Raw genomic sequence first — 114585 nt, 5'->3', positions numbered from 1 at the left:
ACGCCGACCGTGTCATCATCATCGACGAAAAGGGCAATGTGGTCGATGGCGACCAGTTCATGGCCGTGATCGCGCAAAGCTGGCTGCAGCGCGAAATGCTGCTTGGTGGCGGCATCGTTGCGACCATCATGAGCAATCTGGGTCTCGAGCGCTATCTGATGGGCCTCGGCCTTTCGCTCGAACGCACCCAGGTCGGCGATCGCTACGTGCTCGAAGCCATGCGCAGCAAGGGCTTCAACGTTGGCGGTGAACAATCCGGCCATATCATTCTGTCCGACTTCACGACGACGGGCGATGGGCTCATCGCGGCGCTGCAGTTGATGGCCGTGCTCAAGCAGATCGAACAGCCAATCTCCGAAATCTGCCACCGCTTCGAAAAGGTGCCGCAGCTTCTGCGCAATGTCCGCTTCAAGGCCGGTAAGCCGCTCGAAGACAAGCATGTCATCCAGGCCATCGCCGATGCACAAGCGACCTTGGGCACCGCGGGCCGCCTCGTCGTGCGCCCCTCCGGCACGGAGCCGGTCATTCGCGTCATGGGCGAAGCGGACGATGCTGCGCTCGTCGCGAGCGTCGTCGGACAGGTGGAAGCGGCCATCCTGCAGATCGCCCGTTAGGCGGTATTAGGGTTAAACCGTACGGTTAAGCCGGTTTTAGGGTTAAGCGGGTTTTAAGGAGTTTGTCCCATATTCGCCACAACCGACCTCGTGTCGTGGCAACTCAAGGACTGAACTCATGCGCAAGCTCATTGCTGCGTTCCTGCTGGCCGGAACAGCAGTCGCAGGCCCGGCAATTGCCGCGGACCTCGTACCCTATTACCCGCCAGTGATCGACGTTCCCGATGTGGATTACGGCGTCGCCGGTGGCCTTTACCTCCGCGGCAGCGTTGCCGGTAACGCCTGGTGGGCCAAGGATGCCGCGAGCTACTGCGGCTGCGTCCCAGCTTTCGATAAGATGGGCTATGGCTACAGCGTCGGCGCTGGCTTCGGTTACGACAGCGGCCACGGCGTCCGCGCCGATATCACGCTCGACTATCTGAGCAATGAAGGCCTGAAGGGTGGCGATCACACCGTCAACCTGCGCTCGGGCCTCGCCCTCGCCAACCTTTACTACGATTTCAATCTGTCGGGTAACGGCTATGGCGCTGGCGGCTTTGGTGCTTATGTCGGCGCCGGTATCGGTGTTGCCAAAAATTATACCGAAGTGAATGGCCCTGGTTACTACGCCTACGGTCACTCGCTTGAAGCCGCTGCTGCCGTCATGGCTGGCGTGAGCTACGATTTCGGCTCCTACGTCGCCGACGTCGGCTATCGCGGTATCTACATGAACAAGGTCATGAACCAGCCGGCGAACATCCAGAACGCCTATCTGATCAACGACAACTTCATCAACGAAATCCGCACCTCGCTGCGCTACCGCTTCTGAAGCCTGTCCAAGACCCAGATCTTTCAGTCGGCGCCCTCGTGGCGCCGATTTGCTTTGATAGGTCAGCGCGGTCATGATGGCTGAAAATGACGGAGGAAAAGCGTGAAGGTTCTCATCATCGGTGCCGCCGGCATGATCGGCCGCAAGCTGACATCGGCTCTGGTCGCGGCAGGACGTATCGGCGCTCAGGAGATTTCTGCTCTCTCCCTCGCCGATGTCATCGCGCCACAGGCGCCAGAGACCGATATCCCCACCCAGCTCCACGCCGTCGATCTCTCGGCGCCCGAAACCGCTGCAAAGCTGATCGCCGATCGACCCGACCTCATCTTCCATCTCGCCGCCATCGTCTCGGGCGAAGCGGAGGCCGATTTCGAAAAAGGCTACCGCATCAATCTCGATGGCACGCAGCATTTGCTCGAGGCCATCCGGCTTGAAAGCGCAAATCAGCCCTATAAGCCGCGCCTGGTGTTTACCTCCTCCATCGCCGTCTTCGGCGAGCCGTTGCCACGCGATATCCCCGACGAATTCCCGCTGACCCCGCTCACGAGCTACGGCACCCAGAAGGCCATTGGTGAACTCCTGCTTGCCGATTATTCCCGCCGCGGCTTTGTCGACGGAATCGCCATTCGCCTTCCCACCATCGTCGTCCGCCCCGGCAAGCCCAATAAAGCCGCCTCCGGCTTCTTCTCCGGCATTCTCCGCGAGCCCTTGGCGGGGCAGGAGGCTGTGCTCCCTGTCGATCCATCCGTGCGACACTGGTTCGCCAGCCCCCGCGCCGCCGTTGGCTTTTTGCTCCATGCAGCTAATCTCGACACATCGGGTCTCGGCCAACGCCGCAGCCTCACCATGCCGGGCCTCGCCGCGACCGTCGCCGATGAGATCGACGCCCTTCGTCGTGCCGCCGGTGAAAAGGCCGTCGCGCTGATCCGCCATCAACCCGATCCAACGATCGCCGCCATCGTCGCCGGCTGGCCCCAGGGTTTTGTCGCCAAGCGCGCCGAAAGCCTCGGCTTCCGCGCCGATGCCAATTTCGACGCCATCGTCCGCGCTCATATCGAGGATGAACTCGGCGGCAGGATCGGCTGAGATTGCCAGCCCTTTCAACGCAGCCCTATAACCCGCCCATGACCGCGCTCACCCTGATTCCCGATTTCGACCTCACCGCCCACAACACACTGGCGCTTACCGCGCGCTCGCGCTTCGGGGTCAAAATCGAACGGGCCGAAGATTTTCCGGCACTCTACGCCCTCGCCGCCGAACAAAATCTTCCGCTCCGCATCCTCGGCGGCGGCAGCAATGTCGTCCTTTCGCGCGATTTTGACGGCATCACCGCGCTTGTCAGCATCACAGGCGGCGGCATCATCGAGAATGGCCCCGACGCCACCGTGGTCGAGGCGGCAGCGGGCGAAACCTGGCACGACTTCGTGGTTTTTACGATCGACAAGGGTCTTGGCGGCATCGAGAACCTCGCTGGCATTCCCGGTACGGTAGGTGCCGCGCCGGTGCAGAATATCGGAGCCTATGGCGCGGAAGTCGCCGATGTCTTCGAGAGCCTCCTCGCCTATGACACGACCACCGGCACGACGCGCACCTTCACTGGCCCCGAATGCAAATTCGCCTATCGCGACAGCGTCTTCAAGCATGAGCCGGGCCACTATGTCGTCCTCTCGCTCCGTCTCCGCCTCAAGCGCGATTGGCAACCCAATCTTAAATTTGCCGGCCTCTCCGAGCTCGAGGGCACGCCCGGCCTGACCCCGCGCCAGGTCCTGGACCGCGTCGTCGCCCTGAGAAATTCAAAACTCCCCGATTGGCGCGTCACGCCCAATGCCGGTTCCTTCTTCCAAAACCCCATTGTCAGCCTCGAAGACGCCGCGCCGGTCCTCGCCGAATTCCCCACGGCCCCCAGCTTCCCGCAGCCCGATGGCCGCACCAAGCTTTCCGCCGGCTGGCTGATCGAAAAGACCGGTCTAAAAGGCTTCCGCATGGGCCGTGCCGGCATTTCCGAGCGCCATGCCCTGGTTCTGATCAATCTCGGCGGCGCTACGGCCGAAGACATCGCCGCGCTCGCGACGCATATCAAGACGAGCGTCCAATCCCGCTTCGGCATCGCGCTCCACGAAGAGCCGGTTTTCACCTGAATAAAGTCTGAGGTTTGCAATGGGCACGATCCTGCTCACCGGTGCAACGGGGCTGCTCGGCACCCATCTCCATGCCTGGTTCGCCAAAGCCGGCCGCGATGTCGTCGCCACCGACATGCGTGCAGCAAGCGATGGCCGCGACATCGTCCTCGCCGATCTCGGCGATGCGGCCGCCGTCGAAAAGCTGATGGCCGGCATCGACACCGTCGTCCATTTCGGTGCCGTCTCGGACGAACAGGCCTGGGCCGATATCCAGCGCGGCAATATCGAGGGCGCGCGTAACATCTTTGAATCCGCCCGCCGCCAAGGCGTGCGCCGCGTTATCTTCGCCTCGTCCTATCACGTCATGGGTTTCCACTCGACCGGCGACACCCCCATCAGGCTCGATGCCCCGACGCGCCCCGATACACTCTATGCGCTGTCCAAGGTTTTTGGCGAAAACTACGGCCGCTATTGCTACGATCGCTACGGCCTCGAATGTCTCGTCATTCGCATCTGCACCGCCTTTCCGCCTGGCTCACCGCGCGACGCGCGCAATCATCTCGATCGCGACGATCTTTGCCGCCTCGTCGATTGCGGCATCGATACGCCCGATCTTGGCTTCCGCGTGGTCTATGGGATCTCAGACAATCCCAATCCGTTCTTCGTCAATGAGCCCGATCCTGGCCTTGCCTGGCGCCCGCAATTCTCGTCCCGCGCCTTCACCAATATCGATGCCGACGGCCCCATCGATACGAGCGACGCCGTCAATCGCTTCGTCGGCGGCGGCTTCACCCTGCCGCATCAGTGACAGCGCGCGGGCGCAAAGTGATATTTCTGCCAAGAACATAGCTGACATTTCATCTCGGTGATTGACCGCAGCCACCAAGGCTTGCAGAAGAAGCGCAGGGTTTGCTTGCGCTTCGGCCATCAAACTTGGGTGGGGCAAGTTAGAGAAAGCAGTTATGTTTGTTGACCAGACATCCCTGCTGCTTGCGCTCGGTTTTGCCGCCCTTGCGCTCTCGGCGACGCTTTTCGTCACCTGGCTCGCCTCGCGCACCGAAAAATTCATCCTGATCTGGGCCGTTGGCGCCGGTGTCCTGGTCACGGCCTTTGCCGGCTTTTCGATCTACGCGGTCACCAGCGTCTACATCCTCCTCTGGATGTCCAATATGACGCTGAGCGGCGGCTTCGTGATCTTCTTTGCCGCCGCCTGTCTCTTCACCGAACGGCGCTTGCCAAGCCAGCGCGTTGCGGCCGTGGGCATCTCTATCGTTTCGGCAATCACCCTGCCGTTCCTTTTCGGCCTCGATGCGCTTGGCGCCATGATCGGCAATATCGTCAATTGCATCCTCCTCGCGGCGACCGCCTGGAAATTCTGGGAAGGCCGTGCCGAGGCGCCGATCTGGGTCACGGGCATTTCGGGTCTTTACTCCATCACCTCGCTGTCCTTCATTCCTTGCGCGGTAATGATCTATTTAAAGGGCCCCTTGGTGTTGACGGCGCCGCCGAGCGGCTGGGCCGAGGACGTCAATTCCATCGTTGGCCTCATCGGCCTCACCGGCATCGGCGCCATGTCCCTTGCTGCCAATCAGGCACGCGTCGCGCGGCACCATCAAGCCGAAGCCAATACCGATGCGCTGACTGGCCTTCTCAATCGCCGCGCTATTTTCGATCTCTTCGGCAAGGCCAAGCTTCAGGCCAACACCGCAGCGCTGATCTTTGACCTCGATCATTTCAAGTCGATCAATGACAAGCATGGCCACGCCGCCGGCGACGAAGCGCTCCGCCGCTTTGCCCAGGTGATGCGCAAGCAGCAGACCCGCGACACTTATGCAGTGCGCATGGGCGGAGAAGAATTTCTCCTGGTCATGCCAGAGGCCGGTGCCGCGCAAGCCATGGAAGCGGCTGAGGCCATCCGCTCGGGTTTTGCCCACGAAATCCTCCAGGGCGCCAGCGGTGGTTTCCGCGGCACGGTCAGCGTCGGCGTCGCCGTGGTCAGCGATACCGAGAGTTTTGACGACATCCTGCGCCGCGCCGACGACGCGCTCTACACCGCCAAAAACGCCGGCCGCAACCGCGTCTGGGCCGCGGCGGTGAATTAGGCGCTGCCCGCCTGATTACCCTATACGGTCCCGATCGATACTCCCTGCACGCAGATCACTGTGCAGGTTGTCACCTTGGACGTATTCCCCAACGCACCGTTCTTCCCTCGGGCCTGACCCGAGGGCCTCCTGCCCACCCATCAATGCCTGTGGCTCCCGCACTGGCCCTCGGGTCAAGCCCGAGGGAAAAGCGGCTCTTGGGTGAGCTTCCAGAATCCAATGGCTCCGGAGCGCATGGCCCCCCAAACAAAAATGGGCGCCACTCGCGTGACGCCCATCCAAATGTCGCAAAACCGACTCAGTCCTCTTCGACAAACACTTCCTTGCGCTTCTTGCGGATGGAGGGGAGCACCGCGATGATCACCGCGAGCAGCGCCAGGCCCAGCAGTGTTGCCGAGATCGGGCGTTCCAAAAACACCATCGGGTCCCCGCGCGAGATAATCATGGCGCGGCGCAGGTGTTCTTCGAGCAGTGGCCCGAGGACGAAGCCGAGGAGCAGTGGCGCCGGTTCGCATCCAAGCCGGATCAGCACATAGCCAAGGATGCCGAAGAAGCCGATGGCGAAGACGTCAAAGATGTTCTGGTTGATCGAATAGCAGCCGATGCAGGCAAAGAGCACGATGGCGGGGAACAGCGCGCGATAGGGAATGGAGAGCATCTTCACCCAAAGCCCGATTAGCGGCAGGTTCAGAAGCACCAGCAAGAGATTGCCGATCCACATCGAGGCGATGATGCCCCAGAAGAGCGCCGGCTGATCGTTGATCACGTTGGGCCCGGGCGTGATGCCCTGGAGAATGAAGGCACCAACCATCAGAGCCATGACCGGGTGAGCCGGAATGCCGAGGGTCATCAGCGGAATGAACGAGGTCTGCGCCGCAGCGTTGTTCGCGGATTCCGGGCCCGCCACGCCTTCGATAGCCCCATGGCCGAATTCCTCGGGGTGCTTCGAGAGACGCTTCTCCGCCGAATAGGAGGCGAAGGACGCAAGGATATGCCCGCCGCCCGGCAGGATACCGAGGATGGAGCCAAGTGCCGTGCCGCGGATCACCGGGGCGATAATGCGCTTGAACTCTTCCTTGCCCAGCCACAGTCCCTTGACGGATTTGACCATGACATCGCGACCCTTCTCGTTTTCGAGATTGCGGAGGATTTCGGCGACGCCAAAGATACCGACGGCGACGGAAACGAAGTTGAGGCCGGAATAAAGCTCGCGGATGCCCAGCGTGAAGCGCGGCGTGCCGGTATAAATGTCCTGGCCCACCATGCCGAGCAGGAGACCGAGCACAATCATCGCTAGGGCCTTGAGGATCGAGCCATGCGCGAGGGCAATGGAGACGAGCAGCCCGAGCACGATGAGCGCAAAATATTCCGGCGCTCCGAAATTGAGCGCCGCTCGCGCAAGGGGCGGGGCGAAGAAGGCGAGAAGCAGCGTGCCGATGGTGCCGGCAAAGAACGAGCCGAGCGCGGCCGTTGCCAGAGCATGTCCGGCGCGGCCTTTCTTGGCCATTTGATAGCCATCGATCGCCGTCACCGCCGATGAGCTTTCACCGGGCAGATTGATCAGGATCGCGGTGGTCGAGCCACCATATTGCGCGCCGTAATAGATACCGGCGAGCATGATCAGCGCGGCGGCGGGCGAGAGCGAGAAGGTGATCGGCAAGAGCATGGCGATTGTCGCCGTCGGCCCGATGCCGGGCAACACGCCAACCAGAGTACCGAGCAGCACGCCGATGAAGCAGTAGAAAATGTTGATGGGGTCGAGGGCGACGGAAAAACCGAGGCCGAGATAGCCGATGATATCCATTGATCGCTCCTATTGACCGAGCCAGGGCCCGAACCACGGCACGGTCATGCCGAGGCCGATGACGAAGATGGCGGTGCAGAGAACGGTGAGCCCGGCCGCCAAAAGCGCGGCAAAGAGCGGCGAATTGAGCCGGCTGGCCATGGCAGAACCAAACGAGCCGATGAAGACGACGGGCACGAAGCCGAGCCCCCTTATGGTCGCGCCAAAGAAGATGACGACGCCGATGATCAGCGCAATGCCGCGCCAGGATGGCGGCAAGGGCTTTTCCTTGTCCGGCTTCTGCCAGCCGCTGGCCGCAACGCCGATGCCGAGCGCGGCTAGCACCGCACCAAGGAAGAGCGGCATGAAGCCCGGGCCCATGCGAAAGGCCGTGCCCACTTCATAGTTGAGCGCTTCGAGCGCGAAATAGGCTCCGGCGAGCACGAAAATGCCGCCCGCGAGCAGTTCGCGGAGTGAAAACTTGGCCAGCATAGCCGCCTCCCCAAGACTTTTGATTTTATGCCAGGCGCGGCCCGCGCAAGTGCGGGCCGCTTTCAGGCTCGTCGTTTACTCGGCGTAGACGCCGGCGGCTTCGATAACGCCGCGCCAGAGTTCGATCTGGCTGGTCAGCGTTTCGGTCAGGGCAGCCGGGGTCGCTTCTTCCGCTGTTACCGGCTTCGTCCCGAGTTCGGCAAAGCGGGCAATGACGGTTTCATTGGCCAGGGCCTTCTGCAGCGCCGCGTCGAGGCGTTCGATTATCGCCGGGTCCGTGCCGGCCGGCGCATAAAGGCCATGCCACACGCCAATTTCGAGATCGAGCCCCGCTTCCTTGGTGGTCGGCAGATCGGGCAGGTTGTCGAGACGTTCGGGCGAGGTCACGGCATAGGCTTTGACTTCACCGGCCTGGATCTGGCTCGTTGTGTTGGTCGTCTGGTCGCAGATCATGTCGATCTGCCCACCGATAATGTCGGTCATGGCCGGGCCAGCACCCTGATAGGGCACGGTGGTCATGATCGTTTCGGTCTGTTCCATCAACAGCATGCCGCAAAGCTGACTGGCCGAACCGATACCGGCATGGGCATAGGTGACGTTCTCGCCGTTCGCCTTGATATAGGTCAGCAGTTCTTCGAGCGTATTGGGTTCGAAATCCTTGCGCGCCACGAGCGTCATCGGCACCGAGGTGATGAGGCCGATAGTCGCGAAATCGGTCAGCGGATCATAGGGCAGGCTGCGGTAGAGCGTCGGAGCGGTCGACATGCCGATATGGTGGAGCAGGAGCGTATAGCCGTCATTCGCTGCGGTGGCGACTTGGCCAGCGCCCAGCGTGCCACCTGCGCCACCGACGTTCTGCACCACGACCTGCTGGCCGAGGTCCTGGCTCATGGCTTCAGCAACGAGGCGCGCCACGGTGTCGGTCGGGCCGCCAGCCGAGAAGGGCACGACGACGGTGATTGGCTTGGTTGGATAGTCCTGCGCAAAGGCCGTGCCGGACAGGGCAAAGGCGATCAGTGTGGCAACGGCAAAAGTCTTCTTCATTGGTTTCCTCCCGGAGTGATCTGTCAGCCGGCTCCTCCGCCGGTCTCGCAATTCCTGTTGCAAACCGTATGCCAACTCAAAAATGCAAGCCAGACCTGCGTTTTGCGCAATTCGTACTGGCCAATGTGGCATAAACTTGCCAGAACTTACGGAGAAGGGTGGCAAATTCTTGCCAACGGAGGCCATGGCCAATCGTCTGGTCCATCGCGGAATTCGCTCGCGGCGTACGCTGCTCGCTTTCGCCTTGGCGGCGCTCGCTATCCTCGGCACAGGCTGGGTCGCGTTCGAGTGGACGCTCTCGGCTGGCCTCCGCAATGCCGGCGATCAGGCAGATCGGCGCCTCGCGCTCTTTGATCGTACCCTCGAAGCCATCATCGAGCGCTTCCATTATCTCCCCTCGAGCATTGCGCTGGCCGCCGAGGTCCGCGACGTTCTCGCCGAGCCGCAAAATACCGATAGGCGGGAAGCCGCCAATGCCTTCCTCTCCCGCCTCAACGACACGGCCGGGGCAGGGGAGCTTTTCGTCATGGCCGCCGATGGTCATGTCGTCGCCGCATCCAATTGGTGGGCCTATGACAGCTTTGTGGGCGAAAACCTCGCTTATCGCCCCTATTTCGAAGAAGCCATGTTCGATGGCGATGCCAAATTCTACGCCGTCGGCACGGTCACTGGGGTCGCCGGCTATTTCCTCGCCCGTCGCATCGATGGCGAAAACGGACCCCTTGGCGTAGCCGTCACCAAGATCAATCTCGGCGAAATTGAAGCCAATTGGTGGCGCTCGGGCGAATTGATCGGCATCGTCGATATCAACAATATCACCATCCTCTCCACACGCCCCGATTGGCGCTATCGCCCGATCTCGCCGCTCCCTGCCAGCACCTATGCGATGATCGCCCCGCAATTGCGCTATGGCGCGCAAGGCGCCAGCGATCAACCGGTCGCCGTCGATATCTGGCCCTCGCGCGGCGTCAATTTCGCCTACATCGCTGATGAAGATACCGATACGAGCGGCATCTTCATCGTCGACGAGATGCGCCTGCCGGTGCACCAGTGGCGCATCATTTCCTTTACGCCCGCCTGGCCGCTCTTCCGCGATGCCTGGATCGCCGCCCTTGCGGCCGCCCTGGCCGTGGCCGCGCTTTGCCTCATCGTCGCACTCCTCCTCCAGCGTCGCCGCATGCTCGCCCAGCGCCTCGCCGATCACGAAAAGCTCGAACTGCGCGTCGCCGAGCGTACCGAAGATCTCTATGTCACCAACGAGGCCCTCCGCGCCGAAATCGCCGACCGCATTCGCGCCGAAGCCGCAGAGCGCGCCGTGCAAGGCCATCTCGTGCAAGCCGCCAAGCTCGCGAGCCTCGGCCAGGCGCTTGCCGGCGTCGCCCATGAAGTCAGCCAGCCCGTCGCCGCGCTGACGACGCACCTTGCCAGCGCCAAACTCCTCGCCGCGCGCCGCCAGGATGAGGACATCACCCGCGTTCTCGGCCATATCGACCGCATCGTCGATCGCCTCGCCGCGCTCACCGGCCACCTCAAGACCTTCGCCCGCAAGCAAAGCGCCGCACCGATGGAAGCCGATGCCGCCACCGTCATCGCCAATGCGCTCGATCTCGTCGATCACAAGCTGCGCGCCCTCGGCATCGAGGTCGAATACCGCCGCCCACGTTACCCGATCCGCATTGCCGGCAATCCCGTCCATATCGAGCAGGTGCTCATCAACCTCTTCACCAATGCCGCCGACGCCATGGCGGGCCAGAGCATCCGCGTCCTCTCCATCGCCGCCGATAGCGGTGCCGACGGCCGTGCGCGCTTCACCGTCAGCGATACCGGCACCGGCATTGCGCCCGAGGCGCTGACCAGCATTTTCGACCCCTTCTATTCCACCAAGGGACCGGGAGAAGGCTTGGGCCTTGGCCTATCCATCTCCTATGGCCTCGTGCGCGACATGGGCGGCACGCTGGCCGTCGCAAGCCCGCCCGGCCATGGCGCCAGCTTCACGCTGGCCCTCCCAATCGTGGTCACAGCCGAAAGAGAACAGATTGTCTGACCAAAGCGTGCTCATCGTTGATGATGAGGAAATGATCCGCACCGCCCTCGAGCAATGGCTCCGCCTTTCGGGCTTTGAGACCCATGTCGCGACCGATGCCAGCTCCGCGCTCGCTCGGCTCGACGAAATCAAGCCCCATGTCATCCTCAGCGATGTGCGCATGCCCGGCCTTTCCGGGCTCGATCTCCTCAAAAAGGTCCGCGAGCGCATGGTGCCGGCCGAGGTGATCCTGATCACCGGCCATGGCGACGTGCCCATGGCTGTCGAGGCCATGCGCCAGGGCGCCTTCGATTTCATCCAAAAGCCCTATGTGCCCGACGAACTGGTGACGAGCCTCAAGCGCGCCGCCGAACAAGCTCTGCTCAAGCGCGAAATCGCTGATTTGAAGCGCCGGCTCGATGGCGGCGAATCCGAACTCGCCCTCCGCCTCGTCGGCAGTTCCGACGCCGTCGAGCGCCTCCGCCACACGGTGCGCGAACTGGCCCATATTCCGGCCGATGTGATCATCCTCGGCGAAACCGGCACCGGCAAAGAGGTCGTCGCCCGCTGCCTTCATGATTTTTCCCCGCGCGCCAAAGCCCCCTTCGTCGCCGTCAATTGCGCCGCCATCCCGTCCGAACTGATCGAAAGCGAGCTCTTCGGCCACGAAGCCGGCGCCTTTACCGGCGCGGGCAGTCAGCGGGTCGGCAAATTCGAATATGCCAATGGCGGTACGCTGCTTCTCGACGAGATCGAGTCCATGCCGCTCCTCGCCCAGGCCAAGGTCCTCCGCGTCATTCAGGAGCGGGTGGTCGAGCGCGTCGGCTCCAACCGCCAGATTCCGCTCGATGTGCGGATCATCGCTGCGTCCAAGGTCGATCTTGGCGTCGAAAGCGAAGCCGGCCGTTTCCGCGCCGATCTCTATTATCGGCTCAATCTCGCAACCATCACCCTGCCGCCGCTCCGCGCCCGCGGCGAGGATTGCGTCCTGCTGTTCCACCATTTCCTCGGCGAAGCCGCCAAGCGTTTCGGCCGCCCGGCGCAAAGCCTCCATCCCGCCGATCTCGACGCCATCCGCCGCTATGATTGGCCCGGCAATGTCCGCGAATTGAAAGCTGCCGCTGAGCGCTTCGCCATTGGTCTCGATGCCACCGGCCGCTCCCTCGCCGCCATTATCGGCCCCGCCGATCGCGATATGCCGGAGGCTACTGGTGGCCTCGCCGATCGTGTCGCCGCCTATGAAAAGCACCTGATCGAAACCGAACTCTCCCGCCACAACGACTCCATCGCGGCCGCCGCCGAGGCTCTGCAAGTCCCCCGCCGCACCCTCAGTGAAAAAATGAGCCGCCTGGGCGTCCGGCGCTAAGCGGCAGCCTTACCAATCCACCCCTCAATCTTTCCATCGAAGCTGACGCCGCCGCATTCCTCCCTTACAAAGGCGCCAGTGATTTCGAGGAGGATATTTTCATGACCTATCAGGCTTCCCCTGCGCGCTACGAAGACATGGTCTATCGTCGCGCCGGCCGCTCCGGCCTCAAACTACCGGCCATCAGCCTCGGGCTCTGGCAGAACTTTGGCGGCACCCGCGATTATCCTAGTGCCTTCGCCATTCTTGGCCGCGCTTTCGATGCCGGCATCACCCATTTCGATCTCGCCAACAATTACGGTCCCCCTGAGGGCTCGGCCGAAGAGCTGTTCGGCAAGGTCATGGCGCGCGATTTCAAGCCCTATCGCGACGAAATCATCGTCTCTTCCAAGGCCGGCTACCACATGTGGGAAGGCCCTTATGGCGAATGGGGCAGCCGCAAGAGCCTCATCGCCTCCTGCGAACAGAGCCTGAAGCGTTTGGGCCTCGACTATGTCGACGTCTTTTATTCCCATCGCTACGATCCCAATACGCCGCTCGATGAAACCATGGGCGCGCTGGCAACCCTCGTCCAACAGGGCAAGGCGCTCTATGTCGGCATTTCCAATTATCCGGAAGCCGAAACGCGCGAAGCCCATCGCCTCCTTGGCGAATTGGACGTCAAGCCGATCCTCCATCAGCCGAGCTATTCCGCTCTCAATCGCTGGATCGAAACCGATCGCACCATCGATGCCTGCGGTGAACTCGGCATTGGTATCATCGCCTTTTCCCCGCTCGCCCAGGGCGTGCTCTCGGGTAAGTATAATAGCGGCGACACCAAAGGCTCGCGAGGCACCTCCAACAATCCCTTCCTCGATGCCGCCAAGATCAAGCCCGAGACGCTTGCTGCCGTCGATGGCATGGCCGAAATCGCCCGTTCACGCGGCCAGACCCTGCCGCAACTGGCGCTGGCCTGGGTGCTGCGCCGCCCCGAGGTCACCTCGGCCCTGATCGGCGTGCGCACGCTCGAACAGCTCGACGATAATATCGGCGCGCTCAGCAATCTCGATTTCACCGCCGAAGAGCTCGCCGCCATCGACAAGGCCTGCGCCGGCGGCCTCACCGACAATAAGCCGCGCTGGTAATCGCGCGTCTGTGCAGGATGGCGCTGGAACCAAGCGCCATCCTGCGGCATCTTCCCTGCTGAATAATCTTCAGCGTCGAATAGTGAAAATGACCGAAAATGTTCCGCCCGGCGCGCCGGGTCTTGATCCCACATGGTCTTCCAGCGACAAGGACATGATCACGACGGGGCTGGGAGCGAGCCGCATCTGGGCGACCCTCGGTCATGGCATCGTCAACGAGGTCTATTGGCCCTCGACAGGCCGCCCCCAAATCCGCGATCTCGGTTTCATCATCGCGCACAAGGGCGGCTGGACTGAACTCAAGCGCGCCGACACCTATCTCTTTTCGCTCCCAAAGCCCTATATTCCGCTGCCGACCGTCGTTCATGAGGGCGAACATTACCGGCTCGAACTCGAAGTCCTGCCGCACCCGCTGCGCGATTGCCTCCTCATCCGCTATGCCCTTTCGGGCGAAGATGCGCGGCTCTATGTACTCCTTGCGCCCCATCTCGATGGTGCGCGCGAGAACGATGCCGTGGCCGGCAAAGATCTTTCGGCCAGCCACAATGCCACGGCCCTTTGTCTCCGCGCCGACGGCGGTTTTCTCCGCACCAGCGCCGGCTTTGTCGGCACCTCCGATGGCTGGCAGGATTTTTCTGCCAATGGCGGCATGACCTGGACCTTTTCCGAGGCCAAAGGCGGCAATGTCGCTCTCGTGGGCGAACTCGCCTCGGACAATGGCGTCCTCGCGCTCGGCTTTTCCGAAACGCCGGAAGGCGCGCGCACGCTCGCTCGATCAAGCCTGGCGGACTCCTACGACGAAAGCCGCGATATTTTCATGAAGAGCTGGGAGGATTGGGCCCAGCACCTCCGCATCCCCTATGCTGCGCCTGAACTCGAAGAAGCCGCGCGCCGTTCGGCCATGGTCATCAAATGCCATGAAGACCGCACCTATGCCGGCGCCATGGTCGCAAGCCTCTCCGTCCCCTGGGGCTCGAGCCACGACGACGCCGGCGGCTATCACCTGGTCTGGACGCGGGACACAGTCGAAGCCGCCTTCGCCCTCATTACTGTCGGCCTCTACGAGGACGCGGGCCGCACGCTCGATTATCTCATCGGCACTCAGGCCGACGATGGCAGTTGGGCGCAAAACTATTTTCCGGACGGCCGCGGCTATTGGAGCGGCAAGCAGATGGACGAGGTCGCACTCCCGGTCATGCTCGCCGCAAAACTGCGCGCTGTCGGCCACCTCACCAATTCGCCACCCGAAGAAGCCATGGTGCGCAGCGCCATCCGCTTCATCGTCCGCAATGGTCCGATGAGCGATCAGGACCGCTGGGAAGAAAACGCAGGTGCAAGCCCCTTTACCCTTGCTATGCTGATCGTCGCGCTCGTCGTCTCAGCCGATTATTTCACCGGCGAAGACCGCGACTATATCCTTTCTCTCGCGGATAGCTGGAACGAGCGCATCGAGGATTGGACCTATTCGGTCAATGGCCATCTCTGTGCCGGTCTCGACCTCCCCGGCTATTATATCCGCCTCGGGCCCCGCGCGGTCGATGGCGGCATCGACGGGATCATCAGCCGCCGCAATGTCCAAAATGGCGAAACCCCGGCCGGTGATCTCATCGGCCTCGAATTCTTGTACCTTGTCCGCACCGGTCTCCGTGCGGCTGAAGATCGGCGCATCGTCGATACGGTCAAGCTGATCGACGCCAAGCTGCGCGCCGAGTTGCCCACCGGCATCGCTTATTATCGCTACAATGGCGATGGCTATGGCGAACACGAAGACGGCACGCCCTTCGACGGCCTCGGCGTCGGCCGCCCCTGGCCACTGCTTGCCGGCGAACGCGGACACTATGCGGCGTTGAGGGGCGAAGACCCCATGCCCTATCTCAATTCCATGCTGCGCATGGTGGGGAAGGGCGGCCTCATCCCCGAACAGGTTTGGGACGGCGAACCCATGCCCGAACACGGCCTCGTCCCCGGCGAACCCTCCGGCAGCGCCATGCCCCTCGTCTGGGCCCATGGCGAACTATTGAAACTCTTGGCGACGCAGACTACCGGCCGTCCTGCTGAACTGTTCGATGTCATCGCCTCCCGTTACGCCGGCAAGCGGCCAACAGCCACGACTTGGCATTGGCGGGAATCGAGCCCCTTCGCAGCCATCGCCAAAGGCAAAGCCATCTCCATCGAAGCCTGCGATCCCTTTACCCTCCATTTCGGCTTAGACGGTTGGGACAATGCTGGGGACAAGCCTTCCGTCCCCAACGGCCTCGGCATGCACTGCGTGTTGTTCACCGCTGCGGACCTTGAAGGCCACAAGACCTTGGATTTCACCTTCCGCAGCGGCGATGGGGAATGGAAGGACAAGGATTTTTCGATTGCATTGGCGGTGGATTGAGGCGTCCCCTCGGAGCCATCCCAAACACCGTGTCATCCCGGCCCTGAGTCGGGATCCATCTTGAGATGTTGGGATGTGCCCCGGCTTTCGCCGGGGTGACAGCGAGTGGTTGGGCCGACGCCGGTCGCGTGAACCCCCTCAAACCACCAGCTTCTCATCCGTCCAAAGTGAGAACCCGCCCTTGAACGCATTGGCATTATCCCCCCGCCTTGCCTTGGGCGGCAGATCGTCGAGCGCATCCACATTGCCGCCGCCGATCACCACATAGTCCGGCTGCAGCGCCGCCGTCAGCGTTTCGACCGCCTCGAACACATGGTGCTTCCACTTCTTGCACCCGCGCTTTTCAAGGCTCGCTTCGCCGAGATAGTCTTCATAGGTCCGGCCCTTTTTATAGGGCAGGTGCGCCAGTTCCATCGGTTGCGCCACGTGCTCGACCAGCATCGCCGCCCCAAGCCCGGTGCCGAGGCCCAAAAATAGCATCCGCCCGCCGTCATAGCAGCCGATCGCCTGCATCAGCGCATCATTGATGATCCGCACCGGCTTGCCGAAGCGCTTTTCGAAGTCGAACCCGACCCAGCCCGGCGCGAGATTATGCGGCTCGGCCAGGATCTTGTTGTGCACCACCGGCCCGGGATAGCCCATGGCGATCACGTCGAAGTCGAGCCCTTCCCACAGCGTCTGCAAATCCGTTGCCATGGTCTCGGCATTCATCGTCGGACCCGACGCGACCTTGCGCACCTGGCCCCCAGTATTAGCCATGATCTTGACGTGCGAGCCGCCGATATCGACGGCAAGAACCTTTTTATCTGCCATGATCAAGCCTCCGGATCCACCCAGCCGCCGGGCGGTTCAAACCCCTTCATCGCGGCCTTCGGTCCCCAGGTGCGCGGCTTGTAGCGCGCCGGTGCCTCGGGATCGTCGAGGATGGGGTCGAAAATCCGCCACGCCAGCTCTGCCGCATCCTGCCGCGTAAAAAGCTGACGCTTGCCCGCCATGGCGTCCCCGATCAGCCTCTCATAGGGCATCATGTCGTCGGTCGTATCATCGAGCGCGGTCAGTTCCACCGCCTCGCCGACCATATCCCCGCCCGCTTTCTTGCGCCGCACGCCGATCCCCGTCACCACCTCCGGCCCAAGCCGGAAGCGGACATAGTTTGCCTGATCCTTGGGAAAACCATCGAAAACAGCAATCGGCGGCCTTCGGAAGCGCACGATCACCTCGGTCACCTTGACCGGCAGTTCCTTGCCCGCGCGGATATAGAAGGGCACGCCTTCCCAGCGCCAGGTATCGACGGCAAAGCGCAGCGCCGCGAATGTTTCGCGCGCGGATTTCGGCGCCACGCCCGGCTCGTCGAGATAGCCGTCGAACTGCCCGCGCACCACGTCCTCTTTCTTGAGCGGCCGAATGGCCTTCAAGACCTGCACTTTCTCATCGCTGAGATCATCGGATTCGCCATTGACCGGCGGCTCGACCGCGAGCAGCAGCAGGACATTGAGCAGGTGGTTCTGCACCACATCGCGAATGGCGCCGACCTCGTCATAGAATTTGCCGCGGCCCTTGATGCCGAAATCTTCGGCCATCGTGACCTGGACACTCTCGACATAATTGCGGTTCCAGATCGGCTCGATGAACGCATTGGCGAAGCGGATATAAAGCAGGTTCTGGATCGCCTCCTTGCCGAGGAAATGGTCGATGCGAAACACCGCATCTTCCTCGAACACCTTGTGCAGCGTCGCGTTGAGCGCCTGCGCCGTGGCAAGGTCCCGGCCGAATGGTTTTTCCACCATCAGCCGCGCCCCCTTGGCGATCCCCGCCGCCTCCAGCCCATCAGCCACGGTGCCGAACAGCGATGGTGGGATGGCCAGATAATAGAGCGGATGCTTGTGCGTCCCCAAGGCCGCGCGCAGCTTTTCGAAGGTCGCGGCCTGCTTATAGTCCCCCGATACATAATGCATCAGGCCCATCAGCTTGCCGAACACCGCCTCGTCCACCGTGCCGAATTGCTTGGTCACGGCATCGCGTGCCCGCTCCGACAACTGCTCCTCTGTCCAATCGTCGAGCGCCACCCCGACCACCGGCTTATCGAGATGCCCCCGCCGCACCATCTGGTAGAGCGAGGGCAGGATCATCTTGTGGGCGAGATCGCCCGTCACGCCGAAAACGACGAGCGCATCCGAGGAAGTCCTGCGCATATTGCCCCCCTCAGTGCTTTTCGCTGTGGCCGCCAAAGGCGTAGCGCATGGCCGAGATCAGCTTGTTGGAATATTCGTCGGCATCGCGCGAGGCAAAGCGCCCAAAGAGCGCCGAGGACAAAACCGGCGCCGGCACCCCGGTCTCGACCGCCGCCCGCAGCGTCCAGCGGCCTTCCCCAGAATCCGAAACCTTGCCGCCAAAATTGGTCAATTCCGGATCGGTCTTCAGCGTCGACGCGGTCAGGTCGAGCAACCACGAACTGATGACGCTTGCATGCCGCCAGACTTCGGCGACCCCGCCGACATCGATATCGAACTGATAATATTGCGGATCATGGAGCGGCGCCGTCTCGGCATCGGCCGCCCGCGCTTCGCTCCCCGCATCGGCGGCCTTCAAGATATTGAGCCCCTCGGCATAGGCCGCCATCAGCCCATATTCGATGCCATTGTGCACCATCTTGACGAAGTGCCCCGCGCCGCTCGCCCCGCAATGCAGATACCCCAGCGGCGCCGTATCGCCCGATCCGGCCTCGGCGCCATTTCCGTCCTTGCCCGGCGCAAGCGAAGCAAAGATCGGCTCGAGCCGGTCAAAACTTTCCTTCGGCCCGCCGATCATCAGGCAATAGCCGCGCTCGAGGCCCCAGACCCCGCCGCTCGTGCCGACGTCGACAAAGCTGATATTCTGCGCCGCAAACTCGCGCGCCAGATCCACCGCATCGCGATAATAGGAATTGCCGCCATCGATGATCGCGTCGCCCGGCTGCAAATGACCCGCCACTTCCCGTGCCACCTTGCCGGTAATTGCAGCCGGCAGCATCAGCCAGACCGCGCGCGGCGCCTGGAGCTTGCCGATCATCTCTTCCATGGAGCTGGCGCCAACCGCGCCTTCCTTGACCAGCGCCGCGACATTGTCCGGGCTGACGTCGAAGACGACGCATTCGTGCCCGGCCTTGATCAGCCGCCGCACCATATTGGCGCCCATGCGCCCCAGCCCCACCATAGCGATTTGCATTGCATGCTCCCGTGTCGCCGGCGGCACCCCCGCCGCCGTTGACCCTACAACGCATGGCAAGAGATTTGGGCACCCCCAAAGCGGAACATTGCATATTTTTAATGGGCGGCCTTCTGCACAAAAAGAAAGGGGCCAACCCGCGGCTGGCCCCTGTCAATTTTGGTCTGCAGTGGAGGTCTTAGAACTCCGACCAGTCCTGCGCGAGCGCGGCATTGCCCTGCACCTGATATTTTGCCGCCGTCGCCGCCTTGGCCGCAGGCCGGGCTGGAGCGCGCTCCGGGGCGCGCTGCTCCATGTGGCTGATGCGGAAGACGTCGACCACATGGTCAAGTTCGCTGGCCTGCGCTTCGGTCTGTTCGATCGAGGCGTTGATCTCCTCGACAAGCGCGGCATTATGCTGGGTCATTTCGTCCATCTGCCGCACGGCGGTGGAAACTTCCTCGATGGCCGAAGCCTGTTCGCGGCTGCCGCGGGCAATGGCGTTGAGGAGCGAACTGTTTTCCTGCACGGCTTCGAGCATGGAAACCAGTCGATCGGCTGCATTGGCGACGAGTCGCGAGCCGGCCGACACTTCCACCGTGCTCTGCTCGATCAATTGCTTGACGTCCGACGATGCCTGCGCCGCGCTCTGTGCCAGACGCCGCACTTCGACGGCGACCACGGCAAAGCCCTTGCCCGCTTCCCCAGCGCGCGCCGCTTCCACAGAAGCGTTGAGCGCCAGGAGATTGGTCTGGAAGGCAATGTCATCGATCATGCCGATGATGTTGGAAATCTTGGCCGAAGACTGCGTAATCCGGTCCATCGCGCCATTGGCATCGTTCATCAGGCTACCGCCTTCTTCGGCCGAGCGCGAGACGTCCTCGGCTTTCTTCGAAGCGGTTTCGGCCTGGCTCGCATTGTCGATGACGGTGCGGGCCAATTGCTCCATGGCGGCCGAGGTTTGTTCGATCGTTGCCGCCTGCTTGGTGGTGCGGTCGCTGAGATCGTTGGCGCCCGAGAGGATTTCGGCCGTTGCCGTGCGCAGAGAGCGCGACGTGCCGCGCAATTGCCCGACGACATCGGTCAGACGATCGGCGACCGCATTGGTGTCGTTCTTCAGTTTGGCAAAGGCACCGCTGTAATTGCCCTGGATACGCTGCGTCAGGTCGGTATCGGCCAGTGCCGCCAGAACCTTGCCGGTTTCATCGAGCCCCGCATCGACCGTTTCAACCAGCGTGTTGACGCCATGCGCCAGCGCATTGAGCTCGGCATCGGGGAATTCGGAATTCACCCGGCGCGAGAAATCGCCCGCGATGGCGGCGTCGACGACATTGCCGAAAGCCGATTGCAGCTCGGCCATCATCTCGGCGCGCTCGTCGCGATCGCGGATGACGCGTACGGCTTCGGCTTCGGTCATCGCCGCGACCTTGAGGCCATTGTCACGGAACACATCGACCGAGCGAGACAGGGTGCCGATCTCGTCCTTGCGCGTCATATACGGCACGGTGAGATCATAATTGCCTTTGGCCATGGTTTCGACGGTTGCGCCGAGCTTGCCGAGCGGCCGGCCGACAAGGCGCAGCATCAAGACGAAGACGATGGCGATAGCGGCAATGATGCAAAGGGCCGAGAGCCCAATGATGGCCCAGCGCGCTTCCGATACGGCCGCGCTCAGCGTCGCCTGCGGCACGAGCGAGACGACGCTCCAGCGGTCCTGCGTACCGCCTGCGGCAAAGCTCACCGCCATATAGCGCCAGGGGGCGCCATCGGAGCCGGCCGCTTCGGTTTCGACATAGTCGGTGCTGGCGAGAGATTTTTGCACGAGTTGCGCCAGCGGATTGTCGGCAGGCAGCGTCTTGCCCACTAGGCTTGCGTCGGGATGCGCCACGACGATGCCGGTTGCCGAAACCAGCGCCACATTGCCGGTATCGAAGGGCCGCATTTGCGAGAGTTCGGCATTGATCGAGCCGAGCGAGAGATCGATGCCGGCGGTGCCGACATAGGCGCCACCGACCTTGATCGGCACACCAAAGGAGGTGATCAGGATTTCCTGGCCGCCCACCACATAGGGATAGGGTTCGATGGCTACGGCGCGATCGAGCGATTTTGGCAGCAAGGCATAGTCGCCAGCGCCGGGTGTGTCATAGCCGGTCAGCATTTCCTGAACGATGGTGCCGCTGCCGCGCTGCCAATAGGGCACGAAACGGCCCGTCGCGTCCCATGGGGCTTGCCCAGCAAATTCGGCATCGCGGCCATCGAGCGCCTGCGGCTGCCAGGCCGACCAGGTGGCGAGCAGTTCCGGATTGGCCGCGAGCATTGCCTGCAGCACACCGTCATAGGCGGCGCGGTCGGTAATGCCGGTGGTTTTCATCGCGGCTGTCGTCGTCGCAATATCGACGGCGGTCTGTTCCGCCAGAACGAGATCGCGGGAAACCTTCTCGGAGAGCGAGCGTGTCGTTTCTGCCTGCAGCGCCGTCGTCTGCTTTTCCACGGAGGTGCCGATATGCTGCACGAGGAAACTCATGCCGACACAGAAAACGAGGGCGATGACGACACCCGCGAACAGGGATACGCGGATGGGCAGGGAATTGAGACGCACGACTCCTCCTCGACGCCTCGTATGCTCACCAAGACGTGAGGCGCACGGCCCGAGAATCTCATCGTCACGGTATATTTCCCGTTAACTTGGGATATTCCCCTAGCGCATTTTCCGTAGGGCACACCCGGCGCGGGAACCAGAAGTGATCGAGCCCGTTAACCTCTCATAGACGATGACTGATCAGATTGGTCATCGGCCCAAAGGCCCCGGCGACTCGTCGTCACCGGGGCGCTTTGCGTGTCGGGGGAAGAATTCATGCAATACCGCGTTGTCGATGCTCGAGGCGAAACGGTCCAGGCCGAACATTTCGTCGATGCTTCAACCCCTGAGGCTGCTGCAAAAAGCGCCTTCGGAATGGATCTGGTCCGCAGTGGCCGTATTCGCGACCTCGTCGCCCGTATCTATTGGCAGCCTCCGGGATCTGCCAAGAACATGGTCCGTCTTTATTCGAAGACAGCCTATTGAGCGCATAGCTTACCACTCAGTCTCTCAAACAATCCCCGCGAAAGCGGGGATTTCTTTTTCGTGGCGTGGTTCAGTGTGTTTCGGACTGTCCGATCGCCCAGGTTACGCCGAAGGGATCGCGGAGCTGGCCGTAGATATCGCCCCAGAATTCCTTCTTGAGCGGCTGCACGACGAGGCATCCCGCGCCGACGGCCCGGTCCCACCAGGCCTGCGCGTCCTCGACATGAATGTGTAGGTTGAACGCCTGCGGCGGCACGGGCGGAAAGCCATAATCGGGAAAGAAATCCGAGAGGTAGATCGAGGTGCCGTTGATGGCGATCTCGGCATGCATCAACCGGTCGCTGCCTTCGGCCGGCATCGTCTGCTTCACCTCGCCGGCAAAGGCTTTTTCGTAAAATTCGAGCGCGCGTTTGGCGCCGTCGACATTGATATAGGGCGTGACACCCGTCGGTGGGCGAACATCGGCCATGCGAAATCCTCCTCAGCGCATATGCGACCTAATGAGGATAGACCAATGCCAAAGAAACGAGAAGCCGTCAGGCGCGCGGATGGGCGCCGAACATCTGCTCGAGCATGTGTTGATGGGAAAATTCCACGGCCCCCAGCAGCCCCGCGCGGCCACCGCTTTGGCTGCGCACGATCTCGATTGGCCGCATCCAGGCTTTTTCGACGCGTGTCCTGACCCGCTCGATCAGTTCGGGCCGTGAGCCGATACTCCCACCAAGTACGATCACGTCGGGATCGATCAGCGCCAGAACGGTCAATGCTGCTCGCGCGACATGTTCGGCCGTGGTGTCGAGCGTCGAGAGGGCAGGGCCATTGCCTGCTGCCGCCATCTCGAAGATATCGCGAACGACATGGCTGGCATCGCCGCCTGCCGCTGTGTAGAAACGCCGGATACCGGCTTCGCCCACCCGTTCCTCAAGCCCCGGCACGCCGCGGTTCTCGATGGTCCAAAGCGGCATATAGCCCATTTCGCCGGCGCCGCCATGCGCACCGCGCAACAGCTTGCCGTTGATGACGAGTGCGCCGCCAATGCCGGTGCCGAGGGCGATGAAGGCGACATTGCCCCGATCCCTTGCGCTGCCATGCCCGACTTCCGCAAGAAGCGCGAGATTGACGTCATTGTCGATCAAGACATCGACGCCGAGGGCTTCACGCAAGGCGGCCGGAAAATCCCCGTCCTCAAGGCCCGCGAGGTTATCGGCAAGGCTCAGCACATTTGTGTCCGGCTGCACGGCTGCGGGAACGCCAATCCCTGCCGCCCGCAAGCGATAGCGTGGCACTTGCGCCTTTTCGCAGAGAGCGTCGACCATGGAAGACAACTGCCCGACAAGACCGGCGAGGCCCGTCCGGACGGTCGGCTCGGTCAGTTCTGCGAGGATGACGCCCCGGAGGTCGGCGATCGCGCCGGCAACCTTAGTGCCGCCCACATCGAAACCGACATTCAGGGCAGCGTCAGTGCGCAGAGCGTAGGAGAGCTGCGACCGTCCGGGCGTGCCGCCAAGGGCGCCTTTGACCTCGACCAGACCCCGCGTTTCGAGTGTCGCGAGCAGTTCGGAAACGGCGAGGCGGGAGAGGCCGACCCTCTGAGCCAGGGCAGGCCGCTGCAGCGGTTCGCCAAGCATCATGGCTTCCACGAGGAGCCGTAAGTAACCAGCTTGTGAATTTTTTCGCGCTGAGAGGGGCACGCGGCGCGGTGTCATCGCATCGTCATTAAGGCGCTGATTTTGCGTCGCTTCTTCCATTCAGCCCTCCGACAGGTTCACCCTGCTGCCCCGGAAAATTCAGCTCCGAGAGTAGTCATGCAATTTTTTTCATATTGCATGGATCAATTTGCGAAGCATAGAGTGTCTTCGTAACAGCATGAAATCTGCCGTTTAGACAAGAGATTTATGCATACGGTGGACGACTAGGGAACGACCCAAGCGCAAGTAATGAAAATTTTTCATCGCGCTTGAGTTTGGTGTTGATTCACATCCGGTGCCATGGAGAGGCCCGGCTGATGGAGGGGAGAATGATGAAGTCAAAGACATGGATCGCTCGTATTGCGCTTGTGGCTCTGTCCGCAACGGCCATGAGCAGCGCGGCCTGGGCCTTCCAGGAATCGCCGATGCTGACGGAGATGGTCGAGGCCGGCAGTCTGCCGCCCGTCGACGAGCGCCTCCCGAAGACGCCGACCGTCGTCAACGCTCTTGAAGTCGGCCAGTTTGGTGGCACCTGGCATCGTGCCTATAGCGGTCCGGGCGATCGCTGGGGTCCGACCAAGCTCATGGAAGAGCGCGTTCTCAAGTGGGCTGCCGGTCCCGATGGCACGGCGCAACTGACCAACGGCTATATCGAGAGCTATTCGGTCAACGAAGATTCCACCGAATTCACCTTCACGCTGCTCGATGGCCTCAAATGGTCCGATGGCGAGCCGGCGACCACCGAAGACGTGAAATTCTGGTATGAGGACGTCTTCCTCAATCCCAAGATCATCGGCACGATCGACCCAACCTTCTCGCCCGGCGGCAAGCCGCTGGAAGTCGAGATCAAGGACGAGCGCACCTTCACGGTCAAGTTCGCTCAGCCCTACGTCTATTTCCTCCAGATCCTCGCCAAGGATTCGACCGGCGAGCCGAGCCTTGATCGCCCGAGCTTCATGTTCCCGAAGCACTATCTCAGCCAGTTCAACGACAAATATGCGAGCGAAGAAGACCTCGCCGCCGCCGCCACCAAATTCGGCGTTGCCAGCTGGACCGACCTCTGGGGCTCCAAGGGCAGCGCCACCGCCTGGTGGGCCAATCCTGACCTGCCGGTCCTGACCGCCTGGAAGATCGAGACGCCGGCCCCGGCCGAAAACGTCACCATGGTCCGCAACCCCTATTATTGGGCCGTTGATCAGGAGGGCAACCAGCTCCCCTATATCGACCGCATCAATCACCGCCTCTACCAGGATCCGCAGAGCCTCGCGCTCATGGTGGCCCAGGGTCAGATCGACGCCCAGGACCGCGGCATGTCCGAGCCCTACGATTTCTACAAGGAAAACGAAGAGCGCGGGAATTACCACCTTGTCCCCTGGCTCGGCTCAGGCGTCTGGTCGCTGGTCCCGAACCTCAACACCACCGACGAAGTGCTCCACGAAATCTATGCCGACAAGCGCGTCCGTCAGGCGCTCTCGGTCGGCCTTGATCGCGAACTCATCATCGAATTGACTCAGTCCGGTCTTGCCAAGCCGATCCAGGCCGCGCCGGTCAATGGCTCGCCCTATTATCAGGAAGACCTTCAGAACCACTGGACCGAATACGATCCGGACCTCGCCGATCAGTTGCTCGATGAAGCCGGGCTCGACCAGCGCGATGCCGAAGGCTTCCGCCTCCGCCCCGATGGCAAGCGCTTCAGCATTGTCGTCCAGGGTGGCGACGCGGCTCTTGCCAAGCAGCTCGAATTGATCGCGGAAAGCTATGCCGAGATCGGCGTCGAGATCCTGCCGCGCGTCATCGATCGCACGCAGCTCGACAACAACCGGACGAACAACGATTTCGATATGCAATATATCGTCTTCGATCGTCTGACCTATGTCCCGGCCGATCCGCGCATCATGATGGGTTCGGAAAGCTACGCCAACCAGTCCTATGTCTGGTACAGCACCGAGGGCGAAAGCGGCATTGCGCCGCCCGAAGGCAGCGATTTCCAGAAGATCTACGACCTCTGGGACAAGGCCTCGAGCGCCCCGAGCGTCGAAGAAGCCGATACCTCGATGAACGAGCTGATCCGCACCTTCGTCGAAAACGGCTATGTCATCGGCGTCCATGGCGAAGGCACAACGGTGAATGTCGTGTCCAACAAGATGCACAATGTGCAGCCGGACCTGATCATGGACGACATCTTCCGCGAAGTCGGTCTCTCCCGCACGCAGCAATACTGGCTCGAGCAGGACTAAGCCCCCCCGTGCCGGCCGCGCTTCCTCCCGACGCGGCCGGCGCTCTTTCCCCAAGCGGAAAAGACTGCCCGCATCGCCTTGATTTGGCCGGCCCCCGTTCGGCGCCGCGATGCACCAACTAAAAGTGAGAGCGCGCGATCCCGCCCCACCGGATCGGCGTTCGCTCCCGGAGACAGGTCATGGTCGCCTTTATTCTTCGGCGGTTGCTTCTGGCGATCCCGATGCTGCTCTTCATCTCGTTCATTTCCTTCGTCATCATCCAGCTGCCGCCGGGTGATTACGTCACCGCCTATGTCGCCCAGCTCCGCCAGGGCGGGGAATATATTTCGGCCGTGCAGGAAGCCGCCATGCGCGAGCGCCTCGGCCTCAACGATCCCATGCTCGTCCAATATTGGCGCTGGATCACGGCGATCATCTTCCGTGGCGATTTCGGCTATTCGCTCGATTGGAATGCCCCGGTTTCAAGCCTGATCTGGGATCGCCTCGCGATAACCCTCGCGCTTTCGACCGCCAGCCTCATCATCACCTGGCTCATCGCCATTCCCGTCGGCGTTTATTCGGCCACGCGCCAATATTCGGTACTCGATTATGTCTTCACCGTCTTCGGTTTCCTCGGCAAGGGCACGCCAGATTTCCTCCTCGCGCTGATCCTGATGTGGATCGCCTTTGTCTATATGCAGCTCGATGTCGGCGGGCTCTTCTCCTCGCAATATCAGAATGCGCCCTGGTCCTGGGGCAAGCTGATCGACCTCCTGCAGCATCTGTGGATTCCGCTCGTCGTCCTCGGCACGGGCGGCGCCGCCGGCCTCATCCGCGTCATGCGCGCCAATATGCTCGACGAATTGGGCAAGCCCTATGTCGAGACCGCCTATGCGCAGGGCCTGTCCGAGCGTCAGGTGGTCTGGGGCTATCCGGTGCGCGTTGCGCTTAACCCCTTCATTTCGACAGTCGGCTGGGCGCTGCCGGCACTCTTTTCGGGCGATGTCATCACCGCCATCGTTCTCAACCTGCCCACCACCGGACCGCTGCTCCTCCAGGCGCTCAAGATGCAGGACATGTATCTTGCCGGCAGCTTCATTCTCATCCTCAGCGTCTTCACCGTCATCGGCACGCTGATCTCCGACATTCTCCTGGCGTGGTTCGATCCGCGCATCCGCTACGCGTGAGGAGCAGGCCATGACAGAGCAAACTCTTGCCGCCGAACCGATCAATGCCAAGAAGGAAGATCTCTATTCCGCCAAACCCTGGCAGCTGATCTGGCGTCGCTTCTCCAAGCACATCCTTGCCGTTATCTCGCTGTGGTTCCTGCTGATCCTCGCTTTCTGCGCCATCTTTGCCGAGTTCGTCGCACCCTATGAACCGTTCAAGGTCGAGCGCCTCCGCACCATGGCGCCGCCCACCGGCATCCATCTCTTCCACGAAGGCCAGTTCGTCGGCCCCTTCGTTTATGCCATGGAGCGCACCCGCGATCCGGAAACGACGCGCGTCAGCTATGAGCCCGATACCAGCGAACCGCTCCCGATCCGGCTTTTCGTTGCCAGCAGTGATTATTCGTTCTTTGGCCTCTTCAAGACCGATATCCATCTCTTCGGCGTGGAAGGCGGCCGCCGCGACCAGATCAATCTTATGGGCACTGACGATCTCGGCCGCGATGTCTTTTCGCGACTGATCCATGGTGCGCGTGTCTCGCTCTCGGCCGGTCTTGTCGGCGTGGCCTTTGCCTTCGTCCTTGGCCTGACGCTGGGTTCGATCTCGGGCTATTTTGGCGGCTGGATCGATGGCGCCATTCAGCGCCTGATGGAGCTCATCCGCTCCATCCCGACCATTCCGCTCTGGATGGGCCTTGCGGCGGCGCTTCCCGTCGTCTGGGATCCGCTCATCGTCTATGTGCTCATCACCTTCATTCTGGCGCTGATCGGCTGGACCTATCTCGCCCGCGTCGTGCGCGGCCAGTTCCTGGCGCTTCGCAATGAAGATTATGTGCTTGCCGCCCGCCTCTCCGGCGCCAGCGAATATCGCATTATCACCAAGCACATGCTGCCCTCGATGACGTCCTACATCATCGCGGCGCTCACCCTTGCCGTGCCGGAAATGATCCTTGGCGAAACCGCGCTGAGCTTCCTGGGCCTCGGCCTTCGGCCGCCCGTCGTTTCCTGGGGCGTGTTGCTGCAGGATGCGCAGAATCTGCGCTCGATTTCCCTTGCGCCTTGGCTGCTTGCGCCAGGCGGCGCCGTCGTCCTCACCGTCCTCGCCTTCAATTTCCTCGGCGATGGTCTGCGCGATGCGGCCGATCCCTATGGGCAATAAGACCATGACTAATCAAAACATGCCCCCCGAGCGTCTGCTCGAGCTCGATGATGTTCACGTCCACTTTCCCCTCCGCGAAGGCTTGGTAAAGGCCGTCAACGGCGTCTCCTATCACGTCAACAAGGGCGAGGTTCTCGGCATTGTCGGCGAGTCTGGTTCGGGCAAGTCGATCACCGCCCGCGCCATCATGCGCCTCCTGCCCAAGCGTGCCGCAGCGCCCGAAGGCGGTATCACCTTCCGCCCGCGCAATGGCGAAACCTACGAACTCTCCGCGCTCGGCCGCAATAGCCGCGCCATGCGCCAGGTTCGTGGCCAGCATATCGGCATGATCTTCCAGGAGCCTATGACGGCCCTGTCGCCAGTCCACACGATCGGCGCGCAGATCATGCGCACGGTCCAGCTCCATATGGGGCTCAACCGCAAGGCGGCGCGTGAACGGGCCATCGAACTGCTGGCCAAGGTGCAGATGCCGCGGCCCAATCAGCTCGTTGATGCCTTCCCGCATCAGCTTTCGGGCGGCATGCGCCAGCGCGCCATGATTGCGCTCGCCATCTCCTGCAATCCGAGCCTCTTAATCGCCGACGAGCCGACGACCGCTCTCGACGTGACCACCGAAGCGCAGATCCTTGAACTCCTCAAGGAATTGCAGTCCGAAATGGGCATGGCGATCATCTTCATCACCCACAATTTCGGCGTAGTCGCCGACATCGCCGACAGGGTTTCGGTGATGTATCTGGGCAAGATCGTCGAGACGGCCACCGTCGACGACATCTTTTACGCGGCTAAGCACCCCTATACCCAGGCGCTCTTGCGCTCCATTCCGCGTCTCGGCGTCGATCAGGGTCGTCGCCTGCCGACCATCCCCGGCATGGTGCCCGATCCGTTCAGCGTGCCGCCCGGCTGCGCCTTCAATCCGCGCTGCACCCATGCGGTCGCGGGCATCTGCGATACGCAGGTGCCCCCCGAAAAAATCTTTGGCTCGCAAATGTCGCGTTGCCACTTTGCCGATCAGTTCGTTGCCGCGGAGGCCGCCCATGTCTGAGCTTCCGATCCCTAACCATGCAAGCCTGCCCGATGACGTTCTCTTCTCCGTCCGCGGCCTCAAGAAGTATTTTCCCATCCAGGCCGGCTGGCTCAAGAAGCACGTCGGCGACGTCAAAGCGATCGACGATGTCTCGCTCGATATCAAGAAGGGCGAAACGCTCGGCCTTGTGGGCGAAAGCGGCTCGGGCAAATCCACCGTTGCCCGCCTTATGCTCCGCGCCTATGACCTGACCGACGGCCAGATCCTGTTCCGCCGATCCAATAACGAAATCGTCGATCTCTCAAAGCTCACCGACCGCGAAATGCGGCCGCTGCGCGCCGAGATGCAGATGATCTTTCAAGATCCATATTCTTCGCTCAATCCGCGCATGACCCTCCTTGAACTGGTCGGCGAGCCCATGGTCATCCATGGCGTCGGCAATGCCGGTGAAATCAAGGATCGCGTGGCCGAACTTTTGAAGGTCGTGGGCCTCCGCCCCGAATTCATCAATCGCTACCCCCATGCCTTTTCCGGCGGCCAGCGCCAACGCATCGGCATCGCCCGCGCACTTGCACTTAATCCGAGCTTCATCGCCGCCGACGAAGCGGTCTCGGCTCTCGACGTCTCGGTCGCCGCCCAAAACATCAATCTTCTGCAGGATCTGCAGGAGCAGTTCGGCCTCACCTATCTTTTCATCACCCACGATCTCGGCATGGTCGAACACATCGCCGATCGCGTCGGCGTCATGTATCTTGGCCGCTTGATGGAAGTCGCGCCGACCGAGCTATTGTTCTCAAAACCACTCCACCCCTACACCGAAGCCCTCATGGCCGCGGTCCCTCAGCCCGATCCGCGCGGCAATCGGACCCGAAAACGCGTGCCGCTCAAGGGTGAAATCGCCAACGCTGCCAATCCGCCCTCTGGCTGCAGCTTCCATCCCCGCTGCCCCTATGCCCAGGCCAAGTGCAGCGCCGAAGTCCCCGCCCTCCGCACCGTCGCCGGCGGCCGTCAGGTCCGCTGCCACTTTGCCGAAGAGCTCTCGCTTGTTGGGGCGGTGGCGTGAGCCGGTTCAAGGCCATTTTCCTCGATTGCGGCGATACGCTTATCGACGAGCGTACCGAGGAAAAGCTCCCAGATAGCGAAGTCGTCATCCGCGCCGATCTTATTCCCGGCGCCAAGGAGATGATGGATAGTTTGAAGGCCGCCGGCCACAAGCTGATCCTCGTCGCCGACGGACCGCGCCAGACCTTCGTCAACATGCTGACCCATCATGGTCTCTGGGATCATTTCGACGCGCGCATCATTTCCGAGGATGTCGGCGTCCACAAACCCGACGCCCGCATGTTCGATGCCGCGCTCGCCGCTGCCGGTCTCACACGCGACGACACCTGGCGCACCGTCATGGTTGGCAACAATCTCTCGCGCGACATCTGCGGCGCCAATGCTCTGGGGATCACGTCCATCTTCATGGCCTGGTCGACCCTTCGAACGCACGAGCCCGCCAATCCGTCCGAAGTGCCCGATTATCGCATCGAGTCACCCGCGGAACTGCCCGGCCTCCTCGAAAAGATCGAGGCTTTAACGAAATACCCCGTTCCCTTCGCTCAACGTTAGCGGAATGCTACCCTTTGGCAGCCTCAGCGTGCCCAATGGCGCTGCAAAAGATCAGTTGCCCCAATAGGCGGGATCGAGCAGCCGATCATTAGCCCAGGCCTCGATAAGCGCACCCGCAATGGCGCCATTGCGCGGCCGCGAAATAAATTCATGTGTCCCATCAAGGATTTGCATGACGTCTGTCTTGCTGACCCATCGCGCATCGGCAAGTTCGAGCGGATCGATCGTAATTTCCTCGCTTGTCGCCTCCCCATAGCACCCAAACATCAGCGACATCGGGAACGGCCAGGGCTGCGAAGCGACGTAGCGGACAGGTCCGACCGTGATCCGGCTTTCCTCGTAAACCTCTCTGCGGACTGCACTTTCTATCGTTTCGCCCGGTTCGACAAAGCCCGCGAGAAGCGAATACATGCCTTCGGGCCAACTCGGGCCACGACCGAGGAGAATTTTATTGCCCCGCGTGATGGCCATGATCACCACAGGGTCGGTCCTCGGAAAATGCTGCGTCCCACACTGGGGACATTTTCGAACCCAGCCAGCACTTTCGACCACGGATTGAGTGGCGCAATTGGCGCAGAAGCGGTGCGATCCATGCCATCCGATCAGCGCGCGACCGGTGGCGATCATCTCTCCGTCGAGCGGGGATAGATTGGGCATCAAGCCCCGAATCTCGGCAAACCGCGCCTCTGGCCAGGCGGGGTGCACCTGCTGGCTTTGATCAACAAATTCACCAATCGTCGCAGCATCTTCGAGCGGTACCCAGAGCGCAAGGTCGGTCGCGAAGCGCGGTCCATCCTCGGTGAGCCCAAGAAAGATGCCGGGTTCGCGCGCGTCGCTCAGCGCCGGATGGTCGAGCATCGACAGAACGGGCCTATCATCTTGGCTCGTCAGCAGTTTTCCGCGCCACAGGACCAGCGTGCGCGCACTCGCGTCTTGCCTGATATCGTCCGAGCCGCGCAGATGAGCGGCGCGATCCAGGGCGCCCGAGATAAAGGAAAAATGTTGGGTCACGGCATGGTCCTCTCGACGGGGATCCATACCATCACACACAGGCCGCTTCGCCCAGCCGCAATAACGCGATGCGCTCAGCTATTGGCGCTGGCGTAAAGCATTTCGGCCTGGCGAGCAGACCGGGACATCGGACCATCCTCACGGACAGGCGCATTGCCGTTGCGGTTGAGGCCGTCGATGAGCGCGGCCACGCGGGCGCTGGCCCGGTAGGGCAAATAGCTCATGATCGTCAATGCGATAGCGATCAGCGTCATGGTGCCAAAAGTCGGGTCGTCGAAATAGGCAATGCCGCCGAGCAGCAAGGCTGCAAGGAGGAAAATCAAAGTGAAGATCAACTGGCGACTCTTGCGAGCGTGCCACATGTCCTGATCCGCCACGCGATAGCCTTCGCCCTCGATATGGGCGCCAACGACGACCATGCTGCGACCAAGGCGGCTAAGCAGGTAACGCCCGGTGCGGCCGGGCTGCAGGAATGGGGCAAGCGCCGAATCCACCATCACGTTATGGACGATCTTGCCGTCCGTGAATTTGATGGTCGGGAGGGGAGAAATGCCCTTGCGCGCTTCAGAGGGAGAGAGGGACTCGATCTCGCCAAAATGCTCTAGGTAGTCGGCACCATCCGTGATGCGCTGGTTCATTGTTACCTCCTGGTAATGGGGCAACAATAGGCCGCGTCCGTGAAGAGAGGCGCCGAAGAAAGGATTGCATTTTAGGCAAGTATCGGAGGTTGTTTACTTTAATTGCTGGCGCCAGCGATCCCAATCTGCCTCCCCCTGAAGGGGGAGGAGTAGGGTGGTGGAAGTTTCAGCCTGTGACAAACCTGAAGCGCGTGCCGTCTCTTCCGTCCGGGGTTGGGCCAGGACTGTCGGCACGGACGCGGCCATCGGAGTGGATTCGAAGGAAGCGGTTGGTGGCGATGGACATGAGGATAACTTCGCCAGTTGGGGTTTCCATCCACTGCCAATGGGTGGCGGAGCCAGTAACTCCGCCCACGGTGACCACACCGCCCGCCGTGACGGAGAGCGGACCGTCCTCATGATGGAGAATGACCCGGCCGAGTTCGCCCGATTCGACGCGCAGGTCCATGGGTGGGCCGCCAACGACAGTGCCTAGATCGGCAGTAAAGCCGCTGGTGGGTGCATTGGCCAAGACGAGCGCACCGCGCTGACCGGCAGGGATTGGCTCCATCAGGCCGCGCGGGTGTGGTTCACCGATATCGATGCGATCGAAATCGGCATGGCCGCCTGGTTGGCCTAGTTCGTTATAGGCGAAGAGCGCGTAGCGGATGCCCTGGAAGGTCTTGAGCTGGAAGATCATGATCATCCGCTCGCCCAGATTTTCGAATTTCTGACCGTCTGAGGAGAAGCTGAATTGGGCCTCTTCGGTCAGGAAGTCACAGGCGACGCGGAGTTGGACGATTGGGCCGGTGGCTGGAGCGGTCAGGGTCTTCCCGGTTTGATAGTCGAAGAGGCGGATTTCGTAGCCGGCTTCGGTGCGGGCGAGGCCAATCCAGCGCCAGGGCATGCCCAGGAGGGCGAGGCCGGCAGCGTCGCCCGGTTTGAGATTTGTGCCATCAACGCTTGCAGTGGCGGTAGAAATTGGTCCGACAGCGCGCTGGGTCAGGGAGTTCGTCGCCCACCAGAAGTTTTCAGCGGGGAGGGTCTTGAGGCGCAGATGCCCCGGCCGCTCGGTCAGCGACCAGTTCTCGGAGACGGGCACGTGGTTCCACTGCCAAAGCGGGTTGAGGGTCTCCGTATCGAAATCGTCGCTGCGCTGCGGCCAGGGAACGGATGGCTGCGAGGCCTTCTCGACGTTGGGCTTGGCCCAAGTGCGCGGAGTGCGGCCGAGATTGCCGGGCAGACCGAAATAGGGCCAGCCTTCGTGCCAGGTGATGGGAGAGAGCGCAGTGAGGCGGCCGAGGGAATTGTAGTCCATCATCGACCAAGCCCACCATTCGCCACCCGGCGTGTCAACGATGCCACCCTGATGAAGGTTGAGGCGGCCATTCTGAGCCGGGTTGGGCGGCACGATTTCGAATGGCGGCTCAAGGGTAAAAGGAATGCCGGCGCCCTTGATCTTGTAGCCTTCCATGAGGCCGAAATCTTCGTCGATGGAAATGGCGGGGTTGATCTCCCAGGGCCCGTCGATGTGGTCGGCGCGGGCGCAGGGCATGCGCATGGGGCCGGCGAACCAGGCGCTGGTGATGATGTATTTGCCGTCGACCTTATAGAAATGTGCGCCTTCGCCCATCAAGCTATCGGGCGGTGTCAGGTCGCGCTCGGTGCCGGGGATGACGCGATGAAGCGTCTCGTCGAGTTCGGCGATTTTCAGATTGCGATAGCCCCAGACGACATAGGACCGGCCATCGTCATCGAAGAACACCGCGAGATCGTGGTAATTGTATTCAGCCTCCGTATGGGTCCATGGACCGCGCGGATCGGTGGCGGTAAAAATCTGGGTCTTCTGCTTGTTGACGTTGGAGAAGATATAAAAGGTGCCGTCGCGATAGCGGATGCAGGGCGCCCAGATACCCTGGCCATAGATTTCGCCGCCGTCGAGCCGGAATTCGGGGCCGAGATCGAGTGTTTCCAGCGCGTAGCCGAGGAGTGTCCAATTGACGAGATCGGTCGAGTGGAGCACCGGCAGACCAGGCATGGTGTGCATGGTAGTGCCGGTCATATAGAAATCCTCGCCGACCCGAATGATGTCGGGATCGGAGAATTCTTCATAGAACAGCGGATTGGTGAACGTGCCGTCGCCGTTATCGGCGGTCCAAGTTTTTTGCATTGATCTGCCCGTGTTGGCCGCGCCCAGGGCAGGGCCGGCAGCAACCGCTCCTCCAGCGGCCGTTCCTATCGTAACGGGTGATATGGATCAGGCAATCGGATTCTTTAGCTATTTGGCAGCATGACATGCACAAAGCTGAAGGGCAGGCGGGTGGATTGGGTCGAAGGACCTGTCCATTCCCAAGGATCGTAAAAGACCTGATTGTCGGCGTCGTAGAGCATGAAATGATCGTCGGCGACGTGGACGATGGCGAGGCCTTCAACGTCGTCCCAGGTATTGACGGCGTGTGGAACGTCATGCGGCAAACCGAGATCGGCGAGCACCTTGTTCATTTCGGCCCAGGTCATGTGAAGAGAGCCTCTATCGCGCCAATCCACCATGGCGACCAGATCATCGAAAGGCTTACCCGTCAGCATCTGGAGCACATAGAGGCCACAGCCGCCGTCACTGGGACGCTGGGTGATAAAGGGCAAGCGGATGCGGTCTGCAGGGGGAAGGGACAAGTCGCGGCTCGGGCTGATTTTCTTGGGCCCAGAGTGCGATAGGTTTAAGGCGGGAGCAAGGACGACGCACCCTCTATTGCACGCGGATACTGCCGTTCATGAAGTAGCGATCAAAGAGTGGCGTGGTGGCAGCGCCGATGGCGCGAGCATTGAAGCCGACGGTGCCTGCCTCAATGCGAGGGGTGATGAGGCCGCGCATATCCTGATTGAGAAGGTAGCGGCGGGTGCGCTCGACCAGTTCATGTTTGACCGGATCGGGGAAGGCGCCGTCGATCAGGATGGCTTCAAAGTCGATGACGGCGCAGACCGAAAGGCTGGCGCGGGCGAGTTCCTGGGCGGTGCGGCCGATCCAGGGCTCGACGAAGCGGGAAAAGCCGCTCCAATCTTGCGGGAGGGTCCAGAGGCCGGCGGCATCATGGCCATTTTCGATGAGGCGCGTTTCGAGGAGGTGGATCGAAGCAACGTCGATCAATTGCTGGCTTTCGCCTTGCGGACCAAAGCTGCGCAGCGAGCCGAGGGCGCCGGCATTGCCGTGGTGGCCCTGATAGACGGTGTTGTTGAGGACGATGCCGCCACCGATGAAGGCGCCGACGAAGAAATAGGCGTAGTCGCGAAATTCCTTGCCGCGGCCATAGACGTGTTCTGCCTGGCAACCGGCAGTGGCGTCGTTGACGAGGCTAACCGGCAGGTCGGTGACTTCCGCCAATTCGGCGGCGAAATCGACATCTTTCCAGAGGGCGAATTCTTCGGCCGGAGCGCCGACCAGCTCGTTCCACTTCCAAAACTCAAACGGCACACCGATGCCAATGCCGCAGATGCGTTTGCGCTCATTGGCCGAACAGGAGGCGAGGATTTCGGCAAGGCCAGTGCGGAGAAAGGCGAAGATGCGCTCGGGGAGGGGGTAGGGATAAGTAATCTGCAGCTGCTTGCGCACGGTGCCGCGGAAGTCGGCGAGGAGCAAAACGGCGCTGCGGCGGCCGACCTTGCAACCCAATGAGAGCACGCCGCCTTCGGCGAGCGACATGGGCACGGACGGCTTGCCGACCTTGCCCTTGACCGGCGCGCCGCGGGCCAGCAACCCCTCGGATTCCATTTCGCGCAGAATGATGGAAACCGTTTGGGGCGAAAGGTTTGCAAGGCGTGCGAGATCGCTGCCGGCAAGCGCACCGTGGCGTTGCAATAGGGTCAGCAGCAGCCGTTCGTTATGGTCCCGAACACCGCTTTGATTGACCCCGCTACTTACGCTTCTGATGTTTGCCGTCGTCATGGCCGGCACCATAGTTGGAGGTTTTGCCCAGCGGAAGATAGCATCACTCGAATAAATAAATAAATGAGATTTATATATTGACGCGCCGATTTGGACGCGCCACGATGGAGGGGTCAAAACGCATGAAACCAGCCTTCAGCCAGTGGAGGAGCCGCTTGGGCAAGGCTGGTTACCAGGGAGAGAGACAAGTGAAGAAGCTGCTTATTGGCACGGCGCTGAGCCTTGCCGTGATGTCTTCGGCTGCCATGGCACAGGACGCGGTGAGCGCGTGCCTGATCACCAAGACTGACACCAATCCGTTCTTCGTCAAGATGAAGGAAGGCGCCGAAGCCAAGGCCCAGGAACTGGGCGTGACGCTGAAAGCCTTTGCCGGCAAGGTCGACGGCGACCACGAAACCCAGGTTGCCGCCATCGAAACCTGCATCGCCGATGGCGCCAAGGGTATTCTCATTGCCGCCTCGGACACCTCGGCCATCGTGCAGTCCGTGCAGAAAGCCCGCGATGCGGGGCTTTTGGTGATCGCACTCGATACCCCGCTCAATCCGATCGACTCGGCCGACGCGACCTTTGCGACAGACAATTTCCTCGCCGGTGAACTGATCGGGAAATGGGCGGCAGGCAAGCTTGGCGCGGAAACCGCCAATGCCAAGATCGCCATGCTCGACCTCGCCGTGAGCCAGCCCAGCGTCGACGTGCTCCGCGACCAGGGGTTCCTGACCGGCTTCGGCATCGATGTCGGAGACGCGAACAAGTGGGGCGACGAAAGCGATCCGAGCATCGTCGGCCATGACGTGACTTCGGGCAATGAGGAAGGCGGCCGCAAGGCAATGGAGAATCTCCTCGCCAAGGATCCGATGATCAATGTCGTCTATACGATCAACGAGCCTTCTGCCGCTGGCGCCTATGAAGCGTTGAAGTCGATCGGGCGCGAAAAGGACGTGACCATCGTTTCAGTCGATGGCGGCTGCCCAGGCGTCGCCAACGTCAAGGATGGCGTCATCGGCGCGACTTCGCAGCAATATCCGCTGCAGATGGCAGCGCTCGGCGTCGAGGCGATCAAGGCCTGGGCGGATAGCGGCACCAAGCCGACCCCGACCGAAGGCAAGGACTTCTTCGATACCGGCGTCAAGCTCGTGACCGACCAGCCGGTGGCCGGTGTCGACAGCATCGACACGACGGAAGGCGCCAAGCTCTGCTGGGGCTGATCGTTCAATGACAGAATAGAAGGCCGGGGCGGCGCAAGGCTGCCCCGACTTTATTGGACAGGGAGGAGGACCCAATGACCAATCATACTGAGGCCGATGCCGGCCTCGCGCGCCGCACCGAGACGGTGGCAAGCTTTGACCAGCCGGTGACGCTACTCTCGCGGCTGCAGCATGCTCTGCACAGCAATCCGGCGCTCGTGCCGCTTATCGTGCTCGTTCTCTCGATCATCGTCTTCGGCGCGCTTCTGGGCGGCAAATTCTTCTCGTCCTTTGCTCTGACGCTGATCCTGCAGCAGGTGGCAATTGTCGGCATTGTTGGGGCGGCGCAGTCGCTGGTGATCCTGACGGCGGGCATCGATCTGTCGGTCGGCGCTATCATGGTTTTGAGCTCCGTCGTGATGGGGCAGTTCACCTTCCGGCTCGGCATGCCGCCTGTGGTGGCGATTGGCTGCGGATTGGTGCTTGGCACCTTTATCGGCTTCATCAATGGTTGGCTGATCGCGCGGGTCAAGCTGCCGCCGTTTATAGTGACGCTCGGCGTTTGGCAGATCGCGCTTGCCACGAACTTTTTGTATTCCGGCAATGAGACGATCCGGGCGCAGGAAATCGAAACCCAGGCGCCGATCCTGCAATTTTTCGGGCAGTCGTTCTCCGTGGCAGGGGCGGTGTTCACTTATGGCGTCATCGCCTTCATCGCCATCGTGCTGGTGCTTGCCTATGTGCTGAGGCACACGGCTTGGGGGCGGCATGTCTATGCGGTGGGTGACGATGCCGAGGCGGCCAAGCTTGCCGGCGTCAATACGCGAGCCGTTTTGATTTCGGTCTATATGTTGTCGGGGCTGATCTGCGCCTTTGCAGGCTGGGTTCTTATTGGGCGCATTGGTTCGGTGTCGCCCACGTCGGGACAGACCGCCAATATCGAGTCCATTACGGCCGTGGTGATCGGGGGTATTTCGCTCTTTGGTGGGCGGGGGTCGATCCTTGGCATGCTGTTCGGCGCGCTGATCGTGGGCGTGTTTTCACTCGGGCTGCGGCTGCTCGGGGCCGATGCGCAGTGGACCTATCTCCTCATCGGCGTTCTCATCATTGCCGCCGTGGCGGTGGATCAGTGGATCAGAAAGGTGTCTGCGTGATGGAACCGGTTCTTTATGCGCGCGGCCTGAACAAGCGCTATGGCAAGGTGACGGCGCTCGACAATTGCGATTTCGATCTGATGCCGGGGGAAATCCTGGCGGTGATCGGGGACAATGGCGCGGGCAAGTCGTCGCTGATCAAGGCGCTGTCTGGCGCTATTCAGGCCGATAGCGGCGACATTTTCCTTGAGGGCAAGAAGGTCGCTTTTCCCTCGCCGATCGCGGCGCGGCATGCGGGGGTGGAGACGGTTTACCAGACACTTGCCATGTCGCCAGCGCTCTCGATTGCCGACAATATGTTCATGGGGCGCGAGCTGCGGAAGCCCGGCTTCATGGGCAGCGTCTTGCGACAGCTTGATCGGCCGGAAATGGAGCGGATCGCGCGGCAGAAGCTGTCTGACCTTGGCCTGATGACGATCCAGAATATCAACCAGGCGGTGGAGACGCTCTCGGGTGGTCAGCGGCAGGGTGTGGCGGTAGCGCGGGCGGCGGCCTTTGGGTCCAAGGTGATTATCCTGGATGAGCCGACAGCGGCCTTGGGGGTGAAGGAATCTCGGCGCGTGCTGGACCTGATCCAGGATGTGCGGGCGCGGGGCATTCCGATTATTTTGATCTCGCACAACATGCCGCATGTGTTCGAGGTGGCCGATCGTATCCACGTCCATCGGCTGGGGCGCCGGCTGTGCCTGATCGATCCCAAGGATTACACCATGTCCGATGCGGTAGCCTTCATGACCGGCGCAAAGGCAGCGCCGGGGGCGGAGATGGTGCGGCACTAAAAGTTTGACCGTTGCGGTTGGGCTCTTTCTTTGTCCTCCTTGGGGAGAGCCCGGCAAAGGGTGGTACGGTTCAGCCGTGCCACCCTTTGCTTTTAAGTACCGTAGATTTCAAAACCATCCTCTCGGGCGACGCCGATCAAGGTGATGCCGGCTTTCTGCGCGGCGTCTACGGCGAGGCGGGTGGGGGCCGAGATAGCGATCAGTGTCGGTGCGCCGATGCGGGCTGTCTTCTGGATCAGTTCGATCGAGACGCGGCTCGTCAGCAGAACGGCGCATTCCGACGTCGGCAGATTCATCTGGGCGGCGCGGCCGGCGAGTTTGTCGAGCGCATTATGGCGCCCGACGTCTTCGCAGATGGCGAGGAGGCCACAATCGCGGTGCCAGAGGGCGGCGGCGTGGACGGCGTGGGTTGCGGCGTTGAGGCTCTGGGCCGGGCGGAGGCTGGCCGCGGCGGCAGTGATCTCTTCGGTCGAGAAATCGATGCGCGCCGTGACCGGGGCGATGTCGCGCATGGCCGCTTCAAGGCTTTCGATGCCGCAGAGGCCGCAGCCGGTGGGGCCGGCTTGCTGGCGGCGGCGCTTGGCGAGGGCGTTGGCTTTGTCAGCGCCGATCCAGAGACGTACTTCGATGCCGAGATCGTGGTCGAGCACTTCGATGCGCTCGATTTCAGTGGCGGTTTCGATAATGCCTTCGGTGAGCGCAAAGCCAATACCGAAGGCTTCAAGATCGGCGGGTGTCGCCATCATGACGGCGAGCGTGCTGCCATTGACGACGATGGCGATGGCAACTTCCTCAGCAAGATTGCGCTCGGTGCGGCCGCGGCCCCAACTTTGGGGGGCATAGGCGGAGTGGGTGACAAAGCTCATGGCACCAGCCTGACCGGCACGGATTTAGCGGCAGGCACCTTGCTCTCCTCGGCGTGCTGATAGACAGGGATCAGCACATTGCATTCGGGATAATAGCCGCCGACGCTGCCGGGCGGGATATTGTAGGCGGTGGCGCGGAGGCCGCCGAGGCTGCGCTCGATGCCATCATCCGCCACAGTCTTGAGGCCGACCATCTGGCCTTCGCTGATCCCAAAACGCTCCATGTCCGCCTTGTTGATCAGCAGCACCTCGCGCGTGCCGTGGATGCCGCGGAAGCGATCATCATAGCCATAGACGGTGGTGTTGAACTGGTCGTTGCTGCGAAGAGTGATGAGCCGCAGGATGTCCTTGTCCAAGCCATCGTCGAAACTGGCGTGAAGGGCTTTTGGCACGGCGAAATTTGCCTTGCCGCTTTCCGTCTTCCACTCGCGGTGGCTAGCGGCGATGGGGCGGCGGAAGCCTTGTGGCTCCATGATGCGGCGATTGAAATCCTTGAACTGATCGGGATAGGTCGCTTCGATGGCATCGCGCACCGTGCTGTAATCGCCGACCCAGGTGTCCCATGGAACATTTGGATTATAGGGCAGCGTGGCCTTGGCGATCTCCGCAACGATCTTGGCTTCGGAGAGCAGGTCGCGGCTGGCGGGCTCGGACAGGGCCTTTGAGCGGTGAATGACGGACGTCGAGTCTTCCACAGTGACCATCTGCTCGCCGGTGGCCTGCCGATCCTTCTCAATGCGGCCAAGGCAGGGGAGCAAGAAACCTGTCTTGCCATTGAAGAGGTGGCCGCGATTGAGCTTGGTCGCGACCTGCACCGTCAGGCGCATCTTGGTCCAGGCCTTTTCCATCTGTCCATGATCGGGCACGGCGCGAAGGAAATTGCCGCCGAGACCGATGAAGGCGTCGACAGTGCCGTCGATTATCCCCTCGCAGGTATCTATCGTGGAGAGGCCCTTTTCGCGCAGGGCGGTGAAGCCATATTGCTCTTCAAGGCGATCGATGGGGACGAGCTCGGGCTTTTCGGAAATGCCGACGGTGCGCTGGCCCTGAACGTTGGAATGGCCGCGAACTGGGCAGAGGCCGGCGCCTGGCCTGCCGATATTGCCACGCAGCAGCGCCAGATTGACTAGCATCTGCACCGATTGGACGCCGAGCTTATGCTGGGTGATGCCCATGCCATAGACGAGCATAGTCGCAGGTGCTTCTGCATAGATGCGGGCTGCCGTCTCGATCTGCCTTTGGGTCAGGCCGGATTCGCGCTCGATATCCGACCATGAGAGGCTCATGACCCATTCGGAGAATGCGCGGAAGCCGGAGGTGTGTTCGGCGATGAAAGCGTGGTCGAGCATAGCCGGCTTGCCGGCGGACGTTGCCGCAGCATCCCTCTCGATCAGCCAGCGGCTCATGCCAGCGACGACGGCGATGTCGCCTCCAGGGCGCACCTGAAAATATTCGCGGGCGATCTGGGTTTCGCTCAGCGTTGCCATTTGCACCGGATTTTGCGGATCGGTAAAGCGTTCGAGGCCGCGCTCGCGGAGGGGATTGAAGGCGACAATAGTGGCGCCGCGATCGACGGCCGATTTCAATTGATGCAGCATTCGCGGGCTGTTGGAGCCGACATTCTGGCCGAAGAAGAACAGCGCATCAGCCTTGTCGAAATCGTCGATAACGACGGTGCCGACGGGTACGCCGATGCTGGCCTTGAGGCCGACCGAGGTTGACTCGTGGCACATGTTTGAGCTGTCGGGCAGGTTGTTGTTGCCATAGAGTCTGGCAAGCAGAGCATACATGTAACTGGTTTCTAGCGAGGCCCGGCCCGAGGCGTAGAAGACGGTGCGCTTGGGATCGACCTCGGCAATCGCCGAGAGTTCGCGACCAATAGTGGCGAAGGCTTCGGTCCAATCGACAGCGACGAACTTGTCCGTTTTGGCGTCATAGCGCAGCGGTGTCGTTAGGCGCCCCACTTCTTCAAGCGCATAGTCGGACCAGGTCTTCAATTCGCTGACCGTGTGTTCGGCGAAGAATTTTGGCGTGACACGCTTCTTGGTCAGCTCCCAGGCGGTGGCCTTGGCGCCATTTTCGCAGAATTCGGCGGGATGCGTGGGGTGCGGCTTGGCCCAAGCGCAACTGACGCAGGCAAAGCCATCAGGCTTGTTTTGCTTGAGGAGAATGCCGGGCCCATCGAGCAGCAGGCTTTCGCTCGCGAGATATTTGGCCACAGACTTGGCCGAGCCCCAGCCGCCAGCCGGACCTTTATACGGCGCGATATGAGTTTTGCTGGACATTGTTCGCGCTCCCCGGCACTGGCGGAGATGCCCGCCATGGAATTGAGTTGAAAGGGGAATGGGAGCGCTGGGGGATTGTTCCCGTGATCGCGAGGACCTGATGCACGCGGGAAACAGTCGCCCGTTTGTCATCGCCGGGATTTACTTGTCCGCTGGCTATTTGAGCTATGGTCAGAGTAGTCTTGAGTTATGGTCTGCAGCCAAGATGGTTGCAGAGTGAATGGGGTGATCGAGTGAGGCGTCCAGCCGCTAGCGAATTCCAAGGCCGGCTAAAAACTGGCGCGACCTGCCTTCCCCGTTCTCTCACTCTTACGGCCACAAACACCTTATGATCGAATTTCTCCATTCCACCTCGGTGTGGCTCGAGTCGCTGCTTAATTCAGTCTCGGACAATTTCTGGCTCTCGATCGCGTTCATTTTCTTCGTGGCTATCGGCGAGGCGGTGTTCATCCTCGGGCTGTTCGTACCCTCGACGCCGGTTCTGCTGCTGGTCGGCGGGATTATTGCGACGGGCAAATTGCCATTCTGGGAGATCTATTTTGCCGCTGTGCTGGGCGCCGTGATCGGGGACGCGATCTCCTATACGGTCGGCTTTGCGCTCAAAGACCGGATCAAGACCATCTGGCCGTTCCGGAACTATCTTGACCTGCTCGAACGCGGCGAGGCCTTCTTTGCCAAGCATGGCGGCAAGTCGGTGTTCATCGGGCGGTTCATTCCCGGGGTGAAAGCCGTGGTGCCGGGGATCGCCGGGATGATGGGCATGCCCTATCGCTGGTTTTCCATTATCAATATCACCTCGGCCTTTGCCTGGGCGGCGGCGCATATCCTGCCGGGCATGCTGCTGACGGCGTGGCTCAAGTCGATCGGGCTATCGCTGGAACTCGTGATCATCGTCGGCGCCATCGTGCTGACGGCACTGTTCCTGTTGATCCACTATTTCAAGACCATCGTCCTGTTCTTCGCCCCCGTTATGGGCGGGTTCGGCCGCTCGCTACAGGCGCGCTGGGGGCAGCGCCCCAGCCATTAAGGCTTAGGGCTTCGGCACCGAATAGCTGAACATCGGGCCGAAGCCGCCGTGCCAAGAAATGTCGTTACGGTTCATCTCGGGCAGGTAAATGCCCGTGCCGCGACCGCCATCGAGATAAAGCACGTCTGGGCAAGCGAGATGCTCGCGAAAGAGCTGGGCAAGATCGTAGAAGTTGACGCGGGTGTCGCTGATGGCGAGGCGCACCATGCCGTTGTCGCAGACGCCAACGGCGCTGCGGCGGTTACGATCTGTTGAGCCGGGAATGAGGATGGGGTTTAGTTCGCCATCCATGACCAGCAGTGGGCCGGACTGGGTGGCGATGCGGGTTTGGGGCGCGGCGCTCGAAAATGCGTCAGTCGTGACGACGGCGGCTTGGCCTTCGGGACCGACATAAAAGACGCCGTTGGGCGATTTGTAGAAATTGGGCACAGGCCCGCTTTCGCTGCCGACGCTCTTGGTGTTGAGCCTTGTCTTTTCCTTCCCGCTTTCGGCGTAAAGGCCCATGGGGCGATAGTCGGTGTCATACATGCCCGCATTGAGGGCGAAGACGAGTTCGCGGCCTTCGGCGTCTTCGGCATCGGCGAGGGCGGAGAAAGTGCGGTAGGGTCGACCGTCGGCGCCCGTCCAATGAAGGCCGAGGTCGGCGGGATGAGCGAAATCGCAAACGACATAGCCGGCGTCGTTATAGTCCACCTCCTTGCAGACGTCGTCCGCTTGGGCGGCGGTTGGCATAGCGATGACGGCCAGCGCGACGGCGGAAAAGGTCAAAGCCGCTCGGCCGGGAGAAAGAAAATCAGTCATTGCTGTAGTCTCGCCCGATCGGGTGGATGGAGCAACCCTTCCTTGCCTTCGAGCGTCGCCCTGCGTTAGGCAGGCGCATCACCTTTGGGCGAGGAACGATTTATGCGTGTGGTTCTGACCCAGCCGAGCGTCCGGGCACGGGATGCTTCCGACTTCGACTATGTAGCGACGCTGCTGCGCAAGCGCCGGTTTCGTGGGCAGTCGGACGATGTGATCGTGTTGCCCGAGCTGATCGGGGAAAATAGCGCGACGGCAGACTATCTGGCGCGGTGCGCGGCGATGGCGCAGGAGTTCGGCTGCCATGTGATAGGGGGTAGTCACTTTACCGAAGCTGGCGGGCGGATGATCAACCAGGGTGCGGTGGTCGATGCACGGGGTGAGGTCGTGACGCTGTATCAAAAAGCCAATCCCTATGGGCTCGAGCGAGAATTCTCGACGGGCAGCGATAGGGCGGGGGCGAGCTTTAAGATCGGCGAGGTCGAATGCTTCGTCTTGGTCTGTGCCGATTTCTGGCATGTCGACGCCTATCGCGGGCTGCCAGCGCAGCCGGAGATCATCTTCGTGCCTGCCTTTTCAGTGAGCCGGAAAAGCACGCCGGACCTGGCCCGGGCGCGTTGGCGGCATGCGATGATCGCGCGGGCTTTCGAGCAGGCGGCCTATATCGCGGTGAGCGACTGGGCCTATCCGGTGGGTAAGGAAATCCGACCGAGCAGCGGCGTGGCGGGTCTGGCGCATCCCGATCCGGCGCGGACTGAAGATTTGCTACGCTCGCTAGGCAAAAGCGAGGTTCAGGTGTTCGAGATCGATCCCGAAGCGGGGCGGTTGTTGCGGGAAGATCAGAAATCGCGCGGCTTTGAAATTGCCCGCATGCGGCAGGAGCAGCCATGAGCATCACCGGAAAACGGATCCTCCTCGTCGTCGCTGGCGGTATCGCGGCTTATAAAGCGCCTGACCTCGTGCGGCGATTGCGGGAGCGTGGGGCGAAGGTGCAGTGCGTGATGACGCCGACGGCGCATCAGTTCATCACCCCGACGACGCTGGCAGCGGTGAGCGGGCTGCCGGTTCATACCGACCTCTTCGATGCCGAAGTGGGTGTCGATGTCGGCCACATTCGGCTCGCGCGGGACGCTGACCTGATCGTCGTCGCCCCGGCCACGGCTGATATTCTGGCGCGTGTCGCGCATGGCCTAGCGAACGATCTCGCAACCACCGTGCTGTCGGCACGAAGTAGTCCGGTGCTGTTGGCGCCGGCAATGAACCCGAAAATGTGGGACAATCCCGCGACACAGCGCAATGTCGCCCAATTGCGGGATGACGGATTTTCGTTCGTGGGGCCCGAGCGCGGCGAAATGGCCGAGAGCGGTGAGGCGGGGCTTGGCCGGATGGCGGAGCCGCTGGCGATCGTCGCGGCCGCCGAGGCTCTGCTCGCGCCGCAAAGCCGCGTGCTTGAGGGGCTGAGTTTTCTTGTCACCTCCGGGCCGACGGAAGAGCCGATTGATCCGGTGCGGTTCATTTCCAATCGCAGTTCGGGCAAGCAAGGACATGCGATTGCCGCGGCGCTGCTGCGTGCGGGCGCTCGCGTTCGCCTTGTCAGCGGGCCGGTGAACATTCCGGCGCCCAAGGGGGCTGAGGTGGTTTCAGTGGGATCGGCGGCGGAAATGCTGGCGGCTGTTGAAGACGGATTGCCGGTCGATGGCGCGATCTTTGCGGCGGCAGTAGCGGATTGGCGGTCGGCCGAAGTCGCGTCCCAAAAGATGAAGAAGCAGGGCGGGGCGGACGAAGAGTTGGTGCTGCGGCTCGTGCGCAATCCCGATATTTTGGCGACCGTCGGGCATCATGCGCAGCGGCCGACGCTTGTGGTCGGCTTTGCGGCGGAGACCAATGATCTCATCGCCAATGCAGAAGCGAAATTGCGCTCCAAGGGGGCGGATTGGATCTTGGCCAACGATGTCTCGGCTGGCGTCTTTGGGGCGGATAGCAATCATATCCACCGGGTTGGTCGAGATGGGGTGTTGGACTGGGGAAGCGGCAGCAAGACACAACTGGCTGAGCGACTGGTGCGCGAGATTGCCGTATTATTCGGGAGGGAAACGGCGACGGAATAACCACCGCCGTTTGTATTGGCTAGGCGCGACGCGGCGCCCAAGGCGAAACCGATTGGCCGCCGAAGAAGGCCTGGCGCGGAAGCTGGAAGATGAAATAGGGGCTGGGGAGCGCTATCGCTGTCGCCGCTTCAAGCCGGTTGAGCTGGTCTTCGGATAGGGCCAATTCAAGCGAAGCTATGTTCTGGACGAGTTGGTCCGGGCGGCTAGCGCCGATCAGCACCGAGGCGACGCCGGGACGGGCGGCGACCCAGGAAAGCGCGACCTGCGCCATGGTTTTTCCTGTTTCCTCGGAAATGGTGCGGACGGCGTCGACGATATCGAAATTGCGCGCGGTAAAGAGCATGCCGCCAAAGGGATTGTCGCCGTTAAGGCGGCCTTCTGTAGCGTTCGCGTCAACACTACCATCCGGCATTGCTGGCGGAAGATTGGCTTTGGCGATCTTGTCGCGTCCATATTTGCCGGTGAGAAGGCCAGCGCCGAGCGGGCTCCAGGGCACCAGGCCAAGACCGAACTCATTGGCTGCAGACAAGATGTCGAGTTCGACGCCGCGATCGATCAGCGAATAAGAGTATTGCAGGCCAATGGGCTTGGGCAGGCCATGCGCTTCGGCGAGCGTTGCGATCTTCGCGACATACCAGGATGGCGTATTGGAAAAACCGTAGTGCAGGATTTTTCCCGCGCGGATGGCGTCGGCGATGGCGGCGAGCACTTCCTCGGCGGGCGTCGTGCGATCCCAGACATGCATCCAGTAGAGGTCGACATAATCGGTGCCGAGATGTTTGAGCGAGCCTTCGAGCGCGGTGCGAATATTCTTGCGACCATTGCCGCCGGCGAGCGGTGTACCCTGCTCGCGGGAGAAACCGAATTTGGTGGCGAGAACGATGCGATCTCGCAGATTGCGCTCGCGGATGAAACCGCCGAGCATGGTTTCGCTCTGGCCACCGGAATAGATATCGGCCGTATCGACGAAATTTCCGCCCGCCTCGACATAGGCGTCGAAGATGGCGCGCGAAGTGGCTTCGTCGGCGCCCCAGTGATCGGTGCCGAAAGTCATGGTGCCGAGGGCAAGAGGACTGACGATCAGTCCAGATTTTCCAAGCGTGCGATAATTGGTCATGCTCATTTTGCGGTCCTTCCACTGCTGGTGCAGCAGAGATAGTCCGGAGAGGCGACACGCATTAGAGCTTGCCCATGGCACGAGCTTGTGAGCAGATTTCAATAATGGACCGCAATCAGCTCAATGATCTGTCGACCTTTGCCGTTATTGCGCGGGAGGGCAGTTTTACCCGCGCGGCATCCATCCTCGGTATGTCGACCTCGGCCCTGAGCCACGCCATGCGCGGGCTCGAAACGCGGCTTGGCGTCAGGCTGTTGTCGCGTACGACGAGGAGCGTGGCGCCAACCGAGGCGGGAGCGCATTTGCTGGCGACGCTCGGGCCAGCGCTGCGGAGCATCGAGGAAGGCTTGCAGGGGCTCGATGATTGGCGCGGCAGTCCGACCGGCACCGTGCGGATCACGACCTTTGCCTGGGTGGCAGAAAAAATCCTCGAGCCGAAACTGCCGGCCTTTCTGCTCGCCAATCCCGGCATTCGCGTGGAAGTCGAAATCGAGGACGCGCTGGTCGATATCGTGGCTGCAGGCTTTGATGCGGGCATTCGCTTCGGCGAAACGCTCGACAAGGACATGGTGGCGGTGCGGGTGGGGCCGGACCTCAGAACCATCGTTGTCGCCACGCCCGATTATTTCGCGCGCATCCCGCCGCCAGTCTCGCCCTATGATCTCGATCGACACGAGTGCATTGGCTACCGGCTGACGACTTCGGGTGGACTTCTGCCTTGGGAGTTCCGGGTAGATGGCAAAGATATCAAGGTCCGCACAACCGGCCCTCTGGTGGTCAATGATGGCGCCTTGGCTGCTTCCGCGATCCGGGCAGGGGTGGGCTTGGGTTACATCATGGAAGAAGAGGTGATCGAGGACCTGGCCGCAGGGCGGCTTGTGCAGGTCCTCGACGAATATTGCCCGAGTTTTCCGGGCTGCTATCTCTATCGTCCGAGCCGGCGACAGTCGCCGCCGGCTCTCCGGGCGCTGATCGAGGCGCTGCGCGTGCGCTGATCAGTGGGCAGCCGCCGTCGTCCCGCGATATTTAGCGAGCATGAAAAAGACCAGTACGGAGAGGCAGAAAATCAGCCCAGCAGCTGTCGAGAGTAGCACCGAGTGGGTAGCCGTAAAGGCCGCCTTGCCGGCGTCGATCAGGGCGGTGGCTTGATCGGCGGGCAGGCTCTGGGCGACGAGATAGGTATCGCCGATGGAGCGGCTGGCATTGTCAGCGAGCGTTGCAGGGAGATCGGCGGGCAGGGTCATCGAGCGGGCATAAACGCTCGACATGAAGACGCCAAAGAGGGTGATGCCGAGACCGGTGCCGAGCTCGTAACCGGTGGCTTCAAGCGAGCCCGCCGCGCCGCCCTTGCTAGCCTCGACAGAACCCATAATGGCGATTGAGGATGCTGTGAGCCCGATGCTGAGCGTCAAACCCAGTAATGCCAGAAGTGCAGGCACCGTAAAGCCGGGATCGTGGAAGTCGCTTGCGCCGAGCATGGCCAGCGCCCCGGCCGAGAGCAGCAGCGACGAACTGGCGACAAGGCGAAGGCCAAACTGGTTGGACAAGAAACCTGCTATCGGGCCGCCGACGGCCGAGGCGGCCATGATCGGGATCATGAACAAGCCAGCCTGGAGCGGGGTCTTGTCGAGCACATATTGCAGTTCCTGCGCGAGGGTCAGCTCGACGCCGGCGAGCGAACTGGTGGCGACGATGGCCATGATCATGCCGGCAACGATAGCGGGGTGGGAAAACAACGAGAGGTCGAGCATCGGCTCTTTGGAGCGCAATTGCTGACGGGCAAAGGCGCCGAGAAGCCCTAGGCCGACGGCGACGATCCCCAACGCGAGGACAAGCGGGAGTTTTGCACCAAAACCGGCCTTGATGCCGTATATGACCGAAATCATCCCGGCGATGAGGAGGAGCGCCTGACCAATGGCCCATTTGCCCGACGTCGTCTTCTCGACGCGCGGCAGGAGGAAAAAGCAGGCCGAAATCACCACGACCATGACGGGCACGTTGATGAGGAACACCGAGCCCCACCAAAAATGTTCGAGGAGGCCTCCGCCGACGAGTGGACCGATGGCGGCACCGGCAGAACCGACCGTGCCCCAAAGTCCCAGGGCGATGGCGCGTTCTTTTGGATCTTCAAAGGTCCGGCGAATGATGCCGAGAACGCAGGGCATGATCATGGAGCCGCCAAGCGCCAGCAGCACGCGGGCGCCGATCAGCATGGCAGCGTTCTGGGCAAAGGCTGCCGCGACCGAAGCAAAGCCGAACGCCACGAGGCCCGTGAGAAGAATCTTCCGGTTGCCGATGCGGTCTGCCAAGGTGCCCATAGGCACCAGGAGGCCAGCCATCAGCAGCGGATAAATGTCGATGATCCACAACACCTCGGTGCTTGAGGCGCGCAGCGCCTGGGTTAGGGTTGGCACCGCGACGTGGAGGATGGTCATATCGAGCACGACCGGCAGGAAAGCCAGCATGACGGCGACGAGAACAAGCCAACGCTTCGGGTCGGGACGGGTCGTAGACATAAAGCACCTAACACTATTGAGCGTCCGTATATAAATACATACGTATGGATTGCAATTCACGAGTTTGCAGGAGGCGCTTAGCATGGGCAGGAAGCCGACGATCACGCGGGAGAAACTGCTTGAACTGGCCGAGGAAATCGTGCGCACCGATGGGGTTAAGGCGCTGACGGTGGATGCATTAGCCCAAGCCGCCAAAATCTCGAAGGGTGGGGTGCAATATTCGTTTGCGTCCAAGGATGAGCTAATCAAGGCGCTGGTTGACCGCTGGACGGGTCAATTTGATGCCGAACTCGCCGACAATGATGATCAAACGATGAGCGGAATTATCCGTCGCTATATCGCGGTGACCCGAACATCGCAGGGCGCGATGAATGCCAAGCTCGCCGGCCTGATGATTGCCTATATCCAGGACCCGGAGAACCTCAAGGAAACGAGGGCCTGGTATCAGTCCATGTTCGATAAGTTCGCGGGTAAGGATCCAGACGCGCAGGCTGTGCGTGTCGCGTTCCTGGCGGTCGAGGGCCTGTTCCAGCTTCGCATCGCGGGGATCGACGAAGAGGGCGCCTGGCTCGGCTTTCTCGACGACGTTGAAGCCGTGCTGAGCCGGCTGCTCGACTAGGGGCTACCAAGAGCCGCGGATGCGGTCGATGATCTGAGCGAGCATCAACTGTCCGGCCGAGGTGAAATGGAAGCGGTCGCCATCCAGCTTGCCCAGATCTTTTTCCGAAAGCTCAGAAATGGCTTGGGGGTCTGCGCGATGGCCGGCCCCGTCACCAGCAATAACACTGGTTACTGCATCACCGGATTCGAGCTGATGGTAGGCGGCGAATGCAAAGACGGCGAGTGCCTTGTCGCTCAGGTCATTTGGGGTGGTCATGCTGGTCTCTGCTTCTGAGTTTGGCCAGAGCAGAAACGACATCGTGGATGACTTGTTCCTCCGACAAGAGCGGCAGCCTCAAGCCGCGCGACGCGAGGCGCGGAGACCGGTAGTGTCGATGGTAAAGACCTCGACGATCTGATCGAGGACAATGGCCTGGGATTCAATCTGCTCGATAGCAGCGTTGGTTTCCTCGACGAGGGCCGCATTCTGCTGGGTCATTTCATCCATCTGGCGCACGGCCGTCGAGATTTCGGCAATCGCGGTAGACTGCTCCTGGCTCGAGGCTGCAATCGCTTCCACGAGCTGAGCAGCATCGCGGACGCCTGATACCATGGTGCTAAGGCGGGTCGTAGCTTCGGCGACGAGTTTGGAGCCGCCATCAACCTGGCTTGCAGATTCTTCGATAAGCGCCTTCACCTCGCTCGACGCCTGCGCTGCGGACTGGGCAAGACGGCGAACTTCGACAGCGACTACGGCAAAGCCCTTGCCTGCCTCGCCAGCGCGCGCCGCTTCCACAGAGGCATTTAGGGCCAACAAATTGGTCTGGAAGGCAATGTCATCGATCATGCCGATGATGTTCGATATTTTCCGCGAGCTGGCAGAGATGTCTTCCATCGCCTCGTTGGCGCGAGCCATGACAGCGCCAGTCTGATCTGCGGCTTCTGCAAGTTGCACAGACTGGCGGCTGGCGGTCTTGGCGCGGCTCGCGTTCTCGGTGACTGTTTGTGAAAGCTGTTCCATCGCCGCCGAAGTTTCCTCGATGGCGGCGGCCTGGCGGGTCGTGCTGCTCGAGAGGTCATTGGCGCCGGTCAGGATTTCGCCGGTGGCATTCTTGACGCCGAGCGAGGTGTGGCGGAGGCGACCAACGATTTCGGTCAGGCGATCGGAGACGGTGTTGACGTTGTGCTTGAGTCGTTCAAAGGCGCCGGCATAGTTGCCCGCGACCCGCTTGGTGAGATCGGTGTTGGACAGAGCCGTCAGCACATCGCCGGTTTCCCCGAGGCCGCGATCGACAGTGTCGACGAGCTGGTTGACGCTGCCGGCGAGCGTGTTGAGCTCGGTATCTGGAAAATTGGCATCGACGCGGCGGGAGAAGTCGCCATTGACGGCGGCGGAGACCACCTCGCCGAAGGCAGCCTGGAGGTTGGCCATCATCTTGCGGCGATCCGCGGCCGTAGCAGCGGCTTGGGCCACTTCGGCCTCGGTCATGTTTGCGATCTTCAGCCCGTTCTGGCGGAAGATCTCTGCGGCCGTCGCGATGCGGCCGATTTCGTCGCGGTCACCCGCCGAGGGAATCTTGGTATCGAGCTTGCCTTCGGCGACGGCGAGGAGAGCCCCTTCCATCTTGGTGAGGCGGCCAGACACGGTGCGGAAGATAACGAAGCTCGCATAACAGACGGCCGCTAGCGCAATAGCGCCCATGCCGTAAAGGATCAAAAGCAGCTTCGAGAACCCGGCCTGACTTTGCGCGTACACATCAAGCGCGACATGGCCCTGAAGATTGACGAGATCAGTCAACGCTGCGCTTAGCGGGTCGATCGCCGGGTAAAGTTCAGTATTGATGAACTGAACGAGGCCCTCGCTATCTTGAGCCTTGAATAGCGCCAGTGCTTTTTTCGTTGCAGCTTCGGCAGTGGTCCGAGCGGCGTCGGCCTTTTTTACCAATGCTTGTTCTTCAGGCGTCAGATAGGTGCTGACATAAGCCTGCCACTGCTTCGTATCGGTCGCTATCGCGGCTTCAACGGACTGCGCACCCTCTTCCCAAGAGAAGGCGCCGGAGCGAACTTTGTGGGATGCATCGACAACGAAAACGGCATAGGCATCTGCGACTTCCTTGATCTGTTGCAGCGGGATCAGCCGATCCTCAATGACGGTCTTGAGGTCGCCATTAAGACTGAGCGCCGAAGAGAAATTCTCGAAAACCAGCGCTGCGACGACCAGACTCAGTGCGGCCAGCGTCAGAACCAGCTTGGTTTTGATCGTCATTGCTTTTTTCGCCTGCATGCAAACGGCAAGGTCCGCCCAACCTCAAGGATGCTTCGCGTTGCTGGCATCTTCCCAATGTGCCGTTAGCCACAAGCATACGTATTTATACGGATATAGAACTTAATATTGGACGAACGCGGGAAATGCGGTTGGTTCCAATCTGTCGATCGATTGCCTTGAGGCAATAAGCGGAACTGGCTCCACCACTCTCCATTTTCCGGAAAGCGTCCGCCACGGGTTGCGGCCGATACTTCCAGGAGTTTCAGATGAGCATCGAGGATCCGAATGCGAACGGCGCTGCCGGCGCATCGCCGGAACTGAAAAATCAGGTTGCTGACGATCTGAACCAGGCCGTTTCGAGGGCCGGTGATGATCTGGAGGCGGTAACTCAACGAGCGGCTCACGATGCCAAAAACCTTGGGCATATGGCTGAAGAGAAAGTTTCAGAGGTCGCAGGCAAGGCAAAATCCTTTGCCACAGACCAAAAGGATCTGGCAGCGGACCAGATCAACGGCATAGCGGCGGCGATTTCGAAAGTTGCCGGTGAACTCGAAAATTCGGACCAGCAGACGGTTGCCCGCTATGCGCGCGACCTTGCCAATGGGCTAACCCGCGTTGGGGATCGGGTACAGACGTCCGATGTCGATGAGCTGATGGGTTCGGCGCAGGATTTTGGCCGGACGCAGCCCGTGGCTTTCCTCGGTGCCGCGGCTCTGGCCGGGTTCGTGGCCAGCCGGTTTGCGATGGCTTCGGCGCAGCGACGCGAAGCGGGCCGCCAGACGCAACCGAAGAGAGAACCAGCGTCGCCGACGACTTCCTATAATGCGCAGACGACGCGCGATCAGGGAGGCTTCTGATCATGTCACAGGCTCAAGAAGGTCGGCCGCTTGCCGAATTGCTCGGCGGGCTGGTTGGGGATCTCTCCAATCTCTTCCGCAAGGAAGTGCAGCTTGCCAAGACCGAGGCTTCTGAAAAGGCATCTCAGGTCATGGGTGCTGCGGGATCCATTGCCGTTGGTGGCGTCTTGCTGCTTGGCGCGCTCGGCGTTTTGCTGGCTGGTCTCGTCTCGCTCCTTGCAGCGTGGATGGTCAATGCGGGTATGGGCCCGACGCTTTCCAACGCAGTCGCCGCCGGCATCGTGACGGTGGTAGTCGGACTGATTGGCTGGATGACGCTCTCGAAGGGGCTAAGTGCCATCAAGGCAAGCAATCTTAATATGAACCGGACGGCCGCCTCGCTCGGCCGCGACGCTGACGTGGTCAAGGAGAGACTCTAATGTCGAGTGACACGGAACAGAAAAGCTCCGCCGAACTGCAGCGCGAAATCGAAATGCAACGCAGTCGGGTGGAAAACACGATCGACGAAATTTCCGCCAAGCTTTCGCCGGGCCAACTCGTCGATGAACTCCTCGCCTATACCAAGGGAAGCGGCGGCGAATTCGTTTCGACCCTGCAACGCCAGGTAACGGCCAATCCCCTTCCTGTTGCCTTGCTCGGCGTCAGCCTCGCCTGGTTGATGGCAAAGCCCGCGAGCGCGGATAAGTCTCGCGCTCGAAGCGATCGTGCTTGGGATGATAGCATCAATCGCAATCGCGGTTATGCGGCGTCATCCGATGTCGACGAAGACGACTATCCGGTGACGATCATTTCCGGCAGCAGCCTCCGTCGTCAGAGCCTTGCATCGGACGCGCAGGGAAGACGCATTAGCCGGTTCTCAGATGATGCAGGCAAAACATATTCGGCAGAGTCAGACGAACAAGGCAATCGCGCCAGTCATTTCGTGGACGAAGCTGGCAATCGCTTCAAGGGCTTTACCGACGCGACTGGCGCGCGCATCGAGCATTTCCGAGATGAAGCTGGAGATGTGCTGGAGGAAGCCAGTGGCTGGGCGTCCCATACCTGGCAGAGGGCGCGTGAACGCATGCATGATCTGCGTGATGCTGCAGGTTCCGGTATGAATTCGGGGCGCTCCCATGCTGGCGAGATGGCAGGCTCTGCCCTTCATGGTGTTGAGGGATTGCAGCAGACCGTCTTGCATCAGTTCCGCGATCAGCCACTTGTTGGCGGTGCACTCGCTTTCGCACTTGGTGCAGCTCTCGGCTCGGCCCTTCCGCATACCCGCGAAGAAGACAAGCTGATGGGCGAAGCGGCAGATGCGCTGAAAGCCAAGGCAGGCGCGGCCGTGCAGGAGGGCTATGAGGAAGGCCGCGAGAAGGCCACCGAGGTCTATGAAACTGCCACGGAAAAAGCTGCTGAAGTCTATGGCCAAGTCAAAGACGGGCTTAGAGACAAAGGAGCCAATGATGGCAGAATACAATAGCGACGCACGGCATCAGCCGAAGGGCGATCATAATCGGCGGATTGCGCTGGGAATGGATATCGAGGTCTTCGCGGCTGAAGCTGGGCTGACCCGTGACCAGGTGCATGACTATGAGGCCACCAGCATAGACCACGCCTTTGATGAAGACGTGGCGGCCCGCTATCAGACCGCACTCGAGAGGCTGGAAGCCAACCCGCCAGTGTCACAGACTGTTCGGAACCAGTGAATGCAGAGTCAGATGGAGGTGTTGGATCCGATCGGATCGGGATCAACGTGCTTCTAGCAAACCCAAAAGCGCCGGTGACTGGCTTAGCGCCCAGTCACCGGCGCTTCTTTGCTCATTGTTTTTCAGCATTTCCGTGAGCAGCAGGCAGGCATCGTGTTGCTTGGTCCGAACGACATGGGTTTCATAGAGTGCGCGGATTTTTATGCCGCGGGCGATCTCGAAACTATACTCAGTAAAGAGCGTATCAAGATCGCGGGCGCTGAAGTGGGTACTTTGCGCGATGGCCAGCATTTCAATGGCTTCCGCAGCGGAAATTGAACCATTGTCCTTCAAGCACTCTATCGTCGCGTGGACATCTACAAGCGGTTCGGTAAAGGGTACAAAGTCGAACTCGGCCGGGCCGTGCAGCAGAGCGACGTCGGCATCATCGGTCAGATCGCCAGCGATGTAGGCTTGCGCAATGCTGCCGACTGGAATCATCCCGAACTGAAAGCATTCGGCGGCGCGTAGGGCGCCCATCGAAGCGGCGCCAAAAACCTGGCAACCCTTGGACAGTGCGTAAAGGATTTCCTTGTGCCAGACAGAGGCGCACGAGCCGAAATTGCCATCGACGAGCCCGATATGTGTGGCGCCGGCTTCGACCGCAGAAATTAGGTCGCCTTGTGCGGCCGGAGGGGCAATGATCAGGCCATTGGGGTGTGCGATGCCGTACAGGCTCGGTCCAGCGAAAACAATGCGGGTCATAGCGCCGTCATCGTTTTTATGGCGCGCGCGCCGGGCCGCCAGTGAACATTGGTCGAGCGGTCTTCGAGCTTGGCCGAGAGGACTTTGACCACCGAGATGTCGGCGTTTGGTGCTGAAAGCTGGACCACGATGGGGCTGTCGCCGAGAATGTTCGGAAGTCGTGAAAGCTCGCCTTCTGCCACTGCCGGAGGCAGACCCCTTTGGGGATGTGCTTTTGCTATGAGCTCCGGCAGCCAGTCTGGAAGCGGCTTGGAATAATCGCCTGGCTCAATATCGTCCCGGGCCCCGGCAATGTTGGAAATGCGGGTTTGGGCCGCTTCCTCAAGCGCGCCAAGAAGCGCTCTAACGGGCGAGGGATGAGTGCACACGCCGGAAGCAATATCGAAGAAAAGGGCAGGGGTTCCAGACCAGAGAAGTGCCATCATCGTTGGCACGCCGAGATCCGTGGTGAGATCGAATACCAACACCTGGATTTCGGCGGCTCGAAACTTCGCAAGGGTGGCCAAGATGCGGTCATCGTCTAGGCGTGAAAGATCGAGGGCAGATTTCGCGCAATGATTGAGCGAGCGCAAAGCCCAGAGGGTCGAGGCGTCGCGCTCGAGCACTTCGAAAAAGCCGTGGGCTATAGCTTCGGCCTTGCCAAAGCCCGCAGCAAGGCCGTTGGATGATTGGGCAAAAGGCAGTTTTTCTGGCGCGTTGGGCGCAATGGCGACACTGTCGAGAGGGACGAGAACGGGGTCTCTCGAACCGATGCGATAGCCGTAAAGCCATTGGATTTGCGTGTCTGTCGCACATTCAAAACCGCGCGGAAGTTGGCGGTCGGGCCAATGGAATGCTCGACTGTCGCGCGTTAGGTCCTCGCGTGAAGCTCTGACCCATGGCGCCTGAGGTCGCTCGCCAACTGCAAATTCGACCGCTTCCATAATAGCTGAAAGTTTTGCGGTCGCGTTGGTCGTTCCCTTGCCCTGATGCACCGAGAGCGTTTGAGAATTGGGACGGATGGCGGCATAGCAGGGGATGCCGATGATATCGAGATTGGTTTGTTGCGCGAGGCGCGTAATGCCAAACTCAGAAAGTCTCGGCATAATTAGAGACAGGGCCTCGTCTGGCTGATGCCGACGACGAAGCCCTTCCAGCCAATGAGTCAGCGTACGGCCCCGCCATCGAAGAAGAAGCGGCCAACCGCATCTTCGCGGCTTTCTACGGCAACGGCGAGATCGACGCCCTTGATCACCGCTGCGCCGCTCTGGCGTACCTTTGCGACTGCTTCATCCACGGAATCAGCCGACACTTTTTCAATCGCGCCGCTGTCGAGATCGATCAGCGATAATCCTGCTTCGCCGGCAAGACCCAGAAGTACAAACTTAGTCATCAGTTCCCCAATTACTTAAATCCTGCCTTGCGCAGGGCGTCGCGATAATGACGGCGGTGGGACGCGTCCCTCACCGGCAACACACTAATCCAGTCATCAAGCTTAAAGCCCGGATCCGTCTCTAGAAATCTTGTTCGCGCGAGATTCGCAAGGCTGTCTTGACCTGCCATTGCTGCACAGGCAGCAGTCAAACGCAGTACAGGCTCGCGATTTTTTACTTTTTCAAGGTGCTGCAGGGCTTCGTTATAATCACCGACGAAAAACTTGATGCCGGCAGACGCCCACCAATAGGCGTCTGGCGCCAGTGGATTGAGCTCGATGGCCAGTTCGATCGTGCTGTTGGCGCGTTTATCGAGGGAAGAGTGCATGAGGGTGTCGGCGAAGTCGCAGAGCATATCTGCATGATGCGGATTGAGCGCTTCGGCCTCGCTGAAGTGTTCGAGGCTGGTGGAAAAATCACCGGCAAAGAGGCTGGCGCGCCCGAGCATTTGGTGGGCGCCACCAAAGAGTGGGTCGACATCGCGAGCACGTTCGGCAGCGGCACGGGCGCGGCTGAGCACATCGATGTCGCCGCGGCCGCGCATAACCCATTCATAAATCAGCGATTGAGAAAAACCCGCATGCGCTGGAGCGAAATTGGGCGATAGCGCAAGGGCTTCCTTAAAACTGTTCCGGGCGCGGCGAACGCTGGGAAGGTCGAGGATCTGCAGGTCACGCTGGCCATTGAGATAGTGGATATAGGCGTCAGGCTTTGCCGATGCCTGAAAAGACCGAAGTTTTGAGCGCTCGATGGCATCGACCAGGCTGAGCGCGATGCCATTGGCAATTGCTGCAAACTGGATCGGGCCCGTATCGTGATCAAGGACGATGGATTCGGCCCAGATCATGTCGCCAGTCGATGCCTTTTCGAGCATCAGCGAGAACTTGGCGCGATTTGCCGTATATTTGGCGCCAATGCCGACCAGTTTGGTGGTGACGACATAATCGGCTCGCAGCATGGCTGACTGCCCCGCGACGTCGCCGATAATGATCTGCCGGGCGGTGTGCGGGGCCAATATCGAAACCGAGCGCAGCCGGGTGAGAGCGATCGTCACGTCATCGACCAAGGCCTCGGCCATGAACTGTTCGGCGATTGCCTCGGTCATCGGCTTTGGCGGCAGAATGACAAGGTGGGGGACGCCGGCGTGATCGCGCCCGGCTTGGGGCAGGGGCGTGGTGTCGATCGGCGTTGGTGTGTTTGGGACGGCAGAAATTGGCGCGAGTTCACGCGGCGTCGGGAAATTCTTGTGGCCATCCACGAGTTGAATATCGCGCAAAATCCGCCGGGCCTCAGGCAGTTTTCCTTGCTTGATGAGGTCGGTCATCAATTCGCGTCGAAGGCTGACACTTGTTGGCGCAACCTCGATACCGCGCGACAGAGACGATTGCCGCAGCTCGGACGAGGCTTCGCTGACGGCCGCCAGAAGGGTTTCGACAAACTCGTCCTCAATGGCACGCCGGTGTTGCAAAACCCATTGACCAACGGGATCGCCGAGCGTGGGAACGCCTTGCAAAAATGGGCCCTGATATAGGGATAGCAGATCCTTTGCTTTTGCCGCAGATGCCCACTTGCCGTCCTTGAGCAAGAGCATGTCTGTGCTGACCATTTCGTCCAGTTTGATGGTGTCGCCTTCTGCGTTCAGAACCTGAACGCCAGCGCCCAGTTCAAACTGGCGGACTCTGAAAAGCAATTGCCGGAGATTTCGCGGGCCCTGGCCAGCGGCGGAGAGTGGCCAAAGGAAATCAGCCAGTTCACGTTTACTCGCCCGCGCCTGAGGCGATCGGACGAGAAACGCGGCAAGCGCAAATGCCTTTTTCGGAAAATTAGAAAGATGAATGCCGTCTTCGGAAAACAGCGTCGGTTCGCCAAGCAAATTCAAGCGGGCCGTTGGCATGCGTTATGGGGTTCCGCATTTTTCGAGCATCAGAAAGGCGTTCCAAGGGCACTGGAAGCCTATCGAGGCGTCTGGGGTCAACATGGTTCAGCGTTATATCACCGTTACAGGATCGGCCCTTAGTGAAAAGTGACAGTTTTTAGTTTTCTAACAACACGATAGAACGAAATGGCATAGCAGACGATGCTTAGGGCGTGGATGACCTTCCCCTGCCCAGAGCTACGTCAACGCTGTGACCCTAGGGCCGTATGAATTCTCAGTGGCCGACCTAGTGGCATGGATGCCGTACGGTAACGCCGACGGTCGGTGGTGGAAAAGGGGTTGACCTCCACCGAAAGGGCCCGTCTGCGGAGCCGGCATCCATGCCACATCAGCTCCTTCGCGTTTTCTAGTGATCTGACAAATCGAACCCGTCGCCTGGGCGCAACCGCTGTCTGCTCGATTGACTTTGGCTCAATCTGCGTCACTGCCGGTCGGCGTACAGCTTCAGCTTTGCGAAAAAGTCGCCAAATGTCAGACGGTTGTCGATTTGAGTATAGACGCGGATCTGTTCGTCGTTGGTTTTGGCGCCATAGCTGCCATCGTCGCGGATCGCCAGGCGGTCATGCCAGACATAAAAACTTGACGATGGGTCAGGCTGAAAGGCCGATTGCAGGGCGGTCAGGGTCACAAGGGGACTGTCGCCCATGGCGTAGGTTTCCCCGAGGTGGAAATTGCCCTTTTCCGTCCAAGTCATGACGGCTTCGATTGCGTCTTGAAGATGGCGACCCAAAGCGCCGTGCTGACCGATTGAAACCTGGAGTTCGGCATAACTCATGAGAACCTGCCGATAGACATTGCGCGGCACCTGCCAGATCGGCATGTCCGAATTGAAAACAACCTGCGCGGCGGGAATATCGATGCGCAGATTGTATTCGATGCTGTCCGCTCCCGGCGGCGGTTCGGCCAATCCAGGATATTCGGCGCCGCCGATCCAGACGAGAGTCATGCGTTTCGCAATATTCGGCTCGATGAGAAGAGCGCTCGCGAGATCCGTGAGGCCGGCACCGGCGCAGTAATAGAGCGGGAGATCGGTGTCGGTGCGATTGGCTTCGGCAATGATCGCGCGAGCAGCCGCGGTGTCATGCGGCGTGTCGATATTCGGTATCGCGGTCTCCGCACCGCGAATGACTGTGAGATCATTCTCGACGCCCATGACGCTCAGAAGTTTGCGGACAACCTTCTCTGCGTTGGCCGCCTGTTGTGTGCTCGGATCCCACGGATCCCCAGCAGACAGGTGCGACGGGACGATCAGAGGAATTTCGACTGATGGCGACAGGAGATGATGGGCCGTTTGGAAAAGGTCGTCGGGATCGCCGGAAAAGTCATTGTCGATGATAACTCGTGCGCGCGGTGTAACAACGCGACAATCAAGTCGGTTGGGCATTGCTCAACCCGCCTTTGGACGGACGCGAAGCGCAAGATATGGGCGCCCTGGAAGCTCGACGGCGAAAGCAGCGTCAGGCTTGCGAGGGCGCGTGACGCTGCCGTGGCGGGTAGGGTGGTTGGCGGGAGCTGGAACGATGGTGGCCTTCTCCACGGTCATGTTCCAGGTGTCGATGATATCAGCTTCGTACTGTCGGTCGTCCTGAGGGAGGCCCGTTGCCCAGATGATGGGCTGGTGTTCGCCGAAATAGATGATGGTCGTGTCGCCATCGCGGGCGCCGGAAATCCGGTTCCAAGGAAAGCCCATCTTGGGATCGATCGGATCGAACCCGGATTTGACGCTTTCTTCCATCACTTGGCGCAAGAAGCCAATGCCATGCCAGGCCGTGCCATGCAACTCGCCACCCTTAGCCCACCAGATTAGGTCGTCGGGGTGGCTATAGGTTTCGCCGTGGCCTGCATAACCACCACGCATGGCGGTGATCCAGAACCGATGGACCAGCTCTTCGGCCGATATATTGCCCCAGCACTGAATGATGTTGCCTTCATATTCCGGCTCGTCATTGACCACCGGCTTGCCATAGGCTTCCCGCCATTCGCCGGTGCGCTTCACATCCCAATTCTGGATGCAAGTGTGGGTCACCCAAGGCTTGGTGTGGTCGTAATTGGCTTCAGGATCGCCATTGTGGATGGAACGGAGATGATCATAGGGATCGTTCTCCTGGATGACGGCAAAGAACCGATCCCACTGTTCCATGGGTTTGGTATCGAGGAGGAAGTCGTATTCGTTGGCGAGCGACCACCAGACATTGTGATAGGCGCCGAGCCGGGCGACGAGATAGGCGAAATAGCGATAATCCTGCGCTTCGCTCATGCCGGAATAGCCCCAGCGATCATAGGGATGCAGCATGATGATATCGGCCTGAATGCCCATATCGCCGAGCGCCTTGACCTGATTTTCGAAGTGCCGGAAACTTTCGGGATTGGGCCGATCGAAGTCGAAGCTGCCATCGGCCTTACGCTGATAGACATCATGCAGCGGCTCGTTGACATTATAGGGATAGTCCTTGGGGAACACACCCATGCGCAGCTTATTGAACCGCGCCTTTGCAAGGGTCGAAAGCGTCTTCTCCTGCTCGCTCAGCGGTTGATGTGTCCAGGCGTAGCAGGTGGTGCCGAAAGAAAGGAACGGCGTGCCGTCGGCATGGGCAAAGTGGAACTGATTGGCCACGCGCACCGGCCCATGGACCCCGGCCCGCGGTGCCGTTGCGGAGAAGCTCCCGGTCTTGCCAGAGAGGGCCGGTGCCGACGAACTGGTTTCATAGCGCCATTCCCCTTCCACAGCAGGCATGAAGCGGATGAGATAACGGCCCTCGCCATCGTAAAAACCTGGCACGCGCACGGTGCGGCTACCCTGCGAAAACTGCGCCGAAAGCTCGACCTCGAGAAATGGATTACCCGCGCTCGGCCCGTCCAGCGAGAGTTCGAATATATCCCAGACGGCTGTCATATTGGTCATGGTAATTCCCTCAGGCCTCGATACGGTTGAGGCGCAGTGCCTGATAGGGCTTGGCCTTGAAGCGCAACACATCGCCGCGCTGCACGCTTTCGGCGATAACCGTCTCGGTCATTTCCCAAGTGTCGATCAGCGTTGCCCTATAGTGCTCTTCGGGCGGCACCGCGATGGCGAATTCGCCCGGCTGGTTCTGCCCGAAATAGGTCAGGTAATAACGATGCGGCTGGCCTGCCGTCGCAAAGGGCGCACCCACGCGCACCCATCCTTCTTCGCCCGGATTGGGACTGATCAATTCGCGCAGGTCCGCATGGTCGAGCCCACCGGCCATCATGATTTTGTATGCGCCGGTCGTCGGCACTGGATCGAGCCCCTCTTCGGGCGCGGCTTCCAGAATATTCTTCAGGAAGGCAATGCGCGAAACGCTTTCCCCGACCAGCTTGCCACCCTTGGCCCACCACAGGTTTTCGACGTCGTTATAAAACGTCTCGCCATGGGTCACGGAGCCACCGGCCACCGTGCCATCCCAGAACCGGTGCACCAGTTCGCGGCCCGATATATTGCCCCAATGCTCAGCGATATCGCCCTCGTAGCAGCATTCATCATCCGAGACCGGCTTGCCGAATTGCTTGCGCCACAGCGCAATGCGATCGGTATAGGGCCGCTGAATGCTGACATGGGTGATGCGCTTGTCTGAATAGTCATAGGGCGCAAAACCATTATGCACCGAGAGCAGATGGCCAAATGGATCAGCCTCGGCGACAACGCCGATCATGCGATCCCAATCGGCCAGGGTCTTGTTGAACATGAAGTCATATTCATTGGCCATCGACCACCAGACATTGGGAAAGGCCGTCAACCGCGCCACGACATAGCGCAGATAGCGATCATCCTGCTCCGCCGACATATGGGCAAAGCCCCAGCGATCATAGGGATGGAGCAGGATCAGGTCCGCCTCGACCCCCAGCGCATTGAGATCGGCAATGCGCTTTTCGAGGTGCCGGAAATAGGCCGGTTCGATGCGGTCGCAATCGAACTCCCAGCCGCCATTCTTCATCGCGCCGTCCCACTCGCTGGTACCGCGCTTCAGTAGCGCGAACGGGTAGAGCGGCGGCTCGTTCTGGTTGTAGCGATAATGCTTGGGAAAGACGCACATGCGGATTTTGGTGAAGGGCGCATCGGCAAGCGTTGCCAGCGTCTCTTCTTCCATCGCATCGCCCTGGAGGTTCCAGACATAGGCCGTCGTGCCGATATTGATGTAGCGGCTGCCATCAGCATAGCGGAAATGCTCGCCCACCGCGCGCACCGGCCCATGATCACCGGGCTTGGCTGGCCCCACATTGACCGAACCTTCGACCCCATCGAGCGCCGCGACATTGCTCGACGTCTGATACTGCCAGACCCCCTCGACCTGCGGCATGAAGCGTAGGCGGTAGACGCCGTCGCCGTCATAAAAGCCGGGCACCTTCAGCACTGTACCGCCCTGGCTGAACGTCGCCTCGAAGGTCACATCGAGAAAGGGGTTACCCGTCGAAGGACCATCGAGCGCAATCTCGAACAGGCCCCAAAGCGTTGCGGAAAGAGGATCACTCATGAATCAAATCCAATAGTCTTGGGTCTACAAAATGGGCTCAGCCAGCGCGGCTGACCCGCGGCCGCCAGCGGCTCTTGGTGGTGGGAATGGAGTCGAGCAGAAGCCGCGTATAGGCGTGGCTCGGATTGCTCATCACCGCGCGGGCCGGCCCGAACTCGACCACCTGCCCTTTGTTCATCACCGCCACATAGTCGGAGATGTAATAGGCCGTTGCGAGATCATGGGTGATGTAGAGAAAGCTCCGCCCCGCCTCGTCGCGCAGCCGCTTGAAGAGGTTGATGATGATCATCCGCCGCGAAGCGTCGATCATGCTGACCGGTTCGTCGGCAATGATCAGCTTGGGCTGCGGGATCAGCGCCCGCGCCACCGAAATGCGCTGCAATTCGCCGCCAGAAAACTGGCCGGTATATTTGCCGCGAATCTCGTCATAGTTGAGCCCGACGTTTTTGAGCGCCTCGTCCACCGCCCGATCGGCCTGTGCCTCATCGAGCCCAGCCACGCGCCGCGCCGTTTCATGGAGATAGGCATCGACCGGCCGGTAGCGGCTAAAAGCCTCGAACGGGTTCTGGAAGATCGGCTGCACGAGCCCCAGAAAATCGCGTTTCGACGGCGTCGCGCCGGACCCGGCCACCACCGTGTCATAGACAATCGCCCGGCCCGACGTCGGTGTTTCAAGCCGCAACAAGGTCTTGGCCAGGGTCGTCTTGCCGCTGCCCGATTCGCCGACGACGGCGATCACCACCGGCTTGTCGCTCTCGACGGTTATGTTGACCTCGTTGAGCGCACTGATGGATTTGCCGCCCATCAGGCCACCACGACGGTAGACCTTGTTGAGGTTTTCGGTCTTGAGAATGAGGGTCATGCCGGCACTCCCGCCGTCTCGTTCGCGAGCGAAACGAAGTGGTTGGGTTTGACCTCGACAAGGCCAGTCCCGACCCCAAAGGCACGATCGCCCCCCGCTCCTGCCGCACTAGCCATCACCCCGCGCATACTGTCGTCGCCGATGGTCGGCAGGCTATCGATCAGCATCTTGGTATAGGCGTGCTGGGGGTCGGCGAAGACGCTTTCCGTGTCACCATATTCGACCACCTTGCCGGCATACATGATCAGCATCTTGTGGGTGACCTGATAGTGCACGCCCATGTCGTGGGAGACGACGAGGATGGTGTTGTTCATCTCCTCCTGCAGCTCCATGAGCAGCATCAGGATTTCTTTCTGCACCACCACGTCGAGCGCCGTCGTCGGCTCGTCGGCGATGATGAGGCCGGGTTGGAAAAAGGTCGCCAGCCCAATCATCACGCGCTGCCGCATCCCGCCCGAAAGCTGGTGCGGATAGGAGGTCATGACTTCCGCGGGCAGGCCGAGCTTGCCGAGGAAGGCCGTTGCCCGTTCGAGCACGCGCTTCTTGTCGCGATCGGTACCGGGGAAATCGGTGAACTGCTTGCCGATGCGGATCACCGGATTAAGCGAGTTCATCGAGCTTTGCGGCACATAGGAAATGGTCTTGAACCACTCGTCGCGGATATTGGCCGTGGTGACCGGCTTGCCGTCCGAGCCCTTGAAGCCGTAGTCGATCGAGCCGCGCGAGATATACATCGGCGCCTGGATATCGCCGTAGATCGCCTTCATCAGCGTCGACTTGCCCGAGCCCGATTCACCGGCAATGCCGACAATGCAGCCCTCGGGAATAGTGAGGCTGACGCCGTCCACCGCATCGATGACGCGGCTGCCGATGCGATAGCTGATCTTGAGATCGTTGAGGCGGATCATGAGACACCCCGCTTGCTGGCAAAGGCTTGGTTGAAGCCTGTCGAGGTGAGGAAAAGCCCGAGGAACAGCGTCACCGTGGCAACGATCGGCGCGACGAGCCAGACATATTGGCCGGTAAAGAGCGCGTTGTAATTAAGCGCCCAGAAGATGATCGAGCCAAGCGTCGGCACTTCCACCTTGGAGAGCCCGATCACCGCCAGCGTCGCCTCGGTATTGATGGCAAAAAGCACAACGTTGATGAAGCCGACAACCATGTAGGCCGACACATAGGGGAAGATTTCCCGCGCGATGATCTGCAGCGTATTGGCGCCAGAAAACCGCGCCATATTGATGAATTCGCGCTCGCGCAGAGATAGCGCCATCGAGCGGACCGTGCGCGCGTCCCACGCCCAGCCGAAGATGATGATGATCAACCCGACCGTGAAGAACGAGGTATTGCCGCGGATCAGTGCGCCGAGAATGATCAAGATCGGCAAGAGCGGAATGGTGATGAACGTATCGACGATCAGCATCACAACACGCTCAAAGCGCCCGCCGATATAGCCGGCGCTCAGCCCGACGATCGTCGCGATCAGCGTCACGCCCACCGCCACTAACACGCCAAGCGCCAGCGAATTGCGGATGGCGAAGACGAGGAACCAGAAGATGTCCTGGCCCAGGGAGTTGGTGCCGAGCCAGTGCACTCCGGACATCGGCAGGTTGCGCATATAGCTCGCCTGGATCGAAGGATCGACCGGCGCAAACCAGGGCAGGATCATGCTGCCAAGGCCCATGATGACGAGAATGACGAGACCAATGGCCAGCCGCGGATTGAAGAGCCAGACGAGGCTCCCCCGCCGCCGCGACTTGACGATTGGCGCCGCCGGAACGGCCATGACGATGGGATCGACGTCCTTGCTCATGCTCATTTGTGACGGATCCGCGGGTCGAGAAGAGGATAGATGAGATCGATGACGAGCCCGGCCGTAGCCACCGCGATGATCGAGAGCGTTATCGCGCCATAGAGCACGTTATAGTCCCCGCCCGTCGCGGCCGTGCGCATGATGAGGCCGATGCCGGGATAGGAGAAAATCATCTCCGTCAGCAGCGCGCCGTTGAACACCATGCCGAGCGACAGCGCCAAAGCGGTCACCTGCGGCAGCAGCGCATTGCGGAAGACATAGCGCGTCATCCGCGTCCAGTTCGACGCGCCCTTGAGCCGTGCATAGGTGACATAGGGCTCTTCGGTCGTCGCGACGGCCAGCGCCTTCATCGAAAGGATGTTCCACCCAAAGCCGGCAAGCACCAGCGTGATCCCGGGCAAGAGCGAATTGTAAAAGATCATGCCGATCTTTTCGGGCGTCATCTGCCCCACCGGGAAAGTCGGCGAGAGCGGAAAGATTGGGAAGATATAGGCGAGCAGCAGCAACACCGTGACGGCGAGAATATAATAGGGGATCGGGTAAAGCAGGATCCCCAGGAATTCGAGGACCGATGCGGCGCGCTTCTTGTGGAAATAGCCGGCTACGAGCCCGACCATATTCCCGAGCACCCAGGCGATAAATGTCGCCGTCAGCAGCAGCCCCAGCGTCCATGGCAGCGCATTGAGGATCATCGCCGAAACCGGCTGCGGGTAATAGGTGAAGGACGGCCCGAAATCGAACTGCAGCACGACGCGCTTCAGATAGCCCACATACTGGGTGAAGATATCGCCGTTGAGACCATAGAGCTGCTCGAGATTGGTGCGCATTTCGGCAATGGCTTCCGACGTCAGCGTGCCGTTGGCGCGGCTCTGGAGCTGGCCGATATAGCCATCCACCGGATTGGTCGGCATCAGCCGCGGCAACATGAAGGTTATCGTCAAGCCAATGAACAGAACGGCCAGATAAAGGCCGAGGCGCTTGGCGACATAGCGCAGCACACCCATGGGCGGATCCTTTGACGGAGAAGAAAAGGCAGGGCGGCGGAGGACATGCCGCCCTGCCCGAACCGGTCAGATTATTGCTGGCCGGTCGGTTCGATCGAGACCACGGTCTTCTTGAACGAGCTCCACCAGGTGTAGGGCGCTGCGTAGAAGTTGTCCTGCTTGGGGAAATTGGTCCAATAGGTCGAGTTGGTCGGGATCGTCGTCGGGATGTTCATCAGGTTGATGATCTGCATCTCGCTCGCGATCCGCATGGCGATATCCTGGCCGTTCTGCACGAATTTCGGGTCATCGAGCGGCAGCTTGGCGCCTTCCGAGACGAGATCGAGCACTTCCTGATCAGTGATGCGGGCATAGTTGCCGCTCAGCGGATCGTTGGAATCGGCCGGCTTGATGTTTTCCGTGCGGAACTGGTTCCAGTTGCCGAGCCAATTCGAGTTGTAGACGCAGGTATTGGACCAGTTGATCTGCAGCTCGTTGCGGGCATTGGTGTTCTGGACCGTGGTATATTCACCATTGTCCACCTGGCGCGCATTGACGTTGAAACCGGCCTGGCGCCAGCTATCGGCAATCGAGAAGCCGAGACGCTGGAGCACCTTGTTCCAATCGCCGGGGATGACGAATTCGATCACCCATGGCGACCCGTCGGGCATGGCATAGAAGCCATCGGCGCCCTTCTTGATGCCGACCGAGCCGAGCAGCTTTTCAGCTTCCGCCGGATCGTGCTTCCACCAGCCCGCGCCGAAGCCGGCATTGACGGCGTCGCCGGTCGGCAACAGCGAAGGATCGATGCCCTGCGCTTTCAGCGTTTCGACGAGCGTCGTGCTGAAATCAGGATCGAAGGGCTTGTAGCCATCCCCGATCGTCAGATCCTGCAGCTTCTGGAGATTGGCCTCGTAAAAGATCGGGCCGGTGATCGGCGTATCGGGCAGCGGCAGGGCGGCAGCCTTAAACTGTCCGCTCATGGCCGAAATACCGATCTGCGAGAGATCGAGCGACAGCGCCAGAGCCCAGCGCACTTCCGGCATGTCGTAAGGCGCGCGCTGCTGGTTGATATAGACGCCATAGGAACAGGCGTCGTTCATATCGTGATAGGGGAAGGTCGGCGAGAAGGTCTCGACCTTGGGATTGCGGGCCTTGGCAGCATCGATGCTGTCCGGGCTCATGAAGGTGTCGACGTCGTACTGGTTCTGGACGAAGGCCAGCGCGCGAGTTTCTTCGGCGCCAAAGTCCTTATAGAGGATGAATTTGGGCTTCGGCGTGCCGAGATTGCCCCAGCTCGACTTCTGCCAATCCTCGCGCAATTCCCAGAGCTGCCAGAAACCGTTGGGGTCGAATTCCTTGACCTTATAAGGCCCCAGGGTGACCGGCGGCGCATTCTGGAAGGTCACGACTTGATCGCCAAGCGGCTCGAAGACGTGCTTGGGCACCCAGTTGAAGGGCGTGCCCCAGGTATAGACGCCGAGGCGCGTCGTGAGATCATAAGACGGGTTCACCGTCTCGACCTCGAACGTATAGTCGTCGATCTTCTTGTAGCTCTTGAGATAGACCGTAACGCTCGCAACGTTGGTCAGCTGCTCGCGATATTTGAAGGCCGTATCGAGCGAAAAGATGATGTCGTCGGTGGTGAATTCGACGCCGTCGCTCCAGGTGATACCCTTTCGGATCTTGATGCGGAACTGGGTGTGCTCGGGGTTGAGCACTTCGGGCATGCCATCGGCCATTTCGGGATAGGATTCACCGGTGGCGGTGTCCATTTCCCAGAGATAGCCCCAGCCCAGCTCACGGAAGCCCCGCCAGATGGCATAGGAATTGAGGGGGTTTTGTGCCGTCGGATTGGCGGAACGGCCATCGAACGTCTGCACGATCAGCGTTTCGCTGCGCGGGGTGCCGACATCGGTCATCGCCCCTTGCGCAAACGCTGTGGTGGTCATCAGGCTTCCCAATAGCAGGGACGCCATCCAAGAACGGCTAAGCCGTGCCATAGTCTTCCTCCTTTGCTGGTCGCCACTGACGGGCTGACCAAAGAACTCCGGGGCTGATCGGAGTTGGCAGACAACCGCTTCCGCTCGCGCTCCGGGGCAAACCGGGCGCGTCAAAACCGTGGCGTTTCGTCTGTATCCTCCCGCGCGTTCCCGACGCGGCCGCAAGTTTCGCGTTTTCGTTTTCGATTACTTGCGATTTCTAACGAATAGGATCGAGCCTTTCGCTTGTCAATGCCCCTCCGGCACACAAGTCGAAACGTTCGCAACCCATCAGGGCGCGACGATGACCTCGACGCCACGCCGCTCGAATTCGGCGCGATCGGCGTCGGATATGCCATTGTCGGTGATGAGTGTGTGCACCATCTCGACGCCGCCTAGCGCCGAGAACGACACGCGGCCGATCTTGGTCGAGTCGGCAAGGAGATAGACGTGCGAAGCGGCCTTCACCATGGCGCGCTTGACGTAAATGTCACCGATGGCCGGATAGGTCAGCCCCACATCGAAGGACACCCCAGCCGTCGCCAAAAACAGCTTTTGCGCATAGATGCCGACGAAAAACTCGACCGACTTCTCGCCGCTCAGCGACAGCGTCGGCGCCTTGAACTGCCCCGCTGGCATATGGACGGTATTGGTGGGGATGGCGCCGAGGATCAGCGCGATATTGAGCGCATTGGTGATGATGTTAAGGTCCTGACGAACCCTGAGATTTTCGGCAAATTGGGTGGTCGTCGTGCCGGAATCGATGATCAGCGTATCGTTGTCTGACACAAGGGCGGCAGCGGTTTCGCCGATGGCCTTCTTGCGATCCATGTTTTGAACATGTTGCAGCGACATGGACTGCACCTGCTGCGGAATGGACTTGAGATAGGCGCCACCATGCTCGCGGGTGATATAGCCTTCATTATCGAGCCGCTCGAGGTCCTGGCGGATCGTCGCTTCTGAAACCCCGAAGGCTGCCGACAGATCGCGAACCCGCGCACTACCCTCTTCCTGCAGCCATTCGAGGATGCGCATGCGCCGCGGCTCGGCCAGCAATTGCGGTTGCCCGGCACCGCCGGCAGACGCAGCACTCTTCCTGACCGGTCTTGGTTTTTGTGCCATCGTCATCATCCCCCGAATGCCGTCTATTTTATCGCGTTTGGGCCGCCGGCAGTGCGCTCTCGCCGCTTTTCCACGATTTAGATTTCTTCGCCGCAATCAGAAATCAAAAGAAAAACGCAAAAAATCGAGAATTTTCCTTATTGCACGAAAGCGGGTGCGGCTGTAGCTATTCAAAAAACAAAGAACGGCGCAAGCTGGTCGGAGGAGTTCTGCAAGCGATCACCCGGTTCGGCCATTGCGCCGTAGACCGCGGGTTGCCGGCTGCGCCTTGGCGGATCACCTTGCGCCTTCCGGCTAGTCAGGAGGCCGCCTTGCCCGTGCCCGCCACACCTTTGAAAAACGATCTCGTCGCCGAGATTGCCGCGCAGGCGCTCTGGATTCGCCGCCGTAGTTTCCAGATGGTCTATGAGGCCCAACAGGGCCATCCCGGCGGCGATTTCAGCGCCACCGACGTGCTCGCCACGCTCTATTTCGGCGTCATGCGCTACGATCCGAAAAATCCGCGCGATCCCAAGCGCGATCGCTTCGTCATGAGCAAGGGCCATTGCACCGGCGCCTTCTATTCCGTCCTCGCCCGCGCCGGCTATTTCCCGGAAGCGGACCTGTCGGACTACATGAAGCCTTTGAGTAAGCTGAATGGCCACCCGAACCGCAACTATCTCCCCGGCGTCGAAACCAATACCGGCCCTCTCGGCCACGGCCTCCCCGTCGCTCTCGGCATCGCTATCGCCGGCCAGATCGACAATGCCGACTACCGCACGTTCGTCCTCACCGGCGATGGTGAACTGCAGGAAGGTAGCAATTGGGAAGCCGCGCTCACCGCCGGCCACCGCAAGCTCGAAAACCTCACCCTGATCATCGACCGTAATCGCCTGCAGCAGGGCGCCCGCACCGAGGACACCGCCTCGCTCGATCCGCTCGACGACAAGTGGCGCGCCTTCGGCTGGCATGTGGAAGTCGTTGATGGCCACGACCACGCCAAACTGCTCGACGTCCTCTCAAAGTCCCCAAAAGGTCGCGGAAAACCGCTCTGCGTCATCGCCAACACGTTCAAGGGCAAGGGCGTCAGCTTCATGCATGACAACGTCGCCTGGCACCATGGCGTGCCGACCAAGGATCAGTTTGAACAAGCCATGCGGGAACTCGTCTGATGAGCGCTGCTGTCCCCTCCAAAGCCGGCCTTTTCGATTGCCGCGACAGCTTTGCCAAAACCATCGAGGCTCTGGCCGAAGCCGATCCGCGCATCGTCACCGTCGTCAGCGATAGCGTCGGCTCCTCCAAACTCGGCGGCTTCCGCACGAAATTCCCAGATCGCATGGTCAATGTCGGCATTGCCGAACAGACCCTCGTCGCCGTCGGCGCTGGCCTTGCCAACGGCGGCAAGGTGCCCTTCGTCTCGGCCGCGTCGTGCTTCATCACCGGCCGCGCGCTGGAACAGGTGAAGGCCGACATCGCTTATTCCAACGTCAACGTAAAACTGATCGGCCAGTCCTCCGGCGTCGCCTATGGCGAGCTGGGCCCCACCCATCACTCCATCGAAGACCTGGCCTGGCTCCGCCTCTTCAACAATCTCAAGCTCATCGTCCCCGCCGACCCCTGGGAAACCGAGCAAGCCATCCGCGCCGCCGCCGCCTTTGACGGCCCCGTCTTCGTTCGCCTCAGCCGCATGGCCGTCCCCGCCCTCGAGCGCCCGGCAAACGCCGTCTTCGAGATCGGCAAAGCCGAAACCCTCGTCGAAGGCACTGACACCACTATCATCGCTAACGGCACCATGGTCCACCGCGCCGTCGCCGCCGCCAAAACCCTCGCCGCCGAAGGCATCTCCACCCGCGTCGTCAACATGGCCACCGTCAATCCGCTCGACGAAGCGGTCATCGCCGCCGCCACCGAAACCGGCGCCATCGTCACTGTCGAAGAACACTCCGTCCGCGGCGGCCTCGGCGGCGCCGTTGCCGAGGTGGTCATCTCGACCAATCCCGTGCCCATGCGCATCCTCGGCTTCCCCGGCTTCGTGCCCACCGGCTCCGCCGATTTCCTCTTCGACCATTTCGGGCTCAACGAAACCGGCATTGCCGACGCCGTGCGCCAGACCATCGCGCGCAAAAAATGACCAGCGAGCTGATCCTCGCCATCGACCAGGGCACCACCAACACCAAAACGCTGTTGGTGGACGCCTCCGGTCGCGTCCTGCACCAAGCCTCGGTGCCCAACATCGTCACCTACCCACAGCCCGGCTGGGCCGAGCAATCGGCCACTGCATTGGTTGACGGCGTAAAGTCCGTCATCGCCGAAGTCGTCGCCAAGGCCGGCGACGCTGACATCGCCGGCATCGCCATCTCCAACCAGCGCGAGTCCATCCTCGTCTGGGACGCCGCAACCGGCGAGCCGATCGGCCCCGTCGTCATCTGGCAGTGCCGCCGCTCCGCGCCCAAATGCGACGCCCTCCGCGCCGCCGGCCATGCCGAAACCATCGAGGCCAAAACCGGCCTCGCGCTCGATCCGCTCTTCCCCGCCGCCAAGATAGCCTGGCTACTCGACAACACGCCCGGCGCCCGCGCCCGTGCCGAAAAGGGCGAACTCCGCACCGGTACCGTCGACTCCTGGCTCCTCTGGAATCTCACGGGCGGCGCAACCTACGCCACCGACCATTCCAACGCCTCCCGCACCCAGCTCTTCAATACCGAAACCCTGACCTGGGACGCCGACCTCTGCGACCTTTTCGGTGTGCCGCAAAACATGCTGGCCGAGGTCAAATCCTCCGACACCAATTTCGGTGTTACGGCAGAAGGCGCCACCGCCCTCCCGGCCGGCACGCCGATCCTCGCCATGATCGGCGACTCCCACGCCGCCCTCTTCGGCCACGGTGTCCGCACCCCCGGCACGGTAAAAGCCACCTACGGCACCGGCACCTCGCTGATGGCCCTTACGCCAAACCGCGTCCGCTCCACCCACGGCATTTCCTCGACCATCGCCTGGAGCCAAAACGGCCAGGTGCAACACGCGCTTGAAGGCAATATCTCCGTCTCCGGCCAAACCGCCGCTTTCGCCGCCGAATTTTTGGGGCTCGCCGACGCCTCTGCCCTCTCGGCCCTCGCCGAAACCGTTCCCGACAGCAATGGCGTCGCCTTCGTCCCCGCCCTTGTCGGCCTCGGCGCCCCCTATTGGCGGGCCGACGCGCGCGGCACCATCACCGGCCTCTCCCTCGGCACCAAGCCGGCCCACCTTGCGCGCGCCGCTTTGGAAGCCATCGCCTTCCAGGTCGCCGACGTCTATTCCGCCATGGAAGCCGACATGGGCTCGCCCTTAGGTGAACTCCGCGCTGATGGCGGCGCCTCGCGCAACGCGCTTCTGATGCAATTCCAGTCCGACCTTCTCGGCCGCCCCGTCGCCGCTGCCGCCGCGCCCGAAGTCAGCGCCCTCGGTGCCGCCGCCCTCGCCTTCTCATCTCTCGGCATTTCCATGCCAGGCGTCCCCGCCGCCGGCCATTTCACGCCCGCCATGGACGCCGACACCGCCCAAAACCATCGCCAGCGCTGGCAGTCCGCCGTGACCCAGACCCTCGCAACCCAAAACGAACAAAATTCCGGAGGAACCCCATGACCACCCCACGTTTCGGCGCCGGCATCTGGCACTTTGCGACCTATCTCGACCGCTATGCCACCGACGGCTACGGCCAGCCGCGCGATATCATCGAAGCCATCGACATCGCCGGTCAGGTGAAAGACCTCTCCGTTGTCGACCTTAACTGGCCCTACTTTGGTGGCGAATTCTCCGACACCGAGATCAAGACCGCACTCGACCGCAACAATCTCTCGGTCATCGGCATCACGCCCGAGATCTACACCCGCGAATTCGTCAAGGGCGCCTTCACCAATCCCGACGCCGGCGTCCGTCGCCGCGCCCATGAACTGATCACCGACGCCTGCAACGTCGTCCGCCTCCATAAGGCCGACTACGTAAAGCTCTGGCCCGGTCAGGACGGCTGGGACTATCCCTTCCAGGTCGATTACGGCACCCAGTGGCAGCGCTCGCTCGATGGCGTCGGCCAGCTCGCCTCCGAAAACCCAGACCTCAAATTCGTCATCGAATACAAGCCGCGCGAACCCCGCGTCCGCATGAGCTTTGGCTCGGTCGCCCGCACCATTCTCGGCATCGAAAAGATCGGTCTCCCGAACGTCGGCATCCTGCTCGATTTCGGCCACGCCATCATGGGCGGTGAATCCGCTGCTGACTCAGCCCAGCTCGCCATCGACCACGGCCGCCTCTTCGGCATGGACGTCAACGACAACTACCGCTCCTGGGACGACGATCTTGTCGCCGGCTCGCTCCATCCACTCGAACTGTTCGAGTTCTTCTACGTCCTCAAGAAGAACAACTGGAACGGCGTCTGGCAGCTCGATCAGTTCCCATTTCGCGAGGACTCCGTCGCGACGGCCACCCACGCCATCGATTTCCTCAAAGCCGCGGCCAAGGGCCTCGACCGCCTCGATTTCGAAGCCCTCCAAGAAGCCCAGAGCCGCCACGACGCCATCGGCGCCATGAAGATCGCCCAAAAGGCTCTCTTTGGCGCTCTAGCGGAGTAGGGGGCAGTGCCGGGCTTTCGAGCCCGGCAATTTTCGCTGCCCCAAATGACTAGCGCATGTAGTGAATGTGCGGCTTGCCATGGTGAGGAGACCGCTCGACAATTGCCTCGACGCGGAAAACGGTGTGGAGCAGGTCCGCCGTCAAGATATCTGCCGGAGCGCCGTGAGCCACGACTTTTCCTCTGTCGAGTACGACGAGGTCGTCACAGAACATCGCTGCATGGTTGAGGTCGTGGATCGAGATGATCGATGTCAGCGATATATCTGAAATCAGACGCAAGAGCTCGATCTGGTGCTGAATATCGAGGTGATTGGTCGGCTCATCGAGTAGCAATTCGCTGGGCGACTGGGCAAGAGCGCGGGCAATATGCACCCGCTGCCGCTCGCCCCCGGAGAGGCTTTGCCAATATTGGCCTTGCCGTTCCAACATGCCGACGCGGGCCAAGGCGCTGTCGACAATGTCGTCATCGGCCTTGGTCCAGCCGCCGAGAGGCGGATGATGCGGAATGCGGCCAAGCTTGACCACTTCGCGCACCCTTACATTGGATTCGGTATTGGCATGCTGTTCCACAAGGGCAACTCGCCGCGCGACGGCATTGCGCTTGATGTGGCCGATGTCTTTGCCATCAAGTGTGATCGTTCCCGAGTGAGCTTTTCGGAGGCCCGCTAGGAGACGCAGAAGCGATGATTTTCCGGAGCCGTTCGGTCCAAGCAGGCCCAGTATCTTGCCCGGCTGCGCCTTGAGCGAGACATTGTCGACGACGACCTTCGCCCCAATTTTCCATGTGAGATTTTTGGCTTCGATCGTCATTGGCTGCGCTGCGATCGGTAGAGAATGACAGAGAAGAATGGGACGCCGACGAGCGCCGTGACGACGCCAATCGGCAGGACTTGTTGTGGTAGGATGACTCGCGAAACGATGTCGGCCAGCACCATAAAGATGGCGCCGGTGACAAGACAAGTTGGCAGCAGCCGCATGTGCGATGGCCCGACGATGAACCGCGCTGCGTGCGGAACAACGAGGCCGACAAATCCTATTGAGCCGACCATCGAAACGATGGTGGCCGTGAGCAGTGCTGTCACGGCGAACAGCACGACGCGGACGGTATCGACCGGTATGCCCAGCGATGCCGCAGCATCGTCGCCGAAGGCGAAGGCATCGAGTGCCTTGGCAAAATAGATGCAGACGAGAAAGCCGACAATGACGACGGTCAGCGCAAGATAAAACTCGGGCCAGCGGACGCCGCCAAAGCTGCCCAGCAGCCAAAACATGACGTCGCGGGCTTGTTGGGCATTGCCCGACGTGCTGACGACATAAGAGGTGAGGGCGTTGAACAACTGGCTTGCCGCAACGCCTGCAAGGATCGTCTTACCTGCACCGGCCCGAGCGCCGTCGGACAAAAGAGCGACGAAAATAAAGGCCGCAAAAGCGCCGACGAATGCACCTGCGGATAGGGTGAGAACGCCAGATCCGAAGCCGAGGATCATGATGGCAACGGCGCCGGTTGAGGCGCCGGCGGAGACGCCCAGCACGTAAGGTTCGGCCAAGGCATTGCGCAGCAGCGATTGGAGGATCGCGCCGCAAAGAGCCAATCCTGCACCACAGCAGGCGGCGACAATCGCCCGGCTCAGCCGGTAATCCCAAATGACGCTTTGGTGGATCGGATCAAGATCGGCCGCGGTCCAACCGAACTTGTTCGTCACGGCGAGAAAGGTCGTGTCGAGCGGGATCGGCATTTCGCCAATACCTGTCCCTGCCGCAATCGCAAGGAGCAGCAAGGCGGTTGAAAGCAGAAGGAACAGGCCGAGACCGGCTTGTTCCCCAAAATTGCGCTTCGGTGTCGTCACTTGAAGAGGCCAAGCGCTTCCAGTTGTGCCGCGAGCTGCTCAGCACCGTAAATGGTGCGGATGGTCGGGTTCATGGCCTGCGCATCCATCTTGACCAAGCGGTTTTGCTTGACCGCTTCGAGCTGGCTGATGGCGGGATCGGCTTTGAGGAAGGCGATCTTGTTGTCGGCCTTATCGAGTTCCCAGCCGCGGGTCAGAGCGACTTCGCCGACGACGATGACATCGGGATTGGCCGCCATAATGCCTTCCCAACTTACGGTGGGCCATTCGACTTCGGTCTGGATGACATTGTGGCCGCCGAGGAGATCGGCGATGAAGCCGGACGAGCCGTTCTTGCCGCCGAGATAGGCGTCTGCTTCGGGGGAGGGGCTCGAGAACCAGAAGGCGTAGGATAAGTCGGTCGCTTCGTCCGAAACGCGGGCGCGGAGGGCGGCTTCGCGGGCCTTGAAATCGGCGATTAGTTCCTGGCCGCGGTCGGCGACGTTAAAGATCTGTGAGAGCTCGTCAATTTCCTGGTAGAGCAGGTCCATGCTCCAGAGCTCGGCACGGGCGCCATGGACGTCGCCGCTGTCGTGGTTCGCCACGCAAAGGCCCGGGGATAGATAGCTGTTGATGGCGAGATTGGCGAAGTCTTCGCGCTTGGCGACCTTGCTCTCCGGGCCGAGGAGATGGGCGAGCTGGGCGGCGACGAAGTCGGGGCGCTCGGCGAGGATCGATTCAAGGGTCGGGATTTCCTGCGACAGGCGCTTGACCTTGGCATTGGCCTCGGCGAGCTCGGGCAGGACTTCGGACGGCCAGAAGGCGGTGCCGACCATGGAGTCGGCGACCCCGAGGAGAAGCAAAATTTCAGCGCTGTTTTGGCCCAGGGTCACGGCGCGTTCCGGCGCCTTTTCAAACGTCAGTTCGACACCGCAATTGTCGATCGTCAGCGGATAGACGGTCGAGGCCGCATGGGCGGGGGTGAGCGACATGACAACAGGGAGGATCACGCCACAAACGGCGCCGATCGACTTCACTGAAAACATTGAGAGAAACCCGAGGCAGGAATGGAAGGAAGCGATTGGATCGCCGAGGTGACCTATCCGCGAATGCTGCCAAAAACAAGAGTGCAATACTCAACAAATAAAAAGCCCTCCAGTTTTTGGGGAGCTTTACTCGTGCCCTAGGTCCCGCGTGCGGACCCGGGGATAACTATGCGGACCCGAGAAGCGAAAGGCCATCTTTGTCGAAGAGAATGGCCTTTGTCGGGTCTGCGGCGAGGGAGAGATTTTGGCCGATCTCAAGCGGTTGGTCGCCGTCGAGAACGGCGAGCCAGGGGGCTCCGGAGGCAAGTTCGAGGTTGACGATGGTCTCGTTGCCGAGGCGCTCGACGAGGCTTACGCGACCAAGAATGGCACCTGCGTCATGCGGCTGAAGGTCGTGCGGACGGATGCCTAACGTTAACAACGCGTTAACGTTGACGCCTGTTACACGCGCAGGAACGCGCAAACGCGCGACATCCTTACTCGAGACGACGAGCGCGTCGGACTCGATGGCCTCGACCGTAACTTCGACGAAGTTCATTTTCGGCGAGCCGATGAAACCGGCGACGAAAAGATTGGCGGGTCGCTGATAGAGTTCGATGGGCGAGCCGACCTGTTGGACGACGCCGGCATCGAGCACGACGATCTTGTCGGCAAGGGTCATGGCCTCGACTTGATCGTGGGTGACGTAGATCATGGTCGAGCCGAGCGTCGCGTGCAGCTTGGCGATCTCCATTCGGGTATCGACGCGGAGTGCGGCGTCGAGGTTGGAGAGCGGCTCGTCAAAGAGGAAGACTTCGGGTTGGCGAACGATGGCGCGGCCGATGGCGACGCGCTGGCGCTGGCCGCCGGAGAGTTGGCCCGGCTTGCGATCGAGCAGGTGCTCCATTTTGAGGATGCGCGCAGCTTCGCGGATTTTCTGGTCGCGGATGTCTTTTGGCGTCTTCGCGAGTTTGAGAACGAAGCCAACATTGTCGTAGACGGTCATATGCGGATAGAGCGCGTAGGACTGGAAGACCATGGCGATCGAGCGATCGCGCGGCTCAACATCGTTGCAGAGCTGGTCGCCGATATAGAGTTCGCCCGAGGTGATGTCCTCAAGACCCGCAATCATGCGCAGCAGGGTGGATTTGCCGCAGCCCGAGGGGCCGACGAAGACGACGAATTCGCCATTTTCGATGGTGAGATCGACGCCTTTGATGACATCGACCTTGCCATAGGATTTGTGCAGCGCGCTTAGGGTCAGTCCGGCCATGATAAAACTCCGATCAGCCCTTTACCGCGCCCTGCATGAGGGCGGCGACGAACTGGCGCTGGAAAATGAGGAAGAGAACGACGGTGGGGGTGAGGATCAGCAATGATCCGGCACAGAGCAGCGGAATGTCGGTGCCCCACTGGCCCTGGAAAGCGCCGAGGGCGCCAGCCATGGTGCGCTGCATGGGATCCTGAACGAGGACGACGGGCAGGAGGAACTGGTTCCAGGTCCAGAGGAAGAGGAGAATGGTGAGCGACATGATGGCGGGGCGCGCCAGCGGCACCTGTACGTGCCAGAACTCGGTCCAGCGTGTGGCGCCGTCGATCTGGGCGGCTTCGCTGAGATCCTGCGGCACGTTGAGGAAGTGGGCGCGCATCCAATAGACGCCGAAGGGCATGTAGAGCCCGATGAGTGGGAGGATGATGGCAAAGCGCGTGTTGAGGAGCCCCATGGCCCGCACTTCATAATAGAGCGGGGTGATGACCGCCTCGAAGGGCAGGGTCAGGCCGAAGACGAAGACCAGGTAAAGCCACTTGTATTTGTCGGAAGTGAGCTTGGCGAGGCCATAGCCGCCCATGGTGGCGACCAGCACCGAAATCGGGACAACGCCAAGGACGATCAGCATGCTGGAAAACAGGAGCTGATCCATTTTGGCGACCTCGAAGGCGCGCGCAAAATTGCTCCATTGCGGATCGGACGGCCATTGGAGGCCGTTGGGGTAGGAGCCTTGCGGGGCAAGCGCTGCCGAGAGCATGCTGAGAAAGGGCAGCAGCGTGATCACCATCAGGAGGACGATGAGGCCGCGGGCGATAAGCGTATTGGCGGAAGAGGAGTTCATTTCTTGTCCCGCGTGAACCATTGGACGGGAGCAATCGAGAGCAGCACCAGAACCATCAGGACGATAGCGAGCGCCGAGGCGAGGCCGACCTGACGATGGGCGAAAGCCAACCGATAGATTTCGAGGCCAGGAACGGTTGTGGTGATGCCGGGGCCGCCCTGGGTCGAGATATAGACGATGTCGAAACTGGCGAGCGCTGCGATGACGGTGACCGTGATGCAGACGCCGATTTCCTGGCGGAGGCCGGGCAGGGTGATGTAGCGGAATTCATGCCAGGGGCGCGCGCCATCGAGACGGGCGGCTTCGTAAAGGCTGGCATCGATCTTGGTGATGCCAGTGACGAGCAGCATGGTGCAAAGGCCGAGCAGAACCCAAGCGCAGATGACGCCGACGGCGGGCAGCGCCCAGACAAAGTCGCCCAGCCAGCCCTTGACCCAGCTCGAAAGCCCGACGGATTTGAGCGCCTGATTGATGAGGCCGGTCGAGGCGAACATCCAGCTCCAGGCGATGCCGGCGGCGACGAGCGGAATAACTTGGGGCAGGAAAAGGATGGTGCGGGTCGCCATGCCGAAGCGGCCATTCATCTGGCCGCGAATGGCCGAGGCGACGGCGAGTCCCAAGCCGACAGGAATGACGGTGAAATAGAGCACCAATTGGAAAGCATTGCCGATGATCTGGAGGAGATCGGGATCGGTCAGGACGGTGATGTAATTGGTGAGACCGTGGAAACGGGCCTGGCCGATGCCGTCCCAGCGGAGGAAGGAATAATAAAGGCTCATGCAGAGGGGCACGAGCACGAAGGCTGCATAGGCAAGGAAGGCAGGAGCGATGAACAGCACCGCGGTGAGCCACGTCTTGCGGCTGCGCCGCGAGGCGGGGAGACGTTTTTGTTCTGGTCTTGCGTCCGGAACGGACGATGTTGTTTTAGGCATGGGTCATTCCGGTCGCTTGTGCAGCGGAGAGTTAGAGCCGTCTGTCTCGACTGTTACCCCGGCGAAGGCAGGGCCCATCTCAAATTCAGAGGGTGGGTCCGGCCTGCGCCAGGGCGACAGTGCGGCGGGAGAGCGGCCTGTGGCGGGCCGCGCTCCCTGGGGTTGAGAGGGATTAGCGGGACAGTTGGGTTTCGTATTCGTCCTGCACGGCTTCGAGGAGACCCTGAGGGGTCTGCTGGCCGCCGACCATCTTTTGCAGTTCCGGCGTCCAGCCGGCAGCGAAGATGGCACCGGTGGCGTTGGCGATGAAGTCCATCGCGCCATTGTCCTGAGCCAAGGTCGCGCCAGCCGAGAGAGACTGCTCGGTCACCGAGCCGGGCTCGACAGCGGGAATGGCCATATCGGCGGGGCCGCCGGGATTGGAACCACCAACGGCGACGTTGATCTTGCGGGCTTCTTCATTGGTTGCGACCCAATCGAGGAAGAAGGCCGCGCAATCGGCATGGGCCGCCTTGGCGCCTATGCCATAGCTCAGCGGAGCGGACATGGAGGCATGGCGACCGCCTTCTTCGGCGCTCGGCATGATGAAGAAGCCGAACTTGTCCTTGGCATTGGTATCGAGATTGCCCGATTCCCAATCGCCATTGAACATGAAGAGGCCTTCGCCGCCGATGAAGCGGCTCATCATCTGGAAATATTCGATGGCATTGGCATCGGTTGGGAAATAGCCCGCCTTGATCCAGCCATCGAGATGTTCGGCTGCTTCGAGCGCATCAGGGGTATTGATGGTGGCGCCATCCTTCTGGAAGATCCAGTCGTTAATCGGCTCCGGCGGACCATAGGCGCCCATCAGGTTTTGCAGCGGGAAGGCGAGGCCGGCGGTGCCCTTGTTCCACTGCATGATCGGCTGAATGCCGGCTTCCTTGGCCTTGGCCAGAAGCGCATCGAGCTCGGCAACGGTCTTTGGCGGCTCGGTCATGCCGATCTGTTCGGCGAGGGCCTTGTTGTAGAAGACGCCGGTCATAGAATAATTGAGACCCATGCCAAAGAGCGAACCGGTGCCGCGCGGGCGGCCGCCTTCTTCGACACGCAACTGCACCAACTGGCCTTCGGGGAACTTGTCCCAGCCAAACTCGGTGAAATAGGTATCGAGATTGAGGAGGAGATTGTTTGCGACGAGATCGGTCAGCGAGGGCAGACGGATCAGATCCGGCGCATTGTCTTCGGACAGAATGCGCGGCGAATTCTCCATCATATTGGCGAACTGATCTTCCTTGATGTCGAAGGTGACATTGGGGAATTGCTTGGTGAATTCTTCGCTGAGACGCGTCGGCAGGGGGAAGCCGGTCTCAAAATAGGCATTGAGCACAACCGGGTCTGGCCCGCAGCTTGGGGCGGCCATTGCGGTGCCGGCCATGGCGGTGACCGAGAGCGTTACGAGTGTGCGAATGGCGTGGCGATTTTGGTTTTTCACGACTTGCCTCCTCCAGGTATAGTCCACAGAATTCGATGTCTGCTAAATGGATTTAGCGCATGAGCCATCGGCGCTGTCAATATGGCGCCAGTGTCCCTTGCGCGGTGATTAGACCGAGGCGCGGAGGGCCGAGATAATCTCGGTTGCGCGCTGGTCTTCCGGCCCCATCATCCAATTCGTGACGAAGCCGAAACCGATCCGGCGCCGGGGATCGGCAAAGCCGACCTGTCCACCTGCGCCATCATGCCCGAAACACTGGTCGTCGAGATAGCGCCGAGCTGGGGAATCGAGCTGGAAGCCATAGCCCCAGCGCGAATATGGCGGCTCGCCACCAAAGACTGATGCGCCTTCGCTCTGAACCTTGGTCGCTTCGGCAATGACGGGGGGCTCAAGAAGCTTGATGCCGCGCGTGGGGACGACCGTTGCCGACCAGATGGTGGCAAGGGCTTCGGCGGAGGCAATGCCGCCCGCGCCGGGAATTTCGGCGGCGCGAATGCGCTGCGTGTTAAAGCCGCCATTGTCCGAGACGAGATCGGCCGGCAAGGCATTGCCTAGGGTCATGGCCTTATAGGGCCAATTGGGGGCGGGCTTGCTGGCTTCATCGGCCCAGAGCGCCGAAAGCGGCGGGCTGACCTGAAGATGCGCGACGCGATCGGCTTGCGCCGTGGGAAGGCCGATCCAGGCATCGATGCCAAGCGGGTTCGCGATGAGGCTCGAGAAATATTGGCCGACCGACATTCCGGTGACGCGACGGATAATTTCGCCTGCGATCCAGCCATGGGTCAGCGCGTGATAGGCATAGCCGGTGCCGAGGGGCCAGAGCGGCTCCTGCGCTGCAAGGGCCGCCGTGACCTTGTCCCAATCGACGATATCATCTTCGCTGAGATCGGCGCGCGGCGCGGACAGACCGGCCTGGTGCGCCAGAGCCTGGCCCACTGTGACCGCGGCTTTGCCGGCTGCGGCGAATTCGGGCCAGTATTGGCTGACGGGGGCAGCGTAATCGAGCCGGCCTTCCTGAACGAGGCGCGCCGCCAGGATCGAGACGAGGCCCTTGGTGCAGGAGAAGACCACCGAGGGGGTATATTGGCCCCAGAGCCTGCCGGTGCGCGCATCGGCGACGCCACCCCAGAGATCGACGACGGTATGCCCATCGCGCACGATGTGAAGGGCCGCACCCATTGCCGGACGACCCTCGAAGGCTTTGGCGAAGGCTTCGGCGACGGCTTCATAGCCGCGCTCGGCTGAACCCAAGATTGTCGCGCTCATTGGGCGGGCTCCACGGTGAGATAGCCATCGGGGCCGGTGCTGACCGGGATGGGATCGGAAATGCCGCCGATGAAGGCGCCGTCAGTCGTTACATTGTTGAAGGCGAGAAGGACGGAGGCGCCGGTTCTGTCAAAGGCAATGCGGCCGGCATAGAGCGTTTCATCGACGAGGCGACGGGCCTTGCTGAAATCGACGGGGCCGGGAAAGGCGTCGAGCGGCTGGGACCAGACGCCGCCGACTTGCCCGGCGCGAGGGCCGACGAGCTTGGCGCTATCGCAGCAGAAGATCACATGCTGGCGTTCATCGACCGCGACGATCTGGAACACTTCGAGATGGGCAAAGCCGGAGCCGGGTTCGCTGAGGGCGGACTGCACGGTCCAATCGCGGAGATTGGTCGATGTGGCGTGGGCCATGACGCCGCGATCGGGCTCGGTGCCGTGCTTGCTGCGCGCGGTGACCAACATGTGCCAGAGATTTTGGCTGGCGTCCTTGAACACCCACGGGTCGCGCCAGGCTTCTTCGGGCCAAGACGAGGTGCCGAGGGTTTCGTAGAGCGCTGGATCGGCGACGCAGATCGGGCTAGGCTGTTTGGTCCAGGTGAAGAGGTCCTCGGACGTCGCGAGGCCTACGGTTTCGATATTGGCGACGCTGTCGGGAGAGAGGAAGCGGGAGCCGGTGTAGAACATGTGCCATAGACCGCTGTCGCGGACGACGCTGCCGGTCCAGGTGGCGCTGCCATCGAAACTGCCCGGTGTGCTGGCATCGAAGGCGAGGCCGTGATCGGTCCAGGTGCGAAGATCGTTCGAGGTCGCGTGGCCGATGCGGGCATTGCGATGGCGCAAATCGGGATTGCCGAGCGATTTTGGCGCGTGGAGATAGAAGAGGTGGTAGAGCTCGCCGTCATCGGCCAGCCAGAAATCCCAAACCCAGTGATCTGCTCGGTTGAAACTCATCCACAACCCCTGCTAAAACCATTTAGCAAATGCAATGCCTCGTGCTGGTTGTCAAGCGGCGGCGGCATGGCTATCCAAACATCAACAAGGCGGGTGTATGCCGCCGGGCGAGGGGCTGGGTTGGAAAAGAAACGCGTTACACTGGCCGATGTCGCTCGCCTTGCGGGCATGTCGACGACCGCCGCCTCGATGATCCTGACCGGCCGGCCGGATACGCGCCTCTCTGCCGAGGCGCATGCCAAGGTGCATGCGGCGGCGGCGAGCCTCGGCTATCGGCCCAACGTAGCGGCGCGGGCGCTGCGGACGGACAAATCGCACTCGATCGCGTTTATCTCGGACTATGTGGCGACGACGCGTTTCGCGAGCGGCTTGATCCGCGGGGCGCTGGCGGCGGCGGAAGAGGCCAAGCATGTGATGCTGGTGCTCGAAACCGGGGGCGAGCCGGCGCGGGAAATCCAGGCGGTGGAGACGGCGCTCGATCGGCAGGTCGATGGACTGATCTTTGCGGCGATGCGGGCGCGAGAGGTATTCGTACCTGACCTGACGATCAATGTCCCGACGGTCATGCTCAATGGCACGAGCGCGCGGTTTCCAACCTCGGTGCTGCCCGATGAATATCGCGGCGGCCAGACAGCGGTGCGGCTGCTGCGCGAGGCGGGGATCACGGATGGCATCGTGCTTTTGGGGCACAATGCCGAAGTGGAGACGGGTCTTTTCCGGTCCGAAACCATTGCGCGGCGGTTTGCCGGCATACGCGAGGCGATGCGCGACGCGGGCATGGCGTTTTCGAGCGAACTCAGTTGCTGGAACTGGGAGCCAGGCAATGGCTACGAACTGACGCGGAAGCTTTTAAAGACGAAGAAGCCGCGGGCGCTGCTTTGCCTCAATGATCGGCTGGCCTTTGGTGCCTATCAGGCCATGGCGGAGGCGGGGCTGCGGGTGCCCGAGGATATCGCCGTCGTGTCCTTCGACAATGACGAATTGGCGTCTTATCTCCGGCCGGGGCTGACGACGGTTGGCCTGCCGCATGAGGAAATGGGGCGTGTCGCCATTCAATTGCTGCTCGGCGACAAGCCGGAGCCGGCGCTAGTGCCCATGCCGGTGATCGAGCGGGGCTCGCTGCCCCGTCCTTAGGAGGTCGCGCTCAGGAGGCCAGAAAGGCCTTGATCGTGGGCAGGATGGCTTGGACGATGATGCCGACGCCTTGGGCGTTGGGGTGCATGCCGTCGGCCTGGTTGAGGGCGGCATTGGTGGCGACGCCTTCAAGGAAGAAGGGATAATAGGCGGTGTTGAATTCTGCGGCGAGGTCGGGAAAGACCGCTTCGTAGGCTTTGACATAGTCGGCGCCGAGACTTGGGCTGGCGCGCATGCCGGCGAGGAGGACGGGAATGTTCTCGTCCTTGAAGCGCTGGAGGATCGCGGTCAGGTTCTGGCGCATGGCGTCTACGGGCAGGCCCTGGAGCATGTCGTTGGCGCCGAGTTCGAGGACGACGGCGTCGGGCCGGTCGCCAAGCGACCAATCGAGCCGCGCGAGACCATCGGCCGAAGTATCGCCGGAAACGCTGGCATTGACGATGGTGACCTCAGGCCCGAGCGCTTGCTGCAATTGACCGGCGAAACTGTCCTCAGCCGATAGGCCGAGGCCGGCCATCAGGCTATCGCCATAAAGTATCAAGGTGCGTTCAGCAGCACGCGCGGGCACCAGCGTCAGGCCGATCAAAGCGAAGGCCAATGCGGCATGCCGGATGGTGTCACGAACAATTTTTCTCATCGCTGATGTTCTTTCCGTCGGGACTACATACTTCTAATCGAAAGATTTCCTGGGAAAGTGCCGCTGATGAGCAGCCCCGTCGTCGCGACTGCCGTCATGAACCTGCAGCTCCAATCGGGCAAGATGCCACTCCACATTCTCAAGGATATCGAATTCTCCATCGCGCCGGGGGAGGTGGTGGCGGTGGTCGGGCCATCGGGCAGCGGCAAGACTTCGCTGCTCATGGTACTGGGCGGGCTGGAACAGGCAACAAACGGTCGCGTGAGTGTCGCGGGAACTGAGATCACCGGCCTCAGCGAAGATGACCTCGCGATCTTTCGCCGCCAGCATCTCGGCATCCTTTTTCAGAATTTTCATCTCATTCCCTCGATGACGGCGCTCGAAAACGTCGCGCTGTCGCTCGAAATCGGGGAGACGGGGCAAACCTATTCTCAGATCATGGCTGCGGCCAAAGAGGCGCTGATTGCGGTGGGTCTGGGCGATCGGCTCGATCATCGTCCGAGCGCCTTGTCGGGCGGCGAGCAGCAGCGCGTCGGTCTCGCTCGTGCCATCGTCAACAAGCCCAAACTCCTCTTGGCCGACGAACCCACGGGGAATCTCGACCAGGACACCGGGGCCAGGGTCATCGAACTGATGTTCGCGCTGGCGCGAGACAATGGCACGGCCGTGTTCCTGATAACGCATGATCCGGCGCTGGCGCGGCGGGCTGACCGCGTGCTCTCGATGAACCACGGGCGGTTGACGGACCTGACAGAGGACGTGCCTGCATGAGCCGATATCTGGGCTGGATGCGCATCGGTGTTCTCGATCTGCGCGGGGACGTCAGGCGGTTCATCATTCTTCTTGCGTGCCTCGCGCTCGGGGTCGGGGCCATTGCGGCCGTGTCTTCGGTCGGTGCTGCCTTGCAGGCGGCGGTGCAGCGCGATGCGCGCGTCATCCTTGGAGGTGATATCGAGGTTCGCGAGCGCGGCAACGATATCACGCCGGAGCAGCGAAAAGCTGTCGAGGCGCTGGGCCAGACCGCACGCGTCGTCGATATCAATGCACGCGCCAGCGCCAATGAGGCCAGCACGCTTCTCAGCCTCCGGGCTGTCAGCGACAATTACCCACTTTTGGGAACGGTGACGGTGGCGCCCGAGAGTGCGCAACCGCTCGGCGCCTTGCTTGCCGTTCAAGAGGGTTTGCCGGGTGCGGTGGTCGATCAAGGCGTGCTCGACCGACTGGGTGTGGCAGTCGGCGACACGATCCGGATTGGCGACGCGGATTTTGCCGTCCGCGGGACGCTGGTCGCTTTGCCCGATCAGGCGGCGCAGGGGTTTCAACTGGGTTTGCCGGCCGTCATTCTCGACAGTGCGTTGGCTGAGGCGGGATTGCAGCAACAGGGTGTTCTCAGCCGCTTCAGCTATAAGGTTCTGCTGGCAGACGACGATGCGGCTGCGGCCATAAAGGGTCTTGAGACGGCTTTTCCCGAGGCGGGTTGGAATTTGCGGCAACCGGAGGACGCAGCGGAAAATGTCAAACGCTTCTTCGATCTTTTTGCGCGTTTCCTTACTCTCGTCGGTCTTTCGTCCCTGCTCGTGGGCGGCGTTGGCGTCTCCAATGCGATTTCGGCCTATATCACCGAGAGGCGCAGTTCGATCGCGACGCTGCGCAGCCTTGGCGCGACCAGCGCGCGGGTGCTGGTGCATTTCCTGACTCAGGTCATGGTCTTGTCGCTTGCCGGTGTGGTTCTGGGGCTGATGCTGGGCGCGGCGACGAGCCTTCTGGCCCTGCCGGTTCTGTCCGGCATGCTCGGCCTTGATCTTGAGCCCAGTCTCGATGCCCGATCGCTGCTGACTGCCGCTGGTTTTGGTATACTGATCGGCTTTGCCTTTGCCCTGCTGCCGCTTCGCGGCGCGCAAAAGCTCAAGCCGGCAAGTCTCTTTCGCGCCTCAGATGGCGGCGAGACCCGGCTTGGATGGCGCGACCTCGCCGATTGGCGCGCGGCGCTGCCGCTGCTTGGCGCGATGATTGCCATTGTGGGGCTAGCGGTCTTTACCACCGGCTCGCCATGGCTGGTGCTGTGGTATGCGTTTGGGGCGATCATCGCCTTTGCCCTGTTGCGCGCGGCCGCTTGGCTCTTGCAGGTCGTGTTGCGTCTGCTGCCACCCTTGCCCAACACCGCACTGCGCCAAGCCTTCAAGGCTATTCACCGATCCGGCTCGGTCGCGCCGGTAGTGGTGCTGTCGCTGGGCCTTGGGCTGGCGCTCTTGTTGATGATCACGCTGCTCGACCAGAACCTCCGCAGCCAGATCGACGGCGCGGTAGCCGAGGATGCGCCGGCTTTCGTGCTGCTCGATATGCCCAAAGACCAAGTGCCGCTGGTCGAAACCTTTGCCAAGGCTGATCCCGGGATCAAGACGCTGGCGACCATCCCCATGCTGCGCGGAACCATCGAGACCATCAAGGACACCGCGGCAAAGGATATCGGTCCCGTGCCCGACGACATTGCCGATATGTTCGAAGGCGATACGGCCCTGAGCTGGGCCCGCGGCCTGCCGCAGGGATCGACGGTGGTCGATGGGACGTGGTGGCCGGACGATTATTCTGGGCCGCCGCTCGTTTCGCTCAGTACCGAATTGCGCGCGCCCCTTGGTCTTGCGGTGGGCGACAGCATAGGTATCGTCGTCGCGGGGCGGCCGATCGCGGTGACCGTGGCCAATTTCCGCGAGATCGATTGGCGCGAGGGCGGGCTCAATTTCCGTCTGCTGTTTTCGCCCGGTGTGATCGAAAATGCGCCCCAGACAGTCATGGGCAGTATCGATGTGTTGGACGGCGCGGCGCCAGAGGTCGAGAGCCGGCTGAGCAAGGCGTTTCCAACGCTGAATTTCTTGCCGGTGGGGGATGCTCTCGAGCGGATCGAAGCGATCCTTTCAAGCCTTGCCAATGCCGTGGCGCTGGTCGGTAGTCTTGCCGTCGTGTCCGGGGTTCTTGTCCTTGCCGGCGCCATGGCCGTCGGTCGCAAGCAGCGGGAGGCGGATGCCGTGGTCATGAAGGTGCTGGGGGCGACGCGCCGCAAGGTTATTGTGGCCTTTGTCGTCGAATATGGCGTGTTAGGCGCTCTGGCAGCGGCGATGGGTGCCGGCCTTGGGGTCGCTGCGACTTGGGCCATCCTGACCTTTGTCATGGAAATTCCGTTCGCGCCCAATCTGACGACCATCGCCATTGTGGTTGCAGGGGCTGTCGTGACGACGATTGCCACAGGTGTGCTGACCACGTGGTCGGCAATGTCCGTCAGGCCGGCGCGCCAGCTGCGGGCTGATATCGGATGAGCCCAACGTGCCGATCCAGAGTTCGGGAGCAGACGTAGAGATAATGATCCTCGAGGTGAGCCAATGAACATTCCCGATCCAATCGAGCCACAAGCAGGGCAGGAAAGTGTTTGGGACTATCCGCGTCCGCCGCGCCTCGAACGTGTCGACAAGCGGATCGAGATCGATTTTGCCGGGATGCGTATTGTTGACGCCCCGCGCTGTTTCCGGGTCCTCGAAACCAGCCATCCGCCGGTCTACTATATCGCGCCTGAATTCATCAGGCCGGATGCGCTCAGGCAGGCTCACGGCACGAGCGTTTGCGAATGGAAGGGCCGCGCGGACTATTTCGATGTCGTGGCCAATGGCAGAACCGCTCAGCGCGCCGCATGGCGCTATCCCTCTCCGACGGCCTCATTCAGCGCCATTGCCGGGTTCTTCGCTTTTTATGCGGGGCCAATGGATCGTTGCACGGTGGGCGGCGTGATAGCTTCGCCGCAGCCGGGCGGATTTTATGGCGGCTGGGTGACGCCCGATGTGGTTGGCCCATTCAAGGGCGAGCCTGGATCGATGGGCTGGTGAACCGACAGAGCCGGACGCTATTGGCGCACGGCGCTTGGTTATCGAAACCTTTAAAAAAGGACTTTGTAAACTATTCGCCCGCATAGGTGGGTGATAGCCTTGCGCCATAAGCGTAGGGCTCCGCAGATGTATTGGCAGCATGGCCAGATTACGTAGACATCGCGAGGACTACCCCACACGCCGCGTTTTCGGATGGTCGGCGGCGCTCCTCTGTGGCACGGCGCCCCTTCTCGCGCAGCCGGCTTTTGCCCAGAGCGCGGCGCCCTTTCAGATGCTGTCGAGCGATTTGCAGAAATATGCCAATGGCGCCCCTGTGCCGGGCCCGTTTCAGGTCAATGCCACCGATGTGCAGGCAGCGACCAATTTTTCTTCCGGAACGACGGCGAGCGGCACGCTGACGCAGAACACTGGCGAGACGGTGATTTTTACCGGCACGGGTTCTGCGGGCAACGCCGATATCGTCAACAATGATGGCGGCGCGACGCGGTTCTACGACAACAGCACCGCGGCCAGCGCCAACATCACCAATAATGGCACGCTGCAGTTTTCCGATAATGCGAGCGGCGGCCAAGCGCAGATCGTCACCAATGGTGGGGCGGTCACGGTCTTCACCGACAGTGCGGTGGCGGGGGCGGCGGGCGCGACACTCACCAATAATGGCACGACCATTTTCCTCGATCAGTCCGGGACAGGCGGGAGCGCAGTCGTCAACAATCAAACCGGCGAGCTGCATCTGGCTGGGAACAGCACCATTGGTGGGGCATTCGACAATAGCGGGCTCGTGGTTGCCGGCAGCACGGCCAATCTCGGTACGGGCCTGGTCGTCAACAATGCCACCGGCAATATGCTGCTGCGCGAAACGGCGAGCGCGGGGAGCGCGACGCTCGCCAATAGCGGCACGCTGGTCTTTACCGGCAACAGCACCGCCAACGCGGCAACCATCAACAACAACCAGACCGGCATGGCTGCTTTCCTTGGCGCCTCCAATGCGGGAATTGGCAGCCAGTTGACCAATGATGGCCAGCTCTATTTCGGCGAGAACGCGAGCGCGGGCCAGTCGATCATCAGGACCCAGGCGGGTGGCCAGACGATCTTCTACGGATCGGCATCGGGCGGGACAGCAGCGCTGCGCGTTGCCAATGGCGGGTTGCTCGATATCTCGCTGCTCGATACCGCTGGCCTATCGATCGGGGCGCTGACGAGCGATGTGGGCAGTGTCGTGGCCTTGGGCAGCAAGACGCTCACCGTGGGCAGCACGAACCAGCAGCCCATGGTGGTTTCGGGCCTGCAAGATGGCGGCCTTGGCGGCGGCACCGGGGGATCGCTGACCAAGGTCGGCACGAGCGAATTGGAGCTCACCGGGACGAACAGCTATGCCGGCTTGACCCGTGTCGAATCCGGACGTTTGAAGGCGGCTTCGGCGGGCGCCTTTGCACCCTTGTCTGGGGTCGTGCTGGCGGCCGGTTCAGAGCTCGATATCGGCGCCTGGGACCAGACCATCGGCTCGCTGGCCGGGGCGGGGTCGGTGATCCTGGGCAATGTGCCGAACCGGCTGACGATCGGGACGAACAATCAATCGACCGAGTTCTCCGGCGATTTTCAGGCCGATGGCGGGATTATCAAGGTCGGCACGGGCACGCTGACGCTGAGTGGCACCAGCACCAATACCGGCGACAGCCGAGTGGAGGCGGGTACGCTGCGGGTGAATGGCAGTTTTGCGCAATCGCCGCTGACGGTTGCCGGAGGAACGCTCGCCGGGTCGGGCGCGGTGGGCGAGACCCATGTTTTGGCGGGCGGCACGATCAATCCGGGGAACGGCAGCAATCTCACCATTGCCTCGGATCTGTTGCTCGATGCGGGCGCGGTCTATCGGGTCGATATCACGAGCACGGGCAGTGATAGTCTCACCGTTGGCAACGCTGCCACGATTGGCGGCGCGACGCTGGCGCTCGGTGATTTCACCACCTCCGATCCGACCGGCAGTTATGTCATCCTGAGCGCGGCCACTATTACCGGGTCGTTTGTTTTTGATCCCTATGACTATGCGTTTCTGCTTCCCGAGCTCGATCAGGGGGCGAGCGCGATCATATTGACCATTGCGCGCAATGGGCTGCGGTTTTCCGATATCGCTTCGACCCCGAACCAACGAGCTGCGGCGACAGCGCTTGAAGGGTTTGCTCCGGCCGATCCCGTATTTGCCGCGCTGCTGACGGCCAATGCTGCGGATGCGCGGCGTTTTTATGAGCTGGCGGCGGGAGAGGCGCATGCGGTGGCCTCGACGGTGTCGCAGCGGTCTTTTGGGCTCTTTGCCGATAGCCTCAAGCCCAGCCGGCGCGCATCCCTAAACGGTATCGTCGAGCATCGGTCAGCGGGAACGGCCGTTGGGACGGCGCTCGATGTTGGTGTCGATACGCCGACAGTGACGCAAACCGGCTGGATCGCGCCGCTTGGCGGCCTTGGCACACTTGCCAGCGATGGCAATGGTGGGGCGGTAAATTGGACCAGTGGCGGATTGGCGGCGGGCTATGAGATCGCCAGCGAAACGGGCAATGGCCATACGGTCGTCGGGTTTGGTCTTGGCACGATTGCGACCAGCGCAACGATTGACCAGCGTCTCTCGTCAATCGCCGGGCAGGGCTATTACGCAGGACTTTATGGCCAGTGGCGGGAAGGGCCGGTTTGGCTCGATGGGCAGCTGGCCTATGGCGCCAACCATATCGAGACATCGCGCAGCCTTGAAATCGGCGGCCTAGCGCGCACGGCAACTGCCGACTATTGGACCCAGGCGCTCGGCGCGGGGCTCGAAGCGCGCTATGAGTTCGAGTTGGCGCATAATCTCTTTGTCGGGCCGGTGGCTTCCCTCGATGTGGGTTGGACCGGGCATGGCGGAGCGTCGGAAACCGGGGCGGGAACGCTCAACCAGACCATTGCACCATCCGATCAATGGAAGGTGGATGCCGGGATAGGCGTTGCAGCGCGATACGATATGCCGCTCGACAATGGGGCCAATCTCTCCGTGGTCGGGAAGGCCCTTTGGCAGCATTCGTTCGTCGATGGCGCGAATGCGCAAACGGTCTCGCTTGCAGGCGGCGGCGGGCCGTTCGTCGTGACGGGTGCAAGTCCTGGCCAGGATCGCCTGCGGCTCGTCGCCGGGGTGGAATATCAGCCAAGCCCCGATGTGATCGTCTCGCTCGACTATGCTGCCACGCTGGGCGGCTCCGAAATGAGCCACGCCGCCCGCCTCGCGCTGCGGGTCAAGTTTTAGACGCTAGTCGGCTTAACGCAGGGCGTCCACGACTGGACGGCGGTAGATAATCAGTGCGGGGACTGCGGCCAATACCAAGCCGAGCCCAACCAAGGCGCCAACCAGTGACAGTTCGCGCGTGCCGATTTCGGCGCGCATGGCGACGCCGGTCGATTGCGCGAGGAGATCGGAGACAATCGCCGCTCCGCCCCAGCCGAGGACGAGACCGGCCAGAGCGCCGGTGATGACGATGGCGGCGACGTAGACCCAGACGGTTGTGAAAATGAAGAGTGGTGAGGCGCCGAGGGCACGCAGCACGGCAAAGCGTTGCCGCTGCAGGTCGAGAATGGCCACCACGCCAGCGAGGATTGCGGCAACGACCAGCGCCTGCGCGGCAAGGGTCAAGGCGCTCATAATGGCCGTCGCGTCGCCAAGGAGCGCATAGAGACCTACAAGGACTTCAGCGGGAAAGAAGGCCGTCGACTGCGGCGTGCGATAGGCAGCACGAAGGCCGTAAGCGGCGGAAACGTCTTTTGGTTTTACGACGACCGCCGGTACGCCTGGTAGCGTATCGGAATCGAAGGGCGCGCCGATATGGGTGTCATCGGGCAAATGTCCGGTGCCGAGGCCGTGGGCTGCCCAATTATATTCGATGGGGACGACGATGGCGCGATCCCACGGCGTGCCGGTCGGCTGCATGCGTCCGACGATGGTCAGGTGGGGATGATCGCCATCGCCGCCGGGAATGGCCTCACCATGTTCGATTGCGTCGGCGGCCGCGTCCGCATCTGTGCCGGTTGCGCCGCCGTGGCCATGGGACACTTCTAGTTCTTCGCCCATCGTGTGGGGCGATAGGGCGCCGATGACGGCTTCATCGCGTTTTTCGAACAAGCGGCCTTCGGCAAGACCACCCGAAAGGTGGTCGACGAAGGGTGCGACGGTCCCGACCACTGGATCACCCTCGATGGCATCGCCAAAACCGATTGGAGCGACAAAGTCCGCTTCGGGCTCATCGAGGAGCAATCGCGTAATGGCAGGATCGAGCAGTTCGACCGCGCTAGGGTCTAGGTAGACCGTCGAAAACAGCACGTCATTGTGGCTCCCAGGCGCGGCCACGATGAGATCGAACTTATCCGCCGCGCGCGCACTGCCAGCCCGCAGGGCACGTTCCTGCGCTGAAATGGCGATGCCAAGCGCTACGGCCAACGCCACGATGATCAGGAACAAGATGCCCGTGAAGCTGTTGCGCCGCAATGAGGCCCAGGCGATTGGAAATGGGTTCATGACGCCGTTTCCCTTTTGCCGTGATCGAGCATGATAATCTGATCGGCCAGTGCCCTGATCGCCGGGTCGTGCGTCGCCACCACGACGGTACGCCGCTCTTCGTGGGCAAGGCGCTGCAGCACCGCAGCGACGGTTTCGCCTGCCACTGCGTCGAGACTTGCCGTCGGTTCATCGGCAAAAATCACGCTGGGGTTGCCGATCAGGGCGCGGGCGATGGCGACGCGCTGCTGCTGACCCCGGGAGAGTTTTGCAACGCTTGCGCGCTCGGTGGGCACGTCGAGCTGGTGCAACAAGTCTAACGCGCGTTCTTTCTTTGACGCGGCGGATAAACCGTCGAGCCATATCCGCACCAGCACATTGTCGAGCGGGCTCATTTCTTCGATCAGATGAAAATTCTGGAAGATGAATCCCGCTTGTTTCCGGCGCCAGCGATCGCGTTGGCTTTCGCCGAGCTTGGCAAGATCGGTTTCGGCCCATGCTATGGTGCCGGCATCGGGCCGGAGCAGGCCGGACAGCAAGTAGAGTAGGGTCGACTTGCCGGAGCCCGAGGCGCCCGAAAGCACGGTCAGCGTGCCTGGCGCGACTGCAAGGCTCGGCAAATCGATGACATTGGCGCCAGCGAAGGCAAGGAGTAGGCCGGAAACGGCCAAGGGCAGTCCCGGCATGGGCAACTCAGAGAATGGTGTAGCTGGTGTCGAGCAGGCGAACCTTGCTGACAAAGCCCGTCGGCCCATCGGTCTCGATGCCCGTGTCAAATGTTCCCTCGACGCGGATAAGGTTGGAAAACCGCGTGAACTTCATATCGCCCGCAAAATAGGAGAGGACGATGTCGTTCGGCCAATCCGTCGCGTCATCGCAGAAGGGGCAGGTGGCCATGGGCGTCTTGGTAAGAACGAAGAAGTTGATCTCGGGTTTTAAGGGCGGCGCCATATAGCCGGTCATGACGATGCGCAGACCTTGGAGCGCCACGGCCTGATCCGAAAGATCCTTGCCGCGCGAATACATATCGCGGAAGCGCAGGGAAGGCAGATCGGCGAAGGCGGGTGTGATTGCGCCGAAGGTGCCAGCCAGCGCCGCCGTGGCGGAGAGGCCAAGAAAGGAGCGTCTGTGCATGGGAATTGTCCTTCCGCGTCGCAGAGTGAGAAATCTCAGGATAGGCCCCGGCCTTCACCGGGGTGACCGTCTGTATTCGGAATGAAAAGGTGGCCGCTGGTGAACCAGCGACCACCGCCGGGTGCTAAGTTACTTGGCGGCGTTGAGGCCGATGGCCTTGGCCATGACGTGGTAGATCAGGTTCTGTTCGATGACGCCGTCGAAGAGATATGCCTGCGGACCCTGGGCGAAGACGGCGACGTCGTCGCCGGCGTGGCTTTCCGAACCCATCGGGATCAGCGCTTGCTGCAGGAAGTCGATGTCGGTCGTGTCGACTTCGGTGAGGTCGGCGCGCTGCAGGGCAGAACGAACGTCTTCACCCGACATGGTCGAAACATCGGCACCTTCTTCGAGGGTCTTGGCGCCCGGGCCGTTCATGTAGCCGAGCGTGGTGTAGGGCAGGCCATCATCTCCCGTACCGGCAATGCCGAGGATCGGGTTGTTGCGGGTCGGGTAGCCGGCGATCGAGAACACGTGGCTGTGGTCAGCGGTGAGGAGGATCAGGGTCTCTTCCGGGTTCACGGCGTCGAAAGCAGCCTGGACGGCTTCCGAAACGGCGATGGCATCGGTGAGGGCGCGAGCGGCATTGCCAGCGTGGTGAGCGTGGTCGACGCGGCCGCCTTCAACCATCAGCACGAAGCCGTCTTCGTTCTTTTCAAGGATATCGATGGCCTTGACGGTCATTTCGGCAATCGAGGGTTCGCCGCCGGCATCGGTTTCGCGATCGGCTTCATACTGCATGTGCGAGCCGTTGAAGAGGCCGAGAACCTTGGTGGTTTCCGGGGTCAGGCCGTCAAAGCCGTCCTTGTTCCAGATATAAGTGCCGTCGGTGTACTTTTCCTGCCATTCGGCGATGAGGTCGCGTTCGATGCGGGCGCCGGTCTTGGTCTCGTCTTCCGGGTCCTTCTGGGTGCTCAGCATGAAGTTGGAACGGCCACCACCGAACACGACGTCAAAGCCGTCGCCGAAGTTGGAATCGACGAGCTGAGAGGCGATATCGGCGCACTTGCCGACGGCATCTTCAGGCAGGTTCTTGTCGGCTTCCCAATCACGGCCAACCGTGTGCGCATAGGCAGCGGCCGGGGTCGCGTGGGTGATGCGGGCGGTCGAGATGATGCCGGTCGAAAGCCCGGCTTCTTCAGCCTGCTCGAAGATCGACATGGTGGTGGCGCCGGCCTGGGTCGAGCAATCCTCGAGCACGGCAGTCTGATCGACGCCGATGGTGCCATTGAGCGACTTTACGCCCGAGGTGATGGCCGTCGCGGTCGGCGCGGAATCGGCGACCTGGCTGTCATGGGTGTAGGTCTTGACGAGCGCTGTGTGCGGCAGCAGCGTCTCAAAGGCGAGGGAGTGGCTTTCGCCATCGACGCCGGCGAGCTGGCCTTCATGGATGCGGGCAGCGGTGATGGTTGGGACCGAGAGGCCATCGACGATGAAGACGATGACGTTTTTGGCCCTGCCGGTATTGGGCTGGACCGCTTCCTTGGCGGCGAGCTGTTCCTGGGCAGCGAGGAAGTAGCTGTCATTGGCCTGCGGCACTGCAGTCTGCGCGAGTACGGGGACAGTGAGAGCGAGCGTCGAAACGCCGGCGAAGAGAGCTCGGGAGAGCTTGACCATGAAATTCACCTATCTGTTGCGGCGTCCCGCGAAGACTAGGAAGCGGGTGGTCGAGCCATAGACAAGCGGTGTGACAGGCATGTGTAACTCCCTGTCGCACAGATCAATTCGTTCAATCCTCGGCGGTGTGTGTGGAAATCGCGAAGTTCTGGAGTGCGCGGCTCGTTTCAAGATCCACGGCACTCTTGTCGATCATCACGCCAAAGGCGGCGCGGATAATCTGCTTCTTGGATACTTTGGGATGGGCCTTGCGGATGGTCTTCAGCGCATCATCGGGTTTGGGCATTTCAGCGAGAACGCGGACGATGGTCTGTTCGAGGCTTTCGGTCTTCATAACGCACCTATTCAGAATTGGCGGCATGTAGGCAGGTCGAACTGTCATAATCCAGCGCCCCAAAAGCAGGGTGGCATTGTCATGCGGCGGTCACGCCCCTGTGATGGTCGCGACATCATGGCTGGCTAGGGCAGGGCGTCCATTTTAATTCTGGAGATGACCATGCTCAAAGCTCTCGCCCTTGGCGTCAGCCTCAGCCTCCTTGCAACCCTTGCAATGGCGCAAGACGCGGAAGGCCCGGCAAAATTTGACGCCGTGCTGAAAGCCCATGCCGAGCTTCCGGCCCAGACCTTTCTGCCCGTCCCAGCCAATGCCCCCGTGGGCCTCCAGATGTCCGGCCGTTTTACCTCAGGCACCCGTGTCGAGGCGCCCTATGGCTGGGCCAATCCCGCTTCGGGTATTTCCATGCCGTTCCCCGGCCAGCCGCTGCAGGGCATGAGCGGCGTGCGCTCGCTGGGCGATGGTCGCTTTCTCTTCCTCACCGACAATGGCTTTGGCACCAAGGCCAACTCGTCGGACGCCATGCTGATGTTCAACATCCTCAAGATGGATTGGGATGCTGGCAAAGTCGGCATCGAAAAGACCATCTTCCTTAGAGATCCGAACCGCGTCGTTCCTTTTCCGATCGTCACCGAGCATAGCGACAGCCGTTATCTCACGGGCGCCGATTTCGACCCAGAATCCATCCAGCCGGTTGGCGAAAATTATTGGATCGGCGACGAATTCGGCCCATGGCTGATCGAAGTCGATGCCGAGGGCTTCGTGTTACAGGTCGTCAAAACCAATCCCGGCGGCATCGACTACAAATCCCCCGACAACCAGTTTACTTCCCAGCCTGCCGCGGGCTCGGTCGTGACCGGCATCAATACCGGCCGCTCGGGCGGTTATGAAGGCATGGCGCAATCGGCCGATGGTAAGACGCTTTATCCGCTTCTGGAAAAGCCGTTCTTCGACGAGGCCGCTGGCGCGCTCGAAACCGTTGACGGCAAACCGGTTATCCGCATGCTGGAATTCAACGTTGGCGACGCCACCTGGAGCGATACGGTTCGCTACTATCCGCTCGACGATGCCGGCCATGCCATCGGCGACTTCAATCTCTTTGACGGCACGCGTGGCCTCATCATCGAGCGCGATAACAACGAAGGTGACGATGGCCGCGAAAAGGCTGCGGCCTTCAAGCGCATCTACCTCATCGATCTTACGCGGGCCGACGAAAACGGTGTGCTTGAAAAGATCGCCTATATCGACCTGATGGCGATCAAGGATCCGGACGGTATCGCGCCGCGCGGCACAAAGGATGGCGTCTTCACCTTCCCCTTCGTTACCATCGAAGACGTCGATCTGGTCGACCCAACCACCATCATCGTCGCCAACGACAACAACTATCCTGGCTCGACAGGGCGCGAAGCTGGCCGGGCGGATGACAACGAATACATCCTGCTCGACGTCGCTGAGTTTTTGAAGGCGGAGTAATCTAGAGGTTCAGTGGGGGACGGGTCAGATCCGTCCCCCGCGTTTGAAAAAGGCATCCTCTAGTAACGACCGACTTACATTTACACGCGCTTGACCGAGAGCACGTCGAAGGTTTTGTCGATCGTCGTGACGGCGCGGTCGTAGTCGGCGAGGGCCAGCGCGGCGATCAGGGTGTCGATGACAGCAAGCTGAGCGATGCGGCTGGTCATGGCTTCGGTGCGGAACTGAGTTTCGCGCGCCAAGGTATGCAGCACGATGTCAGTATGCGTCAGGAGCGGCGAGCGGCCGAAATTGGTGACGGCGATCGTCGTTGCGCCAGCTTCCTTGGCCAGTTTGGTCGCTGTCAGGGTTTCGATGGTGGAGCCGGAATGCGAGATCGTCAGTACTGCGGTCTCGGGGTCGCAAAGCGAACCGGTGATGGCCATGACGTGGCTATCGACGCTGACCCTGGCATTGAGCCCGATCCGCAGGAGGCGGTACATCGCGTCTTCGGCGATGGGTGCGGCTGAGCCGATGCCGAATACTTCGACGCGCTTGGCGGCGCGGATGGCGGTGACGGCGCGGCCGAGCTGGGTCAGGTCGAGGGCGTTACGCGTATCCTGCAGCGCCTGGAGACCGCCCCCGAAAATCTTCGAGACGACATCGACAAGGCCATCATTGGGATTGAGGTCTTCGTGGATGAACTGGACCGGCTGCACGAGATCGCGCGCCAGCGCGATCTTGATCTGCTGGAAGCCACGGGCGCCAAGTTGCTGACAGAGTCCGACGACGCTACCTTCGCTCGAACTGGTGCGCTCGGCGACTTCCGTGACCGACATGTGCACGACATCGGCAGCATTGGCAGTGATGAAATCGGCGATACGTCCGGCCGTTGGCGCAAGGTCGGCGCGGATGGCGGAGATACGGTCCAGCACGTTCATCAGGCGCTCTTGTTCCTTCGGCTCTGCCATGCGTCTGTCCGTTTCGTCATAAAATTCAGGCTACTAGAGCACATGGGTGACGGTTTCGCGAAGCAGGTCCGGCAATTTTCCCGGCGTGACCTGCCAAAAAGGCACGCCAAGGCCACTCGCGCCGGCGCCGTCAGTGCGCGGATTGTCGCCGATGACGACGCAGTGGTGCGGCGCGATGCCGATCTCGGCGCAGGCATGGCGGAAGAGTTCAGGTTGCGGCTTGCCGATGATGCGATGGGGCACTGGGCCGGTGACGGCAAAGAGCGCGGCGGCTAGCGCGCCGGCCTCAGGCACAGGATAGCCATCGGCGCCAGGATGGCTGAGATCGGGAGCGGCCACCAGCACCTCGGCGCCATCGCGCACGGCGCGAGCCGCTATGGCGAGCTTGGTGTAGGTGAATTGGCGATCGCGGGCGACGATTACTGTGTCGACGTTTCGCTCTGCCAGTTCGAAACCCATATTGCGCGCCATGCGGCGGAGGGCAGGGGAGCCGAGCAATAACAAGCGCGAGCCTGGCCGCCTCTCTGCCGCTGCCTTCAGGGCTGCGACGCCAGCCAAGACGATCCGTCCGGATGGTACCGGCAGACGCCATTCCTTGAAGCGGCGGGCCAATTGGTCAGGCGTGTGTTCGCTATCATTGGAGACGATGGCGAACCGGTCGGCGGTGGCTTCGATCAGTTCGCGCGCGCCGGGCAGCAGGTGGGTGCCCGAGGCCAGCGTGCCGTCGAGATCGATGAGAAACCCCTGATGGGCAGCGAAGTTGAAGGACACGCGAAGCACTCCCTAGATGGCCTAAGGGTGGTTTGAGATAGTCTCAATGTCAAGTTATGAAAAAATGAGATATGTTCATATGGGTGTCACAGAGGCTGTCTACTGGTGGGGTCAACACCGCCAAATCTGCTCAGGACAGCGCCATGAAGATCGCCATCATCACCGACATTCACCACGGCCCGAAGTCCCATACCAAGGAGACCGGCTGGGACGGCATGGGCGCGATGGAGGCATTTGTCGAGCATGCCAATACGATTAATGCCGACCTGCTGCTCGATCTTGGCGACCATATCTCGGATACCGACCACGCGACTGACGTCCGCGCCGCGACCGAGGTTGCCAACACGCTGGGCCAGTTCAATGGGCCGCGCTACCACGTCGTCGGCAATCACGACGTTACCAACCTGTCGATTGCCGACAATGAAGACATCTTTGGCCAGTCGATGGAGAGCCAGGTCTTCGACCTTGGCGCAGCGCGGCTGATCCTCTGGCAGCCGGGCGTCAATATCGGGCTTCCGGGCGGCTTTGCCCCAACGACCGAAGCGCTTCCCTGGCTGGTTGAAACGCTCAAGGCCGATACTAAGCCGGCGATCATCGCCACCCATGTGCCGCTGTCAGGCCATAGCCAGATCGGCAATTTCTATTTCGAAAACAATTACCAGTATTCGACCTATCCCGACCATGCTGAGGTGCGCCGCGCCGTAGAGGCGACGGGGAATGCTGCCATGTGGCTGGCCGGCCATGTTCATTGGAACACAGTAACCCCGATTGCCGGCATCCAGCATGTAACCATCCAGTCCATGTCCGAACGTTTTACGACAGCGCCGGCCTCGGCGAATGCCTTTGCGGTGATCGAGATCATCGACGATCTCGCCGACCTGACCGTCCACGGCAATGATCCGTTCCATGCCAAGGTGGCCTTCCGCCGCTCGGGCGATCGTCCCTGGTTCAAGCCAATGGGGCCGTTTGGCTCAAACGCCGACGTCGCCGCCGAGCTTGAACATGCTTGATCAACTGGCTCGCCGCACCCTGGGAGCGATTGCGACGCTCGGCGTCGTCATCGTCGCCGTCTTCTTCGCGACCCGCCTCTCCGGCAATGCGGCGGACTATCTGCTGCCGCCGGGCGTCGACGCCAATACAAGGGCGCTGATGATCACCCAGATGGGGCTCGACCAGCCGCTGCTGCTGCAATTCGCACACTACGTGCAGGGTCTCTTCAGTGGCGACATGGGCATCAGCCTTTTTGAGCGGCGACCCGTCTTGGATATCTATGCCGAGCGCTTGCCCAATACGCTGATGCTGTTTGTCTATGCGCTGGGACTTGCAGTCGCGCTTGGTCTGCCACTCGGGCTCGTTGCAGCGCTCAATCGCGGCAATGCAGTGGGCGCAGCGATCATGAGCGTGGCCTTTGTGGGCTATGCGACGCCGAACTTTGTTTTGGCGATCATCATGATCCTGGTGTTCTCGTTCAACCTTCATTGGTTGCCCAGTTCTGGCTCAATGACCCCGATCCATTTCCTGATGCCGGCGATCGTTCTGGCAGCGCCAATGCTGGCCGAAATCATCCGCTTTACCCGCAATGCCATGCTCGATGTGCTGGGGCAGGATTATCTCAGGACCGCCCGCGCCAAGGGACTACCCGAACATCTGGTGGTGGGGAAACATGCGCTGCGCAATGCCGCCATTCCGGTCGTGACGATCCTTGGCCTCCAGGTGGCCGGCATGGTGGCGCGTGTCGTCATCGTCGAAAGCGTCTTTGCCACCAAAGGCATTGGCGATCTCGTGGTTTTTGCCGCCATTGGCCGGGATTATCCGGTCCTCCAGTTCGGCGTGATCCTGATCGCCCTCATTGTCGTCACCTCCTCGCTGGTGGTCGACTATGCCTATGCCGCCCTCGACCCCCGCGTGAAGGTTGCCGCATCATGACCGAGCTGACCGCTTCTCTTGCCCCTACATTAGCCGCCGGGCGACGGGGCAAACCGAGCCTTATCGCTACGCTCTGGTCGCGGGCCAATCTGTTCACCCGCATTAATCTCAGCGTCTTTGCGCTGATCTTGATCCTCGCTACGCTGGCGCAGTGGATAGCGCCGTTCGATCCCGACGCGCAGAAGCTGCTGGCGCGCCTCAAGCCGCCGATGGGTTTTGCCGGCGCCAATACGACCAATATTCTGGGCACCGACCAGCTTGGCCGCGATCTCCTAAGCCGCACCCTTTACGGCCTGCAACTGACCATGGCGATTGCCCTGATTGGTTCGCTGATCAGCCTCGTGCTCGGCGTGACGCTCGGTGTCATTGCCGGCTATGCCCGCGGCTGGTTCGGCGGCCTCATCATGGCGGTGGTGGATATCCAGCTCGCCATTCCCTTTACGCTGATTGCCCTTGTGGTGATCGCGGTGTTCGGCAACTCGCTGCCGGTGCTGATCGTCACCATCGGCCTCGCCGGGTGGGAAACCTATGCCCGCATCGTTCGGGCCCAGGTGTTGGCGACAGCGCGCATGCCCTTCGTCGAGGCGGCGGTCGCAGCCGGCGCCAAGCACGACCGCATCCTTCTCAAGCATATCCTGCCCAATATCGTGACGCCGATCATCGTGGTCTGGACCATGACTTTCTCGGCGCTGATCCTCGTGGAATCCTCGCTTTCTTTCCTTGGGCTTGGAGTGCAGCCACCAACCGCCACGCTGGGCTCTATGGTCGGGCTCGGGCGCGATTATCTCGCGTCCTCGGCCTGGATCGCGCTCGTGCCGGCCATCGCCATCATGTTCGTCTCGCTCCAGGTCCTCCTCATCGGCGACTGGCTGCGCGACGCGCTCGATATCCGCCTCAAATAAGTCCCGGCGCTACGGCGCCGGCCCCAAATGCCCCCTCATTCGATGTCCTCCCGACACCGAACCCTTGCGCCTGCCTTTCAAAGGACCAAACAGATGATCAAGACGCTTCTTTCAACCCTCGCGCTCAGCACCATGCTGATCTCGGCTGCATCGGCGCAGTCTCTTACTGTCGGCGTGCAGAACCTGCCGCCATGGCTCGATCCGGGTAAGGACTTTGGCAACAATGGCAGCCAGATCTATTACAACACCTTCGATCCGCTGATCCTCAAGGACTATTCCCAGCCTGGAGCCGTCTTCAAGCCGGGTCTCGCAACCGCATGGGAAAGCCTGTCGCCAACCGAATTTCAGGTGACTTTGCGCGAAGGCGTCAAATTCCAGAACGGCGATCCGATGACCGCCGATGACGTGGTGTTTTCCTTCGAGCGTATTCTGCAGGATATGACGCCTGAATATGCCGGCATTCACCGCCAGTTCTTCGACAATTTTGCATCGGTCGAAAAGATCGATGAGACGACCATCAAATTCACCACCAAGAAGCCCGAGCCGCTGTTTGAAACCCTCCTCAACACTTCGGAAGGCTCCATTGTCCCCAAGGCCTATATCGCCGGCCTGTCAGGCGATGACGATGCGATCGAGCCTTCCGACTTCGACGCTTTCATGCTCAAGCCAATCGGCACCGGCCCTTACACCATCTCCTCGTTCCAGCCGGGCGAAAGCCTCGTCTGGACGCGCTTTGATGGCTATTGGGGTGACAAGGCTGCGCTTGACGAAGTGAGCCTTCGACGCATCCCGGAATTGGCTACCCGCGTCACCGCGCTTGCCAATGGCGAAGTCGATCTGATCACCAATGTGCCGCCCGATCAGCTGGCCACCATCGAGGGCAATCCGGCGCTCAAGGTCGTGGGCAATGTGACGCCGCTCTTTCACATCATCTTCTTCAATACCCGCAACCCGACGATGGCTAACCCAAAGCTGCGCCAGGCGCTGAGCATGGGCATCGATCGCAATCTTCTCAATGAAGCGCTCTGGGGCAATGAGGCCCTGGTTCCGAACACCCACAGCTATGCCCAATATGGCGAACTGAACGACACCGAGAGCCAGACCTTCGAATACAATCCCGAAAAGGCCAAGGAATTGCTGGCCGAGGCGGGCTACGATGGCTCGACCATCCGCTTCGACACCGATCCGGTCTACTACACCAATGGTCTTCTTGCCGCGCAGGCAATCCAGGAAATGTGGGCTGAAATCGGCGTCAAGGCTGAGATCAATGTAACGACCAAATGGACCGGCCCCGACGCAGACATGCAGGTGCGCAACTGGTCCAACCCAATGTATTTCGCCGATCCTGCCGGCTCGTTCGGTACCATGTGGTCGCCCAAGGGCTCGGGCACCGAAATGGCTTGGACCCCGAACGAGGCGTATCCGGCGCTTTGGGACAAGTTCCGCTACTCGACCGACATCGCCGTGCGCAAGGAAGCCTATGGCGAGATCATGGCCTATGTGAAGGAAGAGATGCCCTTCGTAGTGCTCTACCAGCCCTATGAAAGCTACGGCATGCGCCAGGGCGTGACGTGGGCACCGCAGCCCGGCCACATCCCCTACGTGCTCGATTTCCGTGCCGGGTCCATCACGGTCGAATAAGCGCATGACCCGAGCTGGCGTTTCCCGTCCAGCCCGGGTCCTCCCCTTTTGAAAGGTCCGATCATGAGCGCCAATGCTTTGCTCGCCATAGAAAACCTCTCCGTCAGCTTTGGCCACGGTGAAAAAGCCAGGCGCGTCGTTGAGGGCCTGAGCTTTGATGTGTTCCCCGGCGAATGCGTCGCCGTGGTTGGCGAGTCCGGGTCGGGCAAATCGGTGACGGCTTTTTCTGTTCTGGGGCTAACGGGCTTCAACGGTGGCACGATCGACACTGGTGCTATTCGTTTCAAGCGCCGTGACGGCAGCGTCGTCAATCTCGCCAAGGCGGAGGAGCGCATGATGCGTACCATCCGCGGTGACGAAATCGCTATGGTCTTTCAAGAGCCGATGACGGCGCTGAACCCGGTTTTCACCGTCGGCGAGCAGATTGCCGAAGTGCTGCGCCAGCATCGCGACATGGACCGCCAGACCGCCAATGCCAAGGCGCTGGATTTGATCACTCGCGTGCACATCAGTGATCCGGCGCGGCGCTTTACCCAATATCCGCATGAGCTGAGCGGTGGCATGCGCCAGCGTGTCGTCATTGCCATGGCGCTCGCCTGTTCGCCGCGCCTGCTGATCGCCGATGAGCCGACGACGGCCCTCGACGTGACCATTCAAGCCCAGGTGCTCGACTTGATGCGTGACCTTGCCCGAGAAGAGGGTATGGCACTGCTGTTTATCACCCATGACATGGGCGTCGTCGCCGAAATGGCAGACCGCGTGGTGGTAATGCACAAGGGCCGTAAGGTCGAGGAACAAGGGGTTGAAAAACTCTTTGCCCAGCCGCGCGAGAATTACACCAGGGCTCTGCTCAGTGCCGTGCCCAAGCTTGGTTCAATGGCCGGCACAGCCGGGCCTTTGGCTTTTGGAGCCGATCCTCGGACGGCCAAACCGGCGCCTGCGGCGCATGAGCCGCTGCTCGAAGTCAAAAATCTCTCGACCTGGTTCCCGATTCACAAAGGTCTCCTCAAGCGCCACGCTGGCGATGTGAAGGCCGTCGACGATGTCAGCTTCACTATCGGACGAGGCGAAACGCTTTCACTGGTGGGAGAATCCGGCTCTGGCAAATCGACAACCGGCCGTTCGATCCTGCGTCTCGCCAAACCCCATGCCGGCGAAGTTCTGCTTGAGGGGCAAGACGTCCTCAAACTCGACCGCGACGCGATGCGCGCCAAGCGGCGTGATATGCAGATCGTCTTTCAGGACCCCTATGCGGCGCTCGATCCGCGCATCGACGCTTTCGACCAGATTGTCGAGCCACTCGTCATCCACGGCGTCGAAAAGGGAAGTGCCTTGCGGGACCGCGCCGTTGAACTCGTGCGCCGCGTTGGGCTCGAGGCAGAACACCTCGACCGCTACCCCCATGAATTTTCCGGCGGTCAGCGCCAACGCCTCTGCATCGCGAGAGCACTGAGTCTTTCCCCAAAGCTGATTATCGCTGATGAGGCGGTCTCAGCCCTCGATGTCTCGATCCAGGCGCAGGTGGTCAATCTCTTGATAGAACTGCAGCAGGAACTGGGCCTGTCCTATCTCTTCATCAGCCACGACATGGGCGTCGTCGAGCGCACCAGCCACCGCGTCGCCGTCATGCGCCACGGCAAAATCGTCGAAACGGGCACGCGCGCGCAGATTTTCGAAGCGCCAAAACACGACTACACCAAAGCGCTCATCGCCGCTGTTCCCGTCGCCGACGCGACCCGAGGTCGTTCAAGATCAGCAGGAGTGCGAAAGCTTCTTCCCGCGTGAAATCTGACAACGTCTGCTCGCCCAAAAACGTGGCCAAACACGAATGTCCGTGGTTGAGCACGCTCTCCTTGAAGCTGCCGCAGGTCATCTTGAGATAAGGTCGAATTGTCGCTTTAGAATTCTAGAGGACTAAGCCCAAACGGATGGAAATTTCCGCCAGGGCCCCATGCGGATCCGTTTTGGCAGTGTCTATGATAAAGCGGTCGGTTTCCCAGGGAACATAGTCCATCGTTTCTACCCTCTCCCACGTTGGGTGCTGATGACCAACGATCTCCGCGGGTCTCGTCTCAACACGTCGACGATGCTCTTGCTTGTTGCTGCACACGACCTCGATATCAAAGGCAATAGCGTTGGCGTCTTTAGCCGCGGCGTGCCAGCCGTGTCGACTTTCCAACACGGGATTGACGCTATCCGCGACAACCAGATTTCCCAGCAGGAGATTTGAACGGGCAATTGCGAACGATATCACATATCCCATAGGGCCAATATCATTGTAAGGGTATGTGCTCCGCAGTGCATTTTCGATCTCATCGACGCGGATGTAGACAGCAGAATGCTTTTCCGCAAATGCCTTCGCAATTGTAGATTTCCCGGTCCCCGGTAATCCGCTGAAGATCAATAACATGCCATGCCCTCCGAGTGCTTTCATGTTAGCTATCGGGCCAACTCAGCGTTTGGCTAGTGCCTGTGCACTTCCTGAGGGAAGTCCTCTAGCCACTGTAAAACTTGCCGCCGCGTTTCGTATTTTGTCTCGCGCGCATACTCGCCGCAGCCAAAAAAGTTTCTCGATAAATCGCGCATCTTTGTCGCATTTTTCAGAAACCGGGGCTGGCGGGCTTGCCGTTGCTTCTTCGGAATTCACCCGGAGATTGAATCATGCAAAGCAAGACCAGCCTTTCAAGGCGCCATCTGCTCAAGTGGGCAGGGGCGGGCACAACGGTGGCGATCGCAAGTGCCGTGTTGCCCAATTTCGGTATCAGTGCTGCACTGGCCGCCGAATTGGGCGATGGCGACATCGGCGTTCTCAACTATGCCTATGCTCTCGAACAGCTCGAGGCCGCCTTCTACACTCAGGCGCTCGAAAACCCTTTCGGCAATATGCAGGTCAACGACCAGCGCATCCTTCAGCAAATTCGCGACCACGAAATCGCGCATCGCGATTTCCTCAAGCGCGCACTCGGCTCCAACGCCATTCCAGCGCTTGAAGTCGATTTCTCGGCCGTCGATTTCTCAAGCCGTGCCAGCGTGCTTGGAACGGCAGATGTTTTCGAGAACCTGGGTGTCGCGGCCTATAACGGCGCGGGCCAGCTCATCTCAACGCCGGATTATCTTGTGGCCGCCGGTTCGATCGTATCGGTCGAAGCCCGCCACGCAGCCGCTATTGCCGACCTCCTGAGACCGTTCAGCGCCGAGGCCGCTGGTCGAGGCAATGTCGACCACAAGGGGCTTGATAAGGCCTTGCTGCCATCAATGGTTCTGCCCAAGGCAGCCCCCTTCATCGTGACCGAAGTCACCGCTGCAACTCTGCCATAAGGAATTCGATCATGAGCAATGATAACACCATTCTCGGCGCCATCGAGCCTGAGCTGGCAGATACGATCGTCAGCAGCCGTCGTGACGTTTTCGCCCGCTACGCCAAAGCGGCCGGGATCATGACGAGTGCTCCACTCGTGCTGGCGCTCGCGTCCAACCAGGCATTTGGCCAGAGCCTGCCGCAACAGATCACCGATACGCTCAATTTCGCGCTGACGCTCGAATATCTGGAAGCAGCCTTCTACGAGCAAGGGAACAAGTCGGGCATTATTCCATCGCAATACCGCGCGGTCTTCCGCACCATCGGTCAGCACGAAAATGCCCACGTGAAGCTCTTGAAGGGCGTGTTGGGTTCGGCTGCGGTCAAAGCCCCGGGCGTCGATTTTACCGCCGGCGGCAAATATGCCGACGTTTGGGAAAACTTCGACACGTTCCTCACCCTTAGCCAGACATTCGAAGATCTTGGCGTGGCCGCTTACAAAGGGCAGGCGGGCAATCTCATGGGCTCGAAGGAAGTCCTCACGGTCGCTTTGCAGATCCATTCGGTGGAAGCCCGTCACGCCTCCGAAGTCCGCCGTATTGGCCTCAAGTTCGGTTGGGATGGCGCATTCGACAAGCCGCTCAGCAAGAAAGCCGTGCTGGCAGCGGCGACGCCGTTCCTGGCCTAGAGTGTTTGGACGATTTTGGTGACGCGTTGGCCCTTGAGCTCATCTAGCCCAGGGGCCAATTTTTCCGTCACGTCAATTAGCGGGGCGTTGTCGTCTCAGAGCCGTTCTGAGTTGTCCTACTGGATCATACGGCGGAGGGCGCTGATGAGATTGTCGGGATCGTAGGGTTTTGGGACAAACTCGGCTTCTGCGGGGATCTGGTCGCGCCGGACATGCTTATAGCCCGATGTGACGACGATCTTGATGGGGGGCCATCTGTCGCGAACGGCGGCCGCAAGCTTCAAGCCATCCATGCTGCCGGGCATGTCGACATCAGTAAAGACCAGCCTGATATCGAGGTTTTTTGCAAGGATCGCGAGTGCCTCGTCAGCATTGGCGGCTTCGAGCACCAGGAAACCTTCATTCTCAAGGCGGTCGACGATGGCCATTCTGACCAGCGATTCATCCTCAACCACGAGGACTGTGAGCTTTGAGTGCGCCATATGACTCAGCCTTTTTTGCTGGGTGTTTTAGACGCGGTGACGCTAGCCGCATCGGTTTCCAAGACACATCGAACGCCTTGCGGGGCGTAATCGATGCCAACTTGACCGCCGAAATCGGACGCCAACACCTTTGTGATCAATCTTGAGCCGAATCCGGTTCGGCTCGGTTCGCTGACCTGCGGCCCGCCGCTTTCGGCCCAGGTGAAAACGAACTTGCGTTCGTCGGCCACGCCGGAAAAATCCCAAGAAATAGAAACACTGCCATAGGGGGCACAGAGCGCCCCGTATTTTGCCGCATTGGTGGCAAGCTCGTGGATCGCGAGAGCCATCGACAGGGCCTGCTTGGGATTAAGGTCGATATCCCGGCCTTGGACGCTGACGCGGTTCTCGCTGGGCAAATGGGGGAGGAGGGCGCCGTCTACGACTTCACGCAACGAAGCCGTCGTCCATGTGCTGTTGGTGAGAATGTCATGGGCAGTCGCCAAGGCGCTCAGACGTGAATTAAAGAGCAGCCGTCGATCAGCAATGTCTTCTCCACGCAGGGTCTGCGCGGCGATCGCGGCGACCATGGCGAGGCTGTTCTTGATGCGATGCTGCAATTCGCCGGCGAGGACGTCCTGAGTCGCGATCGACTCCATCAGCGCCAGTTCCGCCTTCTTGAGATCCGTGACGTCTCCACCTTCAACGAAGATGCCGCTGATCTCTCCGGCCTCATCATACATCGGCTGATATATGAAATTGAGATAGCCATTCTCGACGGGCCCGCCTGGCGTGTGCTGAAGGTCGATCTTCATGCCGCGCCCGACGAAGATTTCGCCTGTCGTAAACACCTTGTCCAGCAGCTCATAAAAGCCCTGGCCCTCAATATCGGGCAGAGCTTCGCGCACGGTTTTTCCGATGATGTCGCGATGTCCAATGAGCTGTCTATAGGCAGCATTGGTGATTTCGAAGCGGTGCTCCGGCCCGGTGAGCACGGCCATGAAGCTCGGCGCTTGTTCCAACAGCGTCCGGAGGCGGTCGAGCTCCTGCCGCCGATGGCGGCCCGCAATCACTTCAGAGGTGATTTCAAGAGCGGTGCAGAACATGCCCGCGACCTGATCGGTCTCATCATGAACAGGCGTATAGCCGAACGAGAAGTGCGTCTCGGTCGGTCGACCGTTTCGCGTCATCTGGAATTCGATATCGTCCATATAGGTTGGGGTGCCGGCGTAAGCCGCATCCATGATCGGGCCAACATCCTGGATGATGTCCGACCACACCTCTGCAAACGGCTTGCCCAAGGCCCATGGATGACGGTTGGTGCACATGGGCGCATAACCGTCATTATAAAGCATGGTGCGTTCGGGCCCCCAGGCGATGAACATGGGTTGCTGCGATGTGAGCATGACCTGGACGAGGGTCCGGAGGCTTCCCGGCCAAGTCGACGGAACGCCCAAAGGAGTCGACGCCCAATCGTAACTGCGGATGAGTTCGCCAAGCGCACCACCTCCGGCCAGGAAAGCGGTATTGGAGACGACCCTATGCGCACCATCTGCGGTCATGACTGTGGTCCAGATTGAAGCAGTGGTCGCTTGTTTGGGAATGCATGGCTTCCGTCAAGCCAAACTTCCTCGGCAAGGCTAATTCTTACGTCTCGTGATCTGGGGCCGGGCGTACTCGCTTACCTGTCCGGCCATTGGCAATAGCCAAGGGCGAATATCGGGCGACTGCAGCGGTTGTCGCCGAATATTTAGTTCCGTCCAGCGCAAGGCTCGCCCTTAATATGGTTCTGAAGACACGGGCCTTGCCTGTTGAAAAATCGGCGTCCCTCGGACCGGCTCACAGCCTTGCCATGCTCAATCGCCTCCCATATTCGGGAAATCGATCTTCTTTAGTCTATAGAATTAGTGGATATTGAAGGCTAACGTTCTCTCCATCACTGATCGGATGGAAAGACATGCAGCAGAGCCGTCGAACCGCGACCCTTTTAATCGCATCCTCGCTTCTATCACTGGCAAGTTTCGGCCTGGTGCACGCCCAGGAAAGCGCTCCACTTCCCGCCGACGTTCCGGCGGGCACCAAGCTCGTGGTGGGTGACCCGCAGACCAAGGTGGCGCTGCAGCTTTCCGGTCTCATCGACGAGATTCCCTTCGAGATCGAATGGACCAATCTCAGCGGTGGGCCGCAGACCTCGGAAGCCTTCCGGGCGCGGGCGCTCGATGTTGGCTCGGTGGCTGAAATTCCATCGATCTTTGCCAACTGGAATGACCTGCCGGTCCGCAACATTGCCTATCGCGAACGCGAAGATCCTATCGGCCATCCGATCTATCGGTTCGGCATCGCCCCAGGCGTGGACGTCAAGACTCTCGCCGACTTCCGCGGCAAGCGCATTGCCTTTAGCCCCGGCCAGGCCCAGGGCGCTTTGGTGCTGCGGGCTCTACAGGCGGCGGGGCTTACGCGCGACGACGTGACCCTGGTCGAACTGCCGAGTACGGGCGATGTCTATCCTGTGGCACTTGCCAGCCATCAGGTCGATGTGGCACCGATCGGTGGGGTCTATATCCGGCGTTATGTGAACCAGTATGGCGCTGATGGCGCGACGGTGATCGAGCATGGGCTGCGCGATGATCCGAGCCATCTCTATGCACCGCAATGGGTGCTTGACGATCCGGCCAAGGCCGCGGCGCTGGCCGTCTATGTCGGTTTTTGGGCCCGCGCTACGCAATGGGTCAATGAGAACCCCGAGGCGTGGGTCGAAGGCTACTATGTTGGGGATCAGGGCCTGAGCAAGGAAGACGGCGAGTATCTCGTCGAACTCGTGGGCAATCAGATCATCCCCGACAACTGGGACGAGGTCGTCGCCCGCCATCAGAAGACCATCGACCTTCTGGGCGCCGAGCTCGGCTACGAGCCCTTCAGCGCCGAGAACATCTTTGACCGCCGCTTCGAAACAATCGCCGCCGCAGCCCTAAGCGCCAAAGAGACTTCCCTGAACCTGGAGTTCCGCGATGACCTATGTGACCAGCAGCCATAGTGGAAGGCTCGATGTCCTCGACCGGGAAAGACCGGCGAGCTATGCCCCGCCCACCAGCTTCCGCCCGCCCGCCTTTGTCGAAAATTCGCCCCGGCGCCGGCGGCGCCTTGGGCCGGGTCCGGCCATTCCCTTCGGTCTCCAGATCGGGCCTCTCGCCCTGGTGTTGATCTGGACTGCGGGGTCGGCATTCGGGCTGCTCGATCCGCGCATCCTGCCGGCGCCATGGGCAATTGTTGGCACCTTTGGTGATCTTATCGCCGATGGGCGGCTGCAATCGAACTTCCTTACCTCGTCGGTACGAGCGCTGCTGGGATTGGGGTTCGGCATCGTCATCGGTCTTCTGCTTGCGGTCATCTCCGGACTTTCACGGGTTGGAGAGGCCTTCATCGATGGGCCCATCCAGATCAAGCGCGCCGTACCGACACTCGCCATGATCCCACTCCTGATGCTGTGGCTGGGGATCGGCGAGACCATGAAGGTTACGATCATTACGCTTGGCGTCGTCGTGCCGATCTACATGCACACGCATAATGCGCTGCGGGCCATCGACGAGCGCTATGTCGAACTCGCTGAAACGTTGCGCATGAGTCAGCGTGATTTCCTGTTGCAAGTCGTGCTGCCCGGTGCAGTGCCTGGCTTCCTCCTGGGTTTACGGTTTGCCGTCACGCTGTGCTGGGTTTCGCTGGTGGTGGTCGAGCAGATCAATGCCACCTCGGGCCTCGGCTACATGATCGAACTCGCCCGCACCTATGGTCAAACCCAGATCATCATCGTTGGGCTCGTGGTTTATGCCGTCCTCGGCCTTGCCTCCGACGGCGTCGTCCGTCTGCTTGAAAGGAGACTGCTGTCATGGCGCCGCACGCTCG

103 protein-coding genes (3 of these 103 running past the window's edge) are annotated in these 114585 nt (G+C 61.0%); 49 read left to right on the top strand and 54 right to left on the bottom strand.

Translation table 11 applies throughout. The features are described 5' to 3' along the window. From glmM to ASG47_RS12225, 6 genes are all read left to right on the top strand, one after another. Positions 1–614, top strand: the final stretch of a protein-coding gene (gene glmM, locus ASG47_RS12250) for a phosphoglucosamine mutase (protein ID WP_061909382.1). Its footprint begins 733 nt before the window's first position; only the last 614 of its 1347 coding nucleotides appear in the window; its start codon lies beyond the left edge, outside the window; the stop codon is at positions 612–614. A gap of 118 nt (positions 615–732) precedes the next feature. Next, positions 733–1422 carry an outer membrane protein gene (locus tag ASG47_RS12245; protein WP_061909381.1) on the top strand — a complete coding sequence of 230 codons (690 nt, stop codon included), beginning with the start codon at positions 733–735 and terminating at the stop codon, positions 1420–1422. A gap of 102 nt (positions 1423–1524) precedes the next feature. Then, positions 1525–2508: a D-erythronate dehydrogenase gene (denD, locus tag ASG47_RS12240; RefSeq protein WP_061909380.1), complete on the top strand. Its 984-nt coding sequence runs from the start codon at positions 1525–1527 to the stop codon at positions 2506–2508. 38 nt (positions 2509–2546) lie between these two features. After that, positions 2547–3560 carry a UDP-N-acetylmuramate dehydrogenase gene (gene murB / locus ASG47_RS12235; protein ID WP_061909785.1) on the top strand — a complete coding sequence of 338 codons (1014 nt, stop codon included), beginning with the start codon at positions 2547–2549 and terminating at the stop codon, positions 3558–3560. A 19-nt stretch (positions 3561–3579) separates the two neighbouring features. Next, positions 3580–4350 carry an NAD-dependent epimerase/dehydratase family protein gene (locus tag ASG47_RS12230; protein ID WP_061909379.1) on the top strand — a complete coding sequence of 257 codons (771 nt, stop codon included), beginning with the start codon at positions 3580–3582 and terminating at the stop codon, positions 4348–4350. Between the two features lie 154 nt (positions 4351–4504). Further along, complete coding sequence (locus ASG47_RS12225; protein WP_061909378.1) at positions 4505–5644, top strand: GGDEF domain-containing protein; 1140 nt, start codon at positions 4505–4507, stop codon at positions 5642–5644. 298 nt (positions 5645–5942) lie between these two features. Here the strand turns inward: ASG47_RS12225 and ASG47_RS12220 are convergent, their stop codons facing one another. The 3 genes from ASG47_RS12220 to ASG47_RS12210 all read right to left on the bottom strand — a co-directional run bounded on the left by ASG47_RS12220 (position 5943) and on the right by ASG47_RS12210 (position 8963). Continuing rightward, entirely contained in the window at positions 5943–7448 is a 1506-nt protein-coding gene (locus ASG47_RS12220) for a tripartite tricarboxylate transporter permease (RefSeq protein WP_061909377.1), read from the bottom strand. A gap of 9 nt (positions 7449–7457) precedes the next feature. Beyond that, positions 7458–7919, bottom strand: coding sequence for a tripartite tricarboxylate transporter TctB family protein (locus ASG47_RS12215; protein WP_061909376.1), 462 nt, complete (start codon positions 7917–7919; stop codon positions 7458–7460). Between the two features lie 75 nt (positions 7920–7994). Next, complete coding sequence (locus ASG47_RS12210) at positions 7995–8963, bottom strand: tripartite tricarboxylate transporter substrate-binding protein (RefSeq protein WP_061909374.1); 969 nt, start codon at positions 8961–8963, stop codon at positions 7995–7997. Between the two features lie 184 nt (positions 8964–9147). On the opposite strand from ASG47_RS12210, the gene ASG47_RS12205 reads away from it, so the two are divergent. The 4 genes from ASG47_RS12205 (at position 9148) to ASG47_RS12190 (ending at position 15859) form a co-directional block, all read left to right on the top strand. Next, the gene (locus tag ASG47_RS12205) at positions 9148–11007 is read left to right on the top strand and encodes an ATP-binding protein (RefSeq protein WP_061909372.1); all 1860 of its coding nucleotides are present in this window, start codon (positions 9148–9150) and stop codon (positions 11005–11007) included. Then, positions 11000–12352, top strand: a complete 1353-nt coding sequence (locus ASG47_RS12200; protein ID WP_274532527.1) for a sigma-54-dependent transcriptional regulator — start codon at positions 11000–11002, stop codon at positions 12350–12352. The genes ASG47_RS12205 and ASG47_RS12200 overlap by 8 nt, the downstream gene beginning before the upstream one ends. 101 nt (positions 12353–12453) lie before the next feature. Continuing rightward, entirely contained in the window at positions 12454–13476 is a 1023-nt protein-coding gene (locus tag ASG47_RS12195; protein WP_061909370.1) for an aldo/keto reductase, read from the top strand. A gap of 88 nt (positions 13477–13564) precedes the next feature. Beyond that, the gene (locus tag ASG47_RS12190) at positions 13565–15859 is read left to right on the top strand and encodes a glycoside hydrolase family 15 protein (protein WP_061909367.1); all 2295 of its coding nucleotides are present in this window, start codon (positions 13565–13567) and stop codon (positions 15857–15859) included. 138 nt (positions 15860–15997) lie between these two features. On the opposite strand, the gene ASG47_RS12185 is transcribed toward ASG47_RS12190, so the two are convergent. From ASG47_RS12185 to ASG47_RS12170, 4 genes are all read right to left on the bottom strand, one after another. Then, positions 15998–16672: an ROK family protein gene (locus tag ASG47_RS12185; RefSeq protein ID WP_061909365.1), complete on the bottom strand. Its 675-nt coding sequence runs from the start codon at positions 16670–16672 to the stop codon at positions 15998–16000. Positions 16673–16674: 2 nt separating this feature from the next. Then, on the bottom strand, positions 16675–18051 hold the full coding sequence (zwf, locus tag ASG47_RS12180; RefSeq protein WP_061909363.1) for a glucose-6-phosphate dehydrogenase: 1377 nt from the start codon (positions 18049–18051) through the stop codon (positions 16675–16677). A 10-nt stretch (positions 18052–18061) separates the two neighbouring features. Then, a complete protein-coding gene (gnd, locus tag ASG47_RS12175) occupies positions 18062–19063 on the bottom strand; it encodes a phosphogluconate dehydrogenase (NAD(+)-dependent, decarboxylating) (RefSeq protein WP_061909361.1) in 1002 nt (333 codons plus the stop codon). A gap of 178 nt (positions 19064–19241) precedes the next feature. Next, on the bottom strand, positions 19242–21641 hold the full coding sequence (locus ASG47_RS12170; RefSeq protein WP_061909359.1) for a methyl-accepting chemotaxis protein: 2400 nt from the start codon (positions 21639–21641) through the stop codon (positions 19242–19244). A gap of 255 nt (positions 21642–21896) precedes the next feature. Here ASG47_RS12170 and ASG47_RS12165 point away from each other — a divergent pair, with 255 nt between their 5' ends. Next, on the top strand, positions 21897–22106 hold the full coding sequence (locus ASG47_RS12165) for a hypothetical protein (protein ID WP_061909357.1): 210 nt from the start codon (positions 21897–21899) through the stop codon (positions 22104–22106). Between the two features lie 70 nt (positions 22107–22176). Here ASG47_RS12165 and ASG47_RS12160 read toward each other — a convergent pair whose 3' ends face one another. Both ASG47_RS12160 and ASG47_RS12155 read right to left on the bottom strand, forming a co-directional pair. Continuing rightward, entirely contained in the window at positions 22177–22575 is a 399-nt protein-coding gene (locus tag ASG47_RS12160; protein WP_061909355.1) for a VOC family protein, read from the bottom strand. 67 nt (positions 22576–22642) lie between these two features. Further along, positions 22643–23854 (bottom strand): ROK family protein, encoded by a 1212-nt coding sequence (locus tag ASG47_RS12155; RefSeq protein ID WP_061909353.1) that lies wholly within the window; start codon positions 23852–23854, stop codon positions 22643–22645. A gap of 269 nt (positions 23855–24123) precedes the next feature. On the opposite strand from ASG47_RS12155, the gene ASG47_RS12150 reads away from it, so the two are divergent. The 6 genes from ASG47_RS12150 (at position 24124) to ASG47_RS12125 (ending at position 30976) form a co-directional block, all read left to right on the top strand. Beyond that, positions 24124–26031, top strand: coding sequence for an ABC transporter substrate-binding protein (locus ASG47_RS12150; RefSeq protein ID WP_156464084.1), 1908 nt, complete (start codon positions 24124–24126; stop codon positions 26029–26031). A 179-nt stretch (positions 26032–26210) separates the two neighbouring features. Next, a complete protein-coding gene (locus ASG47_RS12145) occupies positions 26211–27197 on the top strand; it encodes an ABC transporter permease (protein WP_061909350.1) in 987 nt (328 codons plus the stop codon). Between the two features lie 10 nt (positions 27198–27207). Continuing rightward, positions 27208–28338, top strand: a complete 1131-nt coding sequence (locus ASG47_RS12140) for an ABC transporter permease (RefSeq protein ID WP_061909348.1) — start codon at positions 27208–27210, stop codon at positions 28336–28338. 4 nt (positions 28339–28342) lie between these two features. After that, on the top strand, positions 28343–29380 hold the full coding sequence (locus tag ASG47_RS12135) for an ABC transporter ATP-binding protein (protein WP_244487090.1): 1038 nt from the start codon (positions 28343–28345) through the stop codon (positions 29378–29380). Continuing rightward, positions 29373–30425 (top strand): ABC transporter ATP-binding protein, encoded by a 1053-nt coding sequence (locus ASG47_RS12130; RefSeq protein WP_061909345.1) that lies wholly within the window; start codon positions 29373–29375, stop codon positions 30423–30425. The genes ASG47_RS12135 and ASG47_RS12130 overlap by 8 nt, the downstream gene beginning before the upstream one ends. Further along, positions 30422–30976, top strand: a complete 555-nt coding sequence (locus ASG47_RS12125; RefSeq protein ID WP_061909343.1) for an HAD family hydrolase — start codon at positions 30422–30424, stop codon at positions 30974–30976. The genes ASG47_RS12130 and ASG47_RS12125 overlap by 4 nt, the downstream gene beginning before the upstream one ends. Positions 30977–31027: 51 nt before the next feature. On the opposite strand, the gene nudC is transcribed toward ASG47_RS12125, so the two are convergent. The 5 genes from nudC to ASG47_RS12100 form a co-directional block, all read right to left on the bottom strand. After that, entirely contained in the window at positions 31028–31987 is a 960-nt protein-coding gene (gene nudC / locus ASG47_RS12120) for an NAD(+) diphosphatase (protein ID WP_200940915.1), read from the bottom strand. 74 nt (positions 31988–32061) lie between these two features. Then, positions 32062–32625, bottom strand: a complete 564-nt coding sequence (locus tag ASG47_RS12115; RefSeq protein WP_061909339.1) for a hypothetical protein — start codon at positions 32623–32625, stop codon at positions 32062–32064. Between the two features lie 166 nt (positions 32626–32791). Continuing rightward, positions 32792–34774 carry a glycoside hydrolase 43 family protein gene (locus ASG47_RS12110; protein WP_082511718.1) on the bottom strand — a complete coding sequence of 661 codons (1983 nt, stop codon included), beginning with the start codon at positions 34772–34774 and terminating at the stop codon, positions 32792–32794. A gap of 104 nt (positions 34775–34878) precedes the next feature. Next, complete coding sequence (locus ASG47_RS12105; RefSeq protein WP_244487089.1) at positions 34879–35277, bottom strand: hypothetical protein; 399 nt, start codon at positions 35275–35277, stop codon at positions 34879–34881. Between the two features lie 73 nt (positions 35278–35350). Beyond that, positions 35351–36544: an ROK family transcriptional regulator gene (locus tag ASG47_RS12100; RefSeq protein ID WP_061909775.1), complete on the bottom strand. Its 1194-nt coding sequence runs from the start codon at positions 36542–36544 to the stop codon at positions 35351–35353. Between the two features lie 188 nt (positions 36545–36732). On the opposite strand from ASG47_RS12100, the gene ASG47_RS12095 reads away from it, so the two are divergent. The 3 genes from ASG47_RS12095 to ASG47_RS12085 all read left to right on the top strand — a co-directional run bounded on the left by ASG47_RS12095 (position 36733) and on the right by ASG47_RS12085 (position 39661). Then, positions 36733–37749: a sugar ABC transporter substrate-binding protein gene (locus ASG47_RS12095; protein ID WP_413813461.1), complete on the top strand. Its 1017-nt coding sequence runs from the start codon at positions 36733–36735 to the stop codon at positions 37747–37749. A 74-nt stretch (positions 37750–37823) separates the two neighbouring features. Continuing rightward, complete coding sequence (locus ASG47_RS12090) at positions 37824–38882, top strand: ABC transporter permease (RefSeq protein WP_061909337.1); 1059 nt, start codon at positions 37824–37826, stop codon at positions 38880–38882. Then, entirely contained in the window at positions 38882–39661 is a 780-nt protein-coding gene (locus tag ASG47_RS12085; RefSeq protein ID WP_061909335.1) for an ATP-binding cassette domain-containing protein, read from the top strand. Before ASG47_RS12090 ends, ASG47_RS12085 begins: the two co-directional genes overlap by 1 nt. A 92-nt stretch (positions 39662–39753) precedes the next feature. Here ASG47_RS12085 and fdhD read toward each other — a convergent pair whose 3' ends face one another. Then, entirely contained in the window at positions 39754–40527 is a 774-nt protein-coding gene (gene fdhD, locus ASG47_RS12080) for a formate dehydrogenase accessory sulfurtransferase FdhD (RefSeq protein WP_061909333.1), read from the bottom strand. Further along, the gene (locus ASG47_RS12075; protein WP_061909331.1) at positions 40524–42812 is read right to left on the bottom strand and encodes an FdhF/YdeP family oxidoreductase; all 2289 of its coding nucleotides are present in this window, start codon (positions 42810–42812) and stop codon (positions 40524–40526) included. The genes fdhD and ASG47_RS12075 overlap by 4 nt, the downstream gene beginning before the upstream one ends. 328 nt (positions 42813–43140) lie before the next feature. On the opposite strand from ASG47_RS12075, the gene ASG47_RS12070 reads away from it, so the two are divergent. Continuing rightward, positions 43141–43839: a DedA family protein gene (locus tag ASG47_RS12070; RefSeq protein WP_061909329.1), complete on the top strand. Its 699-nt coding sequence runs from the start codon at positions 43141–43143 to the stop codon at positions 43837–43839. 3 nt (positions 43840–43842) lie between these two features. On the opposite strand, the gene ASG47_RS12065 is transcribed toward ASG47_RS12070, so the two are convergent. Beyond that, the gene (locus ASG47_RS12065) at positions 43843–44640 is read right to left on the bottom strand and encodes a phosphodiester glycosidase family protein (RefSeq protein ID WP_061909328.1); all 798 of its coding nucleotides are present in this window, start codon (positions 44638–44640) and stop codon (positions 43843–43845) included. Positions 44641–44742: 102 nt separating this feature from the next. Here ASG47_RS12065 and ASG47_RS12060 point away from each other — a divergent pair, with 102 nt between their 5' ends. Both ASG47_RS12060 and coaBC read left to right on the top strand, forming a co-directional pair. Next, positions 44743–45528, top strand: coding sequence for a nitrilase-related carbon-nitrogen hydrolase (locus ASG47_RS12060; RefSeq protein ID WP_061909327.1), 786 nt, complete (start codon positions 44743–44745; stop codon positions 45526–45528). Next, positions 45525–46745, top strand: a complete 1221-nt coding sequence (coaBC, locus tag ASG47_RS12055; RefSeq protein WP_061909326.1) for a bifunctional phosphopantothenoylcysteine decarboxylase/phosphopantothenate--cysteine ligase CoaBC — start codon at positions 45525–45527, stop codon at positions 46743–46745. Before ASG47_RS12060 ends, coaBC begins: the two co-directional genes overlap by 4 nt. A 19-nt stretch (positions 46746–46764) precedes the next feature. Here the strand turns inward: coaBC and ASG47_RS12050 are convergent, their stop codons facing one another. Beyond that, entirely contained in the window at positions 46765–47868 is a 1104-nt protein-coding gene (locus ASG47_RS12050) for an aldo/keto reductase (RefSeq protein WP_061909325.1), read from the bottom strand. A 98-nt stretch (positions 47869–47966) separates the two neighbouring features. Here ASG47_RS12050 and ASG47_RS12045 point away from each other — a divergent pair, with 98 nt between their 5' ends. After that, on the top strand, positions 47967–48857 hold the full coding sequence (locus ASG47_RS12045; RefSeq protein ID WP_061909324.1) for a LysR family transcriptional regulator: 891 nt from the start codon (positions 47967–47969) through the stop codon (positions 48855–48857). Here ASG47_RS12045 and ASG47_RS12040 read toward each other — a convergent pair whose 3' ends face one another. Next, positions 48858–50378: an MFS transporter gene (locus tag ASG47_RS12040; RefSeq protein WP_061909322.1), complete on the bottom strand. Its 1521-nt coding sequence runs from the start codon at positions 50376–50378 to the stop codon at positions 48858–48860. It lies immediately after the preceding gene. A gap of 82 nt (positions 50379–50460) precedes the next feature. Here ASG47_RS12040 and ASG47_RS12035 point away from each other — a divergent pair, with 82 nt between their 5' ends. Further along, the gene (locus tag ASG47_RS12035) at positions 50461–50997 is read left to right on the top strand and encodes a TetR/AcrR family transcriptional regulator (RefSeq protein ID WP_061909320.1); all 537 of its coding nucleotides are present in this window, start codon (positions 50461–50463) and stop codon (positions 50995–50997) included. Between the two features lie 3 nt (positions 50998–51000). Here ASG47_RS12035 and ASG47_RS12030 read toward each other — a convergent pair whose 3' ends face one another. Beyond that, the gene (locus tag ASG47_RS12030) at positions 51001–51255 is read right to left on the bottom strand and encodes a hypothetical protein (RefSeq protein ID WP_156464082.1); all 255 of its coding nucleotides are present in this window, start codon (positions 51253–51255) and stop codon (positions 51001–51003) included. Positions 51256–51333: 78 nt separating this feature from the next. Continuing rightward, positions 51334–53244 carry a methyl-accepting chemotaxis protein gene (locus ASG47_RS12025; RefSeq protein ID WP_061909317.1) on the bottom strand — a complete coding sequence of 637 codons (1911 nt, stop codon included), beginning with the start codon at positions 53242–53244 and terminating at the stop codon, positions 51334–51336. Positions 53245–53510: 266 nt separating this feature from the next. Here ASG47_RS12025 and ASG47_RS12020 point away from each other — a divergent pair, with 266 nt between their 5' ends. The 4 genes from ASG47_RS12020 to ASG47_RS12005 are packed head-to-tail and all read left to right on the top strand — an operon-like array spanning position 53511 to position 55789. Beyond that, positions 53511–54101 (top strand): hypothetical protein, encoded by a 591-nt coding sequence (locus ASG47_RS12020; RefSeq protein ID WP_061909315.1) that lies wholly within the window; start codon positions 53511–53513, stop codon positions 54099–54101. A 2-nt stretch (positions 54102–54103) separates the two neighbouring features. Next, entirely contained in the window at positions 54104–54520 is a 417-nt protein-coding gene (locus ASG47_RS12015) for a phage holin family protein (protein WP_061909313.1), read from the top strand. Next, positions 54520–55563 (top strand): DUF3618 domain-containing protein, encoded by a 1044-nt coding sequence (locus ASG47_RS12010; RefSeq protein ID WP_061909311.1) that lies wholly within the window; start codon positions 54520–54522, stop codon positions 55561–55563. The genes ASG47_RS12015 and ASG47_RS12010 overlap by 1 nt, the downstream gene beginning before the upstream one ends. Continuing rightward, positions 55547–55789, top strand: a complete 243-nt coding sequence (locus ASG47_RS12005) for a hypothetical protein (RefSeq protein ID WP_156464081.1) — start codon at positions 55547–55549, stop codon at positions 55787–55789. The genes ASG47_RS12010 and ASG47_RS12005 overlap by 17 nt, the downstream gene beginning before the upstream one ends. 42 nt (positions 55790–55831) lie before the next feature. On the opposite strand, the gene ASG47_RS12000 is transcribed toward ASG47_RS12005, so the two are convergent. The 13 genes from ASG47_RS12000 to ASG47_RS11940 form a co-directional block, all read right to left on the bottom strand. Beyond that, positions 55832–56533, bottom strand: coding sequence for a TfuA-like protein (locus ASG47_RS12000; protein ID WP_061909307.1), 702 nt, complete (start codon positions 56531–56533; stop codon positions 55832–55834). Beyond that, complete coding sequence (locus ASG47_RS11995; RefSeq protein WP_274532529.1) at positions 56530–57669, bottom strand: YcaO-like family protein; 1140 nt, start codon at positions 57667–57669, stop codon at positions 56530–56532. Before ASG47_RS11995 ends, ASG47_RS12000 begins: the two co-directional genes overlap by 4 nt. An 8-nt stretch (positions 57670–57677) precedes the next feature. Beyond that, a complete protein-coding gene (locus tag ASG47_RS11990) occupies positions 57678–57905 on the bottom strand; it encodes a hypothetical protein (protein WP_061909304.1) in 228 nt (75 codons plus the stop codon). 11 nt (positions 57906–57916) lie between these two features. Further along, positions 57917–59839 (bottom strand): hypothetical protein, encoded by a 1923-nt coding sequence (locus tag ASG47_RS11985; protein ID WP_061909302.1) that lies wholly within the window; start codon positions 59837–59839, stop codon positions 57917–57919. 463 nt (positions 59840–60302) lie between these two features. Further along, entirely contained in the window at positions 60303–61265 is a 963-nt protein-coding gene (locus ASG47_RS11980; RefSeq protein ID WP_061909300.1) for a nucleoside hydrolase, read from the bottom strand. Between the two features lie 3 nt (positions 61266–61268). Continuing rightward, positions 61269–62783, bottom strand: a complete 1515-nt coding sequence (locus ASG47_RS11975; protein ID WP_061909298.1) for a DUF5060 domain-containing protein — start codon at positions 62781–62783, stop codon at positions 61269–61271. Between the two features lie 10 nt (positions 62784–62793). Beyond that, on the bottom strand, positions 62794–64371 hold the full coding sequence (locus tag ASG47_RS11970) for a DUF5060 domain-containing protein (protein WP_061909289.1): 1578 nt from the start codon (positions 64369–64371) through the stop codon (positions 62794–62796). Between the two features lie 37 nt (positions 64372–64408). Continuing rightward, the gene (locus ASG47_RS11965) at positions 64409–65233 is read right to left on the bottom strand and encodes an ABC transporter ATP-binding protein (RefSeq protein ID WP_061909287.1); all 825 of its coding nucleotides are present in this window, start codon (positions 65231–65233) and stop codon (positions 64409–64411) included. Further along, positions 65230–66141: an ABC transporter ATP-binding protein gene (locus ASG47_RS11960; protein ID WP_061909285.1), complete on the bottom strand. Its 912-nt coding sequence runs from the start codon at positions 66139–66141 to the stop codon at positions 65230–65232. The genes ASG47_RS11965 and ASG47_RS11960 overlap by 4 nt, the downstream gene beginning before the upstream one ends. After that, complete coding sequence (locus ASG47_RS11955; protein WP_200940913.1) at positions 66138–67049, bottom strand: ABC transporter permease; 912 nt, start codon at positions 67047–67049, stop codon at positions 66138–66140. The genes ASG47_RS11960 and ASG47_RS11955 overlap by 4 nt, the downstream gene beginning before the upstream one ends. Beyond that, positions 67046–68047, bottom strand: coding sequence for an ABC transporter permease (locus tag ASG47_RS11950; protein ID WP_061909283.1), 1002 nt, complete (start codon positions 68045–68047; stop codon positions 67046–67048). The genes ASG47_RS11955 and ASG47_RS11950 overlap by 4 nt, the downstream gene beginning before the upstream one ends. 71 nt (positions 68048–68118) lie before the next feature. Beyond that, positions 68119–69978 (bottom strand): ABC transporter substrate-binding protein, encoded by a 1860-nt coding sequence (locus ASG47_RS11945; RefSeq protein ID WP_061909281.1) that lies wholly within the window; start codon positions 69976–69978, stop codon positions 68119–68121. 321 nt (positions 69979–70299) lie between these two features. After that, positions 70300–71130 carry a DeoR/GlpR family DNA-binding transcription regulator gene (locus ASG47_RS11940; RefSeq protein ID WP_200940911.1) on the bottom strand — a complete coding sequence of 277 codons (831 nt, stop codon included), beginning with the start codon at positions 71128–71130 and terminating at the stop codon, positions 70300–70302. A 317-nt stretch (positions 71131–71447) separates the two neighbouring features. Here ASG47_RS11940 and ASG47_RS11935 point away from each other — a divergent pair, with 317 nt between their 5' ends. From ASG47_RS11935 to ASG47_RS11920, 4 genes are read left to right on the top strand one after another with little or no spacing between them, the layout of a single operon-like run. Then, positions 71448–72281 (top strand): transketolase, encoded by an 834-nt coding sequence (locus ASG47_RS11935; protein ID WP_413813465.1) that lies wholly within the window; start codon positions 71448–71450, stop codon positions 72279–72281. After that, a complete protein-coding gene (locus ASG47_RS11930; RefSeq protein ID WP_061909276.1) occupies positions 72281–73240 on the top strand; it encodes a transketolase family protein in 960 nt (319 codons plus the stop codon). Before ASG47_RS11935 ends, ASG47_RS11930 begins: the two co-directional genes overlap by 1 nt. After that, entirely contained in the window at positions 73237–74730 is a 1494-nt protein-coding gene (locus ASG47_RS11925) for an FGGY family carbohydrate kinase (RefSeq protein ID WP_061909273.1), read from the top strand. Before ASG47_RS11930 ends, ASG47_RS11925 begins: the two co-directional genes overlap by 4 nt. Continuing rightward, a complete protein-coding gene (locus ASG47_RS11920) occupies positions 74727–75713 on the top strand; it encodes a sugar phosphate isomerase/epimerase family protein (RefSeq protein WP_061909271.1) in 987 nt (328 codons plus the stop codon). Before ASG47_RS11925 ends, ASG47_RS11920 begins: the two co-directional genes overlap by 4 nt. Positions 75714–75762: 49 nt before the next feature. On the opposite strand, the gene ASG47_RS11915 is transcribed toward ASG47_RS11920, so the two are convergent. From ASG47_RS11915 to ASG47_RS11875, 9 genes are all read right to left on the bottom strand, one after another. Beyond that, the gene (locus tag ASG47_RS11915; RefSeq protein WP_061909269.1) at positions 75763–76524 is read right to left on the bottom strand and encodes an ABC transporter ATP-binding protein; all 762 of its coding nucleotides are present in this window, start codon (positions 76522–76524) and stop codon (positions 75763–75765) included. Then, entirely contained in the window at positions 76521–77561 is a 1041-nt protein-coding gene (locus ASG47_RS11910) for a FecCD family ABC transporter permease (RefSeq protein ID WP_413813460.1), read from the bottom strand. The genes ASG47_RS11915 and ASG47_RS11910 overlap by 4 nt, the downstream gene beginning before the upstream one ends. Continuing rightward, positions 77558–78586 carry an ABC transporter substrate-binding protein gene (locus tag ASG47_RS11905; RefSeq protein WP_061909266.1) on the bottom strand — a complete coding sequence of 343 codons (1029 nt, stop codon included), beginning with the start codon at positions 78584–78586 and terminating at the stop codon, positions 77558–77560. Before ASG47_RS11905 ends, ASG47_RS11910 begins: the two co-directional genes overlap by 4 nt. 166 nt (positions 78587–78752) lie before the next feature. After that, positions 78753–79838 (bottom strand): ABC transporter ATP-binding protein, encoded by a 1086-nt coding sequence (locus ASG47_RS11900; RefSeq protein WP_061909264.1) that lies wholly within the window; start codon positions 79836–79838, stop codon positions 78753–78755. Positions 79839–79851: 13 nt separating this feature from the next. Then, entirely contained in the window at positions 79852–80676 is an 825-nt protein-coding gene (locus ASG47_RS11895; RefSeq protein WP_061909262.1) for a carbohydrate ABC transporter permease, read from the bottom strand. Continuing rightward, positions 80673–81608: a carbohydrate ABC transporter permease gene (locus ASG47_RS11890; RefSeq protein ID WP_082511714.1), complete on the bottom strand. Its 936-nt coding sequence runs from the start codon at positions 81606–81608 to the stop codon at positions 80673–80675. Before ASG47_RS11890 ends, ASG47_RS11895 begins: the two co-directional genes overlap by 4 nt. A gap of 172 nt (positions 81609–81780) precedes the next feature. Next, a complete protein-coding gene (locus tag ASG47_RS11885; protein ID WP_200940909.1) occupies positions 81781–83082 on the bottom strand; it encodes an ABC transporter substrate-binding protein in 1302 nt (433 codons plus the stop codon). A gap of 108 nt (positions 83083–83190) precedes the next feature. After that, positions 83191–84348, bottom strand: a complete 1158-nt coding sequence (locus ASG47_RS11880; RefSeq protein ID WP_061909259.1) for a serine hydrolase domain-containing protein — start codon at positions 84346–84348, stop codon at positions 83191–83193. Beyond that, positions 84345–85301, bottom strand: coding sequence for a glycosyl hydrolase family 32 (locus tag ASG47_RS11875; RefSeq protein WP_061909257.1), 957 nt, complete (start codon positions 85299–85301; stop codon positions 84345–84347). The genes ASG47_RS11880 and ASG47_RS11875 overlap by 4 nt, the downstream gene beginning before the upstream one ends. Before the next feature lie 120 nt (positions 85302–85421). On the opposite strand from ASG47_RS11875, the gene ASG47_RS11870 reads away from it, so the two are divergent. Next, positions 85422–86435, top strand: coding sequence for a LacI family DNA-binding transcriptional regulator (locus tag ASG47_RS11870; RefSeq protein WP_156464080.1), 1014 nt, complete (start codon positions 85422–85424; stop codon positions 86433–86435). A gap of 10 nt (positions 86436–86445) precedes the next feature. Here the strand turns inward: ASG47_RS11870 and ASG47_RS11865 are convergent, their stop codons facing one another. Next, on the bottom strand, positions 86446–87072 hold the full coding sequence (locus ASG47_RS11865; RefSeq protein WP_082511712.1) for an arylesterase: 627 nt from the start codon (positions 87070–87072) through the stop codon (positions 86446–86448). Positions 87073–87138: 66 nt separating this feature from the next. On the opposite strand from ASG47_RS11865, the gene ASG47_RS11860 reads away from it, so the two are divergent. The 4 genes from ASG47_RS11860 (at position 87139) to ASG47_RS11845 (ending at position 94209) form a co-directional block, all read left to right on the top strand. Then, positions 87139–87843: an ABC transporter ATP-binding protein gene (locus ASG47_RS11860; protein ID WP_061909256.1), complete on the top strand. Its 705-nt coding sequence runs from the start codon at positions 87139–87141 to the stop codon at positions 87841–87843. Then, positions 87840–90383, top strand: a complete 2544-nt coding sequence (locus ASG47_RS11855; RefSeq protein ID WP_061909255.1) for an ABC transporter permease — start codon at positions 87840–87842, stop codon at positions 90381–90383. Before ASG47_RS11860 ends, ASG47_RS11855 begins: the two co-directional genes overlap by 4 nt. Positions 90384–90446: 63 nt before the next feature. After that, positions 90447–90944, top strand: a complete 498-nt coding sequence (locus ASG47_RS11850; RefSeq protein WP_061909254.1) for a DUF427 domain-containing protein — start codon at positions 90447–90449, stop codon at positions 90942–90944. A 139-nt stretch (positions 90945–91083) separates the two neighbouring features. After that, positions 91084–94209, top strand: coding sequence for an autotransporter domain-containing protein (locus ASG47_RS11845; RefSeq protein WP_082511711.1), 3126 nt, complete (start codon positions 91084–91086; stop codon positions 94207–94209). A gap of 12 nt (positions 94210–94221) precedes the next feature. On the opposite strand, the gene ASG47_RS11840 is transcribed toward ASG47_RS11845, so the two are convergent. The 5 genes from ASG47_RS11840 to ASG47_RS11820 form a co-directional block, all read right to left on the bottom strand. Then, positions 94222–95472, bottom strand: a complete 1251-nt coding sequence (locus ASG47_RS11840) for an FtsX-like permease family protein (RefSeq protein ID WP_061909252.1) — start codon at positions 95470–95472, stop codon at positions 94222–94224. Further along, positions 95469–96137: an ABC transporter ATP-binding protein gene (locus tag ASG47_RS11835; RefSeq protein WP_061909247.1), complete on the bottom strand. Its 669-nt coding sequence runs from the start codon at positions 96135–96137 to the stop codon at positions 95469–95471. The genes ASG47_RS11840 and ASG47_RS11835 overlap by 4 nt, the downstream gene beginning before the upstream one ends. Positions 96138–96144: 7 nt before the next feature. Next, on the bottom strand, positions 96145–96585 hold the full coding sequence (locus ASG47_RS11830; protein ID WP_061909245.1) for a hypothetical protein: 441 nt from the start codon (positions 96583–96585) through the stop codon (positions 96145–96147). Between the two features lie 129 nt (positions 96586–96714). After that, on the bottom strand, positions 96715–98241 hold the full coding sequence (locus ASG47_RS11825; protein WP_061909762.1) for an alkaline phosphatase: 1527 nt from the start codon (positions 98239–98241) through the stop codon (positions 96715–96717). 112 nt (positions 98242–98353) lie between these two features. Then, the gene (locus ASG47_RS11820; RefSeq protein WP_061909243.1) at positions 98354–98575 is read right to left on the bottom strand and encodes a hypothetical protein; all 222 of its coding nucleotides are present in this window, start codon (positions 98573–98575) and stop codon (positions 98354–98356) included. Between the two features lie 162 nt (positions 98576–98737). Between ASG47_RS11820 and ASG47_RS11815 the strand changes: the two genes are divergently transcribed. After that, the gene (locus ASG47_RS11815) at positions 98738–100048 is read left to right on the top strand and encodes an esterase-like activity of phytase family protein (protein WP_156464079.1); all 1311 of its coding nucleotides are present in this window, start codon (positions 98738–98740) and stop codon (positions 100046–100048) included. 80 nt (positions 100049–100128) lie between these two features. Here ASG47_RS11815 and ASG47_RS11810 read toward each other — a convergent pair whose 3' ends face one another. Both ASG47_RS11810 and ASG47_RS11805 read right to left on the bottom strand, forming a co-directional pair. Beyond that, positions 100129–100998 carry a MurR/RpiR family transcriptional regulator gene (locus ASG47_RS11810; protein ID WP_061909239.1) on the bottom strand — a complete coding sequence of 290 codons (870 nt, stop codon included), beginning with the start codon at positions 100996–100998 and terminating at the stop codon, positions 100129–100131. 33 nt (positions 100999–101031) lie between these two features. Beyond that, complete coding sequence (locus ASG47_RS11805) at positions 101032–101769, bottom strand: HAD-IIA family hydrolase (RefSeq protein ID WP_162243255.1); 738 nt, start codon at positions 101767–101769, stop codon at positions 101032–101034. A 143-nt stretch (positions 101770–101912) separates the two neighbouring features. On the opposite strand from ASG47_RS11805, the gene ASG47_RS11800 reads away from it, so the two are divergent. From ASG47_RS11800 to ASG47_RS11780, 5 genes are all read left to right on the top strand, one after another. Beyond that, positions 101913–102779, top strand: coding sequence for a metallophosphoesterase family protein (locus ASG47_RS11800; protein ID WP_061909235.1), 867 nt, complete (start codon positions 101913–101915; stop codon positions 102777–102779). Beyond that, positions 102772–103695: an ABC transporter permease gene (locus ASG47_RS11795; protein ID WP_061909233.1), complete on the top strand. Its 924-nt coding sequence runs from the start codon at positions 102772–102774 to the stop codon at positions 103693–103695. Before ASG47_RS11800 ends, ASG47_RS11795 begins: the two co-directional genes overlap by 8 nt. After that, the gene (locus ASG47_RS11790; protein ID WP_061909231.1) at positions 103692–104597 is read left to right on the top strand and encodes an ABC transporter permease; all 906 of its coding nucleotides are present in this window, start codon (positions 103692–103694) and stop codon (positions 104595–104597) included. The genes ASG47_RS11795 and ASG47_RS11790 overlap by 4 nt, the downstream gene beginning before the upstream one ends. A 93-nt stretch (positions 104598–104690) precedes the next feature. Further along, the gene (locus ASG47_RS11785; RefSeq protein ID WP_061909229.1) at positions 104691–106238 is read left to right on the top strand and encodes an ABC transporter substrate-binding protein; all 1548 of its coding nucleotides are present in this window, start codon (positions 104691–104693) and stop codon (positions 106236–106238) included. Positions 106239–106301: 63 nt separating this feature from the next. Beyond that, a complete protein-coding gene (locus tag ASG47_RS11780) occupies positions 106302–108023 on the top strand; it encodes an ABC transporter ATP-binding protein (protein WP_061909223.1) in 1722 nt (573 codons plus the stop codon). 121 nt (positions 108024–108144) lie between these two features. On the opposite strand, the gene ASG47_RS11775 is transcribed toward ASG47_RS11780, so the two are convergent. Beyond that, positions 108145–108648 carry an AAA family ATPase gene (locus tag ASG47_RS11775; protein ID WP_061909221.1) on the bottom strand — a complete coding sequence of 168 codons (504 nt, stop codon included), beginning with the start codon at positions 108646–108648 and terminating at the stop codon, positions 108145–108147. Positions 108649–108899: 251 nt separating this feature from the next. Between ASG47_RS11775 and ASG47_RS11770 the strand changes: the two genes are divergently transcribed. Together ASG47_RS11770 and ASG47_RS11765 are read left to right on the top strand one after the other, a co-directional pair. Continuing rightward, positions 108900–109556, top strand: a complete 657-nt coding sequence (locus ASG47_RS11770) for a ferritin-like domain-containing protein (RefSeq protein WP_082511708.1) — start codon at positions 108900–108902, stop codon at positions 109554–109556. Positions 109557–109567: 11 nt separating this feature from the next. Next, the gene (locus tag ASG47_RS11765; protein ID WP_061909217.1) at positions 109568–110224 is read left to right on the top strand and encodes a ferritin-like domain-containing protein; all 657 of its coding nucleotides are present in this window, start codon (positions 109568–109570) and stop codon (positions 110222–110224) included. Positions 110225–110340: 116 nt separating this feature from the next. On the opposite strand, the gene ASG47_RS11760 is transcribed toward ASG47_RS11765, so the two are convergent. Next, on the bottom strand, positions 110341–110706 hold the full coding sequence (locus ASG47_RS11760; protein WP_061909215.1) for a response regulator: 366 nt from the start codon (positions 110704–110706) through the stop codon (positions 110341–110343). A gap of 5 nt (positions 110707–110711) precedes the next feature. Continuing rightward, positions 110712–112247 (bottom strand): sensor histidine kinase, encoded by a 1536-nt coding sequence (locus ASG47_RS11755; protein ID WP_061909213.1) that lies wholly within the window; start codon positions 112245–112247, stop codon positions 110712–110714. A 395-nt stretch (positions 112248–112642) separates the two neighbouring features. On the opposite strand from ASG47_RS11755, the gene ASG47_RS11750 reads away from it, so the two are divergent. Beyond that, positions 112643–113719, top strand: a complete 1077-nt coding sequence (locus ASG47_RS11750) for an ABC transporter substrate-binding protein (protein WP_061909211.1) — start codon at positions 112643–112645, stop codon at positions 113717–113719. Next, a protein-coding gene (locus ASG47_RS11745; RefSeq protein ID WP_082511707.1) for an ABC transporter permease crosses the window boundary here: on the top strand, positions 113694–114585 show its 5' portion. Its footprint extends 8 nt past the window's final position; 892 of the gene's 900 nt are visible here — the first part of the coding sequence; the start codon lies at positions 113694–113696; its stop codon lies off the right edge, out of view. Before ASG47_RS11750 ends, ASG47_RS11745 begins: the two co-directional genes overlap by 26 nt. After that, on the top strand, positions 114569–114585 hold the 5' portion of the coding sequence (locus ASG47_RS11740; protein ID WP_061909209.1) for an ABC transporter ATP-binding protein. 718 nt of this gene lie beyond the right edge of the window; 17 of the gene's 735 nt are visible here — the first part of the coding sequence; it begins with the start codon at positions 114569–114571; its stop codon lies off the right edge, out of view. Before ASG47_RS11745 ends, ASG47_RS11740 begins: the two co-directional genes overlap by 25 nt.

Source organism: Devosia sp. Leaf420, assembly GCF_001425445.1.
Classification (GTDB): Bacteria; Pseudomonadota; Alphaproteobacteria; order Rhizobiales; family Devosiaceae; genus Devosia.
The sequence above is the reverse complement of the archived record's forward strand: the minus strand, read 5'-3'. Positions and strand labels throughout refer to the sequence as shown.

Coding starts and splice junctions, on each gene's coding strand:
- ASG47_RS12245 (WP_061909381.1), top strand. CDS start 733: ATGCGCAAGCTCATTGCTGCGTTCCTGCTGGCCGGAACAGCAGTCGCA.
- murB (WP_061909785.1), top strand. CDS start 2,547: ATGACCGCGCTCACCCTGATTCCCGATTTCGACCTCACCGCCCACAAC.
- ASG47_RS12230 (WP_061909379.1), top strand. CDS start 3,580: ATGGGCACGATCCTGCTCACCGGTGCAACGGGGCTGCTCGGCACCCAT.
- ASG47_RS12225 (WP_061909378.1), top strand. CDS start 4,505: ATGTTTGTTGACCAGACATCCCTGCTGCTTGCGCTCGGTTTTGCCGCC.
- ASG47_RS12220 (WP_061909377.1), bottom strand. CDS start 7,448: ATGGATATCATCGGCTATCTCGGCCTCGGTTTTTCCGTCGCCCTCGAC.
- ASG47_RS12215 (WP_061909376.1), bottom strand. CDS start 7,919: ATGCTGGCCAAGTTTTCACTCCGCGAACTGCTCGCGGGCGGCATTTTC.
- ASG47_RS12210 (WP_061909374.1), bottom strand. CDS start 8,963: ATGAAGAAGACTTTTGCCGTTGCCACACTGATCGCCTTTGCCCTGTCC.
- ASG47_RS12205 (WP_061909372.1), top strand. CDS start 9,148: ATGGCCAATCGTCTGGTCCATCGCGGAATTCGCTCGCGGCGTACGCTG.
- ASG47_RS12195 (WP_061909370.1), top strand. CDS start 12,454: ATGACCTATCAGGCTTCCCCTGCGCGCTACGAAGACATGGTCTATCGT.
- ASG47_RS12190 (WP_061909367.1), top strand. CDS start 13,565: ATGACCGAAAATGTTCCGCCCGGCGCGCCGGGTCTTGATCCCACATGG.
- ASG47_RS12185 (WP_061909365.1), bottom strand. CDS start 16,672: ATGGCAGATAAAAAGGTTCTTGCCGTCGATATCGGCGGCTCGCACGTC.
- zwf (WP_061909363.1), bottom strand. CDS start 18,051: ATGCGCAGGACTTCCTCGGATGCGCTCGTCGTTTTCGGCGTGACGGGC.
- gnd (WP_061909361.1), bottom strand. CDS start 19,063: ATGCAAATCGCTATGGTGGGGCTGGGGCGCATGGGCGCCAATATGGTG.
- ASG47_RS12165 (WP_061909357.1), top strand. CDS start 21,897: ATGCAATACCGCGTTGTCGATGCTCGAGGCGAAACGGTCCAGGCCGAA.
- ASG47_RS12160 (WP_061909355.1), bottom strand. CDS start 22,575: ATGGCCGATGTTCGCCCACCGACGGGTGTCACGCCCTATATCAATGTC.
- ASG47_RS12155 (WP_061909353.1), bottom strand. CDS start 23,854: ATGGAAGAAGCGACGCAAAATCAGCGCCTTAATGACGATGCGATGACA.
- ASG47_RS12150 (WP_156464084.1), top strand. CDS start 24,124: ATGATGAAGTCAAAGACATGGATCGCTCGTATTGCGCTTGTGGCTCTG.
- ASG47_RS12145 (WP_061909350.1), top strand. CDS start 26,211: ATGGTCGCCTTTATTCTTCGGCGGTTGCTTCTGGCGATCCCGATGCTG.
- ASG47_RS12140 (WP_061909348.1), top strand. CDS start 27,208: ATGACAGAGCAAACTCTTGCCGCCGAACCGATCAATGCCAAGAAGGAA.
- ASG47_RS12135 (WP_244487090.1), top strand. CDS start 28,343: ATGACTAATCAAAACATGCCCCCCGAGCGTCTGCTCGAGCTCGATGAT.
- ASG47_RS12130 (WP_061909345.1), top strand. CDS start 29,373: ATGTCTGAGCTTCCGATCCCTAACCATGCAAGCCTGCCCGATGACGTT.
- ASG47_RS12115 (WP_061909339.1), bottom strand. CDS start 32,625: ATGAACCAGCGCATCACGGATGGTGCCGACTACCTAGAGCATTTTGGC.
- ASG47_RS12110 (WP_082511718.1), bottom strand. CDS start 34,774: ATGCAAAAAACTTGGACCGCCGATAACGGCGACGGCACGTTCACCAAT.
- ASG47_RS12100 (WP_061909775.1), bottom strand. CDS start 36,544: ATGACGACGGCAAACATCAGAAGCGTAAGTAGCGGGGTCAATCAAAGC.
- ASG47_RS12090 (WP_061909337.1), top strand. CDS start 37,824: ATGACCAATCATACTGAGGCCGATGCCGGCCTCGCGCGCCGCACCGAG.
- ASG47_RS12085 (WP_061909335.1), top strand. CDS start 38,882: ATGGAACCGGTTCTTTATGCGCGCGGCCTGAACAAGCGCTATGGCAAG.
- fdhD (WP_061909333.1), bottom strand. CDS start 40,527: ATGAGCTTTGTCACCCACTCCGCCTATGCCCCCCAAAGTTGGGGCCGC.
- ASG47_RS12075 (WP_061909331.1), bottom strand. CDS start 42,812: ATGTCCAGCAAAACTCATATCGCGCCGTATAAAGGTCCGGCTGGCGGC.
- ASG47_RS12070 (WP_061909329.1), top strand. CDS start 43,141: ATGATCGAATTTCTCCATTCCACCTCGGTGTGGCTCGAGTCGCTGCTT.
- ASG47_RS12065 (WP_061909328.1), bottom strand. CDS start 44,640: ATGACTGATTTTCTTTCTCCCGGCCGAGCGGCTTTGACCTTTTCCGCC.
- ASG47_RS12060 (WP_061909327.1), top strand. CDS start 44,743: ATGCGTGTGGTTCTGACCCAGCCGAGCGTCCGGGCACGGGATGCTTCC.
- coaBC (WP_061909326.1), top strand. CDS start 45,525: ATGAGCATCACCGGAAAACGGATCCTCCTCGTCGTCGCTGGCGGTATC.
- ASG47_RS12050 (WP_061909325.1), bottom strand. CDS start 47,868: ATGAGCATGACCAATTATCGCACGCTTGGAAAATCTGGACTGATCGTC.
- ASG47_RS12045 (WP_061909324.1), top strand. CDS start 47,967: ATGGACCGCAATCAGCTCAATGATCTGTCGACCTTTGCCGTTATTGCG.
- ASG47_RS12040 (WP_061909322.1), bottom strand. CDS start 50,378: ATGTCTACGACCCGTCCCGACCCGAAGCGTTGGCTTGTTCTCGTCGCC.
- ASG47_RS12035 (WP_061909320.1), top strand. CDS start 50,461: ATGGGCAGGAAGCCGACGATCACGCGGGAGAAACTGCTTGAACTGGCC.
- ASG47_RS12030 (WP_156464082.1), bottom strand. CDS start 51,255: ATGACCACCCCAAATGACCTGAGCGACAAGGCACTCGCCGTCTTTGCA.
- ASG47_RS12025 (WP_061909317.1), bottom strand. CDS start 53,244: ATGACGATCAAAACCAAGCTGGTTCTGACGCTGGCCGCACTGAGTCTG.
- ASG47_RS12020 (WP_061909315.1), top strand. CDS start 53,511: ATGAGCATCGAGGATCCGAATGCGAACGGCGCTGCCGGCGCATCGCCG.
- ASG47_RS12015 (WP_061909313.1), top strand. CDS start 54,104: ATGTCACAGGCTCAAGAAGGTCGGCCGCTTGCCGAATTGCTCGGCGGG.
- ASG47_RS12010 (WP_061909311.1), top strand. CDS start 54,520: ATGTCGAGTGACACGGAACAGAAAAGCTCCGCCGAACTGCAGCGCGAA.
- ASG47_RS12005 (WP_156464081.1), top strand. CDS start 55,547: ATGGCAGAATACAATAGCGACGCACGGCATCAGCCGAAGGGCGATCAT.
- ASG47_RS12000 (WP_061909307.1), bottom strand. CDS start 56,533: ATGACCCGCATTGTTTTCGCTGGACCGAGCCTGTACGGCATCGCACAC.
- ASG47_RS11990 (WP_061909304.1), bottom strand. CDS start 57,905: ATGACTAAGTTTGTACTTCTGGGTCTTGCCGGCGAAGCAGGATTATCG.
- ASG47_RS11985 (WP_061909302.1), bottom strand. CDS start 59,839: ATGCCAACGGCCCGCTTGAATTTGCTTGGCGAACCGACGCTGTTTTCC.
- ASG47_RS11980 (WP_061909300.1), bottom strand. CDS start 61,265: ATGCCCAACCGACTTGATTGTCGCGTTGTTACACCGCGCGCACGAGTT.
- ASG47_RS11975 (WP_061909298.1), bottom strand. CDS start 62,783: ATGACCAATATGACAGCCGTCTGGGATATATTCGAACTCTCGCTGGAC.
- ASG47_RS11970 (WP_061909289.1), bottom strand. CDS start 64,371: ATGAGTGATCCTCTTTCCGCAACGCTTTGGGGCCTGTTCGAGATTGCG.
- ASG47_RS11965 (WP_061909287.1), bottom strand. CDS start 65,233: ATGACCCTCATTCTCAAGACCGAAAACCTCAACAAGGTCTACCGTCGT.
- ASG47_RS11960 (WP_061909285.1), bottom strand. CDS start 66,141: ATGATCCGCCTCAACGATCTCAAGATCAGCTATCGCATCGGCAGCCGC.
- ASG47_RS11955 (WP_200940913.1), bottom strand. CDS start 67,049: ATGAGCATGAGCAAGGACGTCGATCCCATCGTCATGGCCGTTCCGGCG.
- ASG47_RS11950 (WP_061909283.1), bottom strand. CDS start 68,047: ATGGGTGTGCTGCGCTATGTCGCCAAGCGCCTCGGCCTTTATCTGGCC.
- ASG47_RS11945 (WP_061909281.1), bottom strand. CDS start 69,978: ATGACCACCACAGCGTTTGCGCAAGGGGCGATGACCGATGTCGGCACC.
- ASG47_RS11940 (WP_200940911.1), bottom strand. CDS start 71,130: ATGGCACAAAAACCAAGACCGGTCAGGAAGAGTGCTGCGTCTGCCGGC.
- ASG47_RS11930 (WP_061909276.1), top strand. CDS start 72,281: ATGAGCGCTGCTGTCCCCTCCAAAGCCGGCCTTTTCGATTGCCGCGAC.
- ASG47_RS11925 (WP_061909273.1), top strand. CDS start 73,237: ATGACCAGCGAGCTGATCCTCGCCATCGACCAGGGCACCACCAACACC.
- ASG47_RS11920 (WP_061909271.1), top strand. CDS start 74,727: ATGACCACCCCACGTTTCGGCGCCGGCATCTGGCACTTTGCGACCTAT.
- ASG47_RS11915 (WP_061909269.1), bottom strand. CDS start 76,524: ATGACGATCGAAGCCAAAAATCTCACATGGAAAATTGGGGCGAAGGTC.
- ASG47_RS11905 (WP_061909266.1), bottom strand. CDS start 78,586: ATGTTTTCAGTGAAGTCGATCGGCGCCGTTTGTGGCGTGATCCTCCCT.
- ASG47_RS11900 (WP_061909264.1), bottom strand. CDS start 79,838: ATGGCCGGACTGACCCTAAGCGCGCTGCACAAATCCTATGGCAAGGTC.
- ASG47_RS11895 (WP_061909262.1), bottom strand. CDS start 80,676: ATGAACTCCTCTTCCGCCAATACGCTTATCGCCCGCGGCCTCATCGTC.
- ASG47_RS11890 (WP_082511714.1), bottom strand. CDS start 81,608: ATGCCTAAAACAACATCGTCCGTTCCGGACGCAAGACCAGAACAAAAA.
- ASG47_RS11880 (WP_061909259.1), bottom strand. CDS start 84,348: ATGAGCGCGACAATCTTGGGTTCAGCCGAGCGCGGCTATGAAGCCGTC.
- ASG47_RS11875 (WP_061909257.1), bottom strand. CDS start 85,301: ATGAGTTTCAACCGAGCAGATCACTGGGTTTGGGATTTCTGGCTGGCC.
- ASG47_RS11865 (WP_082511712.1), bottom strand. CDS start 87,072: ATGAGAAAAATTGTTCGTGACACCATCCGGCATGCCGCATTGGCCTTC.
- ASG47_RS11860 (WP_061909256.1), top strand. CDS start 87,139: ATGAGCAGCCCCGTCGTCGCGACTGCCGTCATGAACCTGCAGCTCCAA.
- ASG47_RS11855 (WP_061909255.1), top strand. CDS start 87,840: ATGAGCCGATATCTGGGCTGGATGCGCATCGGTGTTCTCGATCTGCGC.
- ASG47_RS11850 (WP_061909254.1), top strand. CDS start 90,447: ATGAACATTCCCGATCCAATCGAGCCACAAGCAGGGCAGGAAAGTGTT.
- ASG47_RS11845 (WP_082511711.1), top strand. CDS start 91,084: ATGGCCAGATTACGTAGACATCGCGAGGACTACCCCACACGCCGCGTT.
- ASG47_RS11840 (WP_061909252.1), bottom strand. CDS start 95,472: ATGAACCCATTTCCAATCGCCTGGGCCTCATTGCGGCGCAACAGCTTC.
- ASG47_RS11835 (WP_061909247.1), bottom strand. CDS start 96,137: ATGCCGGGACTGCCCTTGGCCGTTTCCGGCCTACTCCTTGCCTTCGCT.
- ASG47_RS11830 (WP_061909245.1), bottom strand. CDS start 96,585: ATGCACAGACGCTCCTTTCTTGGCCTCTCCGCCACGGCGGCGCTGGCT.
- ASG47_RS11825 (WP_061909762.1), bottom strand. CDS start 98,241: ATGGTCAAGCTCTCCCGAGCTCTCTTCGCCGGCGTTTCGACGCTCGCT.
- ASG47_RS11820 (WP_061909243.1), bottom strand. CDS start 98,575: ATGAAGACCGAAAGCCTCGAACAGACCATCGTCCGCGTTCTCGCTGAA.
- ASG47_RS11815 (WP_156464079.1), top strand. CDS start 98,738: ATGCTCAAAGCTCTCGCCCTTGGCGTCAGCCTCAGCCTCCTTGCAACC.
- ASG47_RS11810 (WP_061909239.1), bottom strand. CDS start 100,998: ATGGCAGAGCCGAAGGAACAAGAGCGCCTGATGAACGTGCTGGACCGT.
- ASG47_RS11800 (WP_061909235.1), top strand. CDS start 101,913: ATGAAGATCGCCATCATCACCGACATTCACCACGGCCCGAAGTCCCAT.
- ASG47_RS11795 (WP_061909233.1), top strand. CDS start 102,772: ATGCTTGATCAACTGGCTCGCCGCACCCTGGGAGCGATTGCGACGCTC.
- ASG47_RS11790 (WP_061909231.1), top strand. CDS start 103,692: ATGACCGAGCTGACCGCTTCTCTTGCCCCTACATTAGCCGCCGGGCGA.
- ASG47_RS11785 (WP_061909229.1), top strand. CDS start 104,691: ATGATCAAGACGCTTCTTTCAACCCTCGCGCTCAGCACCATGCTGATC.
- ASG47_RS11780 (WP_061909223.1), top strand. CDS start 106,302: ATGAGCGCCAATGCTTTGCTCGCCATAGAAAACCTCTCCGTCAGCTTT.
- ASG47_RS11775 (WP_061909221.1), bottom strand. CDS start 108,648: ATGTTATTGATCTTCAGCGGATTACCGGGGACCGGGAAATCTACAATT.
- ASG47_RS11770 (WP_082511708.1), top strand. CDS start 108,900: ATGCAAAGCAAGACCAGCCTTTCAAGGCGCCATCTGCTCAAGTGGGCA.
- ASG47_RS11765 (WP_061909217.1), top strand. CDS start 109,568: ATGAGCAATGATAACACCATTCTCGGCGCCATCGAGCCTGAGCTGGCA.
- ASG47_RS11760 (WP_061909215.1), bottom strand. CDS start 110,706: ATGGCGCACTCAAAGCTCACAGTCCTCGTGGTTGAGGATGAATCGCTG.
- ASG47_RS11755 (WP_061909213.1), bottom strand. CDS start 112,247: ATGACCGCAGATGGTGCGCATAGGGTCGTCTCCAATACCGCTTTCCTG.
- ASG47_RS11750 (WP_061909211.1), top strand. CDS start 112,643: ATGCAGCAGAGCCGTCGAACCGCGACCCTTTTAATCGCATCCTCGCTT.